This window comes from Pseudacidovorax sp. RU35E (assembly GCF_900156165.1).
In the GTDB taxonomy this organism is placed as follows: domain Bacteria; phylum Pseudomonadota; class Gammaproteobacteria; order Burkholderiales; family Burkholderiaceae_C; genus Xenophilus.
The window spans coordinates 502,517-595,083 of the sequence record NZ_FTMY01000002.1 but is presented as its reverse complement, the minus strand read 5'-3'; the positions used below and the strand labels follow the sequence as shown (position 1 = coordinate 595,083).

The following is a 92,567-nucleotide window of genomic DNA, read 5'->3' as shown; positions in this document are numbered from 1 at the left end:
TCCTCGTGCAGCTCGAAGTTGTTGCGGGGGGCCGAGATGTCGATCACCTGGCCCACGCGCAGCTGCTGGTGCACGAACTTCGAGCCACCCCGGCTTGCGCGGTCGTTGAGCACGCCCACCACATAGCGGCCGCTGTCGCTGCAGGGATTGCACAGCGAATAGCTGCGCACCAGGCCGTTGGCCAGGTGCAGGTCGATGTGCGAGCCCGCGGCAAAGGCGGGAAAGCTCACGCCGGCATTGGCCGGGCGGAATTCGACGCTGACGATGCCATCGGCCTCATGGCGCATCGTGTGGACCAGGGCTTTGAGCGTGGGGGCGGACATGGCGGAGATCTCTCTGGACTTGTCTGTGTGTTGTGGAGGGGAAGGCACCCTCGACGGGGCCGCATCGGCGGCGAAGGGCGCGCAGCGCCCGGATCATAGGCAGCGAGCAAGGCGCATGCCGCCCGCCGCCGATCCGCCCCTGTGGCGGCTGGGCCGCTCAGGGTTGCGCCGTCTGCTTCGCCTCGAGTTGCTGCTGCGCCAGGTTGCGCAGCTGGCGACGCAGCCGCACGATGCCCAGGTCGTGCTGGTAGAGGTTCTCGTGCTGGTTGGCGTCGGGCTCCATGTCCTCGAGCATCACGCGGTCCTGCTCCAGCACGCGCCAGTGGCGTTGCTCCAACCGGTTGCGATAGAGGAAGCGCCAGGTGTCGCGCTCCCAGCCCTTGGGCAGCTTGCGCACGCGCCAGTGGAAGACGGCCGACAGACCCGTGGAGATCGGCGTGTAGCTGCCCACGATGATGAAGTTGCCGCCGGGGCCACCGGTCTTCGGGTACGGAATCTCCAGGCGCATCCAGTGGATGCCGGTGTCGGCCCATTCCGTCCAGTCGAAGTTGACGTTGCGCTGGCCTTCCTTCTCGAAGACGAAGCCGGTGTCCGTCTGGCGGATGCCGAACTTGGCCTTGGAGTCGCCCTCGGCCATGGAGTGCGACTGCTTGTGCAGGAAGGTGCCGTGCATCGGGTCCATGACGTTGTCGAGCACGTAGCGGTAGTCGCCCTTCCATTCCGTGTAGCAGAGGAAGTGGCCGTACTGCGCGTCGTCCGTCAGCTCCTCGGGCAGCACCAGCGGCGGCGGCTCGTCGACCGGCTCGCTGCTGTTGTAGAGGAAGACGGCGCCGGCCGCTTCCTTGACATGGAAGTGACGCGTGGCGCGCGTGCCTTCGAGCTTGCAGCCGGGGCTGCCGGGCACACGGGTGGTCACGCCGTCGCAGCGCACCTCGACGCCGTGGTACGGGCAGGACAGGCGGTCGCCCAGCACCACGCCCTGCGACAGCGGGGCACCGCGGTGCGGGCAGCGGTCTTCCAGGGCATGCAGCACGCCGTCGAAGTCGCGCCAGAAGGCCAGCTTGCGGCCCAGGCGGCGCAGCGAGACGGGCTTCTCCTTGATGAAGGAGGACGGGCAGATCGGGTACCAGAGGTCCTTGAGACCGACTTCGAGCAGCTGGTCGACCGGATCGGCGTGGATGGCGATGGTGGTCATGGGGTGTTCCTCGCTTGCGTCGTGGGGTTCAGGGCTGTTCCGACAGGACGGCGATTTCCTGGCGGTAGACCTCTTCGGTCCAGGGCTTGCCGCTGGGGCTGGCCAGGCCGCTGTCGTTGAGCGCCTGCACCAGGCCCGGCAGGTCGTGGACGCCGGCGCCGAAGGCGCGCTCGATGGCATCGCCCAGCAAGTCTTCGTAGGTGGTGGGGTTGCGCTTGCGCGCTTGGTGGGGCTCGAGGTAGCGGTCGGTCATGGTGTGCTCCATCGGGGGGCGGTGAATCGTGAGGAGGCGAAAACGGACTGGTGGCAGGGGCTCACTCGGCCTTGATGCCGCGGCTCTTGATGACGCCGGCCCACACGGCCGTCTCGTCCTTCATGGCCTTGGCGAAGGCGGCGGGCGTCATGGTGGCCTGGGTCATGCCCTGGGCCTTGAGCTTGTCCTGGATCTCGGGCTGCGCCAGGATCTCGGCGGCGTCCTTGGCCAGTTGCTCGGCCACCGCGGGCGGCGTGCCGGCCGGGGCCAGCAGGCCGTACCACGAGGTGACGTTCACGCCCTGGATGCCCTGCTCCGCCAGCGTGGGGATCTCCGGCGCCACCGGCGTGCGCTGGGCCTCGGTGATGCCCACGGCCACCAGCTTGCCGCTGTTGATGAAGGGCAGCGCGGCCGGCAGGTTGGTGAACATCAGCGGCACGATGCCGGCCACGGTGTCGTTGAGCGCGGGCGGCGTGCCCTTGTAGGCCACGTGCAGCATGTCGATGCCGGCCTGCTGCTTGAACAGCTCGCCGGCCAGGTGCAGGCCGCTGCCGATGCCCGGCGAGGCGTACGACAGCGCACCCGGCTTGGCCTTGGCCTGCGCGATCAGGTCCTTGGCCGTCTTGATGCCCGAGGCGGGCGAGGCCACCACCACGTTGGGCGCCTTGGCCAGCATGGTGACCGGCACGAAGTCCTTCTCGATGTTGAACGGGAAGTTCGGCATCAGCGTCGGGTTGATCGTGAGGTTGCCGGCAGGCACCACCAGCAGGTTGTGGCCATCGCCCTTGGCGCGCTTGATCTTGTCGATGCCGATGTTGCCGGCCGCGCCCACGGCGTTCTCCACCACGGCCGGCTGGCCGTAGCGCTTGCTGAGGCCGTCGGCCAGGAAGCGCGCCAGCGCATCCACCGGGCCGCCCGCCGGGAAGGGCGAGACGATGTTGAAGCGCTCACTGGCGAGCTGCTTGTGCACCTCGCTCTGAGCTGACGCGCAGGTGCAGGCCAAGGCAGCGGCGAGCGCAGCGAAGGCCGTTCGGGAAACACCGCGGAACCGGCGTTGCCGGGCCGCTGGTGTTGCCCCCTTGAGGGGGGATTCGGCTACACGAAGTGAGCAAGAAACGGGGGTCATTTTTTCTCCGTCAAAAACTTGCCCGAGGCGTCCACGCCCTTCTGTCGCCGCGTGTGGCCGTCCAGGCCGCCATCCACGGCCCATTCGGCGAACACCGTCGGGCCCGGCTCGAAGTCGCGCGCGGCCCACTCGGCCGTCAGCTGGTCCTCGTCGGCGTAGTACTCGATCAGGCCGCCGGCCGGATTCTTGAAGTACCAGAAATAGGCCGAGGAGATCGGATGCCGGCCCGGGCCCAGTTGCGTTTCCCAGCCGCAGCGCGAGAAATGCAGGCCGCCGCCGAACACCTCGTGGATGTCGCGCACGGTGAAGGCCACATGGTTGATGCCGCGCTTGCCCGTGGGCAGCTGCAGCAGGAAGAGGTCGTGGTGGCCACCGATGTCCGCGCAGCGCAGGAAGGCGCCGCGGCCCGGATAGCGGTCGGAGGCGACGAAGCCGAAGCGGCTGGCGTAGAACGCCTCGCACGCCTTCACGTCGGCCACGAAGAAGACCACGTGGCCCACCTCGATGGGCGTGGCCCGGTCGTAGATCGGGCTGGGCTGGTTGACGCGGGCCTTGTCGGCCCAGGTGTTCATGCGGGCGCAGTCGATGTCGACCGCCTTCTTCCGGCTCACCTGCAGGCGCACGGCCAGGCCGTTGGGGTCGGTGCAGCCGATGCGGCGGCCGCCGGCCACCTCGCCATCGACGAAGCCCGCGTCGCCGCGGATCGCGTCGGCATAACGGTCGAGGTCGGCCGCGCTTTCCACGCCCCAGACCACCTCGCGCAGCGTGGGGCCCTCTTCGATGGCGGGCGGCAGGCCGGCCTTGTCCATGGATGCGACGACGATGCGGCAGCCGTTGAGGCTTTCGAACACCAGCTCGTCCGCGCCTTCGTAGGCCAGGTTCAGGCCCCAGTCCAGGAAGAAACGGCGGCTCGTGGCGAGGTCGTCCGTGCCGTAGGTGATCTGATCGATGCCGAGAACGCTCATTGTTTGATTTCCTGTTGGTTCACTTGGCCCACGGGATCGGCTGCTCGTTGGTCCCCCAGTACATGCTCTTCTGCTCCATGTACTGGAAGATGCCTTCGCGGCCCTTCTCGCGGCCCAGGCCCGAGTCGCGCCAGCCGCCGAAGGGCGTGGAGACCGAGAACTGCTTGTAGGTGTTGACCCAGACGGTGCCCGCCTGCACCGCGCGGCCAAGGCGCCAGGCGCGCTTGAAGTCGCGGCTCCACACACCGGCCGCCAGCGCATAGACGCTGTCGTTGGCCTGGACGATCAGTTCCTCTTCGTTGTCGAAGGGCATGGCCACCAGCACCGGGCCGAAGATCTCTTCCTGCGTGATGCGGGCGTTGTTGGTGAGGCCTTCGAGGATGGTGGGCGTGTAGAAGTAGCCCTTGTCGAAGGCCGCACCCTGCGGACGCACGCCGCCGGTGCGGATGCGTCCGCCTTCGCTCACGCCCAGGTCGACATAGCGCTCGATGCCCTCGCGATGTTTCGCGGTGATCAGCGGGCCCATCTGGGTGCGCTCGTCGGCCGGGTCGCCGACACGCAGGTTCTTGGCCGCCTCGGCCACGCGCGTCACGAACTCGTCATAGATGCCGCGCGCCACGAACAGGCGCGAGCCCGCGATGCACGATTCGCCCGAGCTGCTGAAGATGCCGTAGAGCACGCCGGCCACGGCATGGTCCAGGTCGGCATCCTCCAGCACCATGGTGGGCGACTTGCCGCCCAGCTCCAGCGAGACCGGCATCATCTTGTCGGCCGCGATGTGGGCGATGTGCTTGCCGGTGGTGGTGCCGCCGGTGAATGACACGCGCTTGACCAGCGGATGCTTGGTGATGGCATCGCCGATCACCGAGCCCTTGCCGGGCAGCACGCTGACGATGCCGCGCGGCACGCCGGCCTGTTCGCAGATCCGGGCAAGCTCCAGCGCCATCAGCGGCGTCACCTCGGCCGGCTTGACCACCACGGCATTGCCGGCCGCCAGGGCGGGCGCGAGCTTCTGCGCCTCGCTGGCGATGGGCGAGTTCCACGGCGTGATGGCGGCCACGACACCCATGGGCTCGTGTACGCTCATCGTCACGAACGGGCCGCGCGACGGCGTGATGGTGTCCTCCAGCGTCTCCAGCGCGGCGGCGAAGAACTGGAAGGTGCCGGCGGCGCTGGCGACCAGCGCGCGGGTTTCGCTGATGGGCTTGCCGTTGTCCAGGCGCTGCTTCTGCGCCAGGTCTTCGGCACGCTCGCGGATGATGGCGGCCACGCGGTGCAGCACCGCGGCGCGCACATGCGGCAGCATCTGGGCCCAGCCGCTGGTACGGAAGGCGCGGTCGGCACGGGTGATGGCCTCTTCGACATCGGCCAGGCTCGCCGCCCGCAGGCGCGCGATGGGCTCGCCGGTGGCGGGGTACAGGCTCAGGTATTCGTCGCTGCCGCCCAGGCGCCATTCGCCAGCGATGTTGATGGGGAGCAGTTCCAGCTTGGACATGCGGGCTTCTCTCTCGGATGTTCGTCGTCAGATGACCAGCGGGGCGACGCGGCTGCGCAGCGCACGCACCGCGCTGTACACGGTCAGGGCCGAGGTCTTGGGATTGGCGGCCAGCGGCTGGTTGCGCATGGTCAGCTCGAAGCGGCCGAAGGCGCCCTCGGCCTCGACCTGGTGGACGTTTTCGGTCACGGCCGGGTCGGCGATCAGGCGCACCGTGGTGCGGTCCAGGCCCAGGCCGGCCAGCGACACGGTGGCCGCCACGTTGGCGTTCTTGGGGAAGAGGCGCGCGGCATCGCGGGCGCTGCCTTCGAAGATCACCGCCTCTGCCGCCAGCGCGTCGAGGTCGCGGCCCTCTTCCGCCGGCGTGCCCTTCCAGGCGCGGGGCGGCTTGCGGCCGGTGTAGCGCACCGTCTCCAAACCGCCGGCACGCGCGGCGGCCAGCGCGTCGATGGCACCGATGGCACCGGCGATCAGCTGCACCTGCGTGCCGCCTTCGCGGGCCGCGGCCTCCAGTTGCTCCGGCAGGCCAGGTGCCGACAGCGCGCCGACCGAAGCCACGATGGCGGGAATGCCGCGCTTGAGCGCCGGCAGCACGTGCTGCTCGATGGCGGCATGGCCGGCGGCCTCGACCACCAGGTCGATGCCGTCGGTGGGCACCGACGACAGCACCTGCGCGCCATGGGCCACGCGGGCGGCCACGGTGCGCGCATCCGCCTCACTGCCCGCGGGCACGACGATGGCAGCCGCAGCCAGGCCGCCATCGGCCTTCACCAGTTCCAGCAGCGCGGTGCCGATGGCGCCGCAGCCGATCAGGGCGAATTTCAGGGCCATGGCGTCCTCAAGCCGCCGGTGCGGCCGGCACCTGGTCCATCTTGTTCACCGGCGGGCCGGCGAAGTTGGTCTTGAAGCCACCGATGGCGCGCATGTCGATCTCGAGCAGGAAGGGGCCCCTGCGCGACCAGGCGCTGTCGAGCACGCCGGGCAGTTCGGCCAGGTCCGTCACGCGGGCATGCGGCAGCTGGATCGAGGCGCACAGCTGCGCATAGTCGGGCGTGTGCAGTTCGACATAGCAGCGGCGGCCGCCGTAGGAGGCGTCCTGGATGTTCTGGATCACGCCGTAGCGCTGGTCGTTCATCAGCACGATGAGCGCATCGCACTCCTCCTGCACCAGCGTGGCCAGCTCGCCCAGGTTGAGGATGAAGCCGCCGTCGCCGGCCAGGGCCAGCGTCTTGCGGCCGGAGCCGGTGGCGGCCGCGCCCACGGCCGCGCCGATGGCCATGGGCATGCCCATGCCGATGCCGCCGCCCGTGGCATGCACGCCGGCATTGGCCTCGAAGAAGCGCAGCTCGCGGTTGCCCCAGGTGCTGTTGGAGACGGTGACGTCGCGCACCCAGTTGAACTGGCGGCCGGCCTGCTTCTGCAGCTGCTGCACCAGCGCGGTGTAGGGGCCCAGGCCATCGTGCAGCGTGGCGACCACCTCGTCGTGGGTCTTGCGCAGGTCGGCCAGCAGTTCCGGGTCGGCCTTCCAGCCGCGGGCTTCCAGCCGGTCGGCCAGGCCGTTCAGCACCAGGGCCGAGTCGCCCCAGACGAAGCCGTCGTCGGCATAGCAGCGGCCCTGCTGGGCAGCATCGGCGTCGATGCGCAGCAGCGGGCGCGGCAGCTTGAGTTCGTACTTCAGCGTCTCGTTGCTGCGCAGGCGCGAGCCCACCACCAGCATGGCGTCGCAGCGCTGGTAGAAGGCCTCGACCGGCTTCTGGATGTTGTAGGCGCCCAGCGAGGCCGGATCGTCCTCGGCCACGATGCCGCGGCCCTGCACGGTGCTGACGATGCCGAAGCCCAGCGCCTTGAGGCGGGCCACGGCCGCGCCGGCATGGCGGGCGCCACCGCCCAGCCACAGCAGCGGGCGGCGCTTGGCGGCCAATTGCTCGGCCAGCGCGTCGATGGCGGCCTCGCTCGGCACCGGCACGGTGATGGGCAGCGGCGACAGGTCGGCCGGCATCTCGATCAGCGACTGCTGGATGTCGATCGGGATCTCCACGCTCACTGGCCCGGTGGGCGCGGTCTGCGCGGCCTGCACCGCCGCCTTGAGCGTCGACAGGCAGGTCTCGGCATTGCGCACGCGGAAGGCGGCCTTGGAGACGGCCGTCAGCATGGCGAGCTGGTCGGGCGCCTCGTGGATGTAGGCCAGGTTCTGGTCCAGGTACTGGGTCTCGATCTGGCCGGTGATGTGCAACAGCGGCGTGCCGGCGTTGCGCGCCTCGACCAGGCTGCCGGCGATGTTGCCGGCCGCCGGGCCGGTGCTGGTGATGCACACGCCCAGGCTGGAGGTGGAGCGGGCATAGGCATCGGCCATGTTGCCGGCCCCGGCCTCGCCGCGGGCCATGACGAAGCGCGTCTGGCCGCGCAGCGCGAAGGCGTCCAGGATCGGCATGTTGTGGATCGAGATCACGCCGAAGGCGGCCTTGACCCCGCACTGTTCGAGGAAGGCGGCGACGACCGTGCCGACGGTGACTTTGGGGGTGGAGGTCATGGGGATTCCGGAATCGAAGACGGGGATGTTTCAGGCCGCGCGGGAATGGCCGCCGGAGACATCGATGTGGCTGCCGCTCGTGTACGACGAGAAGGGCGAGACGAGGAAGGCGAGCGCACGCGCGGCCTCCACCGGCAGGCCGAGGCGGCCCAGCGGGATGTGCTTCTTGTTGGCCAGTTCGGCGCTCCACGCGGCCCAGTCCTGCGACTTGTCCTCGCGCGCCTCGAAGCGGCGACGCCACTGGCCCGACTCGACCAGGCCGATCAGGATGCCGTTGACCCGCACGCCCTGTGGTGCGAATTCGGTGGCCAGAGAGCGCACCAGGTTCAGGATGCCGGCCCGCGCGGCCGAGGTGGCGACCATGTGCGGCTCGGGCTGGCGCGCCAGCAGCGAGTTGGCGCAGGCGATGGCGGCATCGCCCAGCCGCTGGCGCTCGGCCACCAGCTGCGGTAGGAAGGCACGGGTCGGATGGATGATCGAGAAGAACTTGAGCTTGAGCTCGTCCATCCAGGCCTGGTCGTCGGTGTCGGCGAAGGTGGAGACCCGGCCCTGCCCTGCGTTGTTGACCAGCATGGCGGCCGGGCCCAGTGCGGTCCGGCTCTCGGCGGCGAAGGACTTGACCGATTCGGCGTTGAGCACATCGCAGGTGCGGGCGAAGAGCCTGGCGTGCGGAAACTGCTCGCGCAGGCCGGCGACGGCACTGTCGAGCCGCTCGGCATTGCGGCCGCACAGCGCGACGGCGGCGCCGGCCGACAGCAGCACCTGCACGGTGGCCAGGCCGATGCCCGAGGAGCCGCCGGTGACGACGGCCGTGCGACCGGCCAGGGCGTCCGAGGCGAGGAAGGAAGACAGAACGTTCATGAGCAAAGGTCTGAACAGAATCAAATGGCCGCGGAGCAGGCCATGCCAGAGCACCCGAGGAACTGGCTTTGCCAGGCCTCTGGGTGCGCCCTCCTCCAAGCCGAAGGCGCCAGGGAGGAGGGAGCCGCGAAGCGGCTTGGGAGGTGCCCTTTCATGTCAGCGGCGCAGCGGGATCACCTTGCGCGTCATGCCCGGATGGGCACCGTCGAGCAGGCCGGAGATCTCATCGGCCGCGGCGCAGACCCGGTTCACCAACTGGTCGACCGGGCCTTCGTCGATGTGCGCCGTGGTGAAGGTGGCGCCCAGCGCGGCGATGGTGTGGCCGGCCCGATCGCGCACGGGCGCGGCGATGGTCGAGATGTTGCTTTCGAAGAAGCCTTCGCCCAGCACGTAGCCATGCTGGCGCACGGTCTGGACCATGTCGAACAGGGCGTTGACGGTGCGTGGCGTGTTGTCCGAAAAGACCTCGAGTTTGTCCTCGGGGTACAGGGCGCGCAGCTGCGGCAGGCTCAGGTCGGCCAGCAGCACGTGGCCGAGCACGGTGGCATGGGCGGGCAGCCGGGTGCCCACCGTCACGGCGCTGCGGAAAGGCGTGGGCGAGGCGGTCTTGGCCACGTAGACGATGGAACGCCCATCGCGCACCACCATGTTGCAGGCATGGCCGATGTCCTCCGACAGGCGGGTGAGCACCGGCAGGCCGAGCTCGGTCAGCTCCAGCGAGGCCAGGTATTCGAAGCCCAGGCGCAGCACGGCCAGGCCCAGGCGATAGTCGCGGCCGCTCTCGGTCTTCTCGATGAAGCCCATGTTCTCCAGCGTGGAGAGCAGGCGGAAGACGGTGGAGCGCGGCAGGTTGAAGCGGCGGGCCAGCTCGGGCGCGGACAGCGTCGGCGTCTCGCGGCTGAACTCGCACAGCAGGCGCAGCCCGCGCTCCAGCGCGGGCACGTTGTAGCGATCGCCGCCGTCCTCGCTCGTCGCGTTGGGGGTGTCGGTCTGACTCATGGTGTGTCTCTCCTCACGCGTCTTGTTCTTGGGCGGCGGCCAGCAGCAACTGCGCGACGGGCGCCGGCTGCTCCACGTAGCAGGCATGGCCGGCGCCAGGCAGCAGGGCGAGTTCCACGCCGCAGGCCCGGGCCACCTCGCCGCAGGCCAGGGGCGTGGTGACCACGTCCTCGCTGCCGCAGAGCACCTGCACCGGCATGGCCGGTGGCAGGTAGGCCAGCAGGTCGTCGCCGGTCAGCAACTCGATGGCCTGGCGGTAGCCGGCGTCGTTGAGCCGGCCCATGTTCCAGCGCACCCACTGGCGGGCGCGCTCGCTGGCGTTGTCGGAGACGAGCCGCGCGCTGCGCTGCGTGGCCATGCCGGCGATGCCCAGTTGGTCGAGCGTGGCCAGGCGCTCGGTGCGCACCTTCTGCGCCTGGGTCTCGCGGCCGGCCGCGCCATAGCCGCGGGCCGGGCTCATCAGCACCAGCCGTGCGATGCGGCCGGCCAAAGGCGCGCCGGCGTGCACGGCGCCGCCGGCCATCAGCGCGCCGAGCGAATGGCCCACCAGCACGCAGCGATCGATGCCCAGTGCGTCGAGCAGGCCCGCGAGGCGCGCCGCGTAGTCGGTCGCGCGCGGCGCCGGCCGCGCCACGGGCGTCGATGTACCGTAGCCGGGCGCGTCCCAGGCGATCAGCCGCGCACGGCCCTCGAGCGCATCGGCCACGCCCAGCCAGGAGGCCGAACCCGAGCCGATGCCATGCAGGCACATCAGCGGAAGGCCGTCCGCGCCCTGCCCCGCCTCGCGCACGGCCACGGCACCGCCCTGCGCCAGCGCCACATAGCGAACGGCGAAGCGGCGCTCGAGGTCATCGACTTCGGCCTGGGGCAGCGCAGTGGGAGCAGCGGTTGGGTTCATGGCGGCGGCAGTGGGCAGGGGACGATGCGGCCGATCAGCCGCGCTTGACCTTGGACAGCGGGTGGTCGTCCGGGTAGGTCGGGCGGACCGGCGTCTTGGAGCCGAGCATCACGCACATCAGCGCGTCTTCGTCGCCGATGTTGATCTCCTCGCGGTACACGCCGGGCGGCACGGAGATCAGGTCGCGGTCGGTCAGGATGGTCTCGTAGCGCTCGCCCTCGGGCGTGGTCAGCACCACCTTCAGCTTGCCGCGCATGAGGAAAAAGATCTCTTCCACGTCGGTGTGCAGGTGCGACGGGCCTTCGTGGCCGGCGGGGATCACCATGGTCGAGAAGGTGAAGTTCTCGGCCGGCACGGTGTTGTTGTCCGAGGCGACGCCGGTGCCGCCCGTGCCCACGTAGCGCATCTGGGCGCGGCGGTACTTGGGGTCGAAGTCGGCCTGGAACTTCAGCGCGTCCCAGTCGTACTGGCGAGTGGAATAGCGCGCGATGCGCGTGCTGATCCACTGCTCCAGGCTGGCGCCTTCGGGGCGCTCCCAGCTGGGCTTGGCGGTGTCGAGTTGCTGCTGGACGGACAGGTCGGTCATGGGGCTCTCCTACAAACGGTTTTGGGCGGGATCAATTCAGCACGAAGCCGCCGTTGACGGGCAGCAACTGGCCGGTGACGAAGCGCGACAGCGGCGAGAGCGCGAACAGCACCGCGCCGCACACGTCGGCCGCCTGCTGCTCGCGCGGCAGGGCACGGCCTTCGAGGTATTTGTCGTGGCGCGCCTTGGGCACGTATTCGGTGGCTTCGACCAGCGTCAGGCCGGGCGCGATGGCATTGACCGTGATGTTGGCACCGCCCCATTCACGCGCCAGCGAACGGGTCATGGCAGCGACGGCGCCCTTGCTGGCCACATAGGCCAAGAGGTTCTGGGCGCCCCACAGCGCGGTGTCGGAGGCCAGGTTGACGATGGCGCCGTGGCCGCTCGCGGCCAGCGCGCCGTGGCAGGCGCGGCTCATGAGCCAGGTGCCGCGGACGTTCACGTCCATCACGCGGTCCCACATCTCGATTTCGAGCGCATGCGGGTCTCGGCCGCCGGAGTTGGTGATGGCGCCGTTGTTGACCAGGCCGTCAAGTCCGCCCAGCAGGCGCACGGTCTCGTCGGCGCAGGCGGTGACGGAGGCGGGATCGGTCAGGTCCAGCGCGAGGGCCTGCACATCGCGGCCCTGCTCGCGCAGCGCGGCGGCCTCGGTCTGAGCCAGGTCGGCCAGGATGTCGGCGATGACCACACGCCCGCCCGCCTGCGCGATGCACTTGGCAAAGGCCAGGCCCAGGCCGCGGGCACCGCCGGTCACCAGCACACGCCGGCCGGCAAGCATGCCGGGCGGGATCTCGGCCAGCAGGCTGCGCAGGCTCTCGGGGTCGGGCGTCATGTTCATCGCTTGGATCAAAACGTTTCTTTAGTAAAACGCATGTTCATGTATGGAATGACGCGAGATTACGCGAGGCGGTGCGGGATCGTCAAGCCTCCCGCACAAGATCGGATCTTCCGCAAGGGGTTGACGGCAAATCCCCCTGGTCACTGTCAGAAGGCGCGCCGTGCAGGCGCTGGCGAGCGCAGGACGACGACACCCATAATCTGCGCCCTATGTCTGCGGCCTCCCTCCTGTCTTCCTCCGCCCTGCCCTACTGGGGCGCCATCACCGACGTCGCCGGCATCGAGGTCGGCCACCACACCGACGGCCGTCGCCCCACCGGCAGCACGGTCATCCTGGCGCGTGACGGCGCCGTGGCCGGCGTGGACGTGCGCGGTGCGGCCCCGGGCACACGCGAGACGGATCTGCTGTCGCCCGGCAACTTCGTGCAGCAGGTACACGGCATCCTGCTGGCGGGCGGAAGCGCCTGGGGCCTGGCGGCGGCGGACGGCGTGGTGCGCTGGCTCGAGGAACGAGGCGTGGGCCTGGATGTTCGCTTCGGCCGCCTGCCGATCGTGCCGGGTGCCGTTCTCTTCGACCTTCCGGTGGGCGATGCCCGCATCCGCCCCGATGCCGCCAGTGGCTATGCAGCCTGCGAGGCGGCCTCGACCGCGGCCCCGGCCGAGGGCAACGTGGGTGCCGGCGCCGGTGCGCTGGTGGGCAAGCTCTTCGGCGTCCAGCATGCGATGAAGGGCGGCATCGGCACCGCCTCGGTCAAGGTGGGCGGCGTGACGGTCGGTGCGCTCATCGCGTGCAATGCCCTGGGCGATGTGCTGGACCCTGACACGGGCGAATTGCTGGCCGGCTCGCGCACCGACGATGGCCGAGCCCTGCGCGACACCCGCCGCAGCCTGTTGCGCGGCGATCTGCCCAAGCCCCTGCTGGCCGGCACCAACACCACCATCGGCGTGATCGCCACCGATGCCGTTCTGACCAAGGTGCAGGCCCAGCGGCTGGCTGCCGTCGCACACGATGGTCTGGCCCGCGCCATCAACCCCGTCCACACCATGAGCGATGGCGACACGCTCTTCGCCCTGGCGACCGGCCGGGTGCCGCTGGGCGACGAAGCCCCGGGCATGACCGTGCTCTCGACCCTGGCGGCCGAAGTGGCGGCGCAGGCCACGGTACGCGCCGTGCTCGCGGCTCGGGCCATTGCAACGGCAGAGCTGTCGATCCCCGCCGCGCGCGACTGGTCGCAGCGGCAGGACGGACGGGCGCCATGAAGCGCCTGTCGCACAGTCTGATGCTGGCCCTGCTGAGCCTGCGCGACCTGCTGCTGTCGGCAGGCCCCCTCGCGCTGATCGCCGTGGGCGTGCTGGTGGCTGCCTATGTCTACCTGGACCCACAGCCGCCCCGCACCGTGCGGCTGGCCACCGGGCCGCAGGGCAGCGCCTATGCGGCCTTTGGTGAGCGCTATGCCGCGGCCCTGCAGACCAGCGGCATCCGGGTGGAGCTGATCCCCACCGAGGGCGCACTCGACAACCTGCGCCTGCTGCGCGAGGGTCGGGCGGACCTGGGATTCGTGCGCGGCGGCGTGGCCGATCCCGTGGCGGATCCCGAGGCTGGCATCCAGTCGCTGGGGGCGCTGTTCTATGAGCCGCTGTGGGTCTTCTACCGGCCCGCATCGCTGCGCCGCAGTGAAGCCGAGGGCCAGCCGTCGCAGGGTCGGGCCGAGCTTCCTTCTCTCGCCGGCCTGCGCACGCTGCGCCTGGGTACCGACCGTCCTGGCAGCGGCATGCCCGAACTTCTCGGTCGGATGCTGTCGGCCAACCGCATCGACGCCACGCGGCTGCGCATCACGGCGCAGCCCGCCGAGGATGGCGCCGCGGCGCTCATCGCCGGACGACTCGACGCCCTCGTGCTGGCCTCCGCGTCCGAATCGCCGCGCGTGCAGCAGTTGCTGCGCACGCCGGGCATCGCGGTGCTCGACCTGGGCCAGGCGGAGGCCTATACGCGGATCTTTCCCTTCCTGTCCGTCGTGACGCTGCCCCGCGGCGTGGTGGACCTGGCCTCGGACGTGCCGGCCCGCGACGTCTCGCTGGTGGCCACGACCAGCTCGCTGCTGACCCGCGAGGACACGCATCCGGCGCTGCGTCAACTCTTCGCCCAGGCCGCGCAGAACATCCACGGGCACGCGGGCTGGTTCAACCGGGCGCGGGAATTTCCGAACACCCGGGCCAGCGAGTTGCCCGTCATCAGCGAAGGCGATCGCGCCATTAACGGCACGCCGCCGGTGTGGCAGCGCTGGCTGCCCTTCTGGGCCAGCAATCTGCTCGAACGGATGTGGCTGGTGATCGGCGGCCTGATCGTGCTGCTGCTGCCGCTGTCGCGGGTGGTGCCACCGCTCTATACCTTCCGCGTGCGCAGGCGTGTGTTCCGCTGGTATGCGCGGCTGCGCGACATCGAGGGCCGCATGGAATCCGATTCCGGCGCGCGCGACGGCCTGCTGGACGAGCTGGATGAGCTGGACCGCGTGGCGAACAAGGTGACGGTGCCGCTGTCCTATGCCGAAGAACTGTACGCATTGCGCCACAACATCGAGCAGGCCCGACGCCGGCTGCTGGCGCGCCCGCGCTCCTGAGCCCAGCACCTGAATATCATTGGCGGTTAACGAAAATTAACATGTCGGCGGTCTCGTTGGCCGTCGCACCACCGCCATGATTTGCTGCTGCCGGCGCCCTGCATGCCCGAATGTGCGTGCCACCGAGGGGCGTCCATGATCCATGTCATCACCTGCGATCCCTTCGGGGTGGTGCGGCGCGGCATACGCGAGTTCCTGGCGGAAGCGGTGGATGTGCGGCTCAGCGGCGAAGCGGCCAGCGCCGAGGAACTCAAGCGGCTCATCCGCACCACGCAGTGCGACGTGCTGCTGCTGGCGCTGGGTCTGCCCGGCCGCAGCGGCCTCGACGTGCTGGCCGACCTGGTCGAAGCCGAGTCGCCGGTGAAGGTGCTGATCTATTCGGGCGAGCCCGAGGGCCAGTACGCAGTGCGCTGCCTGCGCGCCGGCGCCTACGGCTTCCTGTCGAAGGCGGCCGACCCGCGCCTGCTGGTCACGGCCGTGCGCATGGTGGGCCAGGGCCAGAAGTACCTGAGCCCCGAAGCCACCCAGCTGCTTGCCGACACCGTGGCCCGCCCGGATGCCGAGGCCTCGCCACACCACCTGCTGTCCAACCGCGAACTGGAGACGCTGGTGCGCATCGCCTCGGGCAAGACCATGGCAGACATCGCGCGCGAATTCATGCTCAGTCCCAAGACCGTCAACGTCTACCGCATGCGGGTGCGGGAGAAGCTGCACCTGAGCAACGACGCGGCGCTGACGGCCTACGCGATCCGCAACCAGTTGATCTGAGCCGAGCGCGCCCGGCTCAGCTGCGCTGTGTCAGCCAGGCGGCCGCCCCGTCGCCTGCGACCATGCCGCTGGCCATGCAGGCGGTGAGCAGATAGCCGCCCGTGGGCGCCTCCCAGTCGAGCATCTCGCCGGCACAGAAGACGCCGGGCAGCGCGCGCAGCATCAGGCCGTCGTCCAGATCCTCGAAGCGGACGCCGCCGGCGGTGCTGATGGCCTCGTCGATGGGTCGCGGGCGCAACACCTGCAGCGGCAGCGCCTTCAGGGTCTCGGCCACCCGGGCCGGTTCATGCATGGCAGCCTTGTCCAGCACCTCGTGCAGCAGTGCCGAGCGCACGGCATCGAGGTTCAACCTGCTCTTGAGATGGCTGCCCATGGAGCGGCTGCCGCGAGGATGGGCGACCGCCGTCAGCACACGTTCGGGCGTCCAGTCGGGCAGCAGGTCCAGGTGCAAGGTGGCCTGCCCGGCTGCTTCGATCTCATCGCGCAGCAGCGCCGACGCGGCATAGACCAGGCTTCCTTCGATGCCCGTCGCGGTGACAACGAACTCGCCCTTGCGGCGAAAGCTGCGGCCACGTCCGTCGGTCGCGCTCAGCACCACGGACTTCAAGGGCTGGCCGGCGAAGCGCTCCGCGAAGAAAGGCGTCCAGGCGACGTCGAAGCCGCAGTTGGACGGCCGCAGCGCCGACACGGCGGCGCCGCGGGAAGTCAGCGGTCCGACCCATGCGCCGTCCGAGCCGAGACGTGGCCAGCTCGCGCCGCCGCAGGCCAGCACGAGGGCATCCGCATGCACCGTGGCCCTGCCCTGCGGACTGTCGAAACACAATGCGCCGTCGTCGTTCCAGCCCGTCCAGCGATGGCGCATGTGCAGGCGCAGTCCGCTCGCACGCAGACGATGCAGCCAGGCGCGCAGCAGCGGCGCGGCCTTCATCTCGCGCGGGAAGACGCGGCCCGAACTGCCGACGAAGGTCTCGACGCCCAGCCCATGCACCCACGCACGCAGGGCCTCGGCGTCGAAGCGCTTGAGCAGCGGCTCGACCTGGGCACGACGCTCGCCGTAGCGCGAGGCAAAGGCGTCGAAGGCTTCGGAATGGGTGAGGTTGAGGCCGCCACGGCCGGCGAGCAGGAACTTGCGGCCCACGGACGGCATGGCGTCGTAGAGGTCGACGGTGCAGCCCGCGGCGACGAGGCGTTCGGCCGCCATCAGGCCGGCCGGGCCGCCACCGATCACGGCCACATTCGAAAGCTTGGTCATCGGCCGCATTGTCGCGTCGCGTGGCCCCGGCTATCGGCGGCATAGCCGCAGCCTGCCACGCCGCGCAGGCCTTTCTGTCACAATGAAATCGACCTTTCGCCGCTCCCTGCGAGCATCCCCTTCACCGCGAACGTAGCCAAGGCAGACATCATGGCCAGCGAACTCATCAAGCACATCTCCGACTCCTCCTTCGAAGCCGACGTCCTGCAGTCCGACAAGCCCGTGCTGGTCGACTACTGGGCCGAGTGGTGCGGCCCCTGCAAGATGATCGCGCCCATCCTGGATGAGGTGTCCAACACCTACGACGGCAAGCTGCAGATCGCCAAGATGAACGTGGACGAGAACCGCGACATCCCTGCCAAGTTCGGCATCCGCGGCATCCCCACGCTGATGCTGTTCAAGAACGGCCAGCTCGCCGCCACCAAGGTCGGCGCCATGAGCAAGGCGCAGCTCACCGCCTTCATCGACCAGCAGCTCGCCTGACCGCATCCTGCTCCGAATGAAGAGGCCGACGCATCCGTGCGCCGGCCTTTGTTTTTTCCTGTCATAATTCCGCCTATTCACCGGCCCCAACACAAGGGCACGGTTCGAGTCCAAGGCTTCCGGGGCATACCTCTCGCCCCGCCAGCAAGCCCCCCTCCTCTCCCACCGTCACCAAGCTTCTCCGCCCGCGGGGCCATTCCATGCACCTGAACGAACTCAAGGCACTGCACGTCTCCGAACTCCTGAAGCAGGCCGAAGCCCTCGAGATCGAAAACGTCGGCCGCATGCGCAAGCAGGAGCTGATGTTCGCCATCATCAAGAAGCGGGCGAAGGCCGGCGAGCAGGTGTTTGCGGACGGCGTGCTGGAGATCCTGCCCGACGGCTTCGGCTTTTTGCGCAGCCCCGACACCAGCTTCACGGCCAGCACCGACGACATCTACATCAGCCCCAGCCAGGTGCGGCGCTTCAACCTGCACACCGGCGACATGATCGAGGGCGAGGTGCGCATTCCCAAGGACGGCGAGCGCTACTTCGCGCTGACCAAGCTGGACAAGGTGAACGACGGCGCGCCCGAGGCGAACAAGCACAAGGTGATGTTCGAGAACCTCACGCCGCTGTTCCCCAAGGAGCAGATGAAGCTGGAGCGCGACAACTTCAAAAGCGAAGAGAACATCACCGGCCGGGTGATCGACATCATCGCCCCCATCGGTAAGGGCCAGCGCGCACTGCTGGTGGCGCCGCCCAAGAGCGGCAAGACGGTGATGATGCAGCACATCGCGCACGCCATCGCCGCCAACTACCCCGAGATCCACATGATGGTTCTGCTCGTGGACGAGCGGCCGGAAGAAGTGACCGAGATGCAGCGTTCGGTTAAGGCCGAGGTGATCGCCTCCACCTTCGACGAACCCGCCGCCCGCCACGTGCATGTGGCCGAGATGGTGATCGAGCGCGCCAAGCGCCTGGTCGAGCTCAAGAAGGACGTGGTGATCCTGCTGGACTCCATCACCCGCCTGGCCCGTGCCTACAACAATGTGGTGCCCTCCTCCGGCAAGGTGCTGACCGGCGGCGTGGACGCCAACGCCCTGCAGCGGCCCAAGCGCTTCCTGGGCGCGGCCCGCAACGTGGAAGAAGGCGGCTCGCTCACCATCATCGGCACCGCGCTGGTCGACACCGGCAGCCGCATGGACGAAGTGATCTTCGAAGAGTTCAAGGGCACCGGCAACTGCGAGATCCACCTCGACCGCCGCCTGTACGAGAAGCGCGTGTTCCCCTCCATCCAGCTCAACCGCTCGGGCACCCGCCGCGAAGAGCTGCTGCTGGCGCCCGAGGTGCTGCAGAAGACGCGCATCCTGCGCCAGTTCATGTACAACATGGACGAGATCGAGTCGATGGAGATGGTGCTCAAGAGCATGAAGGCCACGAAGACCAACGTCGAGTTCTTCGACATGATGCGCCGCGGCGGCTGATCCGCCAGCCCTCCGTCCCCGTCAGAACGCCGCGCATTGCGCGGCGTTTTTCATTGGTGCGCGCGCTTCTTGACGGTGCGCCCACGCACCACACCACCCGTTCCGAATACCTCTAAAGCCGGCTTTTCACGCCCGTCCTGAGGGAACTCAAGGATCTGCGATCTGGCACGCATCGTGCGTAATGTCATCTGTCGACAGCTGACAGATTGAACGGAACGCCGCCATGCTGATGCAGGACCTGACCCCCAAGACCTTCTCCGATGCCGAGCGCCAGGTGCGCGAGGACCTGGCCGCGGCCTACCGGCTGGTGGCGCACTACGGCATGGAGGACAGCATCTACACGCACATCTCCGCGCGGGTGCCGGGCACCGAAGGCCAGTTCCTCATCAACCCCTTCGGCATGCTGTTCCGCGACATCACGGCCTCGTCGCTGGTCAAGATCGACACCGAGGGCCGCATCCTGGAGCCCTCGCCGTACGACGTGAACCCCGCGGGCTTCACGATCCACAGCGCGGTGCACATGGCCCGGCACGACGCCATGTGCGTGCTGCACACCCACACGGTGGCCGGCGTGGCCGTGTCCTCGCTCGCCTGCGGCCTGCAGCCCTGCAACCAGTGGGCGCTGCAGTTCCACAACCGGGTCGTCTATCACGACTTCGAAGGCATCGCGCTGGACCACGGCGAGCGCGAGCGGCTGATCGCCGACCTGGGCCCCACGGCCCGCGTGCTGATCCTGCGCAACCACGGCCTGGTGACCCTGGGCCGCACGGTGGCCGAGGCCTTCATCCTGATGCACAACCTGGAGCGCGCCTGCCGCGTGCAACTGGCCATCCAGGCCAGCGGCCATGCGATCCATCCGGTGCCCGAAGAGGTCTGCGAGCTCACCGCCCGCCAGTACGAAAGCGGCGACAGCAACCGCCTGCCCGGCGCCACCGACCCCGATGCCCGCGAATGGCGCGCCCTGCTGCAGCGGCTGGAGCAGCCCACGGCCGCTGCCTCCTTCCGCGATTGACCCCATCCCCATTACCGCCAACTTGCGCTGACTGAAAGGAAGCCTGACATGCAACGTCGTCGACTCATCCAACTGGGCGCCACCGGCCTGGGCGTCTCCATCGCGGGCGTGCCGCTGCACCTGCTGGCGCAGGAAAAGCGAAGCGGCACCATCAACGTGCTGGTACAGCCCGAGCCGCCGGGCCTGATGCTGGGCATCGTGCAGAACGGCCCTACGCAGATGATCGCCGGCAACATCTACGAAGGCCTGCTGCGCTACGACGAGAAGCTCGATCCGCAGCCGCTGCTGGCCACCTCATGGACCGCCAACAAGGAAGGCACGGTCTACACCTTCAAGCTCAAGCCCAACGTGAAGTGGCACGACGGCAAGCCCTTCACCTCGGCCGACGTGGTGTTCTCGGCCGACGTCTTCCTGCGCAAGACGCATGCGCGCTTCCGCGCCAGCCTGCAGCAGATCGAGAGCATCAAGGCGCTGGATCCGCTCACCGTGGAGTTCACCCTCAAGCAGCCCTTCGGCCCCTTCATGGGCATCTTCGAGACCGGCACCATGCCGATGATCCCGAAGCACATCTACGAGGGCACCGACTTCCTGACCAACCCGGCCAATGCCACGCCCATCGGCACCGGCCCGCTCAAGTTCAAGGAATGGGTCAAGGGCTCCTACATCCAGCTGGTGGCCAACGACCAGTACCACCAGCCGGGCGTGCCCAAGGTGGAGAACGTGTACTTCCACGTCATTCCCGACGCGGCCTCGCGCGCCGCGGCCTTCGAGTCCGGCAAGATCGACATCGCCCCCGGCGGCTCGGTGGAGTACTTCGACGTGGCCCGCCTGTCCAAGCTGCCCGGCGTGGAGGTCACGACCAAGGGCTGGGAGTTCTTCGCGCCCCATTCCTGGCTGTGGATCAACAACCGCAAGGCGCCGATGGACAAGGTCAAGTTCCGCCAGGCGGTGATGCACGCCATCGACCGCGACGCCATCGCCAAGGTGGCGTGGCAAGGCTACGCCAAGGCGGCCACGGGGCCCTTCAACAGCCACATCAAGTTCTACAGCGACGACGTGCCCAAGTACCCGCGCGACATCGCCAAGGCCAAGAAGCTGCTCGACGAGGCCGGCTACAAGGGCGAGACCCTGCGCCTGCTGCCCCTGCCCTACGGCGAGACCTGGCAGCGCCAGGCCGAGATGGTGCGCCAGCACCTGGGCCAGGCCGGCGTCAAGATCGAGATGACGCCCACCGACGTGGCCGGCTGGAACCAGCGCCTCAACGAATGGGACTACGACCTGGCCTTCACCTACGTCTACCAGTACGGCGACCCGGCCCTGGGCGTGGCCCGCAACTACACCAGCAGCAACATCGCCAAGGGCTCGCCCTTCAACAATGTCGAGGGCTATTCCAACCCCAAGGTGGACGAACTGTTCGCCGCCGGCGCGGTCGCGGCCGACCCCGAGAAGCGCAAGGCCCTCTACCTCGAAGTGCAGAAGCTGCTGCTGGAGGAAGCGCCCGTCGCCTGGCTGCACGAGATCAACTTCCCCACGCTCTACCGCAGCAAGGTGAAGAACCCGGTGAGTTCGGGCATCGGCCTGAACGACAGCCTGGGCCGCGCCTCCATCGGCTGAGCACGCAGCGCACGCACCCATGAAACGTCTGCAGTTCATGCTCACCCGGGTGGCGCAGGGCCTCGTGGCCCTGGTGCTGATCGCCACCGTCAACTTCATGCTGGTGCGTGCGGCGCCCGGGGACCCGGTGTCGGTGATGGCCGGCGAGGCCGGCGCCTCCGACCAGCAGTTCGTCGACCAGCTGCGCCGCGAGTTCGGGCTGGACCAGCCCCTCGGCACGCAGCTGGCCACCTACCTGGGCCATGTGGTGCGGCTGGACCTGGGCTTTTCCTACCGCCAGCAGCAGCCGGTGGCCAAGCTCATCGCCGACCGGTTGCCGGCAACGCTGCTGCTCACCGGCAGCGCCTTCGTGCTGTCGCTGATCTTCGGCGTGGTGCTGGGCGCGCTGGCGGCGCGCAAGGCGGGTTCCTGGCTCGACAGCGCCATCACGGTGGTGGCGCTGGTGTTCTACGCCACGCCGCTGTACTGGCTGGCCATGATGGCCGTGCTGCTCTTCACCGTGCAGATGAACTGGCTGCCGGGCTTCGGCTTCATGACGGTGGGCTCGGGCCTGTCAGGTCTGGCCCTGGCCTGGGACATCGCACAGCACCTGGTGCTGCCCTCGCTCACGCTGGCCCTGTTCTTCATGGCCGTGTACGCCCGCATGACGCGTGCCTCGATGCTCGAAGTCGCGCAGATGGATTTCGTGAAGACCGCCCGCGCCAAGGGCGTGAAGCCCGGCCGCATCCAGCGCGCGCACATCCTGCGCAACGCGCTGCTGCCGGTGGTCACGCTGGCCGGCATCCAGGCCGGCAGCATGATCGGCGGCGCGGTGCTCACCGAGACCGTCTTCGCCTGGCCCGGCATCGGCCGCCTCATGTTCGATGCCCTGCTGCAGCGCGACTACAACCTGCTGCTGGGCTGCTTCCTGGTGACGGCCGCGATGGCCATCCTGTTCAACCTGATCACCGACCTGGTCTACACCCTGGTCGACCCGCGCATCCGGCTGTGACGCCGACAAGGAGCCCACGGCAATGAACAACTCCGGTTTCTGGCGGCGCTTCTGCCGCAACAAGGGCGCGGTCTTCGGCCTCGTGGTGCTGGTGCTGCTGGCGCTGATGGTGGCCTTCGGCCCGCTGCTGGCCACCAACGACCCCTGGGACATGGTGCAGTCGCCCTTCCTGCGGCCCGGGCAGGAGGCCGGCTTCCTGATGGGCACCGACACCATGGGCCGCGACATCTTCTCGGGCGTGGTGCGCGGTGCGCGCATCTCGCTGCTGATCGGGGTGGTCTCCACCGTGGTGTCGCTGCTGATCGGCGTGGGCCTGGGCGCCGTGGCCGGCTACTTCGGCGGCTGGATCGACGCGGCGCTGATGCGCTTCACCGAGCTGTTCCAGGCCGTGCCCAGCTTCGCGCTGGCGCTGGTGCTGGTGGCGATCTTCCAGCCCTCGGTCGGCTCCATCGTGACGGCCATCGCGCTGGTGTCCTGGCCGCCGGTGGCGCGGCTGGTGCGCGGCGAGTTCCTCACGCTGCGCCAGCGCGACTTCGTGGCGGCGGCGCAGCTGGCGGGCCAGTCCACGCCACGCATCATCCTCACGCAGATCCTGCCCAACGCCACCTCACCCATCGTGGTGATGGCCTCGCTGATGATCGCCTCGGCCATCCTGCTGGAGAGCAGCCTGAGCTTCATGGGCCTCGGCGACCCGAACCAGATGAGCTGGGGTTACATGGTGGGCACCGCCCGCACCGTGCTGCGCCAGGCCTGGTGGATGGCGGTGTTCCCGGGCCTGGCCATCGTGCTGACGGTGCTGGCGCTGAATCTGGTGGGCGAAGGCCTGAACGACGGACTCAACACCCGGCTGGGAGGCCGCACCCGATGAACGCCCTGCTCAAGCCGCTGCCCGAACCCGAGGCCGAGGACGCCGTGCTGCGCGTCGAGGGCCTGGACATCTGCCTGCCACCCGGCGCCGACCGCGCGCTGGCCGTGAAGGGCGCCAGCTTCGACCTGCTGCCCGGCCGCACGCTGTGCGTGGTGGGCGAATCGGGCTCCGGCAAATCGATGATCGCCAACGCCATCATGGGCCTGCTGCCCAGGCCGCATGTGGCGCCGGTGGCCGGCCGCATCCTCTTCGAGGGCACCGACCTGCTCACGCTCACCGAAGCCCAGATGCGCGAGCTGCGCGGCCGGCGCATCGGCATGGTGTTCCAGGAACCGATGACCGCGCTCAATCCGGTCATGCGCATTGGCGACCAGCTGGCCGAGGTCTTCGACTCGCACCTCACGCTGCCGGCCGCCGAGAAGCGCCGCCGCATCGTGGCCGCGCTGGCCGACGTGGGCCTGCCCGACCCCGAGCTGCTGGCCGACAGCTACCCCTTCCGGCTCTCGGGCGGCCAGCGCCAGCGCGTGATGATCGCCTGCGCCCTGCTGCTGGAGCCGCGCCTGCTGATCGCCGACGAGCCGACCACGGCGCTGGACGTGACTACCCAGGCGCAGATCCTCACGCTGATGCGCGAGCTGCAGCAGCGCAAGGGCACCGCCCTACTCTTCATCACGCACGACTTCGGCGTGGTCTCCGAGATCGCCGACCACGTGGTCGTGATGCAGACCGGCGTGGCCGTCGAAGCCGGCCCGGCGCACGAGGTGCTGATGCATCCGCAGCACGACTACACCCGCAAGCTGATCGCCGCCATCCCGCAGGGCCGCCTGCGCGAGCCGGCCGCGGCCACGCAGGAGGACTATGTGCTGCAGGTGCAGGACCTGCGCAAGACCTACGTGAGCGGCGGCGGCCTGTTCAGCAAGGGCCGACGTGTCGAGGCGGCCAAGGGCATCGGCTTCCAGCTGCGCCGCGGCGAGACGCTGGGGCTGGTGGGCGAGTCGGGCTCCGGCAAGTCGACCGTCGGCCGCTGCATCGTGGGGCTGGAGCCCTTCAACAGCGGGCGCATCCTGTTCAAGGGCAAGAGCCTGCTCTCCGGCGCTGCCATGCGGCGGCAGACGCAGGGCAAGGTGCAGATGGTCTTCCAGGACCCGTATGCCTCGCTCAATCCGCGCCACCGCATCGGGCCCACTCTGGCGGCCGGGCCCATCGCCCAGGGCGTGCCCAAGGCCGAGGCCATGGCCCGCGCGCTGGAACTGCTGCGCCTGGTAGGCCTGGGCCCCGAGGCGGCCGAGCGCTATCCGCACGAGTTCAGCGGCGGCCAGCGCCAGCGCATCGGCATCGCCCGTGCCCTGGCCATGGAGCCCGAACTGCTGGTGGCCGACGAGCCCGTCTCGGCCCTGGACGTGTCGGTGCAGGCGCAGGTGCTGCAGCTCTTCGCCGAGGTGCGCGAGCGCTTCAAGCTGGCCATGGTCTTCATCACCCACGACCTGCGCGTGGCCGGCGAGATGTGCGACCACATCGCCGTCATGCAGCGCGGCAACGTCGTCGAATACGGGCCCGCCGCCCAGGTGCTGACCGACCCGCAGCATCGCTACACCCGCATGCTGATCGAGGCGGTGCCGCGCCTGACGGCCGAGAAGGAGACCCTCCGTTGACCACCATCGCCCTCCTGAGCGCCAACCTGGACATGGGCTACCTGTTGCCGGCCTTCCGCGCGGAGTTCCCGGACGCCGATCTGCGCACCATGGCCGACCTGGGCCCGCTGGATGCCATCGATGCCGCCGTCTGCTGGAGCCCGCCCGCAGGGCTGATGGCGCGCATGCCCAGGCTGGCGCTGATCCAGTCGCTGGGTGCCGGCATCGACCACATCACGGCCGATGCCGCCCTGCCCGACGTTCCGGTGTGCCGCATCGTCGACACCGACATGGCCTCGGGCATGGCGGCCTACGTGACCTGGGCCGTGATCCACGGCCAGCGCCACATGGGCCGCTACCTGACCAGCGCGGCCGCTGGACGCTGGGAAGAAGCCTCCGTCCAGCCGCCGCGCGCGCACCGCGTCGGCATCGCCGGCCTGGGCACGCTGGGGCTGGCCTGTGCCCGCGCCCTGATGGCGCTGGGCTACAGCGTGCGCGGCTGGAGCCGCAGCCCGCGCGAGGTGCCCGAGGGCCTGGCCTACTTCCACGGCGCAGCGCAGCAGGCCGACTTCCTGGCCGGCTGCGACACGCTGGTGTGCCTCTTGCCGCTCACCGAAGAAACAGCCGGCATCCTGAACCGCGATCTCTTCGCGCAGCTGCCGCGCGGCGCGCACCTGGTCAACGTGGGCCGCGGCGCCCACCTGGTGGAGGCCGACCTGATCCCGGCCCTGGACGCCGGCCACCTGGGCGCGGCCACGCTGGACGCCTTCGTGCAGGAGCCGCTGCCGGCCGGGCACCCCTTCTGGCGCGACCCGCGCATCGTGGTCACGCCCCACATCGCCACCCGCACCCAGCCGGCCGTCATCGCCCGGCAGACCCGCCTGAACCTGGAGCGCATCCGCGCCGGCCGCGCCGCCGAGGTGGCGGTGGACCTCCAACGCGGCTACTGAACCGAGAAGACATCCACCATGAACGCCCGTACCCCCAACGCCGCCGCAGACGTCGCGGCCCATCTGCATTCGTACACCAACCTCGCCACGCACGGCCAGGTGGAGCCGCTGCTCATCACGCGCGGCGACGGCATCCATGTGGAGGACGAAGCCGGCCGCCGCTACATCGAGGGCATGTCGGGCCTGTGGTGCGCCTCGCTGGGCTTCAGCCATCCACGGCTGGTGCAGGCGGGCATCGATGCCCTGAAGACGCTGCCGTACTACCACACCTTCAACCACCGCAGCAATCCGGCTGCCGCGCAGTTGGCCGAGCGGCTGCTGGCGCTGGCGCCGGTGCCGATGGCCCGCGTGTTCTTCGCCAACTCGGGCTCCGAGGCCAACGACTCGGCGGTGAAGATGATCTGGTACTACTTCAACGCCATCGGCAAACCGGCCAAGAAGAAGATCATCGCCCGCGACCGCGCCTACCACGGTGTGACGGTGGCCTCGGCCAGCCTGGGCGGCCTGGCGGCCAACCACTCGGACTTCGACCTGCCCATCGACCGCATCCTGCGCACCGGCAGCCCGCACCACTACCGCGATGCGCTGCCCGGCGAATCGGCCGAGGACTTCGCCACCCGCCGCGCCGACGAGCTGGAGCAGCTGATCCTGAACGAGGGCCCGGACACCGTGGCCGCCTTCTTCGCCGAGCCGGTGATGGGCGCGGGCGGCGTGATCGTTCCCCCACCCACCTACTTCGAGAAGATCCAGGCCGTGCTGCGCAAGTACGACGTGCTGCTGGTGGCCGACGAGGTGATCTGCGGCTTCGGCCGCACGGGCGAGATGTTCGGCTCCACCACCTTCGGCGTGCGGCCGGACATCCTCACCTGTGCCAAGTCGCTGTCCTCCGCCTATGTGCCGATCTCGGCCGTGATGGTGTCGCAGCAGATCCACGAGGCCATGGCCGCCAACAGCGGCCGCATCGGCACCTTCGGCCATGGCTATACCTACTCGGGCCATCCCGTGGCGGCGGCCGTGGCGCTGGAGACGCTCAAGGTCTACGAGGACGAGGGCATCCTGACCCGCACCCGCGAACTGGCGCCACGCTTTGCCCAGGGCCTGGCCACCCAGGCCGAGCGCCGCATCGTGGGCAACATGCGCGCCGTGGGCCTGATCGGTGCGCTGGAGCTGATGCTCGACGGCGCCGCGCGCACGCCCTTCGACCCGGCGCTCAAGGCCGGCTACCAGGTGGCGCAGTACGCGCTGGAGGAAGGCCTGATCGTGCGCGCCATGGGCGACACCGTGGCCCTGTGCCCGCCGCTCATCATCACGCCGGCCGAGATGGACGAGATGTTCGCCCGCCTGGGCCGCGCGCTCGACCGCTTCGAGAAGACGCTCTGAGCGAGGCCACGACGATGCAGGCCTTCTTCTGCCCCGACCAGCTGCTGCACCAGCCGCAGCAGTACATGCGCATCGGCCGCATCCACAAGCCGGCGGATCTGCCCGCCCGCGCCGAGGCGCTGCAGGCCACGCTGCTGGCCCATGGCATCGCCGTGCAGGTGCCGGCCGATGCCGGCCGTGCGCCGCTGGAGGCGGTCCATGCGCCGCACTACCTGGACTACCTGGCCGGCGCCTACGAAGGCTGGCAGAAGCTCGGCCGCCCCGGGCTGGAGCCCGGCATCGAGGTGCTGCCCAACCTGTCGCCCTACTACGGCGTCGCGCCCGGCGAGCGACGCCCGCCCTGCCCCAGCCCCTCGCTGCTGGCGCAGACCGGCTACTACGTCGGCGACCTCGCCTCGCCGCTCGGGCCGCACAGCTGGCGCTCCATCCTGCGCTCGGCCCACACCGCGCATGCGGCGGCAATGGCCGTGGCCGGCGGCGAGCGGCTGGCCTACGCGCTGTGCCGACCCTCCGGCCACCATGCGCACCACGACCGGGCCAGTGGCTTCTGCTACGTCAACAACAGCGCCGTCGCGGCCGAGGCGCTGCGCCAGCGCTTCGGCAAGGTGGCCGTGCTGGACGTGGACGCGCATCACGGCGACGGCACGCAGAACATCTTCTATGCCAGCGCCGAGGTGCTGACCGTCTCGACCCATGCCGATCCGGCCGGCTACTTTCCCTTCTACACCGGCTATGCGCACGAACGCGGCGCCGGGGCCGGCGAGGGCTTCAACCTCAACCTGCCGCTGCCCCATGGCAGTGGCAATGCCGAATTCATCGCGGCGCTGGACCAGGCCGTGGCCACCATCGAACGCTTCGCGCCCCAGGCGCTGGTGCTGCCGATGGGCTTCGACACCTACCGCGACGACCCGATCAGCGTGCTGCGCCTGGACTTCGACGCCTACCGCGCCGTCGGCGAGCGGCTGCGAGCGCTGGCCCTCCCGACGGTGATCGTGCAGGAAGGCGGCTACATGGTCGAGGCGCTGGGCCCGGGGCTGGCGGCGCTTCTGGCTGGGCTGAATCCGTGATCGCTCGCCAAGCCCAGTCGCAAGCGCTGCCGGGGTCTGGCCGATGAGCGCCCTGCCTGCCACGGCCGCGCCGCTGCCCGACTGGCGCCACGGGCCGGGGGCGGGGGTGCTGCTCTTCCTCGGTGCGCTGCTGCTCTTCGCCTTCTACGACGCCTTTGCCAAACAGATGGTCGCCAGCCATGCGCCAGTGGTCGTCAACCTGTCGCGCTACGTCTGCATCAGCACCGTGGGCCTGGGGCTGCTGCTGCGCCACGGCCAGTTGCGCTTCTGGCGCCAGCCGCACCAGGCCCTGCTGCTGGCGCGAAGCAGCATGCTGGCCCTGGTGGCCACCTGCTTCATGACGGCACTGGTGACCATGCCGTTGGCCGAGGCCACCGCCATCTACTTCACGGCGCCGCTGCTCATGGTGGCGCTGGCGCCCGCGCTGCTGGGCGAGCGGGTTCGCCGTGCCCAGTGGCTGGCCGTGGCGGGCGGCTTTGCCGGCATGCTGCTGATCGTGCGCCCGGGGCACGATCTGCCGCGGGCGGGCACGCTGCTGATGGCTGTGTCGGCCGCAGGCTATGCGCTGTTCCAGGTCTTCACGCGCCGGCTGTCGGGCGTGGTGCCGGCACCGGTGCAGTTCGCGCATACGGCCTTCGTCTGCCTCGCCGTCACGCTGGTGCTGGCGGCACTTTCAGAGGACGTCCAGGTCCCGCCCTGGCCGCAAACCCTGGTGCTGCTGGCGGGCGGCCTGGCCAGCGGCGGCGCGCAGTTGCTGCTGCTGGCGGCCTTCCGTCGCACCCAGGCCTCGACGCTGGCGCCCCTCAACTATGTGCAGTTGCTGCTAGCCGTGCTGATCAGCGCCTTCTGGTTCCAGCGCCCGCCCGATGGCCTGGCGATGGCGGGCATGGCCTGCATCGCAGTGGCCGGGGTGTATCTGGCACGATCCGCCGCAACGCCACGACAACGACATCCGGAGACCGCGTGAACGCCGCCCTGCCCACATCCGCCCCCGCCTTCGCCTCGATCCAGGCGCCCGACCTGGTCGGGCTGATCCAGGCCGAGCTGCAGCGGGCCATCCTCGAAGGCCGCATCGGCCCCGGCGACCGCGTGGTCGAGGCCGAACTGGCCCGCCAGATGGGCGTGAGCCGCGCGCCCGTGCGCGAGGCGGCGCGCCGGCTCGAAAGCCTGGGCCTGCTGGTTTCGCGCCCGCGTCACGGCTTCACTGTGCGCACGGTCAGCACCAAGCAGATCGACGACCTCTATGCCGTGCGCATCACGCTGGAGGTGATGGGCGCCACGCTGGCCTGCCGCCACGCCAGCGATGCGCAGCTCGATGCCATGGCGGGCCGCGTGGACGACATGGTCGCCCGCGCCGCGACGCTGAGCCAGGTCGAGCGCGTGACGCTGGACCTGGACTTCCATGCCGCGCTCTGCGCCCTGTCGGGCAACGACTACCTGCAGCAGCTCTTCTCCAACATGGTCAACGAGGTGCGCATGTTCCTCGCGCTGACCGAGGACAGCTATGGCGACCCGGCCTCGCTGGCCCAGACCCACGAACCCATCGCCGACGCGCTGCGCCGCCGCGACGCGCCGGCCGTGGAGCAGGCGCTGCGCTTCCACCTGGAGGACGCGCGCGAGCATGTGGCGCGGCTGCGGCTGGCCACGCGCTGAACGAACGCGCCTTTCCCTCGATCCTCACCGCACCGACGTCCCACCGCCCATGAAAGTCATCTACAGCGACCGCCACGTCGGCCACGATCCGCAGCAGTTCATCGTGCGCGGCAAGTTCAAGCGCAGCAACGAGCAGCCCGAGCGCGCCCACCTGCTGCGGCAGGCTGCGCGCGAGCAGGGCCACGAAGTCTTCGCGCCCGAGGACCACGGCCCGGGCCCGCGCGCTGCCATCCACACGCCGCAGTACCTTCGCTTTCTGGAGACGGCCTGGGCGCGCTGGCAGCAGCTGGACGATCCCTCCTTCGAGGTGATCCCCAACGTGCATCCCTTTCCCGGACAGCCCTTCACCTATCCCGACAGCCTGGTCGGCCAGGCCGGCTACCACCTGGGCGACATGGCCTGCTCGCTGGGCCAGCACACCTGGGAGGCCGCCGTGTGGTCGGCCCACACGGCGACCCATGCAGCGCAACTGGTGCTGGACGGCGAGCGCGCCGCCTATGCCCTGTGCCGCCCGCCGGGCCACCATGCCTACGCCGACCGGGCGAACGGCTTCACCTACCTCAACAACGCCGCCATCGCCGCGCAGCATCTGCGCCAGCGCTTCGACCGCGTGGCCATCGTCGATGTCGATGTGCACCACGGCAACGGCACGCAGGGCATCTTCTGGCGCCGGCGCGACGTGCTCACCGTCTCGCTGCACGGCGATCCGCATTTCTGTACGCCCTTCTTCACCGGCCATGCGCACGAACATGGCGAGGGCGATGGTCTGGGCTTCAACCTGAACGTGCCGCTGGCGCGCGGGACGGACACCGAGGCCTACCTCGTCGCCCTGCGTGGCGCCCTGGACACCGTGCGCGCCTATGCACCGGGCGCCGTCGTGGTGGCGCTGGGGCTGGACGCCCACGAGCACGACCCCTACCGCGCGCTGGCCGTCAGCACCGAGGGCTTCGCCCGCATCACCGGCGAGATCGCGCAGCTGGGTGTTCCCACGGTGCTGGTGCAGGAAGGCGGCTACCTGTCGCCCGACCTGGGTCCCAACCTGCGCAGCGCGCTCGGTGGCTTCGAGGCGGCGGCATGAGTCTGCAAGCGCCACCGACCGCCCAGCCCGGTCGCCCTGCGCCCAAAGCGCCCGACGGTCCCCAACCCGTTTGCCTTGCGCCTGAAGCACCCGACAGCCCCCAACCCGTTCGTCCTGAGCCTGTCGAAGGGCGAAACGGCGCACCGTCCGATGTGCCCTGGCTTCGACAGGCTCAGCCCGAACGGACTGGGAGCGATCTACTGCCAACGAACCCCGATCCCCAACCCGTTCGCCCTGAGCCTGTCGAAGGGCGAAACGGCGCACCGTCCGATGTGCCCTGGCTTCGACAGGCTCAGCCCGAACGGACTGGGCGCGAAGACGACGCTTTCGAGCAGTTGCCCGAAGCCGCCGTCCTGTGCGCGCCTCCCGCGCCGGTCGATTTGAACGAGGCCACGCGCCTGCTGCAGCGTCACTACGGACTGAGCGGAACGCTGACGCCGCTGGGCGGCGAGCGCGATGCCAACTTCCTGGTCCAGCCAGCGGATGGCGGCGCGCCCTGCATGCTCAAGGTCTCGCACCCGGTCGAGAGCGCCGTCGTCGCCGACTTCCAGACTCAGGCCCTGCTGCACCTCGCAGCGACGGAGCCGGATCTGCCGGTGCAGCGCCTGCTGCCAACGAGCAGCGGCGCGTTCGCTGTGGTGGACACCCCGGTCGGAGATGCCCCCCGCGTCGTCCGCCTCTTCAGCTATCTGGACGGCCTGCCCCTGCCCAAGGCGCCGCCCACGCCGGGGCGCGCCGCCCATGCGGGCGCACTGCTCGCCCGGCTGGATGCGGCCCTCGCCGGCCTGTCCCATCGCGCGGGCGAACTGCCCCTGCCCTGGGACCTTCAACGCGCCCTCGGCACCCGCAGCCTGCTGGCGCATGTGGACGACCCGGCCCGCCGCGCGCTCGCCCAGGCCGCGCTGGACCGCTTCGCCGACGAGGCGCTCCCGGTGCTGCGCACGCTGCCCCGCCAGCCCATCCACAACGACTTCAACCCGTCCAACCTGCTGGTGGACCCGCAGGCGCCCGAGCGTCTGGTCGGCATCCTGGACTTCGGCGACATGGTCGCCGCGCCGCGCATCGTCGACCTGGCAGTCGCGGCCTCTTACCACCTCGACGCACAGGCACCCGCCGAGAGCATCGCGGCCTTCGCCGGTGCGTACCACGCGGTCACGCCGCTTTCGATGCAAGAGCGAACGCTGCTGCCGATCCTGGTCGCCACGCGCCTGGCCATGGTGGTCGCCATCAGCGGCTGGCGGGCAGCGAGGGAGCCGGCCAATGCGGCGTACCTGCTGCGCAACAACGGCGCCTCCTGGGCGCGACTGGCGGCGCTGGCCGCGCTGCCTGCCAATGCGTTGGACGACGCGCTGCGCCACGCCTGCCCCTGACTCGCCTCGACGCGCCCTGCCCATGCCCGCCACCACTGCCGACCTGATCGAACGCCGCGCCCGTCTGCTCGGCCCCAGCTACCGCCTGTTCTACGACGAGCCGCTGCACCCGGTGCGCGGCGAAGGCGTGTGGCTGTTCGACGCCGAGGGCCGCCGCTACCTGGACGCGTACAACAACGTCGTCTGCGTCGGCCATGCACATCCGCAGGTGGTCGAGGCCATCGCACGGCAGGCCGCCACGCTCAACACCCACACGCGCTACCTGCACGAGGGGGTGCTGGGCTATGCCGAGCGCCTGCTGGCCACGATGCCCGCCGAGCTGGGCCATGCCGTCTTCACCTGCACCGGCAGCGAGGCCAACGACCTGGCCCTGCGCATCGCCCGCACCCACACCAGCGGCGAGGGCGTGATCATCACGAACTTCGCCTACCACGGCGTCACCGCCAGCCTGGCCGAGGCCTCGCCCTCGCTGGGCCGCTATGTGCAGTTGGGCCGCGCGGTGCGTACCGTGCCCCCGCCGGATGGCGACGACCTGGACGCCGAAACGCTGGGCCGGCACTTCGCCGACGGCGTGCGGCGCGCCATCGCCGACCTGCAGGCCGCCGGCATCCGGCCCGCGGCGCTGCTGGTTGACACCGTCTTCTCCAGCGACGGCATCTTCACCGGCCCGCGCGGCTTCCTGCAGGAAGCCGTGGCCGCGATCCGCGAGGCCGGCGGCGTGTTCATCGCCGACGAGGTGCAGCCCGGCTTCGGACGTACCGGCGAGGCCTTCTGGGGCTTCGCCCGCCATGGCGTGGTGCCGGACATCGTCACCATGGGCAAGCCAATGGGCAATGGCCATCCGGTCGCCGGCTTGGCCGTGCGGCCCGAGGTGATGGCCGCCTTCGGCCGGCAGTGCCGCTACTTCAACACCTTTGGCGGCAATCCGGTGTCGATGGCAGCCGCCGCCGCAGTGCTCGACGTGCTCCAGGACGGTGGGCTGCAGGCCACCGCGCAGGCGGTCGGCGACCATCTGATGGCGGGCCTGCGACAACTTGGCGAAAAACATGCGCTGATCGGCCAGGTGCGCGGCGCAGGCCTGTTCATTGGCGTCGAACTGGTCACCGACCGCGCCCGCCGCACGCCGGCCACCGCTGAGGCTGCGCGGGTGGTCAACGGCCTGCGGCAGGCCGGCGTGCTGCTCAGCGCCACGGGCGAGGCGGCTCACATCCTCAAGCTGCGGCCGCCCCTGGTCTTCGAGCGCGCCCATGCCGACCTGCTGGTCCAGACGCTGGACGAGGTACTGGCCCGACTCTGAACCTGGAACCGCCCATGGCTGCCACCCCCACCCCCGACCAACTGCGCGACGCGGCCCAGGCCCTGACGCCCTGGATGATCGACACGCTCAGCGCCTTCGTCGCCGCGCCCAGCCCATCCGGCGCCGAGCAACCGGCTGCCGACTTCCTGGAAGGCCTGATGCAGGACATGGGTCTGGACTGCGAGCGCATCGTGCTCGACAGCCGGCAGATCGAGGGCCTGGCCCTGTTCTCTTGCCCCTGCGATCCGGACGGCGGCCGGCACAACCTTCTGGCCCGCCACCTGCCACCCGCGGGTTCAAAAGGCCGCTCGGTGCTCTTCAGCGGCCATCTGGACGTGGTGCCGACGGGCCCGGAATCGCTGTGGACCACCGGCCCCTACGTGCCGCGCGTGGAAGACGGCTGGCTGTACGGCCGCGGCGCCGGCGACATGAAGGGTGGCATCGTCTGCGCGCTGGCCGCGCTCCAGTTGCTGCGCACGCTGGGATTCGCTCCGGCCGGCACCGTCGGCTTCAATGCCGTGCTGGACGAAGAGAACACCGGCAACGGCACGCTCGCCACCCTGCATGCGCTGCAGACCGCCCGGGCCAAGGCGAAGCTGACCGACTTCGACGCCGTCATCATTCCCGAGCCCTTCGGCGAGACGCTGATGAGCGCGCAGGTGGGGGTGAGCTGGCTGTTCGTCACCCTGACCGGGCGGCCCGCCCATGTCGCCTACATGGGCCAGGGGCTTAACCCCATCGAGGCGGCGATGGCGATCATGACGGACCTGAAGGAGCTGGAGGCCGAGTGGAACCGGCCCGAGAACCGCCACCCTGCCTTCGCCGACGTGGCGCACCCGGTCAACTTCAACCTGGGCCGGATCGAGGGCGGGGAATGGAATTCCTCGGTGCCCTGCACCTGCACGCTGGGCCTGCGGATCGGTTACTACCCCGGCATGGACCCGGCAGATGTGGAGGCCCAGGTCGGCGCGCGCATCCGCGCTAAGGCGCGCGCGCTCAACCCGGCCCTGGTGGTCGAGATCGACGCCCGCGGCCACCGCTCGCCCGGCTGCGTCTACGACCTGGAGGCGCCCGCCATGCGCACGCTGGCCGACGCCCACGAGAAGATCGCCGGCCAGCCGCCGGCGCGCCTCGCCTGCACGGCCACCACCGACGGCCGGCACTTCCGGCTTTTGAGCGACATCCCGGTGACCAACTATGGGCCCGTGGCCCGCAACATCCACGGTATCGACGAAGCCGTGTCGCTCAAAAGCATGCAACGCGTGACGGCCGCCATGGCCCAGTTCATCGTCGACTGGTGCGGCGTGGTGAAGGCCTGAACAGCCGGGCGCTCGGCGTGCTGGCGCTCTCTGAACTGCCGCGCTAGAATCGAGGGCTTTTCGCGGCAAGTGCTGGCACGATGGTTGTGCACAGTGGCTCCCGCATCGACGCTCAAGGAATCACCATGGCCAAAGAAGGCATCCATCCCGACTACCGCGAAGTCCTGTTCCTGGACCTGTCCAACGGCTTCAAGTTCGTCACCCGCTCCTGCGTGAACACGCGCGAGACCGAGACCTTCGAAGGCAAGGAATACCCCCTGTACAAGCTGGACACCTCCAGCGAGTCGCACCCCTTCTACACCGGCACCCAGAAGTCGGTGGACAACATGGGCGGCCGCGTCGAGAAGTTCCGCAACAAGTTCGGCAAGACCGCGCTGTCCTCCAAGTAAGCCGTCTTTGCACACAGCGCCGCCCCGTGCGGTGCACCGAGGGCAGCCCGGATCTCCGTGCTGCCCTTTGTTTTTTCCCCCATGCGCCGCCCGCTGATCCGGGCCGCACGCCCGCCCGCCAGACCGTGAGCCCCGCGCATTGAGCCCCCCCAATCCCGCCATCGTTGCCCAGAACGCCGTGCGCCGCCTGCCCCGGGCGGCGCTGCTGCTGTTGTGTGCCGCCTACCTGATGCCCGGCCTGCTGGGCCGGGGGCCGTGGAAGAGCGCGGATGTCGCCTCCTTCGGCTACATGGCTGCGCTGGCCGAGGGCGGCGGCGGCATCGCGCGCTGGCTCGATCCGCTGCTGCTCGGCCTGCGGCCCGAGATTCCGGCCCTGCTGCCGTACTGGATCGGGGCCTGGGCCATTCAGCTCTCGCCCTCGTGGCTGCCGCCGGACCTGGCGGTGCGCATCGTCTTTGCGGTGATGCTGTGGTGCACCTTCACCGCCACCTGGTACGCGGTCTATTACCTGGCCCGGACGCCGCGGGCCCAGCCCGTGGCCTTCGCCTTCGGTGGCGAGGCCCGCCCGACGGACTATGCCCGCGCCATGGCCGACGGCGGTCTTCTCGCGCTGATCGCCAGCCTGGGCCTGGCCCAGTTGGGCCACGAGACGACGCCGGCGCTGGCACAGCTCTTCTTCGCGTCGCTGCTGTTCTACGGCACGGCGGCGCTGCCCTACCGCCGCGCCGGCCCGCTCATGACCTTCGGCATCGGCACGCTGGGGCTGGCACTCAGCGGCGCGCCCTCCATGGGCCTGATCCTCAGCGGAGGCTGCGCGGTGCTGGCCTGCCGCGAATGGCTGCTCGGCCAGCGTGAGCCCGACGGCGACGCCAGTCCGGTATACGACCGCACCGGCGTCCTGGGCCTGGCGGCGCTGGCATTGACCGGGGCAGCTGTGGCGGCCGCCCTCGGCCAGTTCCACTGGAACCTCTCCCTGCCCGGCAGCAACCCCAACGAGCGCCTCATCGCCGAGGCTCGCGGGTTGCTCAAGCTCTTCCTGTGGTTCACCTGGCCGGCCTGGCCCCTGGCGATCTGGACGCTGTGGCGCTGGCGCCGGCAACTGACGGCCCGGCATGTGGCGCTGCCTCTGGGCTTCATGCTGGCGGCCTCGTTCTCGACCATCTTCACGGACTTCGGCGAACGCTCGCTGCTGATCGGCCTGCCGGCCTTCGCGACGCTGGCGGCCTTTGCCTTGCCCACCTTCCGGCGCAGCGTGTCGGCACTGATCGACTGGTTCACCCTGCTCTTCTTCAGCGGCGTGGCGCTGTTCATCTGGGTGTACTGGGTTTCTCTGCACACGGGCGTGCCGGCCAAGCCGGCCGCCAACGTCTACCGCCTGGCGCCGGGTTTCGTGCCCGACTTCTCCTGGATCGGCTTCGGGCTGGCGCTGGCGGCCACCATCGCCTGGGCCTGGCTGGTGCGCTGGCGCACCGGGCGCCACCGTGCCGCGCTCTGGAAGACGATGGCCCTGCCCGCCGGCGGCGCCGCGCTGTGCTGGCTGCTGCTCATGACCCTGTGGCTGCCACTGCTCGACTACGCCCGCAGCTACGAACCCCAGGTCCGCGCGCTGTCGCAACGCATGGGCGCGCAGCCCGGCTGTGTGGACGAGCTGGGCCTCAATCGCGCCCAGATCGCCGCGCTGCGCCACCATGGCCGCCTGACACTGCAGCCGCTGGCACGCGGCAGCCAGTGCAATTGGCTGCTGGTGCATCCGGACTACCTCTTCAGCCTGCCCAACCAGGTCCGCATGGCCGACTGGCATTTCGAGGGCACCTTCCGCCGGCCCACCAGTCCCAGCGACGACCTGCTGCTGTTCCGCCGACAGGCACCGCAGTGAGCGAGCGGCGCCTCATCGCCCGGCACGCCGGCACGGTGCTGGTCGGCCAGATGGCGACCATGGCCTTCGGCGTCACCGACACCGTGGTGGCCGGCCGCTTCGATCAGGAGGCGCTGGCGGCGCTGTCCATCGGCGCGGCCATCTTCATCAGCGTCTTCGTGGCGCTGACCGGCACCCTGCAGGCCCTGCTGCCCGTCTGGGCCGAGCTGCATGGCGCCGACCGTCGCGAGGCCATGGGCCGCTCCGTGCGCCAGGCGCTATACCTGTGCGCGGCCGCCACGGTGGTCGGCGCGACGCTGCTGCTGTCGCCCGGCCCGCTGCTGGCATGGACCGAGGTGCCGCCCGCCATGCGCGGCGCGGTCGGCCAGTACCTGGCGGTGCTGGCCGCGGCACTGCCGGCGGCGCTGCTCTTCCGTATCTACGCCACGCTGAACCAGTCCATCGGCCGGCCCAGCTTCGTCACCTGGCTGCAGGTCGGGGCACTGGCGGTCAAGGTCCCGCTGTCGATCTGGCTGACTTTCGGCGGCGTGGGCGTGCCCGCATTGGGCCTGATGGGCTGCGCGCTCGCCACGCTGACCGTCAACTGGCTGATGCTGGCCGTCGCGGTGCTGATGCTGCGCCACCGACCCGAATACCAGCCCTATCGCCTCTGGCGCCGGCCCGAGCGGCCGGACTGGCCGCAACTGGGCACCTTCGCCCGGCTGGGCGTGCCGGCGGGACTGTCGGTGATGGTCGAGGTGAGCTCCTTCACCTTCATGGCGCTGTTCATCGCCCGCCTGGGCAGCACGGCCACGGCTGCGCACCAGATCGCGTCCAACCTCACGGCCGTCGCGTACATGGTGCCGCTGTCGCTGGGCCTGGCCACCAGCGCCCGGGTCGGCTACTGGATGGGTGCCGGGCGGCCGGACCAGGCGCGGCGCGCCTGCTGGCAGGGTCTGGGCATGGCGGTGCTGGCGGCCCTGATGGTGGCCGGCCTGCTGCTGGCCCTGCGCGGCACCGTCGTCCAGTTCTACACGCGGGAGGCCGCGGTGGCCCACCTGGCCGCAGGCCTGCTTGTGGCCTGCGCCGCCTACCACTTGGCGGACGCGACGCAGACGCTGTGCATCTTCGTGCTGCGCTGCTTCCGCATCACGGTGGCGCCCCTGCTGGTGTATTGCGCCCTGCTGTGGGGCGTGGGGCTGGGCGGCGGCTACCGGCTGGCCTACCACGGCCTCGGGCCCTGGCCGGCGCAGCATTCGCCGCTGGCGTTCTGGGTCATGGCGGCCGCGGCATTGGGCGCCGCGGCGTTGATCCTGCTGGCCCTGCTGCGGCTTGCGGTAGGCCGCGCAGGCCGCCGCTGATACGGCACGGCGGCCGGGCGCCGGGGTTCAGCGGCCCTGGATGCCCAGCAGTTCGACCTCGAAGTTCAGCGTGGCATTGGGCGGAATCACGCCGCCCGCGCCGCGGCTGCCGTAGGCGATGGCAGGCGGGCACACCAGCTTGGCCTTGCCGCCCACCTTCATCTTCTGCAGGCCCTCGGTCCAGCAGGGGATCACGCGGTTGAGGGGGAATTCGGCCGGCTGGTTGCGGGCGTAGGAGCTGTCGAATTCCTTGCCGCTGTCCGGGAAGGTGCCGCGGTAGTGCACCCGCACCGTGTCGGTCGCCGAGGGGCTGGGGCCGGTGCCCTCCTTGACGCTCTGGTAGACCAGCCCGCTGGGCGTGGTGACGGCGGCGCCCTGGGCGTGAACAGCGCCACTGGCGATGAGAAGGGTGGCGGCAGCGGCGCCAACAGCACGCGAAACGATGGTCATGGGCTCTCCCGACGTGGAAAAGCGGCGGATCATAAGCGGCGCCCCGACGCGCTCTGCGCTCCCGCCGCAGCAGCTCAGCCCGAGCGCGGGCCCGGAACCTGCATCGCTTGTCCTACCCGGCAGCCGGGCGGCGAGCGCGATCATGCGTCGGTCTCCCGCCACGGCCGGCCCTCGCCCACCGACACCGCCCATGCGCTATCGCACGACGATCCAGCATCAGGTCTTCGACTTCGACGATCTTCGCCAGGTGATGGCCTGCGCCAGCCCGGCGCGCTCGGGCGACTACCTGGCCGGCGTTGGCGCCGCGACCGCGCAGCAACGCATGGCGGCGCGGCATGTGCTGGCCGACACGCCGCTCAGGCAGTTCCTCAGCGAGGCGCTGGTGCCCTACGAAGAGGACAACATCACCCGGTTGATCCTCGACGGCCATGACGCCGCCGCCTTCGCACCGGTGTCGCATCGCACGGTGGGCGATTTCCGCAACTGGCTGCTGTCCGATGCGGCGGACACCGCGGCGCTGACCGCGCTGGCGCCTGGGCTCACACCGGAAATGGTGGCCGCCGTCTCCAAGCTGATGCGCAACCAGGACCTGATCGCCGTCGCCCGCAAGTGCCAGGTCACCACCCGCTTCCGCAACACCCTCGGTCTGCCCGGCCACCTGGCCGTACGGCTGCAGCCCAACCATCCGACCGACGATCTGCGCGGGATCGCCGCCTCCACCCTGGACGGCCTGCTCTATGGCGCGGGCGATGCGGTGATCGGCGTCAACCCCGTCTCGGACAGCCTGCCGGTGCTCGAGCGGCTGCAGCACATGCTGGCCGAGGTCATCGAGCGCTTCGCCATTCCCACCCAGAGCTGCGTGCTGACGCATGTGACCAACACGATGAAGCTGATGGAGCGCGGCGCGCCGGTGGATCTGGTCTTCCAGTCCATTGCCGGCACCGAGAAGGCCAACCTCTCCTTCGGCGTGACACCCGAACTGCTGGACGAAGCCTGCGAGGCCGCCCGCGCCTTGGGCCGCGGCACGCTGGGCGACAACGTCATGTACTTCGAGACCGGCCAGGGCAGCGCGCTGTCGGCCAATGCGCACCATGGCGTCGACCAGCAGACCTGCGAGGCGCGGGCCTATGCGCTGGCGCGGCGCTACCGGCCGCTGCTGGTCAACACCGTCGTGGGTTTCATCGGGCCGGAATACCTGTTCGACGGCAAGCAGATCATCCGCGCCGGCCTGGAAGACCACTTCTGCGGCAAGCTGCTGGGCCTGCCCATCGGCTGCGACGCCTGCTACACCAACCATGCCGAGGCCGACCAGGACGACATGGACACGCTGCTGGTGCTGCTGGCCACGGCCGGCCTCACCTTTCTGATCGGCGTGCCGGGGGCGGACGACGTGATGCTCAACTACCAGAGCACCTCCTTCCACGACGCCCTCTTCCTGCGCGACACCCTGGGGCTGGCCCGGGCACCCGAGTTCGAGGCCTGGTTGCAACGCATGGGCATCACCGGCGCCGATGGCCGGCTGCGGCCAGACAGTGCACCGGCGCTGCAGCAGGGCATGGAGCGGCTGCATCTTCTGGAAGGCCCCGCATGAACGCCCTACCCACCGATCCTGCCCAGGCCAGCACGGGAAACGCCCCAGCAGAAGAGGGTTCCTCCCCGCCCGTCACGCCCGACGCCTGGCAGGCCTGGCGCGCCGCCACGCCCGCCCGGCTGGCCCTCGGCCGTGCGGGCAGCGGCATGCCCACCGACGAGACGCTGCGCTTCGGCTGGGCGCATGCCATGGCGCGCGATGCCATCCATGCGGCGCTGGACGCCGACGCGCTCGTCCGGTCGCTCGAAGAAGACGGCTGGTCCGTCCTGCGTGCCCGCAGCCAGGCGCCGGACCGGGCCACCTACCTGCGCCGGCCCGACCTGGGACGCAGCCTGGATGCGGCCGACGCCGAAGCCTTGCGCGTGCGGCCGGAAAGGGGATGCGATCTCTGCCTGGTGGTGGGCGACGGCCTGTCGTCGCTGGCCATCGAGCGCCATGCGCGGCCGCTCCTGGCCGCCCTTCGCGCGCAGCTGCCGGCCGACCTGCGCATCGCGCCCGTCGTCGTGGCCACGCAGGCGCGCGTCGCGTTGGCCGACGAGGTGGGCGAGGCCCTGGGCGCCCGCCTCGGCGCGATCCTGATCGGCGAGCGGCCCGGCCTTTCCAGCCCGGACAGCCTGGGCATCTACCTCACCCACGAACCGCGACGCGGCCGTCACGATGCGCAGCGCAACTGCATCTCGAACGTGCGTCCGGAGGGCCTGGGCTACGAGGCGGCCGCCTTCAAGCTCGGCTGGCTGGTGCGCGAAGCGCTGCGCCGCGGGCTGACCGGCGTTCAGCTCAAGGACGAGAGCGATGACGCGGTGCTCGACGACGACCGCCCGCCCCGCATCGACTGACAAAGAGCCCTGTCCGGCGCTTCAGCGCAGCAGGCTCAGACCATGCGCGAGGCCGACGGCGAGGCCGCCGGCGTTGATGACGAGACCGAGGAGGCGACGGGGGGCGGTGATGGCGGTGTTCATGGACATCAATGCTAGGCAGCAGACCGTCGGCTGTGAATTCGAACGTTCTCATCGCAGCCATAGCCAGCGCTGAGGATCCTGCGCCACGCGCAACCCGCGCGACCGTGCTCCCCTCAGCCGCTGCCTATGATCGCCACTGAACAACGCTGCCTACAAGACAGGAGACATCCGCCATGAGCCAACGCTACCCGCTTGCCGAACTCGACAAGGTCCCCGAGGACATCCGCGCCCGCATCCTGGCCGTGCAGGAGAAGGCGGGCTTCGTGCCCAACGTCTTCCTGGCGCTGGCCCGCCGCCCCGCCGAATGGCGCGCCTTCTTCGCCTACCACGATGCGCTGATGGAACCCGAAAGCGTGGGCCGCACCAGCGCACTCAGCAAGGGCGACCGCGAGATGATCGTCACCACCACGAGTGCGGCCAACCAGTGCCTCTACTGCGTGGTGGCGCACGGTGCGCTGCTGCGCATCTACGAGAAGAAGCCGCTCGTGGCCGACCAGGTGGCCGTCAACTGGCGCAAGGCCGACATCTCCGAGCGCCAGCGCGCCATGCTGGCCTTTGCGATGAAGGTGTGCGAGCGGTCGCACGAGGTCGACGAGGCCGACTTCGCCGCTCTGCATGCCCACGGCTTCGACGACGAGGACATCTGGGACATCGCCGCCATCACCGCCTTTTTCGGTCTGTCGAACCGGCTGGCCAGCTTCAGCGGCATGCAGCCGAATCCGGAGTTCTTCCTGATGGGCCGTGTGCCGCGCGAGAAGCCGGCTGATAAACCCGTACGGTAAGGGCGCGCCGGGCGGCCTGCCTATGATCGCCGGCAACCCGCCGTCGCCTTCCATGACCCCTGCGCCCATCGCCGATCCGTCCTCGCCCCCCACCGCCCCGGCCATCGACCCGCTGCAGCGCCTCCGCGCAGCCACTTCCGCGCTTCACGCCAGGCTCGACACCGGGCTTCCGATCGCCCGCGAGGGCGCCGGTCCGGATGACTATATGCGGCACTTGGCGTTGCTGCGCGGCTGGGTGGGGCTGTTGCAGCAGTCCGGTGCCGCATCACGACGTCTGGATGACGAGCGCGATGCACTGGATGCCGAGTTGGCCGATTGCCAGCGCCTGCTGGGCCAGCCCGCGCCGCGCGTCGAAGTCCGCGCGGTGCCCGACGCTGCCCTCACCGCCGATGGTGCGGACTGGGGTCTGGCCTATGTGCTGGAAGGTTCCCGGCTGGGCGGGCAGGTGCTTCACAAGCGGCTGGCGCCAGCCATGGTCCCCCTGCCCCTGACCTACCTGCGCGGCGCAGGGGCCGGCACGGGCCCGCGGTGGAAGCAGTTCGTCGCCGAGCTCAAGGAAGCCCTGACCAACGAAGCCCGCATGGACGCGGCGGCCGCGGCGGCACGGCACGCCTTCGAATTGCTGCTGCGATGCCATGAAGCCCTGCCGACGGTGCAGGGCGAATCGGCATTCAGGCCGCTAGGCTGATGTGCTGACTCACGACGGGCGCGGTTGCCCGGCCTTCACGGCGGCTCAGCCCGCCACCGAATGCCGGCAAGCCTGGAAGGCGTCCAGCGTCGGCGCATAGGTGGGGCTCTTCACGTCCACAAGGCCCATCACCGTGTGGTACAGGTTGTCGTGGGTCAGCGGCGTGTCGACCGACTTGCGCAGGCAGGCGTCCGGGACGCCTGTGCGTTCGCCCAATCCGCCATCGAGCCACACCACGAAGGGCACCTGCTTCTGGACGTCGGGCGCGAACGAGTAAGGCACGCCGTGCAGGAAGAGCCCGTACTCACCCAGCGACTCGCCGTGGTCGCTCAGGTAGAGCATGCCGGTGTCGAAGCGGCTGCGGCGCGCCTTGAGCCAGTCGATGGCGTCACCCAGCACGCGGTCGGTGTGCGCGATCGAGTTGTCGTAGGCGTTGATGAGCTCGCTGTGGGCGCAGTCTGCCAGTGTCACCGTGCGGCACTCGGGCTGGAAGGGCTTGCCGTTCGGCGGCGAGCGACGGAAGTAGGCGGGGCCGTGGCTGCCGATCTGGTGCATGACCAGCACCACACCGCGGGCCACGCGCTCGGGCGGCAAGGCGGCGATGCGCTCGTCCAGGCCCTTGAGCATGATGTCGTCCAGACATTCGTCCCCGCTGCACAGGCTGGGGTTGGCGGCGATCTGCGCGGCGTCGTTGGCTTCCGCGTGCGGCACCCGGTCGCATACGCCCTTGCAGCCGGACTGGTTGTCGATCCAGAGCACGGCCAGGCCGGCGGCCTGCAACACGTCGAGGAGGTTCTCGTAGTCGTTCTTGCGGGCTTCGAAGTCCTGCTTGCCGAGGTGCGAGAACATGCAGGGCACGGACGCGGCGGTATTGGTGCCGCAGGAGCGCACATCGCCGAAGCTCACCACGCCGCGGGCCTTGAGCGCAGGCGTGGTGTCGCGGGCATAGCCGTTGAGGCCGAAATGGTCGGCGCGGGCCGTCTCGCCCACCACCAGCATCAGCAGGCGCGGCCGGGTCTGGGCGGCATAGCTCGCGCCCAATGCCGCGCCCCCTGAAATGGGCACCAGCTTGCGGCTGCGATGCAGCAGCGGCCGGGTCGCCGCCATGCTGAAGGAATAGACGCTTGCCAGCGGATTCATCATGTAGCGCAAGTGGGGCTGGTTGCGCATGAGCGGCGCCAGCTGGCGCGACATGAGCATTCCGCCGCCCACGGTCACCGCCACCGCCGCGACGAAGAGCACCGCATTGCGCCAGAGCGCCTGCAGCGGCCGCTGCGGAATCACCGGCACCCACCACAGCCAACCGATGGCCGGCACGGCCACGAGCAGCACCCGCACCAGCATGGTCAGGCTGAGCAGGTCGCGCGCTTCGCCCGGATCGGTCTGCAGGACGTTGAGGGCCATGGACGGATCCATCACCATCCGGTAGGTCGCCATGTAGTGCTGCACCACCGCGGCCACGAGCACCAACAGCATCCACAGCGGCTTCATGAAGCGCGACCAGGCCGTCAACGACAGCAGGGCGACAAGACCGCCGCCGAGAAGCCACGCCATGCCGAAGATGTTGGGCACGTAGAGGCTGGGTGCGCGGCCCAGCTGCGCGAGTTCCATCCACAGGGGCCAGTTGGCGGTCAGCAGCAGATAGGCCGTCAGCACCAGGACGATCGTGCGCGGGGAGCGCGCCTGCAGCACCCACCCGCGCTGCGGTTCGAAGTCGAACGTGGAAGGCTCGCGCAGGACCGGCGCGGGAGAGATCAACGGCATCGCCGAAGCGTAGGGGTTGGCAGTGAAGTCACTCTGAACCTCGGCTTCAGGCGTTGTTCAGCTTGCCAGACATGACGGGCCGGCGCAGTCCCGCCATCGCCCCATCGACCGCCCAACCGGCCATCCAGCACAGCCAGCCACTCCACAACGTGTGACTCAGAAAATGCGCACCGCGCATCTGCTGCCCCACGCCGAATGCCAGACCCGCGGCCAGCGCCGCCAGCAACCATCCGCGGGCAAACACGGTCGAATGCCGCCGCCACACGAACCAGCCCCCCACGAAGCCGAAGGCGGCCGACGCATGGCCGGCTGGGAAGCAGTGCCCGGGTCCACCGTCAGACACGCGCCAGCGCCAGTGCGACACGTGCTCGGCCACCCCGCCGAAGGCCCGCAGATCCCAGGGGCAGCTGGTGAGACTCAGCTTCTTGACCAGCGTGACGGCTCCCACCGCGGCGAGCACCGACAGCACCAGTTGCCAGCGCTCGGCGCGCACCAGCCGACGCCAGGGGCCCATGGGCAGCCACACGGCCGCCAGCATTGCGAGCGTCAGGGCCCAGCTGAGCGTCTTGCCGCCGTTGTGCATCAGTCGGTTCAGCGCCCAGTCGGCCCGCAGGGGAAAGCCGAACGGCGTGCCGGAAAGGCCGGCCAGCCACAGATCTGCCCCACTCAGATCCCAGGCGACCAGGGCGGCGGTGAGGGCCACCGTGGGCCACAGCGGGGAAACGGGACGGGCAGGTGCAACCATGAAGCGGGCGAAGGCTATTCGCACGCGGTGAATGCAGGCTGAAACAAGGCCTGGGCATGGCCCGACCGTTGACGGCCGGAAAGGCCGGCCGCACTAGACTCGGCGTCCATGCGCATCCTTCTCGTCGAAGACGATCTCAACCTGGCGGACGCGGTCTGCAGCTATCTGCGGGCCAAGGCCTTCATCGTCGATGCGGTGCCCAGCCTGGCCGGTGCGCGTGCGGCACTGGCGAGCGCCCGCTACGCGGCCGTGCTGCTCGACCTGCACCTGGGCGATGGCGACGGACTGATGCTGATGCCCGGCCTGCGCATGTTGCCGGAGCGGCCGATCGTGCTGGTGCTCACCGCGCGCGACCAAGTCAGCGACCGCATCCGGGGCCTGGATGCCGGGGCCGACGACTACCTGATCAAACCCTACGACCCGGCGGAGCTGCTGGCCCGGCTGCGCGCCGTGGAACGCCGTCGCAGCAGCGTGGAATCCGCCACCGTCCGCCTGGGCTCCCTGGAAATCGACCTGGGCAACGACCAGGCCCGCGTGCGCGGCGTGCCGGTCACCCTCACGCAGAAGGAGTGGGCCTTGCTGCGGGTGATGGCCAGCCGCCCGGACCGGATCCACAGCCGCGAGACGCTGCTGGATGCACTCTACGGCTTCGATGACGACACCGACAGCAACACGCTGGAGGTGTTCGTCAGCCGGCTGCGGCGCAAGCTCGGCCGCTCGCACATCCAGACATTGCGCGGGCTGGGCTACCGGCTGGTTCCCGGAGACGACCCGCCCGAGGCCGTGGCGGAGCCAGATACATGAGCGCCCGGCCCGCCGGATCGAAGATGCCGGGTGTTGCCGGCGATGGCGACGGCCTTCCGCCGGCCGCCCGCCTTTCCGCGAAGACTGCGCGCTTCGCCGACGCTGCGGACGGACTGCAGGGCAATCTGCAACGCGCCTCCCTCGCAGCACGCCTGACCCGCACCCTCATCCTGTCGGTGGGCGCGATCTGGCTGCTGTGCGTGCTGGCCGTGGTCTGGTATGTGGACCGCGAAATCAGCTTCAACTTCGACAACGAGCTCGTCGAGGTGTCGCACCGCATGTTCGACATTGCCGTGGAGCAATACGACGGACTGTCGGGAGGCAAGACGCCGCAGCAACCGCTGGTGGCGCCGGCGCCCCTCTTCATCCAGGACGAGGTGGTCTACCAGATGGTCGACAGCGGCACCCACCTGCTGCTGCACTCGTCCAATGCGCGGCCCGACTACTTCGACGTCCCGCTGGCGCCCGGCTTTGCCGACACGCCCGACTGGCGCATCTACACCGTGCGGCATCCCACGCGTGACCTGTACCTTCAGGTGGCTGATCCCATCTCCGAACGACGCGAGGCCGTGGACCGCACGCTCTTCGGCCTGATGGTGCCGCTGATCACCACGCTGCCCCTGCTCGGACTGGTGCTGTGGCGCATCGCCAGGCGGGAGCTGCGGCCGCTGAAGGCCCTGGCGCAGGAGATCGCCCAGCGCAGCAGTACCGACCTGCGGCCCATCTCGCTCACCGGACTGCCGCACGAGCTGCGCTCGGTCGGTGACGACGTCAACCACCTGCTGGAGCGGCTCGCACAGGCCCTCAACGTGGAGCGCGCGCTGGCCGCCAACGCGGCACACGAGCTGCGCACGCCGCTGGCCGCCGCGCGCCTCCGGTTGCAGACTGCACTGGACCACGGCCTGGCGCGCCACCACGTGCAGGCGGCGCTGGACTCGCTGCGGCAACTGAGCCACCGCGCCGAGAAGCTGCTGCAACTGTCGCGCGCCGAGTCCGGGGCGGCATTGGCGCGCCGGCCGGTCGACCTGGTCAAGCTGGCCGGCGCGGTCGCCGAAGAGTTCTGGCAGGACACGCGCGCCGCCGAACGGCTCACCCTGCATGTGCCCGAGGAAGCGATCTCCCCCGTCCATGGGGACGTCGACGCCCTGGCCATCGCCCTGCGCAACCTGATCGAGAACGCGCTGCGCTACGCCCCGGACGGCACGGTCGAGCTGGAAGTGACCGCGCCTGGCACGGTGCTGGTCCGCGACAACGGGCCGGGCGTGGCGCCCGAGCAGCTGAAGGCCCTGCGCGAACGCCACGTGCGGCAGACCGACGACCGCACGGGCTACGGCCTGGGGCTTTCCATCGTGACCACCATCGCCCAGCATCAGGGCGCCGACCTGCAGCTGCTGTCGCCGCCACCCGGGCGCACCCACGGCTTCGAGGCACGGCTGTCGATGCCCGGCTGACCGGGCGACCGACTAGTCAGCGACCAGGGCGCGCAGCCACTCGGGCAGCGGCTTGGCCTTCTGCGCCGGAAAGTCCACCCAGATGGTGGTGGCGCCACCGGCAGCGCAGACCACCTCCGGTGCCTCGGCACGGGCCATGGTGGCCCAGCTTTCAAAGGTGGTGCGCGCCGGGTCGCTGACATACATGCGCAGCAGCACGTCGCCGGGGTACTCGATCTGGCGGTAGAAGTTGCAGAAGGCATTGACGATCACCATGCCCTCGCCCTTCGGGTCGGGCTGGAAACCGATGGACCGCATCCAGTCGATGCGGGCCGTCTCCATGTAGCGGAAGTAGGTGCCGTTGTTGAGATGGCCCATGGCGTCCATGTCGCCCCAGCGGATGGGGAGGGTCATCTCGTACACCAGCGTCTTGTGATCGGGAATCTCGATGCGCATGGCGATGCATCGTAGGTGCTGAAGCGAGGCCTGCGAGAGCGGTGTCGCCCGGGGACGGAGTCACCCATGTGACCAGAGGCTGACCTCTAGAATGCGCAGTGCTTCACAGGCGTCACCCACCCGGGGCCCGCCCCTTCGAACCCCCATCTCCGACCCACCCGATGACACAAGAAGAGATCCTCGCCCAGTTCGGCCCGCGCGAAGCCATGGAGTACGACGTCGTGGTCGTCGGCGGCGGCCCCGCCGGCCTCTCGGCCGCCATCCGCCTCAAGCAGCTCGCCGCGCTCAACGACAAGGAGATCTCGGTCGTCGTGCTGGAGAAGGGCTCGGAGCCCGGCGCGCACATCCTGTCGGGCGCCATCATGGACCCGCGCGCCCTCACCGAGCTGATCCCCGACTGGCAGGCCAAGGGCGCGCCGCTGAACCAGCCGGTCACGGCCGACACCTTCCTGCTCATGAGTGAGACGGGCGCCACCCGCGTGCCCAACTTCATGCTGCCGCCCAACTTCCACAACGAGGGCAACTACATCGTCAGCCTCGGCAACGTGGTGCGCTGGCTCGCCGCGCAGGCCGAAGAGCTGGGCGTGGAGATCTTCCCCGGCTTCCCGGCCGCCGAGGTGCTCTACAACGACGACGGCTCGGTCAAGGGCGTGGCCACCGGCAACCTCGGCATCGGCAAGGATGGCGAGCCGACCGAGAACTTCCAGCTCGGCATGGAGCTGCATGCCAAGTACACGCTGTTCGCCGAAGGCGCGCGCGGCCACCTGGGCCGGCAGCTGATCAACCGCTTCAAGCTCGACGACGGCCGCGACCCGCAGAGCTACGGCATCGGCATCAAGGAACTGTGGGAGATCGACCCCGCCCGCCACGAGCCCGGCCTGGCGATCCACACCGCCGGCTGGCCGCTGCCCAATGACACCTACGGCGGCTCATTCGTCTACCACGCCGAGAACAACCAGCTGATCATCGGCTACGTGGTGGGCCTGGACTACCAGAACCCGCACATGAGCCCCTTCGAGGAGTTCCAGCGCTTCAAGACGCATCCGAACATCCGCTGGTACCTTGAAGGCCAGGATCAGGGCCTCAAGCCCGCCAAGCGCATCTCGTACGGCGCGCGCGCCATCACGGCCGGCGGCCTGCTGTCGCTGCCGAAGACGGTGTTCCCGGGCGGCGCCCTGATCGGCTGCGAGGCCGGCTACCTGAATGCCAGCCGCATCAAGGGCAGCCATGCCGCCATCAAGACCGGCATGCTGGCCGCCGACGCCGCCTTCGAGGCGGTGCAGGCCGGCCGCCAGTTCGACGAACTGGCCGCCTACCCCGAGGCCTTCGAGAAGAGCTGGCTGCACACCGAGCTGTACAAGGCGCGCAACTTCAAGCAGTGGTTCAAGAAGGGCCTGACGGTGGGCACGGTGATGACGGGCATCGAGCAGTTCGTGCTGCGCGGCCACATCCCCTGGACCATCCACCGCACCGAGGCCGACCATGCGCGCCTGAAGCCGGCGGCCGAGTGCAAGAAGATCGTCTACCCCAAGCCCGACGGCAAGCTCACCTTCGACCGCCTGAGCTCGGTGTTCATCAGCAACACCAACCACGAAGAGAACCAGCCGGCGCACCTGACGCTGAAGGACCCGACGGTGCCCACGCGCATCAACCTGCCCGAGTACGCCGGCCCCGAAAGCCGCTACTGCCCGGCAGGCGTGTACGAGTTCGTGCCCGACGAGGCGGCGGGCGGCGGCAAGGAGCGGCTGCAGATCAACGCGCAGAACTGCGTGCACTGCAAGACCTGCGACATCAAGGACCCGACGCAGAACATCGTGTGGGTCACGCCCGAGGGCGGCGGCGGGCCGAACTACACGGGGATGTGACGTCGGCGGCAGGCTGCAGGCCACGGCACGAGAAGGCGCCTTCGGGCGCCTTTTTGCTGCCCGTTCCGCAGCTGTTGCTGCATGCCGACCTGGGCTGCGTCCGTGAAAGTCCCGACGCGGTGAACAGGGGGCGCAGGCATAGTCCGCACCTCTACAGGTGCTGGGCAATCCAGCCACCTTGCCGCAGCGAATCAGGAGACTCCCCCATGAAACTCACCCGTCTGGCCGCCGGCCTCGTCCTGGGCCTTGGCATGGCTTGCGCCGCGCTGGCGCAGACCACCATGAAGATCAGCATCTCGGTCGCGCAGAACTCGCACCAGGGCGTGGCCATCGACACCTTCGCCAAGGAGGTCGAGAAGCGCACCAATGGGCGCTACAAGGTCCAGACCTTCTACAACGGTGCCTTGGGCGGCGAACGCGAATCCATCGAGGCGGTGCAACTGGGCACGCAGGAGCTGGCCTTCTCGTCCACCGGTCCGGTGCCCAACTTCGTGCCCGAGACCAAGATCCTGGACGTGCCCTTCCTGTTCCGCGACAAGGCCCATGCGCGCGCCGTGCTCGACGGCCCCATCGGGCAGGACCTGCTGAAGAAGTTCGACGCCAAGGGCTTCAAGGCGTTGGCCTGGGCCGAGAACGGCTTCCGCCACATGACGAACAGCAAGCGCGACGTGAAGGCCCCCGAGGACCTCAAGGGCCTGAAGATGCGCACGATGGAGAACCCGGTCCATATCGCCGCGTACAAGACCTTCGGCATCATCACCACGCCAATGGCCTTCCCCGAGGTCTTCACCGCCCTGCAGCAGGGCACGGTGGACGGCCAGGAAAATCCGCTGCCCGTGATCATCTCGGCCAAGTTCGACCAGGTGCAGAAGCACCTGTCGCTCACGGGCCATGTCTACTCGCCCTGCATCTTCGTGATGAACAAGGGCGTGTTCGACAAGCTTGCACCGGCCGACCAGCAGGCCTTCCTGGACGCCGCCAAGGAGGCCGCCAAGGCCAACCGCGCCCGCGTGGACGAGGACGACGCCCGGGGCGTGGCCGACCTGCGGGCCAAGGGCATGACGGTGATCGACAACGTCGACAAGGCGAAGTTCGTGGCGGCGCTCGCACCGGCCCAGGCTCAGTTCGAAAAGGACTTCGGCAAGGCCAACCTCGACCGCATCCGCAACTACCAGCCCTGACCGCGCCCAGGCACCACGCCTGCGCTTTCGGCCCGCCCCCGCCGGCGGGCTTTTTCATTCCCAAGAAACGCCTGTGAGATGAAAGACAAGTTCCTGGCCTTCGAACGCCGGACCACCGCGCTGTCCATGGCACTGGCCTGCCTGATGCTGGTGGTGGCCGCGTCGCTCGGCATGTTCCAGATCGTCACCCGCTTCGTGCTGGAGCAGCCGGCGGAATGGAGCGAGATCCTGATCCGCATCAGCCTGATCTGGATGGTGTTCCTGGGCATTCCGATGGCCTTCCGCCAGGGGGCGATGGTGAGCGTGGACGTGCTCTACCGCTGGAGCGGGCCTTCGATGCGGCGGCTGCTCGATGCGGTGGTCAGCCTCGCGGCGCTGGCCCTGATCAGCGTCATCCTGTGGTGGGGCTTCGACTACGCGATGCGCGGCCGTGTGCAGTCCATGGCGGGGCTCGAAAGCCTGTCGATGGTGTGGGCCTACCTGGCCTTGCCCGTGGGGGCGGTCTTCTCCATCTTCGGCATCGTGGGCAATTACCTCGATCCCAAGCGGCTAGAACTGGAGACCGCGCAATGACGCCCATCATGGTCGGCACGATGGTGCTGTGTTTTGCGCTGTCGGTGTCGGTGGCGGTGTCCATCGGCCTGGCGTCCATCGTCGGCATCCAGGTCAACGGGGCCAACATGCTGATCTCCGCCAAGGAGATGTTCAACGCGATCAACAAGTTTCCGCTGGCGGCCATTCCCTTCTTCATTCTGGCCGGCAACCTGATGGAGACGGGTGGCATCTCGCGCCGGCTGGTCGAGTTCGCCAAGAGCATCGTGGGCGGCGTGCAGGGCGGCCTGCCAATGACCTGCGTGCTGACCTGCATGATCTTCGCGGCGGTGTCCGGCTCGTCGGTGGCCACCACCTTCGCCATCGGCGCCATCCTGATCCCGGCGCTCATCAAGCACGGCTATCCGACCAACTACGCCGCCGCGCTGCAGGCGACGAGCGCCGAGCTGGGCGTGATCATCCCGCCGTCCATCCCGCTGATCCTGTATGGCGTGAGCGCCGAGGTCTCGATCGGCGAGCTGTTCATCGCCGGCTTCGGCCCGGGGCTTCTCATCAGCGGCGCGCTGATGCTGTTCGTCTGGGCGTACTGCAAGTGGAAAGGCTGGGGCAAGAACGATGGCGACGGACGCATGCCCTTCGGCCGCGCGCTGCTGCAGGCCGGCTGGGCACTGCTGATGCCGGTCATCATCCTGGGCGGCATCTACGGCGGCGTGTTCACACCCACCGAGGCATCGGCGGTCGCCGTGTTCTACGCCCTGGTGGTGGGCCTCGTCATCTACCGCGAGATCCGCCCTGCGGACCTCTACGCCATCCTGCGCAAGTCGGTGCTGTCGTCGGCGGTGATCATGTTCATCATCGCCAACGCCGGGCTGTTCGCCTTTCTGATCACCCGCGCTGGCGTGCCCGAGGCCATCGGCCACTGGCTCGAAGCCGTGCTGCAGTCGCCCACGATGTTCCTGCTGGGCGTCAATGCCGCCCTGTTCGTCATCGGCATGTTCATCGAGACCAGCGCGGCCATCATCGTGCTGGCACCGATCCTCGCGCCCGTAGCCCAGCACTTCGGCATCGACCCGGTGCATTTCGGGCTGATCATGGTGGTCAACCTGGCGCTCGGCATGATCACCCCGCCCTTCGGCGTCAACCTGTTCGCCGCCTGCACAGTGGCGCGCATCTCGCTGGACAAGATCGTCACGCGGCTGATCCCGTTCATCCTCGTGGTGCTCGCCTGCCTGATGGTCATCACCTATGTGCCGGCCATCTCGCTGGGCCTGCGCGATCTGGTGTACGGCCGCTGAGCGGCTTTCTTCCACTACACTGCGCCCTTCGTCAGGAGAGAGCCCCGCGCGACGGGGCCGCCGAAGGCGCAGGACTCCAAAGAGTTCCGAACGCTCAGGCAAAAGGACTGGCGGCACGTCCCGGGTTCGGGGCGTTTCCCTGCTGGAGAGAGGCGTCGCGGCCCAGGTCGCGCGTCCACCGAAGGAGCAAGCCCCCATCGCGGGGTGAATCTCTCAGGTAAAGCGGACAGCCGGGGTGGACCACGACAGCCGTCGTGGCGCTGTACACCCCGTGAGATGCCCATGTCCGCTGCTGCCCCTTCTTCCGCTGCCCCCCTTCTCCACACCCCGCTGCACCGCCTGCACGTCGAACTGGGCGCCCGCATGGTGCCCTTTGCCGGCTATTCGATGCCCGTGCAGTACCCCGCCGGCCTGATCGCAGAGCACCGCCACACCCGCACGGCCGCCGGGCTCTTCGACATCTCCCACATGGGCCAGCTGCGCGTCTCGGGCCCCGGGGCCGCCGCGGCGCTGGAGACGCTGATGCCGGAGGACGTGATCGGCCTGGCCCCCGGAAAGCAGCGCTACGGCCTGCTGCTGGACGAGGCGGGAGGCATCCTCGACGACCTGATGTTCTTCAACGAAGGCGGCGACTCCTTCTTCGTGATCGTCAACGGCGCCTGCAAGGCGGCCGACATCGCCCACATCCAGGCCCGCATCGGCCAGCGCTGCACGGTGCAGCCCCTTCCCGACCACGCGCTGCTTGCGCTCCAGGGCCCGCAGGCGGCGGCCGTGATGGCGCGCCTGGCGCCCGGCAGCGAGCGCCACGTGTTCATGACCGGCGGCACCATGGCCATCGGCGGCATTCCAGCCTTCGCCACCCGCAGCGGCTACACCGGCGAGGACGGCTTCGAGATCTCCGTGGCCGCCGCCGACGCCGAGCGCCTGGCCCGCCTGCTGCTGGCCCAGCCCGAGGTGGCGCCCATCGGCCTGGGCGCGCGCAACTCGCTGCGGCTGGAGGCGGGCCTGTGCCTTTACGGCAACGACATCGACACCACCACCACGCCGGTCGAGGCCGGGCTCACCTGGGCGATCCAGAAGGTGCGCCGCACCGGCGGCGAGCGTGCAGGCGGCTTTCCGGGGGCGGACAAGGTGCTGGCCCAGCTGGACGGCAGCGCGCCGGCCACACGCCGCCGCGTCGGCCTGATGGCCCTGGAGCGGGTGCCGGTGCGCGAGCACACCGCGCTGCATGTACCGGGCGGCGCGGCCATCGGCGAGGTGACCAGCGGCCTGCTCGCGCCCACCGTGGACAAGCCCATCGCCATGGGCTACGTCGATGCGGCCCACGCCGCCGTCGGCACCCGCATCGACGCGCTGGTGCGCGGCAAGCCGGTGCCGATGGAGGTGGTGCCCATGCCCTTCGTACCGGCGCGCTACTACCGCGGCTGAACCACGCCGCACGGCCGTTCCCGCCCGCTTCGAGCCATGCCGCATCGCACCCGCCCCGTCAGACAAATGCCGACGCGCCTGCGCCCCGAGCGTACACGCGGCCGCCCCGCCCTGCGCTGATACTCGTCGCTCGACCTTTTCCTTCAATCCCCCTCTTCTTCTTTCAGGAGCCCCGCATGACCATTCACTACTCCAAGGACCACGAGTGGATCGAGATCGCCGACCACGAAGCCGCCACCGTCGGCATCACCGTGCATGCGCAGGAAGCGCTGGGTGACGTGGTCTTCGTCGACCTGCCCGAAGTCGGCAAGACCTTCAAGCAGGGCGAAGTGGCCGGCGTGGTCGAGTCCGTCAAGGCCGCGGCCGACATCTACATGCCCGTCACCGGCGAAGTCGTCGAAGTGAACGAAGCCCTGCGCGCCGACCCGTCGCTGGCCAACAGCGACCCGATGGGCACCGGCTGGTTCTTCAAGGTGCTTCTGCAGGACAAGGACATGGCCGAGTTCGACCAGCTGATGGACGAACCGGGCTACGCCAAGTTCACCGAAGGCGCCTGAGCCCTGCGCTGGCGCGTCCGCACCGACGCGCCAGCATGCCTCCCACTCCCTCGGGGGAGAGGGTTGGGGTGAGGGCCACGGCCTGCCCTTCACCGCCTCGCTTCCATTGCCCTCAGGCCCCAGCTCCCGTTTCGCGAGAGCTCCCCGCTTCTTCTTCCCTTCACCCTGCCGGCCCGCTGCCATGAGCTCTTCCGCCCCGTCCCTGCGCGACCTCGAGAACCCCACCGAATTCATCGCCCGCCACATCGGCCCCGACGCCGAAGCCGAGGCGCGCATGCTGGCCACCGTGGGAGAAAGCTCGCGCGCGCAGCTCATCGACAGCATCGTGCCGCCCTCGATCCGCTGCAGCCATCCGATGCAGCTGCCGCCGGCCGTGACCGAGGCCGAGGCGCTGGCCGAGCTGAAGACCATCGCCTCGAAGAACCAGCGCGTGAAGAGCTTCATCGGCCAGGGCTACCACGGCACGCACACGCCGGGCGTCATCCTGCGCAACGTGCTGGAGAACCCCGCCTGGTACACCGCCTACACGCCCTACCAGGCCGAGATCAGCCAGGGCCGCATGGAGGCGCTGGTCAACTTCCAGACCATGGTGACGGACCTCACGGGCATGGCCATCGCCAACGCCTCGATGCTGGACGAGGCCACCGCCGCCGCCGAGGCCATGACCCTGGCCAAGCGCAGCGTCAAGAACAAGAGCAACCGCTTCGTCGTCGCCGGCGACGCGCACCCGCAGACCATCGAGGTGATCCAGACCCGCGCCGAGCCGCTGGGCATCGAGGTGGTGCTGGCCAATTCGCTGCAGGAATGGAACGACCTGCTGGCCGGCGACTACTTCGCCGTGCTGGCCCAGTACCCCGCCACCAGCGGCCGCATCGACGACCTGCGCGCCGATGCCGAACTGATCCACGGCAAGCAGGCCGCGCTCATCGTCGCCACCGACCTGCTGGCCCTGACGCTCATTGCCCCGCCCGGCGAATGGGGCGCCGACATCGTGGTCGGCAGCACGCAGCGCTTCGGCATGCCCATGGGCGCTGGCGGCCCGCATGCCGCCTTCATGGCCTGCCGCGACGAGTTCAAGCGCTCGCTGCCCGGCCGCCTGGTGGGCGTGAGCGTGGACAGCCACGGCGCGCCCGCCTACCGCCTGGCGCTGCAGACGCGCGAGCAGCACATCCGCCGCGAGAAGGCCACGTCGAACATCTGCACGGCGCAGGTACTGCCGGCCGTCGTGGCCAGCATGTACGCCGTCTACCACGGCCCGGCCGGGTTGACGCGCATCGCGCGCCGCGTGGCCGCCTACACCGCCATCCTGGCTGCAGGCCTGAAGCAGCTGGGGGCGCCGCTGCGCGAGGTGCCCAGCTTCGACACGCTGTCGCTGCACACCCAGGACCAGACCCAGGCCATCCTGGCGAAGGCGCTGTCGCTGGGCCTCAACCTGCGCGTCTACTTTGGCGAATACCTCTGCATCGCCCTGGACGAGACCACGACCCGCGCCGACCTGGCGCTGATCTGGCAAGCCTTCACCGCCGATGGTCAGGCGCTGCCGCGCGTGGAGGACTTCGAGGCGAACATCCCCTCGCTGATCCCCGAGCAACTGCAACGCAGCAGCGCCTTTCTGACGCATCCGGTCTTCAACACGCACCACAGCGAGACGGCCATGCTGCGCTACATCCGCAGCCTGTCCGACAAGGACCTGGCGCTGGACCGCAGCATGATTCCGCTGGGCAGTTGCACCATGAAACTCAACGCGACCAGCGAGATGATCCCGATCACCTGGCCCGAGTTCGCCGACGTGCACCCCTTCGCGCCTGCAGGACAACTGGCCGGCTATGCCGAGCTGGACGCGCAACTGCGCGAGTGGCTGTGCCAGGCCACCGGCTATGCCGGCATCAGCCTGCAGCCCAATGCCGGCAGCCAGGGCGAGTACGCCGGCCTGCTGGCCATCAAGGCCTGGCACGAGAGCCGGGGCGACAGCCACCGCAACGTGTGCCTGATCCCCTCGTCCGCGCATGGCACCAACCCGGCCAGCGCGCAGATGGTGGGCATGCAGGTGGTGGTGACGGCCTGCGACGCCAACGGTAACGTCGACATCGACGATCTGAAGCGTGCCTGCGAGAAGCATGGCGACAAGCTGGCCTGCATCATGATCACCTACCCCAGCACGCATGGCGTGTTCGAGACTCGGGTGAAGGAGCTGTGCGAGATCGTGCATGCCCACGGCGGCCGCGTGTATGTGGACGGCGCCAACATGAACGCGCTCGTGGGTGTAGCGGCGCCCGGGGAGTTCGGCGGCGACGTGAGCCACCTGAACCTGCACAAGACCTTCTGCATCCCCCACGGCGGCGGCGGCCCAGGCGTGGGCCCGGTGTGCGTGGTGGAAGACCTCGTGCCCTTCCTGCCCGGCCATGCGACGGGCGGCAAGCCGGCCACGGTCGGCGCGGTGTCTGCCGCGCCCTTCGGCAACGCGGCCGTGCTGCCGATCAGCTGGATGTACGTCCGCATGATGGGCGCCGAGGGCCTGAAGCATGCCACCGAGACGGCCATCCTCAACGCCAACTACATCAGCGCACGCCTCGCCGACCACTACCCCACGCTCTACGCCAGCGCCAACGGCCACGTGGCCCACGAATGCATCCTGGACCTGCGCGGCCTGAAGGAGAGCAGCGGCGTGATGGCCGAGGACGTGGCCAAGCGCCTGATCGACTACGGCTTCCATGCGCCGACGCTGAGCTTCCCGGTGGCCAACACGCTGATGGTGGAGCCCACCGAGAGCGAGCCGCTGGCCGAACTGGACCGCTTCATCGACGCGATGATCGCCATCCGCGGCGAGATCCGCCGCATCGAGGAAGGCGTGTGGCCGCGCGAGGACAACCCGCTGAAGAACGCGCCGCACACGGCGGCCACGCTGGCGGCCACCGACTGGGCGCATCCCTACTCCCGAGAGGTGGCGGCCTTTCCGCTGACCACGCTCAAGCAGGCCAAGTACTGGCCGCCGGTCGGGCGGGTGGACAACGTCTATGGCGACCGCAACCTGTTCTGCAGCTGCGTGCCGGTGAGCGAGTTGCAGGACGAATCGGCCTGAGCTGGGCTGCGTCGGCCGGATCCGGCCGGCGATCCGCGCGGTCCTGGGTTGTCGCCGGATCAGACGAGCCCTGACGGTCCAGGGCTTGCCTATCTACGCTGGTAGACCACGCCCTGAACCAGCACATGGTCCGGCTCTGGCGCCTCGTCGAAACGCTTGTGGGCCTCGGCGATGGCGGCCTGATTCTGGTCCGCCCAGGTGACCAGCGCCATGACCGGCGTCAGCAGCGTTCTTCCCAGGTCGGTGAGTTCGTAATCGACGCGGGGAGGAATCGTCGGATACATCGTCCGCGTCACCAGTCCATCCCGCTCCAGCCCACGCAGGGTCAGCGTGAGCATCCGCTGCGAGATGCCGTCGATGCCCCGCTTCAATTCGTTGAAGCGCCGCGATCCATCGGCCAGCAGGGCGACGATGTAGAGGCTCCACTTGTCACCGATGCGATCCAGGATTTCGCGGGTGGCAACACAGCCGCCCGTGTCGGGCGCAGGGGTGGTTGCAGGAAGCTTGCGGTGACCCGGTGACATGCGTGTGCCTTCTTGTGGGGAGATGGCAAGAACCATAGCATCCTTCGTACGAACTGGTAATTCAGGTTGTTCGAATTACTCGGTTCTGTTTGAGTACCTAGGAGCCGCCATGAGCCATGTCCTGCTTGTCACCTCCAGCCCGCGCGGAGCTGAAAGCCTGTCCGCCCGCTTCGCCACCGAAATCGCCGAAGGCCTCCAGGCCCGCTTGGGCGGCGCATTGACCGCGCGCGACCTGGCGGCGAATCCGCCGCCGCACATCACGCCGGCCTACATCCAGGGCCGGGTCACGGCACCGGAGCAACGCACCCCAGACCAGGCCGAGGCGGTGAAACTCGCCCAGGCCTTCATCGACGAGTTGAAGGCTGCCGACGTGATCGTGCTCGGCTCGGGCATGATCAATTTCGGTCTGCCCTCCCCGCTCAAGGCGTGGTTCGATCACATCACCTGGCCCGGCGTGACCTTCGGCTATGGCGACGCCGGTCCCAAGGGACTGCTGACCGGCAAGAAGGTCCATCTCGTGGCCGCGGCTGGCGGCGTGTTCTCGGAAGGTGTCTGGGCGCCGTACGACTTTCAAACGCCCTATCTGATGCACCTGCTCGGCTTCATCGGCCTGACCGATGTCGAGGTGGTCCGCGTCGAAGGCACGGTGTTCGGTCCCGATGCCGCGAGGGCGGCCATCGCCAGCACCGAAGCGGCCATCCAAACCCTGTTGGCGAACGCGGCCTGACCCCAGGGCCGGCAAAAGGGCCATCGCGCCAAGTGAGCGCGCATCTTCAGGGCGCTGGGCAAGCATCCCCTCCGAAACGGCTTGGGCGACGACGCGGCCGACCTCGGCTCAGCTCCCGATCGTGCGATCCAGGAAGCCCACGATCCGCGCCGTCACCTCGTCGCGGTTCGTCTCGTTCAGCAACTCGTGCCGGGCCTGCGGGTACAGCGTCAGTTCCACATCCTTGACGCCGGCATCCCGATAACGCTGCGCCACCAGTTGCAGCGCCGCACCGCCACCGGCGATAGGGTCGGCGTCGCCCGAGAGGATGAGGATCGGCAGGTCCGGCCGGATGCCGGCGAGCACGGCGGGATCGGCCGCGCGGGCCAGCGTCTCGATGCCCGTGAAGGGCTCCGGCACGAAGCCGCAGGCGGGGTCGGCGCAGTAGCGGTCCACCTCGGCCGCATCGCGGCTCAGCCACTCGAAGCCGGTGCGGTGCTCGAAGCCCTGGTTGAGCGAACTCAGGTCCACCGGGCCTGGCGCGGTCATCATCGCCACGATGCCGGAGACCTCGGTCGAGCCCAGCAGCACCGCCGCCTCCACGTCCCGCGAATGGTCGAGCAGGAACTGCTGCGTGGCGAAGGAGCCCATGCTGTGGCCGATGAGCGCGAGCGGCAGGCCGGGATGGTCCTGGCGGATGCGGTGGTTGAGTTGCAGCAGGTCGTCCACCCAGCCCGGCCAGCCGTCGCGGCCCCAATGGCCATAACGGCCCTGCGCCGTGCGGCCCGATCCGCGGCCGTCGGGCGCATAGACCAAGTAGCCCGCGGCAGCCAGCGCCTCGCCGAAGCGGCGGTAGCGCCCGCCGTGCTCGCCCAGCCCATGCTGGACCTGGACGATGCCGCGCGGCGCGCCCTCGGGGGACCAGCGCCAGGCCTGGATGCGGATGCCGTCGCGCGAGCTGAATTCGATGCTGTCTTCTGTCATGGAACGTCTCCTGGATGAGGGCAACGGACCATTCTAGGAAGCGGCCCCGGCCGGGCCGGACGCGCCGGCGTCAGCGCGCCGAACGCGCGCCGGCTGCCCTCAGCGCGACGAATTGGCCGGACAGGTGCGCAGGCCCAGCAGCGTGTAGGCCGGGCAGAAGCGCAGCAGCCCCGTGGCCAGCGGCACCAGGCCGATCCAGCCCCGGGCCCCGATCACACCGGCCAGTGCCAGGCCGATGAGCACGAGGCCTGCCACGATCCGCAGTACGCGGTCCAGGGTTCCGACATTGGGGGTCATGAATGCTCCTTGACGAGTGGGAAGGAAGAAGGCTTGGGGCGGCTCAGGCGGAGGCCGTGGAGAACTGGCGGAAGGCGTCCACGGCACTGGCGGCGTACATCGCGGACGGCCCGCCGCCCATGTAGATGGCCACGCCCAGCGCCTCGTGCACCTCGGCCTCGGTCGCGCCCAGCCGGGCCAGCGCCTTGGTGTGAAAGCCGATGCAGCCCTCGCAGTGGGCCGCGACGCCCGCGGCCAGCGCGATCAGCTCCTTGGTCTTGGCACTGAGCGCGCCCTCGGCCATGGCGGCCTTGCCCATGTCGGCAAAGCCCTTCATCACGCCGGGCACGGTCTGCCGCAAGGGCACGAGTTGCGCGGAGATGTCGTGGGTGATCTGTCGGTAGTCGGTCATGGCGGATTCCTGCTCGGCAGGGCCGGCCACGAAGCCGTGACACTCGACCCTGCGCAAGATCGATCATATTAGTGAGTTCTAATATTTAGTCGCCCGGCCCTGCAGCGTTCGCACCATCCATGACCCACATCAACCCCGAGCACGCCCTGCTCCAGGAAGGCGCCCAGCAGGCCGCCGCCTTCCTGCGTGCGCTGGGCAATGAATCCCGCCTGCTGGTGCTGTGCCTGCTGGGCAAGCACGGCGAGCTGTCGGTGGGCGCGCTGCAGGCGGAGGTGGGCCTGGGCCAGTCGGCGCTGTCGCAGCACCTGGCCCGCCTGCGCGAGGACGGCCTGGTCGCCAGCCGGCGCGAGGGCCAGACGGTGTACTACCGCCTCGACGACCCCAGGGCCGGCCGCATGATCGACCTGCTGGCCGAGCTGTTCTGCCCCTGAGCGGCTGAGAGCCTCAGAAGAAGGGCCCGGGCACGTCGAAATCCGCCGTCTCCAGACAGGCCTGCCGCAGCGCCGCCACCAGGGGCCGCGGATCGTCGTGACGGAAGTGGAAGCCGTAGTCCAGCGTGGCCAGCGGCTCCGCGGCGGCCAGGCGGCAGAGCACGCCGCGCTGCACCAGTCCGTCGGCCAGCCCGCGCGGCAGCATGCCGATGCCCTGCCCCGCGGCCAGCAGGCTGGCGACTGCGCCCCATTGGCTGCAACTCAGCACCGATCGCGGCCGGGCATCGGCACGGGCCATCCAGCCGTCCTGCAGCTGCGTGACGCCGGAGCCGCGCGGCAGTCCGACCAGCGTGTGGCGCGACCAGACCGCGGCATCCAGCCGCTCGATGCCTGCCGCCAGCGCGGCCGAGGCGCACCAGACGAAGGCCGCCTGCCCGATGGGCACCGCGCTCAGCGCCGGCCGCGAGGCGGCACCCGAGATCACGGCGCCGTCCAGCTCGGCCTGCTCGACGCGCCGGGCCAGGTTCGCGCCGATGTCCACCTCGATGCGCAGTTCCAGCGCCGGATGCCGCGCCCGCAGCCAGGCCACGGCGCGCGCCAGCCAGGTCATGGACGCGAGTTCGCCCGTGCCCAGGTGCGCAGTGCCGCCCAGCGCTGCGCCGGGCCCCACGGCCATCCGTGCCTGCTCGGCGCGCTGCAGCAGGTCGGCCGCCAGCGGCAACAGGCGCTGGCCGGCCTCGGTGAGCCGGGCGCGATGGCCCGCGCGGTCGAACAGCGGCGCGCCCAGGGCCGATTCCAGTTCCGCCAGCCGCTTGGAGAGCGACGACACGCTCAGATGCAGTCGCTCAGCCGCCAGCGCAAAGCTGGCGCAGGCTGCGGCCCAGTAGAAGGCTTCCAGTTGCTTGAGCGTCACTTGTTCGATTTCAGTGGAATGGACTGCGCCGGATTATTCGCTTTCACTCACGCGTAGGACTGCCTAAAGTCCAGCCTCATCGCCCGCGCGCCGATCCGGCGCAAGCCGCCAGCTTCAACCTCTGCCCATGACCCAGCCCTCGCCACCCACCGCCGACGCCGGCCTCGCCCCACCGCCCGCCACCGCCCCGGCACCGGCCCACGACCCGTGGCGCGCCTTCAGCGGCGGCGCCTCGCGCGGCCCGCTGGCCGAGATGCTGGCCCTCGACGACTTCCAGCGGCTGGCCGAGCGCCGCCTGCCGCGCGCGATCTACGGCTACGTCGCCGGTGCGGCCGAGACCAACAGCAGCCTGGACGACAACCGCCGCGCCTTCGCCGACTGGGGCTTCGTGCCGCGCGTGCTGGCCAACGTGTCGCAGCGCGACCTGGGCACGGAGCTCTTCGGCCGGCGCCACAGCGCGCCGTTTGGCATCGCGCCGATGGGCATCACCGCACTCTCGGCCTACCGCGGCGACGAGGTCATGGCGCGCGCCGCCGCACGCGCCGGCATTCCCTACGTGCTGAGCGGCAGCTCCCTCACGCCCATGGAGAAGGTCATCGCCGCCGGCCCCGGCAGCTGGTTCCAGGCCTATCTGCCGGGCCAGCCCGAGCGCATCGACGCCCTGCTCGATCGCGTGGAGCGCGCCGGCTTCGAGACGCTGGTGATCACCGCCGACGTGCCCGTGGCCGGCAACCGCGAGAACAACATCCGCGCCGGCTTCTCCACCCCGCTGCGTCCCAGCCTGCGCCTGGCCTGGGACGGCCTGAGCCACCCGCGCTGGACGCTGGGCACGCTGCTGCGCACGCTGGCCGACGGCATGCCGCACTTCGAGAACTCCTTCGCCGAGCGGGGCGCGCCGGTCATCTCGCGCAACGTGGAGCGCGACTTCTCCAAGCGCGACCACTTCGACTGGTCGCACATTGCCCGCATCCGCCGCCGCTGGCGCGGGCCGCTGGTGGTCAAGGGTCTGGTCTCGCCGCAGGACGCGGCGCTGGCACGCCAGCATGGGGCCGACGGCATCGTGCTCTCCAATCATGGAGGGCGGCAGCTCGATGGCGCCGTCTCGGCCCTGCGCACGCTGCCGGCCGTGATGGACGTCGCCGGCGACATGGCCGTGATGATGGACGGCGGCATCCGTCGCGGCAGCGACGTGCTCAAGGCCCTGGCGCTGGGCGCGCGCTTCGTGTGGGTGGGCCGGCCCTTCAACTTCGCGGCGGCGGTGGCGGGCGAGGCGGGCGTGGCCCATGCGATCCAGCTGCTGTCGGCCGAGGTCGACCGCAACCTGGCCATGCTGGGCGTGACGCGGCCGGGTCAGCTCTCGCGCGACTTCCTCATGCCGCGGGGTTCGGTGCCGGTGTGACGGGCCATGCCTGCTGCAGGCGCCGCAGCTCGCTGGTGAGCTGGTGCACCGAGAAAGGCTTGGTCAGCACCGCCATGCCCGGCTCCAACTGGCCGTCCTTGAGCAGCGTGTTCTCGGCATAGCCGGTGATGAAGAGCACCGGCAGCGCGGGCCGCAGGCTGCGCGCCGCGTCAGCCAGTTGCCGGCCGTTCATGCCGCCGGGCAGGCCCACGTCGGTGATCAACAGGCGCACCTCGGGCGAATCGCGCAGCATCGCCATGCCGGCCAGCGAGTCGGCGGCCTCCAGCACGCGGCAGCCCAGGTCGCGCAGCGTCTCGGCGACGATCTGGCGCACGGCTTCTTCGTCTTCCACCACCAGCACGGGCCAGTCGGCCTGCGCGGCCAGGTCGGGCACGGCCTGCGTTCCGGCCGCCGCCACGGGCACCGCGCCCTCCACGGCGCGTGGCAGGTGGATCGACACCACCGTGCCCTGCCCCACCTCGGACGCGATGCGCACCTGCCCGCCGGACTGGCGCGCGAAGCCGTAGATCATCGACAGCCCCAGCCCCGTGCCCTGCCCCAGCGGCTTGGTGGTGAAGAAGGGATCGAAGGCCTTGCCCAGCACGTTCGCCGGCATGCCCACGCCGTTGTCGGTCACGCGCAGCAGCAGGTAGTCGCCCTCGGGCAGGTCGTGGGCGCGGGCGGCGGCGCCGGCCATGTGGACATTGAGCGTCTCGATCAGCACCTGCCCGCCGTCGGGCATGGCGTCGCGGGCGTTGATGCACAGGTTGAGCAGCGCGTTCTCCAGTTGAGACGGATCGACCAGCGCCGGCCAGGGGGCCGGCTCGGCATGGGTGACGATGTGCACCTGCGGGCCGACGGTGCGCTGGATGAGCTCGACCATGCCGGCCACCAGCTCGTCCACCAGCGTGGGCCGCGGCGCCAGCGTCTGCCGGCGCGAGAAGGCCAGCAGCCGGTGCGTGAGGGCGGCGGCGCGGCGCGTGGCGTCCTGCGCGGTGTGGATGTACCGCGGCAGGTGCTCCGGCTGGTTCTGCCGAACGCGGATCTCCATCAATTCCAGCGCGCCGGACACGGCCGCGAGCATGTTGTTGAAGTCGTGCGCCAGGCCGCCGGTGAGCTGTCCGATGGCCTCCATCTTGCGGGCCTGGTGCAGCGCCTCCTCGGCGGCTTCCAGTTCGCGGGTGCGCTCGCTCACGGCGTCCTGCAGGGCGTCGCGCGATCGGCTGAGCATCTCCCGCGCGTCGATGATGGCGTCCATCTCGGTGCAGATGCCCACCCAGGCCATGTCGCCGTCCGCCTCGCCTGCCACCGGGTGCGCGCGGGACAGCCACCAGCGGTAGCCCTCGCGCGAGCCACGCATGCGGAACTCCGCCTCATAGGGCATGCGCGCCTTCACCGCGCGCTCCCAGGCTTCCGACAGCGCCGGCAGGTCGTCCGGATGCACGAAGTTGCTCCAGCCTTCGCCCAGGAACTGCTCGCGCGGCTGGCCGCTGAAGGCCATCCAGCGAGGGCTGACGTAGTGCACCAGGCCCTCCCGGTTGGCTGTCCAGACGAAGCCCGGCAACTCATCCAGGATGCGGCGCTGCTGCTCGGCCTCGGCGGCCAGTTGCTGCTGGGCGTGCACCCGCTGTGTGGTCTCGACGGTGAAGCAGAACACCCCCCGCACGACGTCGCCGTCGTAGATCGGCGAGTACGAATACGACCACCAGGTCTGCTCTTCGCGCCCATGGCGGGCCATGGTGATGGGCACATCGACGAAGCGGCTGGCTCGACCGGCCAGCGCCTCCTCCATGGGCCCGCGCACCGCCTCCCAGGCATCGGACCAGAGCACGGGCAGCGGCTGGCCCAGCGCGCCTTCCAGCCGCGGTCCCAGGATCGGCCGGTAGGCGTCGTTGAAGAAGAAGGTCAGCGCATCGCCCCAGACCAGGTACATGCTCTCGGGCGAATTGAGCATCAGGCCGAGGGCGTTGCGCAATGCGCCGGGCCATTGGTCGGCGGGACCGAGTGGCGTGGCGGCCCAGTCATGGGCCCGCACTGCAGCGCCCATGGCGCCGCCGTCGACGGGGAGATATGCGTTCATCTGCGATGTGCTTCGGTCGGGACGGCGGCATGCCCGTGGAGCAGGCCACCGACGGAACGGGCCGCAGCATTGGGCAGAACTGTGAACGCAGCCTTAGCGATGCAACGGGCGTTGCGCCCCGCACGCCGCCTGTCTTCGGCCTGGCCCGCACTCATCGGGCACGCGTCGTCTTGCGCCGCGTTGCCGCAGATCGCAGCTCGCCCTTGACCGGCGGCGGAGGCGGCGGCGACTGCAGCTGCTCGATGGACAGCAGCGCATCCACGTGGCCGACGAAGTGCTCCAGGTAGCCGGGCGACAGCTGCTGCATCAGCGCCAGCGCCCGATGGACCAGATGATGGGAATTGAGCGGCCCCGCCTGCGCGGGCACCTGCGCGGTGGCCTCGCGCAGACGCTGCTGCGCCGACAGGCGCGACCAGGTGCCGCGAAAGCGCCGCAGCGCCTTGAGCTCCGGCGGACGCGACTGCCCCTCGGCCGTCGCCAGCAGCGGCGGGCCGTCCTCGGGCACAGCGCGGCCACGCTGCGCCAGGCCATCGGCCAGCAGGCCGAGGGCGCCACGTGGGGTCCCGGGCACCGGGGCACGCGCAGCGGCTGCGAGCGGCGGTGTCCGGCCGACGAGGGGTCGGGCTGCTGTCGACGGGCTGGGCTTCGGTTGTCCCGCGCGTTCGGCGGCAGCCTGGTCGGGCCACGATGCCAGGCGCGCCTCATAGCGCGCCAACGCCGCGTCCAGACGGGCCAGGAGCAATTGCCGGATGCGCTCCGGCTGTCCTGCTGTGCGGCGGGCCAGCGCCTCCAGCGCGAGGAAGGCGGCGGGATCGACCCGGTGGGCCTCGGCCTCGCGCAAGGCGGCCAGCCGCGCCTGCAGTGCCGCAAGCGGCGTCTGCGGCGTCTGCGGCGTCTGCGGCGTCTGCGGCGTCTGCGGCGTCTGCGGCGGCATCGTCGGGGTCTCGTCGGGCTGCACGTCGTTCATCGCGGCCGTCCCGATCAGGGCCGCACCGATGCCTTGCCGGCCTCGGTGCGGGCGGGGCGCGGCATGGGCGCCATCTCGACCCGGCGGTTGCGGGCGCGGCCATCCGCATCGGCATTGGAGGCCACGGCCTGCTGCGAACCGAAGGCCGCGGCGAACACGGCGTCGGCCGGCACGCCTTCCTCGATCAGCGCGCGGGTCACGGTCAGCGCGCGCTGGGCCGACAGCTCCCAGTTGTCGGCGAAACGGCGGCTGTCGCCACGCACCTGCCGGTCGTCGGTGAAGCCACTGACCATCAGGATCTCGCCGCGCTCGCGCAGGTAGCGGCCCAGCGGGCCGGCCAGGGTCTTGAGCAGCTGGCGGCCTTCGGGCTGCAGCTCGTCGGAGGCAAAGGCGAACAGCACGCTGCCGCTGATGCCGATGCGCCCATCGGCCAGCGTGACGCGGCCGGCGGCCAGCGGGCCGGCCAGAGCCTGCTCCAGCGTCTGCAGCCGGCGGGCGGCCTGCTCGCGCTGCTGCACCTCGGCCTTGAGGCGGTCGGCCAGTTCCATCTGCATGCCCAGCGCCGCCACCAGGATCAGCGCGAAGGCGCCCAGCACGCCGGCCATGAGGTCGCCGAAGACGGCCCAGACGGGCACCGAAGGCTCGGCGCCGCCGTCGACGACGTCGTCGTTCAGGGCTGCCATGTGGCGGCTCCGTCGAATGGGCTTGGCTCCCTCCCCCCCTGGGGGAGGGTTGGGGTGGGGGCCCGCACAGCCGAAAAGAGCGCCTGCGCCGTGCTGGCCCCCATCCCTGCCTTCCCCAAGAGGGGGAAGGAGTTCCCGCGCCGCTCGTGTGCTGCGCCCATCACGCCGCCGCCTCCACCCCGCGCTGGGCGGCCAGGTGCTGCAGGTCGTCGATGATCTGTTTCTGCGCGCCGATGCTCAGCTCGATCACTTCGCGCGCCTGGGCCACGTAGTAGTCCAGCTGCTCGTCGCTGCGCGCCAGGGACTTGGTCAGCGCCGTCTCGATGCCCTTGAGTTGCGTCAGCAGCTCGCCGTTGGCCTGGCCGAAGAGCTGCACGGCGCCGCCGAAGGCCTCGCCCAGGCTGGCCACTTCGACCGCGCTGGCGCCCAGCTGCGTGCCGGCCTCGTCCAGGCGCGCGGCCTGGGCGTCCAGCGCCTGGCCGAAGCGCTCGACTTGCGCCTGCAGGGTGTCGCCGAACTGGCCGCTGGCGCGTTCCATCAGGCCGGCGGTGGTGTCCACCAGCGCGTCGATGGCGCCGCGCTGCTCGGTGGCCTGGCGGTTGAGCGCCTCCAGCAGCGTGCCGAGGGTCTGCATCAGGCGCTCGCGTTCCTCCAGCGTGGCCTGGTCGCGGGCCATGCTGTCGCTGATGCGCTCGCGCAGTTCGCCCATCACTTCGGCTGCAGCGCGCGGTGCCTCGGCGGCGGCCTGCACCAGCTGGCCGATCTCGGACAGGGTGCGCCGGGCCTGCGCCTCCATCTGCGTGCTCATGTCGGTGGCGGTGCGGGCCAGGGCGGCACCGGCCTCGCGCAACTGGCCGGTGGCCTGCTCGCCGGCCGCCTCCCACTGCGTGCGCAGGGTGGCGACGGTGGCTTCCAGCGCGGCGGTCCAGGCGGCCTGGCGCTCGGCCTCCTGCGCGGCGCGCTGCTCGATCTGCGCCAGCGTTCGCTCGGCCTGGGCCTGGGCGGTGCTGCCGATGTCGATGGCGGCCTGGCGCAGCTGTTCGCCCACCTGCTGCCATTGGCCCACGGCCTCGCCGGTGGCGCGCTGCAGGCCTTCGGCGACTTGGCCGGTGGCCTGCTGCAGCTGACCCGCGGCCTGGCTGCTGGCCAGGGCCAGGGCCTCGGCGGCGCCGGTGCTGGCGCGTTCGAGCTGGACGGCGATCTGGCCACTGGCGCGCTCCAGCTCGGCGGAGGCGGCGCGGCCGGCCTGTAGCCACTGGTCGGCGGCGGCGCTGCTTGTCTGCTGCCATTGCTCGCGCAGATTGGCAGCCAGGGTCTCCAGGTGCCCGCGCCAGTCGGCCAGACGGCTGTCGTCGGCGGCGGCGCGGCGGTCCAGGTCGGCCAGCACACGCTGGGCCTGGGCTTCGGCGCCCGCGGTGATGGCGCGTACGCTGCGCGACAGGGTCTCGCCGACGGATTGCCATTCGCCCGTGGCTCGGGCGCCAGCCTGCTCCCATTGCTGACGCAGGTCGTCGGCCAGGCTGCGCAGCGCGCCGGTCCAGGCCGCCAGGCGGGTGTCGTCCTGTGCGGCTAGGCGGGTCTGCAGTTCGGCGTGGGCTGCTTCGACCCCTTCGCGCAGGGCGACAGCCTGGCCGGCGAAGCCTTCGGCAGCGCGCTGCAGTGCGGCCTCGTGGCGAGCGGCCATCTGCTCGGCACCGGCGGCCTGCTGGGACAGGACCTCCGCCCAGCGCTGGCCCAGGGTCTCGGACTGGCGGTCCAGCCGGACCGCCAGGTCGTCGGCCAGCGCCAGGCTGTGCTGCTGCGTGTGCTGGGTGAAGCGGGTCAGGGCCTCGTCCAGCGCCGCATCGCGCTGCTGGGCATGGCCGGTGAAGCGGGCCAGTGCCTCGTCGAAGGCGCGGCTGCCCGCGGCCTGCGCGGCCTGCTGTTCGGCCAGGGCGCTGCGCCACAGGCCGGCGACCTCGGTGGTGGCTTGGCCGAAACGTTCGGCCACGCCGTCGAGCTGGCGGCGCACCTGCTCGGCCATGGCGGTCTGCAGGCGGCCGCTCTCCTGGGCCAGGCCGGCCAGCGTGGCCTCGATGGCGGGCTGAATGGCGGCGCCGCTCAGGCGGGCGCCCTCGGCCACGCTCTCTTTCAGGCTGCGCTCGACCGAGGCGGCCAGCGCGGCATAGGCCGACTCGGCCTGGGTGTGGAAGCGGGTCTGGTCGGCGGTGAGCCGCTCGTTCAGGGCCTGCTGCTGGCGCTCCAGCGCCTCCATGCTGGCCTGCAGCCGCTCGACCAGGGTGGGCAGCAGGCCGGCCTGCTGCTCCATCAGCTTGAGCGAGGCCTCGCGGTGGTGCGTGGCCGAGAAGGCGCGCAGCGGGCCGGCGATGGCGGCGTCCAGCTGCTGGCCGACCTGAACCCGCTCGCGGCGGGCCAGCGCGGACACGAGCCCCAGCGCTGCCGAGGCGGCCACGCCGGCCACCGAGGTGCCGAAGGCCAGGCCCAGGCCGCGCACCGGGGCCGATAGCGCATCGCGGATGCCCTGCAGCTCGGTGGCGCCTGTCAGTGCAGCGCCCGTGCCGTCCAGCGTGACGACCATGCCCATGAAGGTGCCCAGCATGCCTAGCAGCACCAGCAAGCCGGTGATGTAGGGCGCGAGTGCCGGGCCGGGCAAGGCGACGCGGCCGCCCTCGATGCGCTGGCGCACGGCGCCCTGCAGCGCGGGTTCGACCGGGGCCAGCCAGGTGTGACGGGCGTCGCCCGGGGCGCCGCCCATGCCAGCGAGCGCCGCCGCCAGCGTGCGGGTGGCGCGGTCGAAGCGCAACAGCTCCACGCCGCCCACGAGGTAGAACACCCCGATCAGCACCATCACCGCCAGCGCGAGCGGCTGGCGGCCCAGGTAGCCGGCGCCGACCCACAGCACGGCGGCCAGTCCGGCCGCGAACACGGCCCAGAGCAGGGCCTTGGCAAACAGTCTCTTCATGCGTCCTTGTTTCCTGGTGTGGCCACGGCGGGCGCAGGGGCGCCCGGCGGCCGGAGGGCTTCGAGCAGGGCCAGCGCGGGCTGCAGGCGCAGTTCCAGCTCGGCCATCAGCACGGTATGCAGGTCCTGGCGGAAGGGTTCCTGCCAGCTTTCGTCCTCGGGCCCATGCGCCTCGGCGAGGCGGCGAAAGTGCTTTTCGAGCATCGGCGCCACGCCGGCCATGAGCCGGTCCTCGTGCGGGCCCAGGGTCTGGGCCATCACGGCATCCACCGCGGCCAGCCGCGCCAGCTCGGGCGAGCGGGCCGCCACCACGGCGCGCAGCCGCTCGCGCAGCAGGCCGATGGCCATCTCCATCGCCTGCTGGCGCGCCAGGTAGCGTTGCCGGTAGGGCGAGAAGCCGATGCCCTGCTCGAAGGTGGACCGACCGGCGGCGGCGGCCTCCTTGGCATGACCATGGGCCAGCACCGCGCGCACGCGCTCCACCTCGGCCTGCTCCTGCGGCCAGGGATCGTCGGTGGTGGAAGGGGCGCCGGCAGCGCTCGGGGCCGGCAGCGGCCGTTCGAGGGCCGCTGACAGCGAGATGGCGTCCGTCCATCCGAGCCATTGGCTCAGGCGGTCGGCGAAGGCGTCTCTGGAATCCCGGACCTGCGCCCGCGGACCGGCAAGGCCGGCCAGCAGTCGCACAAGCGCCGCACCGGTCAGGCCCGTGCGCACGGTGGTGAGCGCCATGGGGGTTGCCGGATCGAAAAACCGCGCAGTCTACACCGGGGGTGCGCGGGCTCCGGCTGCGCCACCTGACAGCTTTGTCATCTGGTCGTCAGCGAGGCGTCGGCACCCGGCGCCCACAGTGGCGGCCGTGTCTGCCATGCTGCCCATGCCTTCTTCCGACCACGACCGAATCCCGCCGCGCGGACGCCCTGCCCTTACACGGCGGCCCTCGCCCAAGCTCCCGCTGACCGCCCTGTGCGCCGCCCTGCTGATGGCCGGCTGCGCCGTCGGCCCCGACTACCAGCCGCCGCCCGTGCCCAGTGGCGCCAGCCAGGCCGCCTTCAAGGAAGACGGACCCTGGCGCCCCGCGGCCCCGAAGGCGGCGGATGCGGAGTCGCCGTGGTGGAGCCAGTTCGGCGATCCGCAGCTGGACGCGCTGGTCGCCCAGGCCATGGCGGCCAGCCCCACGCTGGCCCAGGCCTCGGCCACCTACCGCCAGGCCCAGGCGCTGGTGGACGGCGCCTCGGCCGGCTTCTTCCCGACCGTTGGCGCCAGCGCCTCGGGCGGGCGCGGGCGCAGCAAGAGCAACGGCAACTCGGTGCTGGGCGACACCCATGCCTGGTCGCTGCAGGCGGCCTGGGAGCCGGACTTCTTCGGCAAGGTGAGCCGCGGCGCCGAAGCGGCGGCCGACAGCGCCCAGGCCAGCGCGGCCGACTTGGCCGCGGCCCGGCTCACGCTGCAGGCGGCCGTGGTCAACGACTACATCCAGCTGCGCCTGGACGACCGCCAGAAGGCGCTCTATGCCCGCACCGTGGCCGGCTACCGCGATTCGCTGCGGCTGGCCCAGGCGCAGTACCGCGCCGGCACCGCATTGCGCTCGGACGTCGCGCTGGCCGAAAGCAACCTGGCCTCGGCAGAGGCCCAGGCCATCGACATCGACCTGACCCGCCGCCAGCTGGAGCACGCCCTGGCCGTGCTGCTGGGCAGGACGCCCGGCGAGTTCTCGCTCCCGGCGCTGGCCGACGAGGCGCCCTCGCCCCTCGCCCTGCCGGTGACGCCGCCCGGCCTGCCCTCGCAGCTGCTGGAGCGCCGGCCCGACATCGCCAGCGCCGAACGCCGCGTGGCGGCCGCCAATGCGCAGATCGGCGTGGCGACCGCCGCCTACTACCCCGACTTCACGCTCAACGCGAGCGGGGGCTTCTCGGGCGCCGGCCTCACGGCCTGGGCGCGCAGGCCCGACAAGGTATGGGCGCTGGGCTTCGCGCTGGCCGCGTCGATCTACGACGGCGGTGCCCGCAGCGCCAAGGTGGCCCAGGCCCGCGCCGCCTTCGACGGTGCCGCGGCCGGCTACCGGCAGACGGTGCTGGCCGCCTTCCAGGACGTGGAGGACAACCTGGCCGCCCTGCGCGAGCTGGCCCGCGAGCGCGACGCCCAGAACCGCGCCGTGACGGCCGCCCGCGACTCGCTGCGCGTGGTGCTGAGCCAGTACCGCGCCGGCACCGCCAACTACACCACCGTCGTCACCACCCAGGCGCTGGCGCTCACGGCCGAGCGCACGGCGCTGCAGCTCGAAGGCCGGCAGTACGCGGCCAGCGTCGCATTGGTCAAGGCGCTGGGCGGGGGTTGGGGTACGGGCCAGTTGCCCGCCATCCCCCACGCCAGCGACGCGGCCGACGCAAACCCCGCCGGCACGCCTGCCGCGACGCCCACGGCGGCGTCGACCCCCTCCGCCGAAATCGCCGCCTCCGCCAGCCCCGCCACGCGCTGATCCGTCTTTCCGTCGAACGCCATGTCCTTCCCCCATTCCACACCCCTCGTCCCCCGCCGCGGCCGCACGGCCGGCGCGGCGGTCGCCACCGTCGCCCTGCTGATCGCCGCCTGGCATCCCGGACTGCACCGCGACGCGCATGCCGCCGAGCCCGCCAAGGCTCCACCCGCCGTGCCGGTGCGCCTGGCCACGGTCCAGCGCAAGGACGTGCCTCTGGCCATGACCGGCATCGGCAGCGTGCTGCCCATGGCCTCGGTCACCGTCCGCACGCGGGTGGACGGCCAGTTGGAGGCCGTCAACTTCAAGGAAGGCCAGGACGTCAAGGCCGGCCAGGTGCTGGCCCGGCTCGATGCCCGCGCCCTGCAGGCGGCCCTGGCCCAGGCCCAGGGCACGCTGGCGCGCGACAACGCCACGCTCGCCAACGCCCGCGCCGACCTGCAGCGCTACACCGAGCTGCAGCAGCAGGACGCCGCCACGCGCCAGCAGCTGGACACCCAGGCCGCCCTGGTGCGCCAGCTCACGGCCACGGTGCAGAGCGACACCGCTGCCGTCTCGGCCGCGCAGGTGCAGCTGAGCTACGCCACGCTCGCCGCGCCGCTGTCGGGCCGCATCGGCGCCCGCCTGGTGGACCCCGGCAACATCGTCCATGCCACCGACGCGGCCGGCCTGCTGGTCATCAACCAGATCGACCCCATCGCCGTGCAGTTCACCCTGCCCGAAAGCGCCTTCCAAGCCATCAACACGGCCCTGCACGGCGCGGCGCCGCTGCAGGTGCAGGCCATCGACCGCACCACGCACGAGGTCCTGGCCACCGGCGAGCTGACGCTGCTGAACAACCAGATCGACGTCACCACCGGCACCATCGCCATGAAGGGCCGCTTCGCCAATCCCGACCACAAGCTGTGGCCCGGCCAGTCGGTGGATGCCAGGCTGGTGCTGGGCCAGCAGCGCAATGCGCTGACCGTGCCGGTCGCCGCCGTGCAGCGCGGGCCCAACGGCCTGTTCAGCTACGTGATCGATGCCGAGGGCAAGGCCCGCGTGCAGCCCATCGAGGTGGGCAGCAGCGAAGGCAACACGGCGGTGGTGACCAAGGGCCTGAATGCCGGTGACCGCGTCGTAACCGACGGCCAGTTCCGCCTGGCGCCCGGCACCGCCGTGCGCGAGGCCAAGGAAGGCGGCGACGGCAAGGGCGCTGCCCCCGGCGCCGACAAGCCGGCCGGCGCCAAGGGCGCAGAAACCGCCAAGGGCGGCCAGGGAGCCGCTTCGTGAGCATTTCCGCCGCCTTCATCCGCCGGCCCATCGGCACCTCGCTGCTGGCCGTGGCGCTGCTGCTCATCGGCCTGGTGGCCTGGCCGATGCTGCCGGTGGCACCGCTGCCGCAGGTGGACTTTCCGACGTTGCAGGTCACCGGCCGGCTGCCGGGCGCCAGCCCCGAGACCATGGCCTCGAACGTGGCGCAGCCGCTGGAGCGGCAGTTCTCGCTGATTCCTGGCCTGTCGCAGATGAGCTCGACCAGCTCGCTGGGCCTGACGCAGATCACGCTGCAGTTCGACCTGGACCGCAACATCGACGGCGCCGCGCTGGACGTGCAGACCGCCATCAACTCGGCCACCGGCCAGTTGCCCAAGAACCTGCCCAGCCCGCCGAGCTTCCGCAAGATCAACCCGGCCGACGCGCCGGTGCTGATCCTGGCCGTGCAGTCGCAGGTGCTGCCGATGACGCAGGTGGACGACTACGCCGAGAACATACTGGCGCAGCAGATCTCGCGCATCGAGGGCGTGGGCCTGGTCAACGTGTTCGGCCAGCAGAAGCCCGCGGTGCGCATCCAGGTCGACCCGGCCAAGATCCGCGGACTGGGCCTGAGCCTGGAGGACATCCGCGGCGTGATCGCCAACACCACGGTGAGCGCCCCCACGGGCACGCTGGACGGTGTCTCGCAGGCCATGAACATCTACACCAACGACCAGTTGCTCAAGGCAGCGCCCTGGAACGACATGGTGCTGGCCTATCGCAACGGCGCCCCCATCCGCGTGCGCGACGTCGGAGTGGCCGTGGACGGGCCCGAGAACGCCAAGATCGCCGCCTGGGCCTTCCCGGGCAAGGCCGAGCCCGAGGGCAGCCACATCGAGCCGGGCCAGGCGATCTCGCTGGCCATCACCAAGATGCCGGGCGCCAACGTGATCGACACGGTGGACCGCATCTTCGCGGCGCTGCCCAAGCTCAAGGCCTCGATCCCGCCGAGCGTGACGGTGAGCACCATCATCGACCGCACCCAAACCATCCGCGCCTCGGTCAAGGACGTGGAGTTCACGCTCGTGCTGTCGGTCGCGCTGGTGGTGGCGGTGATCTTCGTCTTCCTGCGCAGCCTGACCGTCACGCTGATTCCCAGCGTGACCGTGCCGCTGGCGCTGCTGGGCACGGCGGCCGTCATGTACGTGCTGGGCTATTCGCTGGACAACCTGTCGCTCATGGCGCTGACCATCGCGGTGGGCTTCGTGGTGGACGACGCCATCGTGATGCTGGAGAACATCTACCGCCACATCGAGGACGGCATGCCGCCGATGCAGGCGGCGCTGCAAGGCGCGCAGGAGATCGGCTTCACCATCGTGTCGATCTCGGTCTCGCTGGTGGCGGTGTTCATTCCGCTGCTGCTCATGGGCGGCATCGTGGGCCGGCTGTTCCGCGAGTTCGCGGTGACGGTGACGCTGACCATCGCCGTGTCGGTGGTGGTATCGCTCACGCTCACGCCCATGCTCTGCGCCAAGTTCCTCAAGAACCCGCATGGCGACGGCGCCCACGCGGCGCCGAAGCACGGCAAGCTCTTCGACCTGTTCGAGCGCGGCTTCGAGGCCATGATCGGCGGCTACCGCCGCGCACTGGAGGTGGTGCTGCGCCATCCCTTCATCACGCTGCTGAGCTTCATCGCGACCGTGGCGGCCACGGTGGCGCTGTTCATCGTGATTCCCAAGGGCTTCTTCCCGCAGCAGGACACGGGCTACATCTTCGGCACCGCGGTGTCCGGGCAGGATTCGTCATCCGAGGCGATGCACACGCGCATGCTGGCCCTGGCCGACATCGTGCGGCAGGACCCGGACGTCACCGCCTTCGGCCTGCAGGCCGGTGCCAGCACCTTCAACTCGGGCAACTTCTTCATCGGCCTCAAGCCCAAGGAAGACGGACGCACCGAGACGGCCGACGAGATCATCGGCCGCCTGCGGCCCAAGCTGGCGCGCGTGCCCGGCATCACGCTCTACATGCAGGCCGGGCAGGACATCAACGTCGGCGGCCGCCTGGCGCGCACGCAGTACCAGTACACGCTGACCGACACCGACCTGGGCGAGCTCGACACCTGGACGCAGCGCATCACCCAGCGGCTGCAGCAGCTGCCGGCCCTGACCGACGTGAGCTCCGACCAGCAGAACGCCGCGCCCATGGCCAGCCTGACCATCGACCGGCAGCGCGCTTCCAGCTTCGGCATCACGCCGGCGCTGATCGACGCCACGCTGTACGACGCCATCGGCCAGCGCCAGGTGGCGCAGTACTTCACCCAGCTCAACAGCTACAACGTGGTGCTGGAGGTGACGCCCGCGCTGCAACAGGACCCGAGCCTGTTCGACCGGCTGTTCATCACCTCGCCGATCAACGGCCAGCAGATCCCGCTGTCCACCTTCGTGAAGGTGGACACGACGCGCACCAGCTACCTGGCCGTGAACCACCAGGGCCAGTTCCCGGCGGCGACCATCTCCTTCAACCTCAAGCCCGGCTTTGCGCTGGGCGAGGCGGTGCAGCAGATCCAGCAGGCGCAGGCCGAGATGGGCGTGCCGCCCACACTCACCGGCAGCTTCCAGGGCACGGCCCAGGCCTTCAGCGCGTCGCTGCGCACGCAGCCCTACCTGATCCTGGCGGCGCTGATAGCGGTATACATCGTGCTGGGCCTGCTGTACGAGAGCTACATCCATCCGCTCACCATCCTCTCCACCCTGCCCTCGGCCGGCGTGGGGGCGCTGCTGATCCTGATGGCGGGCGGCTACGATCTCAGCGTGATCGCGCTCATCGGCATCATCCTGCTCATCGGCATCGTCAAGAAGAACGGCATCATGATGGTGGACTTCGCCCTGCATGCCGAGCGCGACCGCGGCATGAGCCCGCGCGACGCCATCTTCGAGGCCTGCGTGCTGCGCTTCCGGCCCATCATGATGACCACCATGTGCGCCCTGCTCTCGGGCCTGCCGCTGATGCTGGGCCACGGTGCCGGCTCCGAGCTGCGCCGGCCGCTGGGCTATGCCATGGTGGGCGGGCTGCTGCTGTCGCAGGTGCTCACGCTCTTCACCACGCCGGTGGTCTACCTGTACCTTGACCGTGCCCACCACTGGTACGTGCGCCGCAAGGCCGCGCGCGCCGCCCGCGCCGCCACGCCGCCGCTGGAGGCCGCCCAGCCATGATGCGGGTGCTGATCGTCGAGGACGAGCGCAAGACGGCCGACTACCTCAGCCAGGGCCTGACCGAGCAGGGCTGCACGGTGGACGTCGCCTACGACGGCATCGACGGCCAGCACCTGGCCCTGCACCACGACTTCGACGTCATCGTGCTCGACGCCATGCTCCCGGGCCTGGACGGCTTCGAGGTGCTGCGCTCGCTGCGCGCCGTCAAGGGCACGCCGGTCATCATGCTCACCGCCCGCGACGGCGTGGAAGACCGGGTGCGCGGCCTGCAGGGCGGCGCCGACGACTACCTGGTCAAGCCCTTCTCCTTCATCGAGCTGCAGGCCCGGCTGCAGGCGCTCACCCGCCGCGGCCGCGCGCAGGAGCCCACGCTGCTGCGCGTGGGCGACCTGCAGATCGACCTGATCAGCCGCCGCGCCTTGCGCGCCGGCCAGCGCATCGACCTCACGGCCAAGGAATTCGCGCTGCTCACCCTGCTGGCCCGCCGCCAGGGCGACATCCTGTCGAAGACGGCCATTGCCGAGCAGGTGTGGGACATGAACTTCGACAGCAACACCAACGTGGTCGAGGTAGCCATCAAGCGCCTGCGCGGCAAGATCGATCTGCCCTTCGCCCAGCCGCTGCTGCACACGGTGCGCGGCATGGGCTACGTGCTGGAAGAGCGGGCGCCGGGCGCGGCCGCCGGCGCCGACTGAGCGGATGCGCCGCGGCTCCATCGCCCTGCGCCTGGCGCTGATGTTCACCGCCGTGGCGGTGTTCATCTTCGCGCTGCTGGGCGTGGCGCTGCTGCAGGTGCTGCGCCACGAGCTGCGCCGCCACGAGCGCGAGGAGGTGCAAAGCCGCCTGGAAGACGTGCGCTACATGCTGGAGCATGGCCGCTCGACGCAGCTGGCGGCCCGGGCGCGCGAGAAGATCGCCGCGCTCGAAAGCCGCAACGGCGAGGTGCGCTACTGGATGTGGAGCGAGGCGCCGGCCTTCCGCTGGGCCGATGGCGCCCAGGCCATGGCGGACGCCCTGCGCGAAGAGGATGGCGTCGTCGAGCTGCCCCTTGGGCCAAACGGCCGGCCCATGGCGCTCATGGCGGCGCGGTTGCCGGCCAACGAGGTGCGGCCCGAGGTGCGGCTCATCGCCGGCGTGAGCGGCGCGGCGCCGCGCCAGACCCTGCACAACTTCGAGGCCGCCATGGCCCTGCTCGCCCTGACCGGCGCGGCGGTGGCGGCGCTGCTCGGCTATTGGGTGGCCCGCGTCGGCCTGCGCCCGCTGCAGCGGCTGTCGGCCGAGGCCCAGGGCATCGGCCCCGACAACCGCGGCCAGCGCCTGCAGTTGCCGGCCCTGCCCATCGAGCTGACCGACATGGGCCAGTCCTTCAACGCCGCACTGGATCGCCTGGACGGTGCCTACCGCCAGCTGGAGACCTTCAACGCCGACGTGGCCCACGAGCTGCGCACGCCCCTCGCCAACCTGATCGGCCAGACCCAGGTCACGCTGGCGCGCGAGCGCGATGCCGCTTCGCTGCGCGAGGTGCTGCAGTCCAACCTGGAGGAGCTGGAACGGCTGCGCTCCATCGTTGCCGACATGCTCTTCCTGGCCCGCGCCGAACAGGGCGAGCGCGCCCGGCGCCTGGTCGACGCGCCACTGGCGCTGGAAGTGGCCAAGACGGTGGAGTTCTTCGATGTGTTGCTCGACGAGGCCGGCCTGCATGTGGACGTGCAGGGCGACGCCATCGCGCCCATCGAGACGGCCCTCTTCCGCCGCGCGCTGAGCAACCTGCTGCACAACGCCATCCAGCACTCCTCGGGCGGTGACGTCATCCGCGCCCGCATCGAGCCGCTCATCGGAGGCGCCCGCGTGAGCGTGAGCAATCCCAGCGCCCCGCTGCCGCCCGAGGCGCTGCCCCGGCTGTTCGACCGCTTCTACCGCGGCGACAGCTCCCGGCCCAACAGCGGCGAGAACCACGGGCTGGGCCTGTCGATCGTGCGGGCCGTGGCGGCCATGCATGGCGGGCAGGTATTCGCGCAATGGGCCGAGGGCGAGATCACGGTGGGCTTCACCGTGGCGCCGCGCTGAGAAGGCGCAGCGCCTCAGTCGCGACGTGCGCACGGCCGCGAGCAGATCATCCGGCCAACGAATACGACAGCGCCCAGAAGTGCGTCCATGCGCGGTAGTCGCTGATGCGCGCATGCGGCGCGACGGCCGCGAGCAGTGCCTCGCGGCTCGGAAAGTTCTTGAGCACCCGGTGCGTGGAGCCGTCGTCCAGCCGGCGCAGCTGCCACGTGTTGCCGGCGCTGTCCTGCTCGGCGATGGGCGTGCTGCTGCCGGGCACGTAGAGGTTGTCGATGAACACCACCCGCGCACCCGGCTTCAGCGTGCGATGCAGCCCCTGCAGAAACGCGTCGATGCGCTCCAGCGGGATGTGCGACCACCAGAAGCCGGCGAAGGCACCATCGAAGGCCCGATCGGCCACCGGCAGCGAATAGGCGTCGCCCTGCAGCCAGCGCACGGGCGCGTCGGGCAGACGGCGTTCGGCGATGCGCAGCGTCTCCACCGCGCCATCGAGCGCCACCACGCCTGCCGTGGCCGGCGCATAGAACTGCGTCCAGTAGCCGGTGCCACAGGCCACCTCGAGCACCTGGCGGTCAGCGAACACGCCGGGCAGCCACGCTTCCATGTCACGGAGGTCGGGCTGCCGTTCGGGCTTGGCATAGATGCGGTCGTATTCCGCGGCGCGGGCGGCGTAGTAGTCCTGCATGCGTTGTCTCCAGGAATCGCTGACGCCGCACCCGCAAGGCGCGGCGGCCCATTGTGCGGCGCCCCGGCTGACGGCAGGCTCCCCGCGATGCGCCAGGCGGGCGGCCGAGGCCTGAACTCAGCCCGACGCCGTGGAGTCCTGCCCGCCGAAAACCTGCACGCTCGGCGACGACGTCGTGTGCGCGGCCCAGCCGGGATCGCCCGTCTGCGCGAAGCGCACCCAGGCCTGCTGCATGCGTCGCGACAGCTCCACCGGCGGCGCTGGGCCCGCCAGTTCGCGCGCCGCCGCGTTGCCAAGATTGCCGAAGACGAAGGGCAGTTCCACACCGTGCGCCGCGCCGAGGCGCCCCTCGAAGGCGGGCGACGGCCAGTCGAAGCGGTAGCGGTGAGCCGACCCCGCGCGCGTGGCCGCCAGTTGTGCCAGCGCCGCCGCGGGCGCGGCGTAGTGGTAGTCGGACTGCGCGGCGCACAGGCGCTCGCCCGGCGTGCCCATCTGCTTCGAGGGCCATGCCAGGCCGGCGCTGCGCACGAAGTCGATCACGTCGGCCTCGGTGATGCGGTCCAGGCCACCGCCCGGCACGTGGTAGAGCCGCATCTCGTCGGCGTTGTGGCCCACCAGCAGTTGCAGGGGCGTGGGTTGCTGCAACGCCGTCTGAAGTGCGTCCAGCGGCGGCGCCGCCAGCATCCGCCCGTCCAGCACCGGCCGCAGCGGAAAGAGATGCCGGCTGGCCAGACCCATCATGCGACGCAGGCCGGCATCCTGCGTCAGGCGTTGCACGGCACGCAGCACCGGCGCGATGGGGGCCTTGGCCAGCGCGACCGGATCGGGCGCCACGCCGGCCAGTTCGCAGATCGCCGCGAGGGCCGCCTGTGCCTCGTCCAACGTCTGGCAGGCCACGCTGGGACTTTGCAGGATGACGCGCTGGAACAGCCCGCGGGCCTCGGGCAGGCCCATCAGGCAGGCAATCGCACCCGCCCCCGCCGATTGACCGAAGACGGTGACCTTCGCCGCGTCGCCGCCCCAGGCACCGATATGGTCCTGCACCCAGCGCAGCGCCATCAACTGGTCGAGCAGGCCGCGGTTGGGCGGCGCATCCTGCAGGTGCGCGAAGCCGTCGACACCCAGCCGGTACTGGATGGAGACGAACACCACGCCCTGCCGCGCGAAGGCGGCGCCGTCATACAGCGGCTCGGACGCGCTGCCTCGCACGAAGCCGCCGCCGTGCACCCAGACCATGACCGGCACGCACGCGTCGGGAGGGGCCTCGGGCGCCCAGATGTTGAGGGACAGCGCATCCTCACCGCCCACCGGATCGGCGTCGGGCGCGGCATGGCGAGGCCAGTGGGGAAAGGCGGGGCCGAAGTCGACCGCCTCGCGCACGCCCTGCCAGGGGGCCACCGGGACGGGCGGGGCAAAGCGGCGCTCGCCGAAGGGCGGCAGCGCATAGCGGATGCCCCTGAAGACGCGTAGCCCATCCTGCCAAGAGCCGAGCAGGCGACCGCCATGGGAAAGCTGGACTTCGGGCGCCCCGGCCGGCGCGCTCATGCCACGGCCTTCGAACCGCGCGCAGCCCGAAGACTGCGCGCAGGGACGCGCCAGCACGCGCTCATTCGGTGGCCAGGCCCAGCTTGTCGATGAGCGGCCGCCACACCGCGGCATCGCGTGCGGCCCAGGTGCGAACGTCGGCCGGCGTGGAGGACGTGAGCGTCACACTCATCGTCTCCAGCCGCTGGCGGTACTGCGCATTGCCGCGGCAGCGCTCGCTGACCGCATTGAGCCGCGTCAGCAGTGGGGCCGGCGTGCCGGCCTTGGCCACGATGGCGATCCACGAGGGCCGCGCCAGGTCGGCAGCGGCGGGCAGCAGTTCGGCGATGGTGGGCACATCCGGCATCAGCGCGGAGCGCTGGTTGTCGAAGACGGCCAGCGCCACCAGCTTGCCGGCCTTGATCTGAGGAGCGGCCGTGCCGCCGACGAGCGTCATCGCCTGGATCTGCCGCCCCATCAGCGCCGCCATGCCTGCGCCCTCGCCCACGAAGGGCACGTGGGTGCCGGCCACGCCCAGCTTGTCGAGCAGGGCCGTGGTCAGCAGGTGCGCGGGGCTGCCCTTGCCGGGCGAGCCGAAGTTCAGGCCGCCCGGCGTCGCCGCCGCCAGCTTCTGCAGGTCGGCCAGCCGGGCCACGCCTTCACCGGCGGGCACCGTCAGGACCAGCGGCGAAGTGCCCAGCACGGCCACGCCGTCGAAGTCGGAGCCGGGCTCGTAGGGATGCTGGCGGTAGGTGTAGGGCGTGATGCTCATCTGCGACATGCCGATGCTCATCAGCGTGTAGCCATCGGACGGCTGGCCCTTCAGGGCGCTGACGGCCAGGATGCCGTTGGCCCCCGGCCGGTTCTGCACCACGACAGGCTGGCCCAGCTCCTGCGCCGCGCAATCGGCCCAGACCCGGGTCATGGCGTCCGACCCGCTTCCCGGCGGCTGTTGGGCGATCAGCTGGATGGGCTTGGTGGGATAGGCGGGCGCCTGTGCGCTGGCCACAGCGGCAACGAAGAGCGAGCCGAGGCCCGCCAGGGCGGCAAGCCGCCGGCAGATGGAAATCTTCATGGTGTCTCCTGAGGTCTTGTGGGGAAGCGGGGAAGGCAGCGGGCCTCTGGGGCCGAAGGGTCAACCGGGGGACGTGCGGCGGCGGGCAGGCCTGGCCCTGCGCGAGGGTGCCTCGACGGCCGGAGCCGCGCACCGCGCCGCGATCAGTTCTGCCAGCAACGCGAGCTGGGCCGAGGCGGAGGCAGAAGGCGGCGTGCGGCCGTGGCCCTCGAAGAGCTGCAGCAGGCCCAGCCCGCGCAGCGTCGAGAGCACGAGGCCCAGCACCGCCTCGCGGTCAGGCTGCGCCGCCAGTTCCGGGAAGGTGGCGAAGAAGCCCTGCGACAGCTGCGCATCGAGCGCATCGCGCTGCCGGGCAATGTGGTCCAGCACCTCGGCCTGGCCACGCGAGCCCAGGTAGATGTTCCAGGCCACCAGGAAGCGCGGCTGGGCATAGACCAACGCATAGAGCGTCTGAAGGAAACGCGCGGCTCGCTCCTGCGTGCCCAGTGCGGCGGACGGCCAGAACTCGCCGGCGTCGATGTGGCTGCGCAGCAGCTCGTCGAGCACCTGCATCATCAGCACGGCCTTGGACTCGAAGTGGTGCTGCACGGCGCCCGACGTCAGCCCCGCGCTGCGGGCCAGCGCGTGGATGGACATCTGCCCGAAGCCTTGCTGCCCGATCAGGTCGATGGCCGTGCTGATGAGGTGCTGGCGCGTCTGCGCGCTGCGCTCGGCATGGGAGCGGCGGCCTGGGCGTGAGGATGCGGTCATGGGAGCGCCTTCGGATGGGTCAGTCGCACAAACGCCGCGGAGGTCGGCCACGCGGCTGGCCTGCATTCACATTTTGCATTTCGAGCGTAATGTATTTGCGCGCCGAGGAGCCGCACCTTGGGGTATGCCCGCGTGCCCCGGGCCGGCACGCACGAGCGCCCTTGCCTTCAGCGTTGCTTCGACGCCCTTTCCGCAGCCGCAGCAGCGTCCGGCCAGTGGGCGGCCAGATGGTCGATGAAGGACGCGATCCGCGCCGTGAGCGGTGTGTTGCGGTAGTACACCGCCTGCACGGCCTGTCGCACGTCGCGCGTTTGCCGCGGCAGCACCGGCACCAGCCGGCCTTCCGCAACGTCGCGGGCAGTGAGGAAGTCGGCCAGGCTGGCGATGCCCGCGCCTTCCAGCGCCAGTTGCCGGAGCGTCTCGCCGCTGGAGGCGGCCAGCGCGGGCTCGATGCGCAGCGGGTGACCTTCGGCATCGGCGACCGGCCATTCGTTGAGGCTGCTGGGCGTCGTGAAGCCCAGCAGCGTGTGCCGCGCCAGGTCGGCCACCCGGCGCGGCGTGCCGGCCGCGGCCAGGTAGTCCGGCGACGCCAGCAGCCGAAGCGCGCTGCTGCCCAGCGGCCGCGCATGCAGCGTGGAGTCGCGCAGGCGGCCGATGCGGATGGCGACATCCACGCGGTGCTCCAGCAGGTCGATCAGGCCGTCGTGGCTGTGAAGCTCCAGCGTCACGTCCGGATAGCGCGCGCGGTAGCCGCCGACCAGCGGCACCACCACATGCAGCATGAAGGGCGAGGCAGCATCCACCCGCAGCCGGCCGGCGGGGCGCTCGCGGCGAGCGGCCATGTCCTCCTCCGCGGCGTCGACGCTGGCCAGGATGGCGCGTGCCCGCGCCAGGAAGGCAGCGCCCTCCTCCGTCAGTTCGAGCCGCCGCGTGGTGCGGCGCATCAGCGTCGTGCCCAGCTTCTGCTCCAGCCGCGCCAGGGTGCGGCTGATGGCCGAGACGGTCATGCCGAGCTGATCGGCCGCCCGCGACAGCGCGCCGGTGTCGACCACGGCAACCAGGGTCTGCATCTCGTCCAGCGTCGTCTTCATTCTTGATTCCAGATCAAAAGTGTTTGGTTTATAGACGGGTTTTTCGCAAGAGCGTGTCGCAGGAGACTGGCGGCCTTCCAACCTGTTCGACTGCTTGTGCGGCCCCGGCCGCGAGGTGCCTTCCATGCCCATTGCCCTGTTCGCGCTGACGCTCAGCGCCTTCGCCATCGGCACGACCGAGTTCGTGATCGTCGGCCTCATCCCCACCATCGCCGCCGACCTCGGCGTCACGCTGCCCTCGGCCGGGCTGCTGGTGAGCCTCTATGCCCTGGGCGTCGCCCTCGGCGCGCCGCTGCTCACCGCGCTGACCGGCCGGCTGCCGCGCAAGGCGCTGCTGCTGGGGCTGATGCTGCTGTTCACGCTCGGCAACCTGGTGGCCTGGCGCGCGCCGGGCTACGAGTCGCTGATCGTGGCGCGCGTGCTCACCGGCCTGGCGCACGGGGTGTTCTTCTCCATCGGCTCGATCATCGCGGCCAGCGTGGTGCCGAAGGAGAAGGCGGCCAGTGCCATCGCCATCATGTTCACTGGTCTCACCGTGGCCCTGGTCACCGGCGTACCGCTGGGCACGCTGATCGGCCAGCACCTGGGCTGGCGCGCCACCTTTCTGGCCGTGGCCGGCCTGGGCCTGGTGGCGGTGCTGGGCAGTGCCGTCTTCGTGCCGCGCAACGTGCCGCACAGCCCGCCGGCCGCCCTGCGCGAGCAACTGGCCGTGCTGGCCCAGCCGCGGCTGCTGCTGGTCTATGCGATGACGGCGGTGGGCTACGGCGGCTCCTTTATCGCCTTCACCTTCCTGGCGCCGCTGCTGCAGCAGGTGACGGGCTTCTCGGCCACTGCCGTGAGCGGCGTGATGCTGGCCTATGGCCTCTCGGTGGCGGTGGGCAACCTCTGGGGCGGCCGGCTGGCCGACCGGCTGGGGCCGGTGCCGGCGCTGCAACGCATCTTCCTGGGCCTGGCGGCGGTGCTGGGCGTGCTGAGCCTGACGGCGCCGCATCCCGTGCCGATGGTGATCACGGTGCTGGCCTGGGGCGCGGTCGCCTTCGGCAATGTGCCGGGCCTGCAGGTGTACGTGGTGCAGCAGGCGCAGCGCTTCAGCCCCAAGGGCGCGGACGTGGCCTCGGGCCTGAACATCGCGGCCTTCAACCTGGGCATCGCGGGCGGCGCCGGACTGGGCGGCCTGATCGTCGAGCGCCTGGGCCTGGTGCACACCGGCTGGATCGGCGCGCTGGTGGTGCTGGGCGCCTGGGCCCTCACCACCTGGGCCGGCCGCCTGGACCGCCGCGACGCGCAAGGCCGCGCCAACGCCCGCAAGACGGGCGACGAGTGCGTCGCCTGCTGACGGACAGCGCCGTCGTCGGCCGCCAGCCGCGCGTTGCGGCGGCGGCTAGGCTTCATCCAACCCTTCACACCTGTCACGAGGACATCCCATCATGAGCATCCCCGCCCCAATTCCCGCCTTCGGCCTGGGCACCTTCCGCCTCAAGGGCCAGACCGTCATCGATTCCGTGCGCAATGCGCTCGACGTGGGTTATCGCGCCATCGACACCGCGCAGATCTACGGCAACGAGGCCGAGATCGGCCAGGCCATCGCCGAATCGGGCGTGCCGCGCCCGCAGCTCTTCCTGACCACCAAGATCTGGGTCGACAAGCTGGCCGCCGACGCGCTGATCCCCAGCCTGAAGGAGAGCCTGCAGAAACTGCGCACCGAGCAGGTCGACCTGACGCTGATCCACTGGCCCTCGCCCGGCCGCGCGGTGCCGCTGCGCGAGACGCTGGAGGCACTGGCCGAAGCGCAGAACCAGGGCCTGACGGCGCAGTTCGGCGTTTCCAACTTCACCATCGCGCTGCTGCAGCAGGCCATCGAGCTGGCCGGCAAGGGCGCCATCGCCACCAACCAGGTGGAGATCAGCCCCTACCTGCAGAACCGCAAGCTGGTCAACTACGCGCGCATGCAGGGCGTGCACCTCACGTCGTACATGACGCTGGCCTATGGCAAGGTGCTGCAGGAGCCAGCGCTGGCGGAGATCGCGCAGCGCCACGGCGCCACGCCCGCCCAGGTGGTACTGGCCTGGGCGCTGGCGCAGGGTTTCTCGGTCATTCCGTCCTCCACCAAGCGCGAGAACCTGGCGTCCAACCTCGAGGCGAAGGAGCTGAAGCTCACGTCGGAAGACGTGGCCGCCATCGCCGCGCTGGAGCGCAACGAGCGTCTCGCCAACCCGGAGAACCTGGCACCGGCCTGGGATTGAGCCTGCGCCCTCGGCGCGGCTATGCTGCCCCTCCCCATGGACCTGCGCAGCCTCCGCTACTTCATCGCCGTGCTCGAAGCGGGCAGCCTGTCGCGCGCGGCGGCCACGCTCTACATCGCGCAGCCGGCGCTGACGGCGCAGATCAAGAAGCTGGAGGCCGAGCTCGACACGCAGTTGCTGGAGCGCTCGCATGCCGGTGTGACGCCCACCTCCGCGGGCCTGCAGCTCTACGAAGATGCGCGCCGCCTGCTGTCGGACGCCGACGCCATGCGCGACCGCATCCGCCAGTTGCCGCAGGGGCCGGAAGGCTCGGTGACCATCGCCCTGCCCTTCCTGCTGGCCTCGCTGCTGATGGGCCCGGTGCTGATGGCCCTGCGCGAGACGGCGCCGCGGGTGCGGGTCTTCGTGCTCGACGACCTGAGCCTGATGGTGAAGAAAGCCATGCTGGACCGGCGCGCAGACCTGGGCATCCTGGTCGACACGCCCGCGGTCGAGGGCCTGGATTGCCGGCCGCTGGCCCGCGAGGCGATGTTCGTCTGCGGCCAGGATGCCAGTGGCGATGTGCGGGCGCTGCTGCAGCCCGCTCCGTTCGAGAGCCGGCGCAAGGCCGGCACGCCACCCACCCGCCCCACGCTGGACTTCGACCATGCGGCCCGCCTGCCGCTGGTGCTGCAGTCGCGCCGCTTCTCGATCCGCCGCAGCGTGGAAGAAGCCGCCGCCGCCCGCGGCACCGCGCTGCACATCGCCCATGAGCATGACTCCGCGCGCGTGATCCGCTCGCTCTACCTGCATGGCGCGGGCTTCACCTTCACGCCGGCCTGCGCACTGCACGACGCGCCGCCCGCCCGCGCCGACTGGGTAGTGGCCCGCGTGGTGCAGCCCGAGCTGGTGCGCACCTACAGCCTGGCCCTGCCTGCGGGCCGCGTCCTCGACGCGGCCGCGCAGGCGGTGATGGACGCCCTGCTGCTGCAGGCGCGGCGTCTGATCGACGACGGTGCATGGGAAGCCGAATGGCTGCAGCGCGCGAAGCCCTGAGCGCCTGAACGCGGGCCGCCCGCGCTGCGCCGGCCCCGCCGTGTGCCCCGTCGGAGGCCATCACTTGCATTGATGCCCCGGCATCAGCAAACGGTATTTCCGCGATGACCGGCCTTCTGGAACAGTGACCCAAAGCGCCGCAGGACAGGCAGTCCTGGCGGCAGCCGGTCGAGATTCCAGGAGACAGCCATCAACAACGCCAGCCCTTGCCCGCCCGCCGTCCGTCCGGTGACGAACGTGGCCACCCTCGTCGCCCGCAGTGCCCGGGCCCATGCGCGGCAGATCGCCGTGCGCAGCGCCAGCCGCAGCCTCAGCTATGCCGAGCTGGAACAGCGCGCCAGCCGCCTGGCCAATGCGCTGCTCGGCCTGGGCCTGGTGCGCGGCGACCGCGTCGGCATCTACCTGCCCAACTGTCCGGAGATCGTCGAGCTGGAGCTGGCCTGCTACAAGGCCGCGCTGGTCAAGGCGCCCTTCAACGCCCGTCTGTCGCCGGCCGAGGTCGGCGAAGTGGCGGCCAACAGCGAGGCCACGCTCATCGTCACCACCACCGAGCGGGCCGAGGCCATCCGCCCGCATCTGCGCGGCACGCCGCGGCTGGTGCTGCTCGACGCGCCCGGCGACGAAGGCTACGAAGGCCTGCTGGCGCGTGCCAGCGACCGCTTCGACGCCGTGCCCGTGCATGCCGACGAGCTGGCCGTGCTGCACTACACCTCGGGCAGCTCGGGCGTGCTCAAGGCTGCGATGCAGACCTTCGGCAACCGGCTGGCGCAGCTGCGCAAGTTCCTCATCCGCAGCGAGGGCATGCGCAGCGGCCATTCGCTGGGGCTGGTGGGGCCGATCACGCATGCCTCGGGCATGCAGATCGTGCCCGCGCTGTGCAGCGGCGTGCAGATCCGCATCTTCAACGGCTTCGAGCCGGGCCGCTTCCTGGCCGACATGAAGGCCGAGCGCATCACCCACACCTTCATGGTGCCGACCATGATCAACATGCTGCTGGCCGAGCTGGAGGGCCAGTACCGCCCGTTGCCCGACCTGCAACGGCTGGGTTACGGCGCGGCGCCCATGGCCCCGGCGCGCATCCTGCGGGCCATGGACGTCTTCGGCCCGGTGCTGTCGCAAGGCTATGGCGCCGGCGAGACCACGTCGGGCGTGTGCGCCCTCAGCACCGAGGACCACCTGCATGCCCGCGCCGCGCGGCCCGAGCGCCTGGCCTCCTGCGGACGTCCCTTCCTGGAGTGCGACGTGCAGATCCTGGACGACGCGGGCGAGCCGGTGGCCACGGGCGAAATCGGCGAGATCGTGGTCGGCGGCGACGACATCTTCGCCGGCTACTGGCGCGCACCCGAGCTGACGGCCGAGGTGCTCAAGAACGGCCGCTACCACACGGGCGACCTCGCCCGCATGGACGAGGACGGCTTCGTCTACATCGTGGACCGCAAGAAGGACATGGTCATCAGCGGCGGCTTCAACGTCTATCCCTCCGAGGTCGAGGCCGTGCTCTACCAGCACGAGGCGGTGCAGGACGCCTGCGTCTTCGCCATCCCCGACGACAAGTGGGGCGAGGCAGTGGCGGCGCATGTGGTGCTCAAGCCGGGCCGCCCGGCGGACGCGGCGCTGATCGACGCCTTCTGCAGCGCACAGCTGGCCGGCTTCAAGCGCCCACGGCACATCGAGTTCGTGGCTGCGCTGCCGCGCAACCCCAATGGCAAGGTCATGCGCCGCGCGGTGCAGGCGCCGTACTGGCAGGGCCAGTCGCGGATGGTCAATTGAGGAGGGCCGACACCATGACGAACGCCACCCTGTCCGCCCCGCTGTTCCGCGGCCCCTTCGAGGGCAGCGAACGCGCCGCCGAGCTGATCGCGCGCATCCAGGAATTCCTGCACGGTGAGCTGGCCGAGCTGGCCCGCGACCACCAGCTCGACCATGAGCACAGCCCCGACCGCGCCCTGCTGCGCCAGGTCTGGCACCGCTCGCACGCACTGGGCTTCTATGGCCTCACGCTGCCCGAGCAGCTGGGCGGCCTGGGCCTGTCGGTGCTGGACCACGTGCTGGTCAAGGAAGCCATCTATGCAACCGGCTCGCCCTTCGCACCGCACGTGCTGGGCGAGCTGAGCGGCCCGCCGCGCGTGGGCGCGCTGGTGCGCCATGCGACGCCGCAGCAGATGGCCCAGTTCATCCTGCCCGTGGCACAGGCCGAGATGGCGATCTGCTTCGCGCTCACCGAAGCCGAGGCCGGCTCCGATGCGGGTGCGGTGCAGACCCGTGCCGTGCGCGATGGCGACGACTACGTCCTCACCGGCCGCAAGCGCTTCATCTCCGGCTCGCCCTTCGCGGATGCAGCGGTGCTGATGGCATCGACCGCGCCGGAAGGCAGCGCGCAGCGCGAGGTGACCGCCTTCTTCGTCGATCTGCGAGCCCCCGGCGTGCGCGTCGAATGCAACTACAAGACCATGGCCGGCCAGAGCAGCACCGGCGACATCGTGCTCGAAGGCTGCCGTGTCCCGGCTGCCCAGCGCATCGGCGAGCCCGGCCGGGGCCTGGCCCTTGCGCTGGGCCGCATCACCGTCAACCGCCTGCTGCATTGCCCCGCGATGGTGGGCCTGGCCCAGGTGGCGCTGCGCGATGCGCGGGACTACGCGATGCAGCGCAAACAGTTCGGCCGCGCCATCGCGCAGTTCCAGGCCATCCAGCACATGCTGGCCGAGGCCGCGACCGAGCTGGCCGCGGCACGTGCGCTGATGATCGCCACCGCCCGTCAGCTCGATGCCGGCGGCGATGCGCGGGCCGAGGCCTCCATGGCCAAGCTCTTCTGCTCGGAGACCGCCTTCCGCGTGGCCGACAAGGCGGTGCAGGTGCATGGCGGCGAAGGCATCGTGCAGGGCCGGCGCGTGGAATTCCTGTTCCGCATGCTGCGCATGTACCGGGTGCTCACCGGCACCAGCGAGATCCAGAAGAACACCATCGCCAAGGAGCTGCTCGCGCCCGACACCGCCGCCTGACGCCCGGCACCCGGCCGGCGCTGTGGACGCCGGCCTTCGCAAGAATCACAAAAGGAGACAAGCAAGATGACCGACATGAACCGCCGCCGCCTGGTGGGCGCCGGCCTGGCCGCCGCCTTCGCGCCGCTGGCTGCACCGCTGGCGCGCGCCGCCGAGCCTTACCCCAATCGCCCCATCAAATGGGTGCTGCCCTACCTGGCCGGCACCGGCCCGGACAACACGGCGCGCATCCTGGCCGAGGCCGTCGGGCCGGCGCTGGGCCAGAGCGTGGTGATCGAGAACCGCGGCGGCGCGGGCGGCAACATCGGCGCCAAGCTGGTGGCGCGCGCGCCGGCCGATGGCTACACCTGGATCTACTCGGCCGCGCCCATGGCGGCCAATATGTTCATGTACAAGAGCCCGGGCTTCGACGCGCTCAAGGACTTCCGCCACATCATGCGGTTGACCAGCGCAGACGTGGTGCTGATCGTGAATGCCGATTCCGACATACGCAGCGTGGATGACCTCATGCGGCAGATCCGCGCCCGGCCCGGCAAGGTGGAGTACGCTTCGGGCGGCGTGGGCACGCCCTCGCATCTGGGCGTGGAGATGTTCCTGGACGCGATCAAGGGCCGCGCGCTGCACGTGCCCTACAAAGGCGCGTCGGAGCTGTGTACCGCGGTGCTCGGCAACCAGGTGGTGTTCGGTGCGCCCATCCTGGCCGTGGCCTATCCGCAGATCCAGGCCGGTCGCCTGCGCGCGCTGGCCGTGACCGGTCCGCGCCGCAATGCCGTGCTGCCGCAGGTGCCCACGCTGGCCGAGGCCGGCGTGCCGGGCGTCGAGCTGACCTCCTGGGGCGGCATCTCGGTGCCGGCCGGCACGCCCGATGCGGTGGTCGAGCGCATCCAGGCCGCCTTCGCCCAGGCGCTCAAGCAGCCGCGCGTCATCGCGCAGTTGCAGGAGCAAGGCGGTCAGGTGGACATCCAGGAAGGCAGCGCCTATGTCGATGGCTTCAAACGCGAGATGCGCTCGACGCAGGCCATGATGAAGAAGGTCGGCCTCGAACCCCTCTGAAGCAAGGAGCCCCTCTCTCCCTTCGTGGGAGAGAGAGTCAAGCCGTGCGGCTCAGAGCGACGGATCGATCAGCACCTTCGCGCCCGTGTTGCGCGCGCCATAGAAGGCGATGGCATCGGCACTCAGCGCGCCCGCCAGCGACACGGTCCGCGCGTAGCGGCTGGCAAAAGTGGTCTTGAGTTCGGCCGCCACGCGCGCGCGCAGCGCCTGCGCCGCCGGCTCGCCGATCTTCTGCAGGAAGGGAAAGAGCAGCCAGCCGCCCACGCCCCACGCCATGCCGAAGCTGCGGTGGATCTCGGTGGGCCGCGTGTCCAGGCCACCGTACAGGTAGACCTGCTTGTGCACCGACGAGCCGTAGCGGCTGTATTCGCTCGGGGTGCGGCGCGCGATGGATGCCTCCATGCACTGCAGGATCTGGCCCGCCAGCGTGCCGCCGCCCGTGGCGTCGAAGCCGATGGTCGCGCCGGTGGCCACCAATGCGTCGGTGAGCTGGGCCATGAAGTCGGGCGCACTGCTGTCGCACACATGCACCGCACCCTGCTCGCGCAGCAGCGCCGCCTGCTCGGGCTTGCGCACGATGTTCACCAAGCCGATGCCGTCCTTCAGGCAGATGCGGTTGAGCATCTGGCCCAGGTTGCTGGCGGCTGCCGTGTGCACGAGCGCCGTGTGCCCCTCTCG

General features: G+C 70.2%; 82 protein-coding genes, 1 pseudogene and 2 riboswitches (1 of these 85 cut by a window edge). Of the genes and pseudogenes, 49 read left to right on the top strand and 34 right to left on the bottom strand.

The annotated features are described in order from the left end of the window. The 13 genes and pseudogenes from BXA03_RS05615 to BXA03_RS05555 all read right to left on the bottom strand — a co-directional run. Nucleotides 1–323: pseudogene (locus BXA03_RS05615) on the bottom strand (oxidoreductase); the annotation flags it as partial. Between the two features lie 157 nt (nucleotides 324–480). Further along, nucleotides 481–1,518 carry an aromatic ring-hydroxylating oxygenase subunit alpha gene (locus tag BXA03_RS05610; protein ID WP_076504749.1) on the bottom strand — a complete coding sequence of 346 codons (1,038 nt, stop codon included), beginning with the start codon at nucleotides 1,516–1,518 and terminating at the stop codon, nucleotides 481–483. A 28-nt stretch (nucleotides 1,519–1,546) separates the two neighbouring features. After that, nucleotides 1,547–1,771 (bottom strand): recombinase-like helix-turn-helix domain-containing protein, encoded by a 225-nt coding sequence (locus BXA03_RS05605; protein ID WP_076504747.1) that lies wholly within the window; start codon nucleotides 1,769–1,771, stop codon nucleotides 1,547–1,549. Nucleotides 1,772–1,832: 61 nt separating this feature from the next. Continuing rightward, entirely contained in the window at nucleotides 1,833–2,741 is a 909-nt protein-coding gene (locus BXA03_RS05600; protein WP_234983598.1) for a Bug family tripartite tricarboxylate transporter substrate binding protein, read from the bottom strand. 152 nt (nucleotides 2,742–2,893) lie between these two features. Further along, nucleotides 2,894–3,862, bottom strand: a complete 969-nt coding sequence (locus tag BXA03_RS05595; RefSeq protein WP_076504743.1) for a VOC family protein — start codon at nucleotides 3,860–3,862, stop codon at nucleotides 2,894–2,896. A gap of 19 nt (nucleotides 3,863–3,881) precedes the next feature. Beyond that, on the bottom strand, nucleotides 3,882–5,357 hold the full coding sequence (locus tag BXA03_RS05590; protein ID WP_076504741.1) for an aldehyde dehydrogenase: 1,476 nt from the start codon (nucleotides 5,355–5,357) through the stop codon (nucleotides 3,882–3,884). Nucleotides 5,358–5,384: 27 nt separating this feature from the next. Next, nucleotides 5,385–6,188 carry an aspartate dehydrogenase gene (locus tag BXA03_RS05585; RefSeq protein WP_076504739.1) on the bottom strand — a complete coding sequence of 268 codons (804 nt, stop codon included), beginning with the start codon at nucleotides 6,186–6,188 and terminating at the stop codon, nucleotides 5,385–5,387. Between the two features lie 7 nt (nucleotides 6,189–6,195). Further along, entirely contained in the window at nucleotides 6,196–7,887 is a 1,692-nt protein-coding gene (locus BXA03_RS05580) for a thiamine pyrophosphate-binding protein (protein WP_076504737.1), read from the bottom strand. Between the two features lie 30 nt (nucleotides 7,888–7,917). Beyond that, nucleotides 7,918–8,748: an SDR family oxidoreductase gene (locus BXA03_RS05575; RefSeq protein WP_076504735.1), complete on the bottom strand. Its 831-nt coding sequence runs from the start codon at nucleotides 8,746–8,748 to the stop codon at nucleotides 7,918–7,920. Between the two features lie 156 nt (nucleotides 8,749–8,904). Then, complete coding sequence (locus tag BXA03_RS05570) at nucleotides 8,905–9,747, bottom strand: IclR family transcriptional regulator (protein ID WP_076504733.1); 843 nt, start codon at nucleotides 9,745–9,747, stop codon at nucleotides 8,905–8,907. 13 nt (nucleotides 9,748–9,760) lie between these two features. Then, nucleotides 9,761–10,645, bottom strand: coding sequence for an alpha/beta fold hydrolase (locus BXA03_RS05565; protein ID WP_076504731.1), 885 nt, complete (start codon nucleotides 10,643–10,645; stop codon nucleotides 9,761–9,763). A gap of 34 nt (nucleotides 10,646–10,679) precedes the next feature. Next, the gene (locus BXA03_RS05560; RefSeq protein ID WP_076504729.1) at nucleotides 10,680–11,231 is read right to left on the bottom strand and encodes a cupin domain-containing protein; all 552 of its coding nucleotides are present in this window, start codon (nucleotides 11,229–11,231) and stop codon (nucleotides 10,680–10,682) included. A gap of 31 nt (nucleotides 11,232–11,262) precedes the next feature. After that, a complete protein-coding gene (locus BXA03_RS05555; protein WP_076504900.1) occupies nucleotides 11,263–12,063 on the bottom strand; it encodes an SDR family oxidoreductase in 801 nt (266 codons plus the stop codon). Between the two features lie 215 nt (nucleotides 12,064–12,278). On the opposite strand from BXA03_RS05555, the gene BXA03_RS05550 reads away from it, so the two are divergent. From BXA03_RS05550 to BXA03_RS05540, 3 genes are all read left to right on the top strand, one after another. Then, nucleotides 12,279–13,328 carry a P1 family peptidase gene (locus BXA03_RS05550; protein ID WP_076504726.1) on the top strand — a complete coding sequence of 350 codons (1,050 nt, stop codon included), beginning with the start codon at nucleotides 12,279–12,281 and terminating at the stop codon, nucleotides 13,326–13,328. Then, nucleotides 13,325–14,686 carry a TAXI family TRAP transporter solute-binding subunit gene (locus tag BXA03_RS05545; RefSeq protein ID WP_076504724.1) on the top strand — a complete coding sequence of 454 codons (1,362 nt, stop codon included), beginning with the start codon at nucleotides 13,325–13,327 and terminating at the stop codon, nucleotides 14,684–14,686. The genes BXA03_RS05550 and BXA03_RS05545 overlap by 4 nt, the downstream gene beginning before the upstream one ends. A 135-nt stretch (nucleotides 14,687–14,821) precedes the next feature. Next, complete coding sequence (locus tag BXA03_RS05540; RefSeq protein ID WP_076504722.1) at nucleotides 14,822–15,454, top strand: response regulator; 633 nt, start codon at nucleotides 14,822–14,824, stop codon at nucleotides 15,452–15,454. Nucleotides 15,455–15,470: 16 nt separating this feature from the next. Here the strand turns inward: BXA03_RS05540 and BXA03_RS05535 are convergent, their stop codons facing one another. Beyond that, on the bottom strand, nucleotides 15,471–16,706 hold the full coding sequence (locus BXA03_RS05535) for a TIGR03862 family flavoprotein (protein ID WP_076504720.1): 1,236 nt from the start codon (nucleotides 16,704–16,706) through the stop codon (nucleotides 15,471–15,473). Between the two features lie 150 nt (nucleotides 16,707–16,856). Between BXA03_RS05535 and trxA the strand changes: the two genes are divergently transcribed. From trxA to BXA03_RS05440, 19 genes are all read left to right on the top strand, one after another. Continuing rightward, the gene (gene trxA, locus BXA03_RS05530) at nucleotides 16,857–17,189 is read left to right on the top strand and encodes a thioredoxin TrxA (protein ID WP_076504718.1); all 333 of its coding nucleotides are present in this window, start codon (nucleotides 16,857–16,859) and stop codon (nucleotides 17,187–17,189) included. A 200-nt stretch (nucleotides 17,190–17,389) separates the two neighbouring features. Beyond that, nucleotides 17,390–18,655, top strand: a complete 1,266-nt coding sequence (gene rho / locus BXA03_RS05525; protein WP_017757832.1) for a transcription termination factor Rho — start codon at nucleotides 17,390–17,392, stop codon at nucleotides 18,653–18,655. Between the two features lie 223 nt (nucleotides 18,656–18,878). Then, nucleotides 18,879–19,667 carry a class II aldolase/adducin family protein gene (locus BXA03_RS05520; RefSeq protein ID WP_083715892.1) on the top strand — a complete coding sequence of 263 codons (789 nt, stop codon included), beginning with the start codon at nucleotides 18,879–18,881 and terminating at the stop codon, nucleotides 19,665–19,667. Nucleotides 19,668–19,715: 48 nt separating this feature from the next. After that, nucleotides 19,716–21,281 carry an ABC transporter substrate-binding protein gene (locus BXA03_RS05515; RefSeq protein WP_076504714.1) on the top strand — a complete coding sequence of 522 codons (1,566 nt, stop codon included), beginning with the start codon at nucleotides 19,716–19,718 and terminating at the stop codon, nucleotides 21,279–21,281. 19 nt (nucleotides 21,282–21,300) lie between these two features. Further along, nucleotides 21,301–22,272 carry an ABC transporter permease gene (locus BXA03_RS05510; RefSeq protein WP_076504712.1) on the top strand — a complete coding sequence of 324 codons (972 nt, stop codon included), beginning with the start codon at nucleotides 21,301–21,303 and terminating at the stop codon, nucleotides 22,270–22,272. Between the two features lie 22 nt (nucleotides 22,273–22,294). Then, nucleotides 22,295–23,140 (top strand): ABC transporter permease, encoded by an 846-nt coding sequence (locus tag BXA03_RS05505; protein ID WP_076504710.1) that lies wholly within the window; start codon nucleotides 22,295–22,297, stop codon nucleotides 23,138–23,140. Further along, nucleotides 23,137–24,792 carry an ABC transporter ATP-binding protein gene (locus BXA03_RS05500; protein WP_076504708.1) on the top strand — a complete coding sequence of 552 codons (1,656 nt, stop codon included), beginning with the start codon at nucleotides 23,137–23,139 and terminating at the stop codon, nucleotides 24,790–24,792. The genes BXA03_RS05505 and BXA03_RS05500 overlap by 4 nt, the downstream gene beginning before the upstream one ends. Continuing rightward, entirely contained in the window at nucleotides 24,789–25,721 is a 933-nt protein-coding gene (locus BXA03_RS05495; RefSeq protein WP_234983597.1) for a 2-hydroxyacid dehydrogenase, read from the top strand. Before BXA03_RS05500 ends, BXA03_RS05495 begins: the two co-directional genes overlap by 4 nt. Nucleotides 25,722–25,739: 18 nt before the next feature. Beyond that, nucleotides 25,740–27,101 (top strand): aspartate aminotransferase family protein, encoded by a 1,362-nt coding sequence (locus tag BXA03_RS05490; RefSeq protein WP_076504705.1) that lies wholly within the window; start codon nucleotides 25,740–25,742, stop codon nucleotides 27,099–27,101. Between the two features lie 14 nt (nucleotides 27,102–27,115). Then, nucleotides 27,116–28,168 (top strand): histone deacetylase family protein, encoded by a 1,053-nt coding sequence (locus BXA03_RS05485; RefSeq protein ID WP_076504703.1) that lies wholly within the window; start codon nucleotides 27,116–27,118, stop codon nucleotides 28,166–28,168. A 43-nt stretch (nucleotides 28,169–28,211) separates the two neighbouring features. After that, nucleotides 28,212–29,135 carry a DMT family transporter gene (locus tag BXA03_RS05480; RefSeq protein WP_076504700.1) on the top strand — a complete coding sequence of 308 codons (924 nt, stop codon included), beginning with the start codon at nucleotides 28,212–28,214 and terminating at the stop codon, nucleotides 29,133–29,135. Further along, on the top strand, nucleotides 29,132–29,821 hold the full coding sequence (locus tag BXA03_RS05475; protein ID WP_143476214.1) for a GntR family transcriptional regulator: 690 nt from the start codon (nucleotides 29,132–29,134) through the stop codon (nucleotides 29,819–29,821). The genes BXA03_RS05480 and BXA03_RS05475 overlap by 4 nt, the downstream gene beginning before the upstream one ends. A gap of 49 nt (nucleotides 29,822–29,870) precedes the next feature. After that, nucleotides 29,871–30,899: a histone deacetylase family protein gene (locus BXA03_RS05470; RefSeq protein WP_076504698.1), complete on the top strand. Its 1,029-nt coding sequence runs from the start codon at nucleotides 29,871–29,873 to the stop codon at nucleotides 30,897–30,899. A 272-nt stretch (nucleotides 30,900–31,171) separates the two neighbouring features. Beyond that, the gene (locus tag BXA03_RS05465) at nucleotides 31,172–32,269 is read left to right on the top strand and encodes a phosphotransferase (protein WP_234983596.1); all 1,098 of its coding nucleotides are present in this window, start codon (nucleotides 31,172–31,174) and stop codon (nucleotides 32,267–32,269) included. 22 nt (nucleotides 32,270–32,291) lie between these two features. Continuing rightward, nucleotides 32,292–33,566 (top strand): aspartate aminotransferase family protein, encoded by a 1,275-nt coding sequence (locus BXA03_RS05460; protein WP_076504694.1) that lies wholly within the window; start codon nucleotides 32,292–32,294, stop codon nucleotides 33,564–33,566. Nucleotides 33,567–33,580: 14 nt separating this feature from the next. Beyond that, nucleotides 33,581–34,885 carry an ArgE/DapE family deacylase gene (locus BXA03_RS05455; protein ID WP_076504692.1) on the top strand — a complete coding sequence of 435 codons (1,305 nt, stop codon included), beginning with the start codon at nucleotides 33,581–33,583 and terminating at the stop codon, nucleotides 34,883–34,885. Nucleotides 34,886–35,010: 125 nt separating this feature from the next. Continuing rightward, on the top strand, nucleotides 35,011–35,274 hold the full coding sequence (locus BXA03_RS05450) for a type B 50S ribosomal protein L31 (protein ID WP_076504690.1): 264 nt from the start codon (nucleotides 35,011–35,013) through the stop codon (nucleotides 35,272–35,274). 139 nt (nucleotides 35,275–35,413) lie between these two features. Continuing rightward, nucleotides 35,414–37,150: a hypothetical protein gene (locus BXA03_RS05445; RefSeq protein WP_076504688.1), complete on the top strand. Its 1,737-nt coding sequence runs from the start codon at nucleotides 35,414–35,416 to the stop codon at nucleotides 37,148–37,150. Further along, entirely contained in the window at nucleotides 37,147–38,490 is a 1,344-nt protein-coding gene (locus BXA03_RS05440; protein WP_076504686.1) for an MATE family efflux transporter, read from the top strand. Before BXA03_RS05445 ends, BXA03_RS05440 begins: the two co-directional genes overlap by 4 nt. 27 nt (nucleotides 38,491–38,517) lie before the next feature. On the opposite strand, the gene BXA03_RS05435 is transcribed toward BXA03_RS05440, so the two are convergent. Beyond that, nucleotides 38,518–38,940 carry an FKBP-type peptidyl-prolyl cis-trans isomerase gene (locus tag BXA03_RS05435; protein ID WP_076504893.1) on the bottom strand — a complete coding sequence of 141 codons (423 nt, stop codon included), beginning with the start codon at nucleotides 38,938–38,940 and terminating at the stop codon, nucleotides 38,518–38,520. 190 nt (nucleotides 38,941–39,130) lie between these two features. On the opposite strand from BXA03_RS05435, the gene BXA03_RS05430 reads away from it, so the two are divergent. The 4 genes from BXA03_RS05430 (at nucleotide 39,131) to BXA03_RS05415 (ending at nucleotide 42,960) form a co-directional block, all read left to right on the top strand. Further along, nucleotides 39,131–40,531: an ethanolamine ammonia-lyase subunit EutB gene (locus BXA03_RS05430; protein WP_076504684.1), complete on the top strand. Its 1,401-nt coding sequence runs from the start codon at nucleotides 39,131–39,133 to the stop codon at nucleotides 40,529–40,531. Then, nucleotides 40,528–41,367 carry an ethanolamine ammonia-lyase subunit EutC gene (gene eutC, locus BXA03_RS05425; RefSeq protein WP_076504682.1) on the top strand — a complete coding sequence of 280 codons (840 nt, stop codon included), beginning with the start codon at nucleotides 40,528–40,530 and terminating at the stop codon, nucleotides 41,365–41,367. Before BXA03_RS05430 ends, eutC begins: the two co-directional genes overlap by 4 nt. 296 nt (nucleotides 41,368–41,663) lie before the next feature. Then, nucleotides 41,664–42,272 (top strand): peroxidase-related enzyme, encoded by a 609-nt coding sequence (locus tag BXA03_RS05420; protein WP_076504681.1) that lies wholly within the window; start codon nucleotides 41,664–41,666, stop codon nucleotides 42,270–42,272. A gap of 52 nt (nucleotides 42,273–42,324) precedes the next feature. Further along, nucleotides 42,325–42,960, top strand: a complete 636-nt coding sequence (locus BXA03_RS05415) for a biliverdin-producing heme oxygenase (protein ID WP_076504891.1) — start codon at nucleotides 42,325–42,327, stop codon at nucleotides 42,958–42,960. A gap of 45 nt (nucleotides 42,961–43,005) precedes the next feature. Here the strand turns inward: BXA03_RS05415 and BXA03_RS05410 are convergent, their stop codons facing one another. Next, a complete protein-coding gene (locus BXA03_RS05410; protein ID WP_076504679.1) occupies nucleotides 43,006–44,724 on the bottom strand; it encodes a phosphoethanolamine transferase in 1,719 nt (572 codons plus the stop codon). Nucleotides 44,725–44,770: 46 nt separating this feature from the next. Then, nucleotides 44,771–45,469 carry a phosphatase PAP2 family protein gene (locus BXA03_RS05405; protein ID WP_076504677.1) on the bottom strand — a complete coding sequence of 233 codons (699 nt, stop codon included), beginning with the start codon at nucleotides 45,467–45,469 and terminating at the stop codon, nucleotides 44,771–44,773. A 108-nt stretch (nucleotides 45,470–45,577) separates the two neighbouring features. Here BXA03_RS05405 and BXA03_RS05400 point away from each other — a divergent pair, with 108 nt between their 5' ends. Continuing rightward, nucleotides 45,578–46,273 carry a winged helix-turn-helix domain-containing protein gene (locus BXA03_RS05400; RefSeq protein ID WP_076504675.1) on the top strand — a complete coding sequence of 232 codons (696 nt, stop codon included), beginning with the start codon at nucleotides 45,578–45,580 and terminating at the stop codon, nucleotides 46,271–46,273. After that, nucleotides 46,270–47,724, top strand: coding sequence for an ATP-binding protein (locus BXA03_RS05395; RefSeq protein ID WP_234983595.1), 1,455 nt, complete (start codon nucleotides 46,270–46,272; stop codon nucleotides 47,722–47,724). The genes BXA03_RS05400 and BXA03_RS05395 overlap by 4 nt, the downstream gene beginning before the upstream one ends. A 12-nt stretch (nucleotides 47,725–47,736) precedes the next feature. On the opposite strand, the gene BXA03_RS05390 is transcribed toward BXA03_RS05395, so the two are convergent. Next, entirely contained in the window at nucleotides 47,737–48,159 is a 423-nt protein-coding gene (locus tag BXA03_RS05390) for an acyl-CoA thioesterase (protein WP_076504673.1), read from the bottom strand. A gap of 161 nt (nucleotides 48,160–48,320) precedes the next feature. On the opposite strand from BXA03_RS05390, the gene BXA03_RS05385 reads away from it, so the two are divergent. The 7 genes from BXA03_RS05385 to gcvP all read left to right on the top strand — a co-directional run bounded on the left by BXA03_RS05385 (nucleotide 48,321) and on the right by gcvP (nucleotide 58,116). Beyond that, nucleotides 48,321–50,024, top strand: coding sequence for an electron transfer flavoprotein-ubiquinone oxidoreductase (locus BXA03_RS05385; RefSeq protein WP_076504671.1), 1,704 nt, complete (start codon nucleotides 48,321–48,323; stop codon nucleotides 50,022–50,024). A 206-nt stretch (nucleotides 50,025–50,230) separates the two neighbouring features. Next, nucleotides 50,231–51,205, top strand: coding sequence for a TRAP transporter substrate-binding protein (locus BXA03_RS05380; protein ID WP_076504669.1), 975 nt, complete (start codon nucleotides 50,231–50,233; stop codon nucleotides 51,203–51,205). A gap of 78 nt (nucleotides 51,206–51,283) precedes the next feature. Beyond that, nucleotides 51,284–51,778 (top strand): TRAP transporter small permease, encoded by a 495-nt coding sequence (locus BXA03_RS05375; RefSeq protein ID WP_076504667.1) that lies wholly within the window; start codon nucleotides 51,284–51,286, stop codon nucleotides 51,776–51,778. Beyond that, nucleotides 51,775–53,052, top strand: coding sequence for a TRAP transporter large permease (locus BXA03_RS05370; RefSeq protein ID WP_076504665.1), 1,278 nt, complete (start codon nucleotides 51,775–51,777; stop codon nucleotides 53,050–53,052). The genes BXA03_RS05375 and BXA03_RS05370 overlap by 4 nt, the downstream gene beginning before the upstream one ends. Nucleotides 53,053–53,074: 22 nt before the next feature. Beyond that, nucleotides 53,075–53,172: riboswitch (glycine riboswitch) on the top strand. A gap of 12 nt (nucleotides 53,173–53,184) precedes the next feature. Continuing rightward, a riboswitch (glycine riboswitch) is annotated at nucleotides 53,185–53,292 on the top strand. A gap of 42 nt (nucleotides 53,293–53,334) precedes the next feature. Then, nucleotides 53,335–54,480 carry a glycine cleavage system aminomethyltransferase GcvT gene (gene gcvT / locus BXA03_RS05365; RefSeq protein WP_076504886.1) on the top strand — a complete coding sequence of 382 codons (1,146 nt, stop codon included), beginning with the start codon at nucleotides 53,335–53,337 and terminating at the stop codon, nucleotides 54,478–54,480. 176 nt (nucleotides 54,481–54,656) lie between these two features. Further along, nucleotides 54,657–55,037 (top strand): glycine cleavage system protein GcvH, encoded by a 381-nt coding sequence (gene gcvH, locus BXA03_RS05360; protein WP_076504663.1) that lies wholly within the window; start codon nucleotides 54,657–54,659, stop codon nucleotides 55,035–55,037. Between the two features lie 181 nt (nucleotides 55,038–55,218). Next, nucleotides 55,219–58,116: an aminomethyl-transferring glycine dehydrogenase gene (gcvP, locus tag BXA03_RS05355; RefSeq protein ID WP_076504661.1), complete on the top strand. Its 2,898-nt coding sequence runs from the start codon at nucleotides 55,219–55,221 to the stop codon at nucleotides 58,114–58,116. Nucleotides 58,117–58,205: 89 nt separating this feature from the next. Here the strand turns inward: gcvP and BXA03_RS05350 are convergent, their stop codons facing one another. Then, nucleotides 58,206–58,640, bottom strand: a complete 435-nt coding sequence (locus tag BXA03_RS05350) for a winged helix-turn-helix transcriptional regulator (RefSeq protein ID WP_076504659.1) — start codon at nucleotides 58,638–58,640, stop codon at nucleotides 58,206–58,208. A 109-nt stretch (nucleotides 58,641–58,749) separates the two neighbouring features. Here BXA03_RS05350 and BXA03_RS05345 point away from each other — a divergent pair, with 109 nt between their 5' ends. Beyond that, complete coding sequence (locus tag BXA03_RS05345) at nucleotides 58,750–59,367, top strand: FMN-dependent NADH-azoreductase (RefSeq protein WP_076504657.1); 618 nt, start codon at nucleotides 58,750–58,752, stop codon at nucleotides 59,365–59,367. 108 nt (nucleotides 59,368–59,475) lie between these two features. On the opposite strand, the gene BXA03_RS05340 is transcribed toward BXA03_RS05345, so the two are convergent. From BXA03_RS05340 to BXA03_RS05330, 3 genes are all read right to left on the bottom strand, one after another. Next, nucleotides 59,476–60,330: an alpha/beta hydrolase gene (locus BXA03_RS05340; RefSeq protein WP_076504654.1), complete on the bottom strand. Its 855-nt coding sequence runs from the start codon at nucleotides 60,328–60,330 to the stop codon at nucleotides 59,476–59,478. Between the two features lie 99 nt (nucleotides 60,331–60,429). After that, nucleotides 60,430–60,627, bottom strand: a complete 198-nt coding sequence (locus BXA03_RS05335) for a YgaP family membrane protein (protein WP_076504651.1) — start codon at nucleotides 60,625–60,627, stop codon at nucleotides 60,430–60,432. A 43-nt stretch (nucleotides 60,628–60,670) separates the two neighbouring features. Continuing rightward, a complete protein-coding gene (locus BXA03_RS05330; protein WP_076504648.1) occupies nucleotides 60,671–61,018 on the bottom strand; it encodes a carboxymuconolactone decarboxylase family protein in 348 nt (115 codons plus the stop codon). Nucleotides 61,019–61,137: 119 nt separating this feature from the next. On the opposite strand from BXA03_RS05330, the gene BXA03_RS05325 reads away from it, so the two are divergent. Further along, a complete protein-coding gene (locus BXA03_RS05325; protein ID WP_076504645.1) occupies nucleotides 61,138–61,449 on the top strand; it encodes an ArsR/SmtB family transcription factor in 312 nt (103 codons plus the stop codon). A gap of 13 nt (nucleotides 61,450–61,462) precedes the next feature. On the opposite strand, the gene BXA03_RS05320 is transcribed toward BXA03_RS05325, so the two are convergent. Next, complete coding sequence (locus tag BXA03_RS05320) at nucleotides 61,463–62,362, bottom strand: LysR family transcriptional regulator (RefSeq protein WP_076504643.1); 900 nt, start codon at nucleotides 62,360–62,362, stop codon at nucleotides 61,463–61,465. 253 nt (nucleotides 62,363–62,615) lie between these two features. On the opposite strand from BXA03_RS05320, the gene BXA03_RS05315 reads away from it, so the two are divergent. After that, nucleotides 62,616–63,761 carry an alpha-hydroxy acid oxidase gene (locus BXA03_RS05315; RefSeq protein ID WP_076504883.1) on the top strand — a complete coding sequence of 382 codons (1,146 nt, stop codon included), beginning with the start codon at nucleotides 62,616–62,618 and terminating at the stop codon, nucleotides 63,759–63,761. On the opposite strand, the gene BXA03_RS05310 is transcribed toward BXA03_RS05315, so the two are convergent. From BXA03_RS05310 to BXA03_RS05290, 5 genes are all read right to left on the bottom strand, one after another. Further along, nucleotides 63,733–65,841 (bottom strand): ATP-binding protein, encoded by a 2,109-nt coding sequence (locus BXA03_RS05310; protein WP_076504641.1) that lies wholly within the window; start codon nucleotides 65,839–65,841, stop codon nucleotides 63,733–63,735. The two genes, BXA03_RS05315 and BXA03_RS05310, sit on opposite strands and share 29 nt — an antisense overlap. Before the next feature lie 151 nt (nucleotides 65,842–65,992). Beyond that, entirely contained in the window at nucleotides 65,993–66,808 is an 816-nt protein-coding gene (locus BXA03_RS05305; protein ID WP_083715887.1) for a DUF2894 domain-containing protein, read from the bottom strand. A 14-nt stretch (nucleotides 66,809–66,822) separates the two neighbouring features. Beyond that, nucleotides 66,823–67,491: an OmpA family protein gene (locus BXA03_RS05300; RefSeq protein ID WP_369822395.1), complete on the bottom strand. Its 669-nt coding sequence runs from the start codon at nucleotides 67,489–67,491 to the stop codon at nucleotides 66,823–66,825. A 160-nt stretch (nucleotides 67,492–67,651) separates the two neighbouring features. Continuing rightward, nucleotides 67,652–70,453, bottom strand: a complete 2,802-nt coding sequence (locus BXA03_RS05295) for a DUF802 domain-containing protein (protein WP_076504639.1) — start codon at nucleotides 70,451–70,453, stop codon at nucleotides 67,652–67,654. Further along, nucleotides 70,450–71,181 carry a DUF3348 family protein gene (locus BXA03_RS05290; protein ID WP_076504636.1) on the bottom strand — a complete coding sequence of 244 codons (732 nt, stop codon included), beginning with the start codon at nucleotides 71,179–71,181 and terminating at the stop codon, nucleotides 70,450–70,452. The genes BXA03_RS05295 and BXA03_RS05290 overlap by 4 nt, the downstream gene beginning before the upstream one ends. Before the next feature lie 145 nt (nucleotides 71,182–71,326). On the opposite strand from BXA03_RS05290, the gene BXA03_RS05285 reads away from it, so the two are divergent. The 5 genes from BXA03_RS05285 to BXA03_RS05265 are packed head-to-tail and all read left to right on the top strand — an operon-like array spanning nucleotide 71,327 to nucleotide 79,437. After that, a complete protein-coding gene (locus BXA03_RS05285; RefSeq protein WP_083715906.1) occupies nucleotides 71,327–72,928 on the top strand; it encodes an efflux transporter outer membrane subunit in 1,602 nt (533 codons plus the stop codon). Between the two features lie 21 nt (nucleotides 72,929–72,949). Beyond that, nucleotides 72,950–74,197: an efflux RND transporter periplasmic adaptor subunit gene (locus BXA03_RS05280; RefSeq protein ID WP_076504634.1), complete on the top strand. Its 1,248-nt coding sequence runs from the start codon at nucleotides 72,950–72,952 to the stop codon at nucleotides 74,195–74,197. Continuing rightward, the gene (locus tag BXA03_RS05275) at nucleotides 74,194–77,370 is read left to right on the top strand and encodes an efflux RND transporter permease subunit (RefSeq protein ID WP_076504631.1); all 3,177 of its coding nucleotides are present in this window, start codon (nucleotides 74,194–74,196) and stop codon (nucleotides 77,368–77,370) included. Before BXA03_RS05280 ends, BXA03_RS05275 begins: the two co-directional genes overlap by 4 nt. After that, complete coding sequence (locus BXA03_RS05270; RefSeq protein ID WP_076504879.1) at nucleotides 77,370–78,065, top strand: heavy metal response regulator transcription factor; 696 nt, start codon at nucleotides 77,370–77,372, stop codon at nucleotides 78,063–78,065. The genes BXA03_RS05275 and BXA03_RS05270 overlap by 1 nt, the downstream gene beginning before the upstream one ends. 4 nt (nucleotides 78,066–78,069) lie before the next feature. After that, nucleotides 78,070–79,437 carry a heavy metal sensor histidine kinase gene (locus tag BXA03_RS05265; protein WP_076504628.1) on the top strand — a complete coding sequence of 456 codons (1,368 nt, stop codon included), beginning with the start codon at nucleotides 78,070–78,072 and terminating at the stop codon, nucleotides 79,435–79,437. A 46-nt stretch (nucleotides 79,438–79,483) separates the two neighbouring features. On the opposite strand, the gene BXA03_RS05260 is transcribed toward BXA03_RS05265, so the two are convergent. The 5 genes from BXA03_RS05260 to BXA03_RS05240 all read right to left on the bottom strand — a co-directional run bounded on the left by BXA03_RS05260 (nucleotide 79,484) and on the right by BXA03_RS05240 (nucleotide 84,559). After that, nucleotides 79,484–80,119: a class I SAM-dependent methyltransferase gene (locus BXA03_RS05260; protein ID WP_076504625.1), complete on the bottom strand. Its 636-nt coding sequence runs from the start codon at nucleotides 80,117–80,119 to the stop codon at nucleotides 79,484–79,486. 117 nt (nucleotides 80,120–80,236) lie between these two features. Further along, nucleotides 80,237–81,664, bottom strand: a complete 1,428-nt coding sequence (locus BXA03_RS05255) for a carboxylesterase/lipase family protein (RefSeq protein WP_083715905.1) — start codon at nucleotides 81,662–81,664, stop codon at nucleotides 80,237–80,239. Between the two features lie 61 nt (nucleotides 81,665–81,725). Beyond that, the gene (locus BXA03_RS05250) at nucleotides 81,726–82,718 is read right to left on the bottom strand and encodes a Bug family tripartite tricarboxylate transporter substrate binding protein (protein WP_076504620.1); all 993 of its coding nucleotides are present in this window, start codon (nucleotides 82,716–82,718) and stop codon (nucleotides 81,726–81,728) included. Between the two features lie 60 nt (nucleotides 82,719–82,778). Further along, a complete protein-coding gene (locus BXA03_RS05245; protein WP_076504618.1) occupies nucleotides 82,779–83,468 on the bottom strand; it encodes a TetR/AcrR family transcriptional regulator in 690 nt (229 codons plus the stop codon). A 167-nt stretch (nucleotides 83,469–83,635) separates the two neighbouring features. Beyond that, on the bottom strand, nucleotides 83,636–84,559 hold the full coding sequence (locus tag BXA03_RS05240; RefSeq protein WP_076504616.1) for a LysR family transcriptional regulator: 924 nt from the start codon (nucleotides 84,557–84,559) through the stop codon (nucleotides 83,636–83,638). A gap of 124 nt (nucleotides 84,560–84,683) precedes the next feature. On the opposite strand from BXA03_RS05240, the gene BXA03_RS05235 reads away from it, so the two are divergent. From BXA03_RS05235 to BXA03_RS05210, 6 genes are all read left to right on the top strand, one after another. Further along, nucleotides 84,684–85,895, top strand: a complete 1,212-nt coding sequence (locus BXA03_RS05235; protein WP_076504877.1) for an MFS transporter — start codon at nucleotides 84,684–84,686, stop codon at nucleotides 85,893–85,895. A gap of 91 nt (nucleotides 85,896–85,986) precedes the next feature. After that, nucleotides 85,987–86,802, top strand: coding sequence for a 2,5-didehydrogluconate reductase DkgB (dkgB, locus tag BXA03_RS05230; RefSeq protein ID WP_076504614.1), 816 nt, complete (start codon nucleotides 85,987–85,989; stop codon nucleotides 86,800–86,802). A 36-nt stretch (nucleotides 86,803–86,838) separates the two neighbouring features. Next, nucleotides 86,839–87,837, top strand: a complete 999-nt coding sequence (locus BXA03_RS05225) for a LysR family transcriptional regulator (RefSeq protein ID WP_076504875.1) — start codon at nucleotides 86,839–86,841, stop codon at nucleotides 87,835–87,837. A 228-nt stretch (nucleotides 87,838–88,065) separates the two neighbouring features. Next, on the top strand, nucleotides 88,066–89,607 hold the full coding sequence (locus tag BXA03_RS05220) for an AMP-binding protein (RefSeq protein WP_234983594.1): 1,542 nt from the start codon (nucleotides 88,066–88,068) through the stop codon (nucleotides 89,605–89,607). 14 nt (nucleotides 89,608–89,621) lie between these two features. Then, nucleotides 89,622–90,836: an acyl-CoA dehydrogenase family protein gene (locus tag BXA03_RS05215; protein ID WP_076504610.1), complete on the top strand. Its 1,215-nt coding sequence runs from the start codon at nucleotides 89,622–89,624 to the stop codon at nucleotides 90,834–90,836. Nucleotides 90,837–90,902: 66 nt separating this feature from the next. Further along, the gene (locus tag BXA03_RS05210; RefSeq protein WP_076504607.1) at nucleotides 90,903–91,889 is read left to right on the top strand and encodes a tripartite tricarboxylate transporter substrate binding protein; all 987 of its coding nucleotides are present in this window, start codon (nucleotides 90,903–90,905) and stop codon (nucleotides 91,887–91,889) included. 51 nt (nucleotides 91,890–91,940) lie between these two features. Here the strand turns inward: BXA03_RS05210 and BXA03_RS05205 are convergent, their stop codons facing one another. Then, nucleotides 91,941–92,567, bottom strand: partial view of a zinc-binding dehydrogenase gene (locus BXA03_RS05205; protein WP_076504605.1) — the 3' portion only. It continues 516 nt past the right edge of the window; 627 of the gene's 1,143 nt are visible here — the last part of the coding sequence; the start codon falls outside the window, past its right edge — the gene reads right to left on this strand; its stop codon occupies nucleotides 91,941–91,943.

Excerpts from the sequence above, each read along its gene's own strand:
- BXA03_RS05280 (WP_076504634.1), top strand. The coding sequence starts at position 72,950 with ATGTCCTTCCCCCATTCCACACCCCTCGTCCCCCGCCGCGGCCGCACG.
- BXA03_RS05395 (WP_234983595.1), top strand. The coding sequence starts at position 46,270 with ATGAGCGCCCGGCCCGCCGGATCGAAGATGCCGGGTGTTGCCGGCGAT.
- BXA03_RS05235 (WP_076504877.1), top strand. The coding sequence starts at position 84,684 with ATGCCCATTGCCCTGTTCGCGCTGACGCTCAGCGCCTTCGCCATCGGC.
- BXA03_RS05470 (WP_076504698.1), top strand. The coding sequence starts at position 29,871 with ATGAAAGTCATCTACAGCGACCGCCACGTCGGCCACGATCCGCAGCAG.
- BXA03_RS05420 (WP_076504681.1), top strand. The coding sequence starts at position 41,664 with ATGAGCCAACGCTACCCGCTTGCCGAACTCGACAAGGTCCCCGAGGAC.
- gcvT (WP_076504886.1), top strand. The coding sequence starts at position 53,335 with ATGTCCGCTGCTGCCCCTTCTTCCGCTGCCCCCCTTCTCCACACCCCG.
- BXA03_RS05460 (WP_076504694.1), top strand. The coding sequence starts at position 32,292 with ATGCCCGCCACCACTGCCGACCTGATCGAACGCCGCGCCCGTCTGCTC.
- BXA03_RS05575 (WP_076504735.1), bottom strand. The coding sequence starts at position 8,748 with ATGAACGTTCTGTCTTCCTTCCTCGCCTCGGACGCCCTGGCCGGTCGC.
- dkgB (WP_076504614.1), top strand. The coding sequence starts at position 85,987 with ATGAGCATCCCCGCCCCAATTCCCGCCTTCGGCCTGGGCACCTTCCGC.
- BXA03_RS05255 (WP_083715905.1), bottom strand. The coding sequence starts at position 81,664 with ATGAGCGCGCCGGCCGGGGCGCCCGAAGTCCAGCTTTCCCATGGCGGT.
- BXA03_RS05305 (WP_083715887.1), bottom strand. The coding sequence starts at position 66,808 with ATGAACGACGTGCAGCCCGACGAGACCCCGACGATGCCGCCGCAGACG.
- BXA03_RS05505 (WP_076504710.1), top strand. The coding sequence starts at position 22,295 with ATGAACAACTCCGGTTTCTGGCGGCGCTTCTGCCGCAACAAGGGCGCG.
- BXA03_RS05570 (WP_076504733.1), bottom strand. The coding sequence starts at position 9,747 with ATGAGTCAGACCGACACCCCCAACGCGACGAGCGAGGACGGCGGCGAT.
- BXA03_RS05260 (WP_076504625.1), bottom strand. The coding sequence starts at position 80,119 with ATGCAGGACTACTACGCCGCCCGCGCCGCGGAATACGACCGCATCTAT.
- BXA03_RS05580 (WP_076504737.1), bottom strand. The coding sequence starts at position 7,887 with ATGACCTCCACCCCCAAAGTCACCGTCGGCACGGTCGTCGCCGCCTTC.
- BXA03_RS05325 (WP_076504645.1), top strand. The coding sequence starts at position 61,138 with ATGACCCACATCAACCCCGAGCACGCCCTGCTCCAGGAAGGCGCCCAG.
- BXA03_RS05450 (WP_076504690.1), top strand. The coding sequence starts at position 35,011 with ATGGCCAAAGAAGGCATCCATCCCGACTACCGCGAAGTCCTGTTCCTG.
- BXA03_RS05245 (WP_076504618.1), bottom strand. The coding sequence starts at position 83,468 with ATGACCGCATCCTCACGCCCAGGCCGCCGCTCCCATGCCGAGCGCAGC.
- gcvP (WP_076504661.1), top strand. The coding sequence starts at position 55,219 with ATGAGCTCTTCCGCCCCGTCCCTGCGCGACCTCGAGAACCCCACCGAA.
- BXA03_RS05430 (WP_076504684.1), top strand. The coding sequence starts at position 39,131 with ATGCGCTATCGCACGACGATCCAGCATCAGGTCTTCGACTTCGACGAT.
- BXA03_RS05510 (WP_076504712.1), top strand. The coding sequence starts at position 21,301 with ATGAAACGTCTGCAGTTCATGCTCACCCGGGTGGCGCAGGGCCTCGTG.
- BXA03_RS05400 (WP_076504675.1), top strand. The coding sequence starts at position 45,578 with ATGCGCATCCTTCTCGTCGAAGACGATCTCAACCTGGCGGACGCGGTC.
- BXA03_RS05345 (WP_076504657.1), top strand. The coding sequence starts at position 58,750 with ATGAGCCATGTCCTGCTTGTCACCTCCAGCCCGCGCGGAGCTGAAAGC.
- eutC (WP_076504682.1), top strand. The coding sequence starts at position 40,528 with ATGAACGCCCTACCCACCGATCCTGCCCAGGCCAGCACGGGAAACGCC.
- BXA03_RS05565 (WP_076504731.1), bottom strand. The coding sequence starts at position 10,645 with ATGAACCCAACCGCTGCTCCCACTGCGCTGCCCCAGGCCGAAGTCGAT.
- BXA03_RS05270 (WP_076504879.1), top strand. The coding sequence starts at position 77,370 with ATGCGGGTGCTGATCGTCGAGGACGAGCGCAAGACGGCCGACTACCTC.
- BXA03_RS05435 (WP_076504893.1), bottom strand. The coding sequence starts at position 38,940 with ATGACCATCGTTTCGCGTGCTGTTGGCGCCGCTGCCGCCACCCTTCTC.
- BXA03_RS05225 (WP_076504875.1), top strand. The coding sequence starts at position 86,839 with ATGGACCTGCGCAGCCTCCGCTACTTCATCGCCGTGCTCGAAGCGGGC.
- BXA03_RS05335 (WP_076504651.1), bottom strand. The coding sequence starts at position 60,627 with ATGACCCCCAATGTCGGAACCCTGGACCGCGTACTGCGGATCGTGGCA.
- BXA03_RS05550 (WP_076504726.1), top strand. The coding sequence starts at position 12,279 with ATGTCTGCGGCCTCCCTCCTGTCTTCCTCCGCCCTGCCCTACTGGGGC.
- BXA03_RS05350 (WP_076504659.1), bottom strand. The coding sequence starts at position 58,640 with ATGTCACCGGGTCACCGCAAGCTTCCTGCAACCACCCCTGCGCCCGAC.
- BXA03_RS05560 (WP_076504729.1), bottom strand. The coding sequence starts at position 11,231 with ATGACCGACCTGTCCGTCCAGCAGCAACTCGACACCGCCAAGCCCAGC.
- BXA03_RS05285 (WP_083715906.1), top strand. The coding sequence starts at position 71,327 with ATGCCTTCTTCCGACCACGACCGAATCCCGCCGCGCGGACGCCCTGCC.
- BXA03_RS05485 (WP_076504703.1), top strand. The coding sequence starts at position 27,116 with ATGCAGGCCTTCTTCTGCCCCGACCAGCTGCTGCACCAGCCGCAGCAG.
- BXA03_RS05370 (WP_076504665.1), top strand. The coding sequence starts at position 51,775 with ATGACGCCCATCATGGTCGGCACGATGGTGCTGTGTTTTGCGCTGTCG.
- BXA03_RS05290 (WP_076504636.1), bottom strand. The coding sequence starts at position 71,181 with ATGGCGCTCACCACCGTGCGCACGGGCCTGACCGGTGCGGCGCTTGTG.
- BXA03_RS05410 (WP_076504679.1), bottom strand. The coding sequence starts at position 44,724 with ATGCCGTTGATCTCTCCCGCGCCGGTCCTGCGCGAGCCTTCCACGTTC.
- BXA03_RS05585 (WP_076504739.1), bottom strand. The coding sequence starts at position 6,188 with ATGGCCCTGAAATTCGCCCTGATCGGCTGCGGCGCCATCGGCACCGCG.
- BXA03_RS05480 (WP_076504700.1), top strand. The coding sequence starts at position 28,212 with ATGAGCGCCCTGCCTGCCACGGCCGCGCCGCTGCCCGACTGGCGCCAC.
- BXA03_RS05315 (WP_076504883.1), top strand. The coding sequence starts at position 62,616 with ATGCTGGCCCTCGACGACTTCCAGCGGCTGGCCGAGCGCCGCCTGCCG.
- BXA03_RS05215 (WP_076504610.1), top strand. The coding sequence starts at position 89,622 with ATGACGAACGCCACCCTGTCCGCCCCGCTGTTCCGCGGCCCCTTCGAG.
- BXA03_RS05330 (WP_076504648.1), bottom strand. The coding sequence starts at position 61,018 with ATGACCGACTACCGACAGATCACCCACGACATCTCCGCGCAACTCGTG.
- BXA03_RS05340 (WP_076504654.1), bottom strand. The coding sequence starts at position 60,330 with ATGACAGAAGACAGCATCGAATTCAGCTCGCGCGACGGCATCCGCATC.
- BXA03_RS05405 (WP_076504677.1), bottom strand. The coding sequence starts at position 45,469 with ATGGTTGCACCTGCCCGTCCCGTTTCCCCGCTGTGGCCCACGGTGGCC.
- BXA03_RS05545 (WP_076504724.1), top strand. The coding sequence starts at position 13,325 with ATGAAGCGCCTGTCGCACAGTCTGATGCTGGCCCTGCTGAGCCTGCGC.
- BXA03_RS05535 (WP_076504720.1), bottom strand. The coding sequence starts at position 16,706 with ATGACCAAGCTTTCGAATGTGGCCGTGATCGGTGGCGGCCCGGCCGGC.
- BXA03_RS05500 (WP_076504708.1), top strand. The coding sequence starts at position 23,137 with ATGAACGCCCTGCTCAAGCCGCTGCCCGAACCCGAGGCCGAGGACGCC.
- BXA03_RS05210 (WP_076504607.1), top strand. The coding sequence starts at position 90,903 with ATGACCGACATGAACCGCCGCCGCCTGGTGGGCGCCGGCCTGGCCGCC.
- BXA03_RS05540 (WP_076504722.1), top strand. The coding sequence starts at position 14,822 with ATGATCCATGTCATCACCTGCGATCCCTTCGGGGTGGTGCGGCGCGGC.
- BXA03_RS05380 (WP_076504669.1), top strand. The coding sequence starts at position 50,231 with ATGAAACTCACCCGTCTGGCCGCCGGCCTCGTCCTGGGCCTTGGCATG.
- BXA03_RS05390 (WP_076504673.1), bottom strand. The coding sequence starts at position 48,159 with ATGCGCATCGAGATTCCCGATCACAAGACGCTGGTGTACGAGATGACC.
- BXA03_RS05265 (WP_076504628.1), top strand. The coding sequence starts at position 78,070 with ATGCGCCGCGGCTCCATCGCCCTGCGCCTGGCGCTGATGTTCACCGCC.
- BXA03_RS05490 (WP_076504705.1), top strand. The coding sequence starts at position 25,740 with ATGAACGCCCGTACCCCCAACGCCGCCGCAGACGTCGCGGCCCATCTG.
- BXA03_RS05250 (WP_076504620.1), bottom strand. The coding sequence starts at position 82,718 with ATGAAGATTTCCATCTGCCGGCGGCTTGCCGCCCTGGCGGGCCTCGGC.
- BXA03_RS05520 (WP_083715892.1), top strand. The coding sequence starts at position 18,879 with ATGCTGATGCAGGACCTGACCCCCAAGACCTTCTCCGATGCCGAGCGC.
- BXA03_RS05240 (WP_076504616.1), bottom strand. The coding sequence starts at position 84,559 with ATGAAGACGACGCTGGACGAGATGCAGACCCTGGTTGCCGTGGTCGAC.
- BXA03_RS05300 (WP_369822395.1), bottom strand. The coding sequence starts at position 67,491 with ATGGCAGCCCTGAACGACGACGTCGTCGACGGCGGCGCCGAGCCTTCG.
- BXA03_RS05415 (WP_076504891.1), top strand. The coding sequence starts at position 42,325 with ATGACCCCTGCGCCCATCGCCGATCCGTCCTCGCCCCCCACCGCCCCG.
- BXA03_RS05310 (WP_076504641.1), bottom strand. The coding sequence starts at position 65,841 with ATGAACGCATATCTCCCCGTCGACGGCGGCGCCATGGGCGCTGCAGTG.
- BXA03_RS05295 (WP_076504639.1), bottom strand. The coding sequence starts at position 70,453 with ATGAAGAGACTGTTTGCCAAGGCCCTGCTCTGGGCCGTGTTCGCGGCC.
- BXA03_RS05555 (WP_076504900.1), bottom strand. The coding sequence starts at position 12,063 with ATGACGCCCGACCCCGAGAGCCTGCGCAGCCTGCTGGCCGAGATCCCG.
- gcvH (WP_076504663.1), top strand. The coding sequence starts at position 54,657 with ATGACCATTCACTACTCCAAGGACCACGAGTGGATCGAGATCGCCGAC.
- BXA03_RS05610 (WP_076504749.1), bottom strand. The coding sequence starts at position 1,518 with ATGACCACCATCGCCATCCACGCCGATCCGGTCGACCAGCTGCTCGAA.
- BXA03_RS05590 (WP_076504741.1), bottom strand. The coding sequence starts at position 5,357 with ATGTCCAAGCTGGAACTGCTCCCCATCAACATCGCTGGCGAATGGCGC.
- BXA03_RS05605 (WP_076504747.1), bottom strand. The coding sequence starts at position 1,771 with ATGACCGACCGCTACCTCGAGCCCCACCAAGCGCGCAAGCGCAACCCC.
- trxA (WP_076504718.1), top strand. The coding sequence starts at position 16,857 with ATGGCCAGCGAACTCATCAAGCACATCTCCGACTCCTCCTTCGAAGCC.
- BXA03_RS05595 (WP_076504743.1), bottom strand. The coding sequence starts at position 3,862 with ATGAGCGTTCTCGGCATCGATCAGATCACCTACGGCACGGACGACCTC.
- rho (WP_017757832.1), top strand. The coding sequence starts at position 17,390 with ATGCACCTGAACGAACTCAAGGCACTGCACGTCTCCGAACTCCTGAAG.
- BXA03_RS05515 (WP_076504714.1), top strand. The coding sequence starts at position 19,716 with ATGCAACGTCGTCGACTCATCCAACTGGGCGCCACCGGCCTGGGCGTC.
- BXA03_RS05455 (WP_076504692.1), top strand. The coding sequence starts at position 33,581 with ATGGCTGCCACCCCCACCCCCGACCAACTGCGCGACGCGGCCCAGGCC.
- BXA03_RS05385 (WP_076504671.1), top strand. The coding sequence starts at position 48,321 with ATGACACAAGAAGAGATCCTCGCCCAGTTCGGCCCGCGCGAAGCCATG.
- BXA03_RS05375 (WP_076504667.1), top strand. The coding sequence starts at position 51,284 with ATGAAAGACAAGTTCCTGGCCTTCGAACGCCGGACCACCGCGCTGTCC.